Origin of the sequence: Collinsella sp. AM41-2BH, assembly GCF_003468085.1 — a bacterium.
Taxonomy (GTDB): Bacteria; Actinomycetota; Coriobacteriia; order Coriobacteriales; family Coriobacteriaceae; genus Collinsella.
Genome location: NZ_QSGH01000007.1, coordinates 1 through 115343 on the forward strand (window position 1 = coordinate 1; position 115343 = coordinate 115343).

101 protein-coding genes and 4 tRNA genes (1 of these 105 running past the window's edge) are annotated in these 115343 nt (G+C 59.3%); 22 read left to right on the top strand and 83 right to left on the bottom strand.

Annotated elements, in window-relative coordinates; genetic code table 11:
• Window positions 1–51: 51 nt before the first annotated feature.
• From DW899_RS04845 to DW899_RS04900, 11 genes are all read right to left on the bottom strand, one after another.
• Window positions 52–1209, bottom strand: coding sequence for a hypothetical protein (locus DW899_RS04845; RefSeq protein WP_117800180.1), 1158 nt, complete (start codon window positions 1207–1209; stop codon window positions 52–54).
• Between the two features lie 380 nt (window positions 1210–1589).
• Window positions 1590–1664: transfer RNA gene (locus tag DW899_RS04850), tRNA-Val, on the bottom strand.
• 138 nt (window positions 1665–1802) lie between these two features.
• Entirely contained in the window at window positions 1803–1994 is a 192-nt protein-coding gene (locus DW899_RS04855; protein WP_117800181.1) for a DUF3825 domain-containing protein, read from the bottom strand.
• Window positions 1943–2617: a DUF3825 domain-containing protein gene (locus tag DW899_RS04860; RefSeq protein ID WP_117800182.1), complete on the bottom strand. Its 675-nt coding sequence runs from the start codon at window positions 2615–2617 to the stop codon at window positions 1943–1945. The genes DW899_RS04855 and DW899_RS04860 overlap by 52 nt, the downstream gene beginning before the upstream one ends.
• Window positions 2618–2662: 45 nt before the next feature.
• Window positions 2663–3175 (bottom strand): Fic family protein, encoded by a 513-nt coding sequence (locus DW899_RS04865; protein ID WP_158549386.1) that lies wholly within the window; start codon window positions 3173–3175, stop codon window positions 2663–2665.
• Window positions 3175–3360, bottom strand: a complete 186-nt coding sequence (locus DW899_RS04870) for a hypothetical protein (protein ID WP_117757177.1) — start codon at window positions 3358–3360, stop codon at window positions 3175–3177. Before DW899_RS04870 ends, DW899_RS04865 begins: the two co-directional genes overlap by 1 nt.
• An 11-nt stretch (window positions 3361–3371) precedes the next feature.
• A complete protein-coding gene (locus tag DW899_RS04875; RefSeq protein ID WP_117800183.1) occupies window positions 3372–4061 on the bottom strand; it encodes a helix-turn-helix domain-containing protein in 690 nt (229 codons plus the stop codon).
• Entirely contained in the window at window positions 4042–4710 is a 669-nt protein-coding gene (locus DW899_RS04880; RefSeq protein WP_117800184.1) for a DUF3990 domain-containing protein, read from the bottom strand. The genes DW899_RS04875 and DW899_RS04880 overlap by 20 nt, the downstream gene beginning before the upstream one ends.
• A gap of 198 nt (window positions 4711–4908) precedes the next feature.
• On the bottom strand, window positions 4909–5208 hold the full coding sequence (locus tag DW899_RS04885; protein WP_117800185.1) for a nucleotidyltransferase family protein: 300 nt from the start codon (window positions 5206–5208) through the stop codon (window positions 4909–4911).
• Window positions 5209–5236: 28 nt separating this feature from the next.
• Entirely contained in the window at window positions 5237–5515 is a 279-nt protein-coding gene (locus tag DW899_RS04890) for a hypothetical protein (protein ID WP_117800186.1), read from the bottom strand.
• A 306-nt stretch (window positions 5516–5821) separates the two neighbouring features.
• A complete protein-coding gene (locus DW899_RS04900) occupies window positions 5822–6670 on the bottom strand; it encodes a hypothetical protein (RefSeq protein ID WP_117800188.1) in 849 nt (282 codons plus the stop codon).
• Window positions 6671–6967: 297 nt separating this feature from the next.
• Here DW899_RS04900 and DW899_RS04905 point away from each other — a divergent pair, with 297 nt between their 5' ends.
• Window positions 6968–7528, top strand: a complete 561-nt coding sequence (locus DW899_RS04905) for a hypothetical protein (protein WP_117800189.1) — start codon at window positions 6968–6970, stop codon at window positions 7526–7528.
• Window positions 7529–7704: 176 nt separating this feature from the next.
• Window positions 7705–8859, top strand: coding sequence for a hypothetical protein (locus DW899_RS04910; RefSeq protein WP_117800190.1), 1155 nt, complete (start codon window positions 7705–7707; stop codon window positions 8857–8859).
• A 340-nt stretch (window positions 8860–9199) separates the two neighbouring features.
• Here DW899_RS04910 and DW899_RS04915 read toward each other — a convergent pair whose 3' ends face one another.
• The 20 genes from DW899_RS04915 to DW899_RS05015 form a co-directional block, all read right to left on the bottom strand.
• Complete coding sequence (locus tag DW899_RS04915) at window positions 9200–10300, bottom strand: hypothetical protein (RefSeq protein WP_117629373.1); 1101 nt, start codon at window positions 10298–10300, stop codon at window positions 9200–9202.
• A gap of 241 nt (window positions 10301–10541) precedes the next feature.
• Window positions 10542–12335: a hypothetical protein gene (locus DW899_RS04920; RefSeq protein WP_117629372.1), complete on the bottom strand. Its 1794-nt coding sequence runs from the start codon at window positions 12333–12335 to the stop codon at window positions 10542–10544.
• A gap of 40 nt (window positions 12336–12375) precedes the next feature.
• Complete coding sequence (locus DW899_RS10455) at window positions 12376–13923, bottom strand: RNA-directed DNA polymerase (protein ID WP_147349724.1); 1548 nt, start codon at window positions 13921–13923, stop codon at window positions 12376–12378.
• Between the two features lie 520 nt (window positions 13924–14443).
• A complete protein-coding gene (locus tag DW899_RS04930; protein WP_117629370.1) occupies window positions 14444–15085 on the bottom strand; it encodes a hypothetical protein in 642 nt (213 codons plus the stop codon).
• A gap of 193 nt (window positions 15086–15278) precedes the next feature.
• Window positions 15279–15830 carry a hypothetical protein gene (locus DW899_RS04935; protein ID WP_117629369.1) on the bottom strand — a complete coding sequence of 184 codons (552 nt, stop codon included), beginning with the start codon at window positions 15828–15830 and terminating at the stop codon, window positions 15279–15281.
• Window positions 15831–15839: 9 nt separating this feature from the next.
• Window positions 15840–17147: a nucleotidyltransferase gene (locus DW899_RS10460; RefSeq protein ID WP_147329330.1), complete on the bottom strand. Its 1308-nt coding sequence runs from the start codon at window positions 17145–17147 to the stop codon at window positions 15840–15842.
• Between the two features lie 627 nt (window positions 17148–17774).
• Entirely contained in the window at window positions 17775–19163 is a 1389-nt protein-coding gene (locus DW899_RS04940) for a Gfo/Idh/MocA family oxidoreductase (protein WP_117629368.1), read from the bottom strand.
• 28 nt (window positions 19164–19191) lie between these two features.
• Window positions 19192–19983, bottom strand: a complete 792-nt coding sequence (locus tag DW899_RS04945; RefSeq protein WP_117800192.1) for a hypothetical protein — start codon at window positions 19981–19983, stop codon at window positions 19192–19194.
• An 11-nt stretch (window positions 19984–19994) separates the two neighbouring features.
• Entirely contained in the window at window positions 19995–20840 is an 846-nt protein-coding gene (locus DW899_RS04950) for a phosphorylcholine transferase LicD (RefSeq protein ID WP_117629404.1), read from the bottom strand.
• A gap of 12 nt (window positions 20841–20852) precedes the next feature.
• The gene (locus tag DW899_RS04955) at window positions 20853–21923 is read right to left on the bottom strand and encodes an alanine--glyoxylate aminotransferase family protein (RefSeq protein ID WP_117629366.1); all 1071 of its coding nucleotides are present in this window, start codon (window positions 21921–21923) and stop codon (window positions 20853–20855) included.
• Window positions 21916–22752, bottom strand: a complete 837-nt coding sequence (locus DW899_RS04960; protein ID WP_117629365.1) for a phosphorylcholine transferase LicD — start codon at window positions 22750–22752, stop codon at window positions 21916–21918. The genes DW899_RS04955 and DW899_RS04960 overlap by 8 nt, the downstream gene beginning before the upstream one ends.
• Window positions 22745–23989: an oligosaccharide flippase family protein gene (locus DW899_RS04965; RefSeq protein WP_158551642.1), complete on the bottom strand. Its 1245-nt coding sequence runs from the start codon at window positions 23987–23989 to the stop codon at window positions 22745–22747. The genes DW899_RS04960 and DW899_RS04965 overlap by 8 nt, the downstream gene beginning before the upstream one ends.
• A gap of 869 nt (window positions 23990–24858) precedes the next feature.
• A complete protein-coding gene (locus tag DW899_RS04980; protein WP_117800194.1) occupies window positions 24859–25914 on the bottom strand; it encodes an EpsG family protein in 1056 nt (351 codons plus the stop codon).
• The gene (locus DW899_RS04985; protein ID WP_158566571.1) at window positions 25911–26705 is read right to left on the bottom strand and encodes a glycosyltransferase; all 795 of its coding nucleotides are present in this window, start codon (window positions 26703–26705) and stop codon (window positions 25911–25913) included. The genes DW899_RS04980 and DW899_RS04985 overlap by 4 nt, the downstream gene beginning before the upstream one ends.
• Before the next feature lie 311 nt (window positions 26706–27016).
• Window positions 27017–27787 (bottom strand): glycosyltransferase family 2 protein, encoded by a 771-nt coding sequence (locus DW899_RS04990; protein ID WP_117629359.1) that lies wholly within the window; start codon window positions 27785–27787, stop codon window positions 27017–27019.
• A 3-nt stretch (window positions 27788–27790) separates the two neighbouring features.
• The gene (locus DW899_RS04995) at window positions 27791–28621 is read right to left on the bottom strand and encodes a sugar transferase (protein ID WP_233505668.1); all 831 of its coding nucleotides are present in this window, start codon (window positions 28619–28621) and stop codon (window positions 27791–27793) included.
• 54 nt (window positions 28622–28675) lie between these two features.
• Window positions 28676–29221 carry an antiterminator LoaP gene (loaP, locus tag DW899_RS05000; protein WP_233505667.1) on the bottom strand — a complete coding sequence of 182 codons (546 nt, stop codon included), beginning with the start codon at window positions 29219–29221 and terminating at the stop codon, window positions 28676–28678.
• A 926-nt stretch (window positions 29222–30147) separates the two neighbouring features.
• Window positions 30148–30223, bottom strand: a tRNA-Ala gene (locus DW899_RS05005).
• A 172-nt stretch (window positions 30224–30395) separates the two neighbouring features.
• Window positions 30396–31037 (bottom strand): thiamine diphosphokinase, encoded by a 642-nt coding sequence (locus DW899_RS05010; RefSeq protein ID WP_117629357.1) that lies wholly within the window; start codon window positions 31035–31037, stop codon window positions 30396–30398.
• Between the two features lie 9 nt (window positions 31038–31046).
• The gene (locus DW899_RS05015; protein WP_117629402.1) at window positions 31047–31736 is read right to left on the bottom strand and encodes an HAD family phosphatase; all 690 of its coding nucleotides are present in this window, start codon (window positions 31734–31736) and stop codon (window positions 31047–31049) included.
• A 454-nt stretch (window positions 31737–32190) separates the two neighbouring features.
• Between DW899_RS05015 and glgB the strand changes: the two genes are divergently transcribed.
• From glgB to DW899_RS05050, 7 genes are all read left to right on the top strand, one after another.
• On the top strand, window positions 32191–34329 hold the full coding sequence (gene glgB, locus DW899_RS05020; protein ID WP_233505671.1) for a 1,4-alpha-glucan branching protein GlgB: 2139 nt from the start codon (window positions 32191–32193) through the stop codon (window positions 34327–34329).
• A gap of 94 nt (window positions 34330–34423) precedes the next feature.
• Window positions 34424–36850: a glycogen/starch/alpha-glucan phosphorylase gene (locus DW899_RS05025; protein ID WP_117800196.1), complete on the top strand. Its 2427-nt coding sequence runs from the start codon at window positions 34424–34426 to the stop codon at window positions 36848–36850.
• 104 nt (window positions 36851–36954) lie between these two features.
• Window positions 36955–38103 carry a glucose-1-phosphate adenylyltransferase gene (locus DW899_RS05030; protein ID WP_117629354.1) on the top strand — a complete coding sequence of 383 codons (1149 nt, stop codon included), beginning with the start codon at window positions 36955–36957 and terminating at the stop codon, window positions 38101–38103.
• Between the two features lie 4 nt (window positions 38104–38107).
• Entirely contained in the window at window positions 38108–39235 is a 1128-nt protein-coding gene (gene glgD / locus DW899_RS05035) for a glucose-1-phosphate adenylyltransferase subunit GlgD (RefSeq protein WP_117629353.1), read from the top strand.
• 90 nt (window positions 39236–39325) lie between these two features.
• Window positions 39326–41647: a glycogen synthase GlgA gene (gene glgA / locus DW899_RS05040; protein ID WP_199408866.1), complete on the top strand. Its 2322-nt coding sequence runs from the start codon at window positions 39326–39328 to the stop codon at window positions 41645–41647.
• 430 nt (window positions 41648–42077) lie between these two features.
• A complete protein-coding gene (locus DW899_RS05045) occupies window positions 42078–45374 on the top strand; it encodes a 4-alpha-glucanotransferase (RefSeq protein WP_117629352.1) in 3297 nt (1098 codons plus the stop codon).
• Window positions 45375–45462: 88 nt separating this feature from the next.
• The gene (locus tag DW899_RS05050; protein ID WP_117583493.1) at window positions 45463–45699 is read left to right on the top strand and encodes an FmdB family zinc ribbon protein; all 237 of its coding nucleotides are present in this window, start codon (window positions 45463–45465) and stop codon (window positions 45697–45699) included.
• 160 nt (window positions 45700–45859) lie between these two features.
• Here DW899_RS05050 and DW899_RS05055 read toward each other — a convergent pair whose 3' ends face one another.
• The 5 genes from DW899_RS05055 to gltX all read right to left on the bottom strand — a co-directional run bounded on the left by DW899_RS05055 (window position 45860) and on the right by gltX (window position 53202).
• A complete protein-coding gene (locus tag DW899_RS05055) occupies window positions 45860–47260 on the bottom strand; it encodes an RsmB/NOP family class I SAM-dependent RNA methyltransferase (protein ID WP_117583492.1) in 1401 nt (466 codons plus the stop codon).
• Window positions 47257–48177 (bottom strand): methionyl-tRNA formyltransferase, encoded by a 921-nt coding sequence (gene fmt / locus DW899_RS05060; protein ID WP_117583491.1) that lies wholly within the window; start codon window positions 48175–48177, stop codon window positions 47257–47259. Before fmt ends, DW899_RS05055 begins: the two co-directional genes overlap by 4 nt.
• Window positions 48178–48507: 330 nt before the next feature.
• Complete coding sequence (gene def / locus DW899_RS05065; RefSeq protein WP_117583490.1) at window positions 48508–49044, bottom strand: peptide deformylase; 537 nt, start codon at window positions 49042–49044, stop codon at window positions 48508–48510.
• Between the two features lie 18 nt (window positions 49045–49062).
• Complete coding sequence (gene priA, locus DW899_RS05070; RefSeq protein ID WP_117629351.1) at window positions 49063–51516, bottom strand: primosomal protein N'; 2454 nt, start codon at window positions 51514–51516, stop codon at window positions 49063–49065.
• Between the two features lie 210 nt (window positions 51517–51726).
• Window positions 51727–53202, bottom strand: a complete 1476-nt coding sequence (gltX, locus tag DW899_RS05075) for a glutamate--tRNA ligase (protein WP_117629350.1) — start codon at window positions 53200–53202, stop codon at window positions 51727–51729.
• Between the two features lie 220 nt (window positions 53203–53422).
• Between gltX and metK the strand changes: the two genes are divergently transcribed.
• From metK to DW899_RS05105, 6 genes are all read left to right on the top strand, one after another.
• Window positions 53423–54703 carry a methionine adenosyltransferase gene (gene metK / locus DW899_RS05080; RefSeq protein ID WP_117629349.1) on the top strand — a complete coding sequence of 427 codons (1281 nt, stop codon included), beginning with the start codon at window positions 53423–53425 and terminating at the stop codon, window positions 54701–54703.
• 311 nt (window positions 54704–55014) lie between these two features.
• Window positions 55015–56622 carry an L-serine ammonia-lyase, iron-sulfur-dependent, subunit alpha gene (gene sdaAA / locus DW899_RS05085; protein ID WP_117629348.1) on the top strand — a complete coding sequence of 536 codons (1608 nt, stop codon included), beginning with the start codon at window positions 55015–55017 and terminating at the stop codon, window positions 56620–56622.
• A gap of 149 nt (window positions 56623–56771) precedes the next feature.
• On the top strand, window positions 56772–58487 hold the full coding sequence (locus tag DW899_RS05090; RefSeq protein WP_158566572.1) for a L,D-transpeptidase: 1716 nt from the start codon (window positions 56772–56774) through the stop codon (window positions 58485–58487).
• A 132-nt stretch (window positions 58488–58619) separates the two neighbouring features.
• Window positions 58620–60029 (top strand): efflux RND transporter periplasmic adaptor subunit, encoded by a 1410-nt coding sequence (locus DW899_RS05095; RefSeq protein WP_117629346.1) that lies wholly within the window; start codon window positions 58620–58622, stop codon window positions 60027–60029.
• Entirely contained in the window at window positions 60029–60802 is a 774-nt protein-coding gene (locus tag DW899_RS05100; protein ID WP_055250391.1) for an ABC transporter ATP-binding protein, read from the top strand. Before DW899_RS05095 ends, DW899_RS05100 begins: the two co-directional genes overlap by 1 nt.
• Window positions 60799–62013, top strand: a complete 1215-nt coding sequence (locus tag DW899_RS05105) for an ABC transporter permease (protein WP_117629345.1) — start codon at window positions 60799–60801, stop codon at window positions 62011–62013. Before DW899_RS05100 ends, DW899_RS05105 begins: the two co-directional genes overlap by 4 nt.
• 232 nt (window positions 62014–62245) lie before the next feature.
• Here DW899_RS05105 and cobK read toward each other — a convergent pair whose 3' ends face one another.
• Genes cobK through cobM form a run of 17 tightly spaced genes read right to left on the bottom strand, consistent with a single transcriptional unit; the run spans window position 62246 to window position 78673 of the window.
• Entirely contained in the window at window positions 62246–63019 is a 774-nt protein-coding gene (gene cobK, locus DW899_RS05110) for a precorrin-6A reductase (RefSeq protein ID WP_117800198.1), read from the bottom strand.
• Window positions 63016–63657 carry a precorrin-8X methylmutase gene (locus DW899_RS10650; protein ID WP_117647861.1) on the bottom strand — a complete coding sequence of 214 codons (642 nt, stop codon included), beginning with the start codon at window positions 63655–63657 and terminating at the stop codon, window positions 63016–63018. The genes cobK and DW899_RS10650 overlap by 4 nt, the downstream gene beginning before the upstream one ends.
• A complete protein-coding gene (locus DW899_RS10655) occupies window positions 63658–64173 on the bottom strand; it encodes a cob(I)yrinic acid a,c-diamide adenosyltransferase (RefSeq protein ID WP_199570265.1) in 516 nt (171 codons plus the stop codon).
• Window positions 64170–65669, bottom strand: coding sequence for a cobyric acid synthase (locus tag DW899_RS05120; RefSeq protein ID WP_233539907.1), 1500 nt, complete (start codon window positions 65667–65669; stop codon window positions 64170–64172). Before DW899_RS05120 ends, DW899_RS10655 begins: the two co-directional genes overlap by 4 nt.
• Entirely contained in the window at window positions 65662–66885 is a 1224-nt protein-coding gene (locus DW899_RS05125; protein ID WP_158566573.1) for a histidinol-phosphate transaminase, read from the bottom strand. Before DW899_RS05125 ends, DW899_RS05120 begins: the two co-directional genes overlap by 8 nt.
• Complete coding sequence (gene cbiB / locus DW899_RS05130; protein ID WP_117800201.1) at window positions 66882–67856, bottom strand: adenosylcobinamide-phosphate synthase CbiB; 975 nt, start codon at window positions 67854–67856, stop codon at window positions 66882–66884. The genes DW899_RS05125 and cbiB overlap by 4 nt, the downstream gene beginning before the upstream one ends.
• Entirely contained in the window at window positions 67856–68812 is a 957-nt protein-coding gene (locus DW899_RS05135) for a histidine phosphatase family protein (RefSeq protein ID WP_233539908.1), read from the bottom strand. Before DW899_RS05135 ends, cbiB begins: the two co-directional genes overlap by 1 nt.
• A 41-nt stretch (window positions 68813–68853) precedes the next feature.
• On the bottom strand, window positions 68854–69621 hold the full coding sequence (gene cobS / locus DW899_RS05140; protein WP_117800203.1) for an adenosylcobinamide-GDP ribazoletransferase: 768 nt from the start codon (window positions 69619–69621) through the stop codon (window positions 68854–68856).
• Window positions 69618–70166, bottom strand: coding sequence for a bifunctional adenosylcobinamide kinase/adenosylcobinamide-phosphate guanylyltransferase (locus tag DW899_RS05145; protein ID WP_117654697.1), 549 nt, complete (start codon window positions 70164–70166; stop codon window positions 69618–69620). Before DW899_RS05145 ends, cobS begins: the two co-directional genes overlap by 4 nt.
• Complete coding sequence (locus tag DW899_RS05150) at window positions 70163–71305, bottom strand: nicotinate-nucleotide--dimethylbenzimidazole phosphoribosyltransferase (protein WP_117800204.1); 1143 nt, start codon at window positions 71303–71305, stop codon at window positions 70163–70165. Before DW899_RS05150 ends, DW899_RS05145 begins: the two co-directional genes overlap by 4 nt.
• Window positions 71298–72680, bottom strand: a complete 1383-nt coding sequence (locus tag DW899_RS05155; protein WP_233539909.1) for a cobyrinate a,c-diamide synthase — start codon at window positions 72678–72680, stop codon at window positions 71298–71300. The genes DW899_RS05150 and DW899_RS05155 overlap by 8 nt, the downstream gene beginning before the upstream one ends.
• A complete protein-coding gene (gene cbiE, locus DW899_RS05160) occupies window positions 72677–74149 on the bottom strand; it encodes a precorrin-6y C5,15-methyltransferase (decarboxylating) subunit CbiE (protein ID WP_117800205.1) in 1473 nt (490 codons plus the stop codon). Before cbiE ends, DW899_RS05155 begins: the two co-directional genes overlap by 4 nt.
• Window positions 74137–74880, bottom strand: a complete 744-nt coding sequence (gene cobJ / locus DW899_RS05165) for a precorrin-3B C(17)-methyltransferase (protein ID WP_042435525.1) — start codon at window positions 74878–74880, stop codon at window positions 74137–74139. Before cobJ ends, cbiE begins: the two co-directional genes overlap by 13 nt.
• Window positions 74880–76013 (bottom strand): cobalt-precorrin 5A hydrolase, encoded by a 1134-nt coding sequence (locus DW899_RS05170; RefSeq protein WP_117800206.1) that lies wholly within the window; start codon window positions 76011–76013, stop codon window positions 74880–74882. Before DW899_RS05170 ends, cobJ begins: the two co-directional genes overlap by 1 nt.
• Complete coding sequence (gene cobI / locus DW899_RS05175; protein ID WP_117800207.1) at window positions 76014–76703, bottom strand: precorrin-2 C(20)-methyltransferase; 690 nt, start codon at window positions 76701–76703, stop codon at window positions 76014–76016.
• Window positions 76696–77913, bottom strand: coding sequence for a cobalt-precorrin-5B (C(1))-methyltransferase CbiD (gene cbiD, locus DW899_RS05180; RefSeq protein WP_233539910.1), 1218 nt, complete (start codon window positions 77911–77913; stop codon window positions 76696–76698). The genes cobI and cbiD overlap by 8 nt, the downstream gene beginning before the upstream one ends.
• Window positions 77882–78673 carry a precorrin-4 C(11)-methyltransferase gene (gene cobM, locus DW899_RS05185; RefSeq protein ID WP_117800208.1) on the bottom strand — a complete coding sequence of 264 codons (792 nt, stop codon included), beginning with the start codon at window positions 78671–78673 and terminating at the stop codon, window positions 77882–77884. Before cobM ends, cbiD begins: the two co-directional genes overlap by 32 nt.
• Window positions 78674–79184: 511 nt before the next feature.
• Between cobM and DW899_RS05190 the strand changes: the two genes are divergently transcribed.
• The 5 genes from DW899_RS05190 to DW899_RS05210 all read left to right on the top strand — a co-directional run bounded on the left by DW899_RS05190 (window position 79185) and on the right by DW899_RS05210 (window position 84727).
• Window positions 79185–80111 carry a sirohydrochlorin cobaltochelatase gene (locus tag DW899_RS05190; RefSeq protein ID WP_117800209.1) on the top strand — a complete coding sequence of 309 codons (927 nt, stop codon included), beginning with the start codon at window positions 79185–79187 and terminating at the stop codon, window positions 80109–80111.
• Between the two features lie 144 nt (window positions 80112–80255).
• Window positions 80256–80789: a hypothetical protein gene (locus DW899_RS05195; protein ID WP_089571779.1), complete on the top strand. Its 534-nt coding sequence runs from the start codon at window positions 80256–80258 to the stop codon at window positions 80787–80789.
• A 4-nt stretch (window positions 80790–80793) separates the two neighbouring features.
• Window positions 80794–82365, top strand: a complete 1572-nt coding sequence (locus DW899_RS05200; RefSeq protein WP_147349725.1) for an ABC transporter substrate-binding protein — start codon at window positions 80794–80796, stop codon at window positions 82363–82365.
• A 22-nt stretch (window positions 82366–82387) separates the two neighbouring features.
• Window positions 82388–83410 carry an iron ABC transporter permease gene (locus DW899_RS05205; RefSeq protein WP_117800211.1) on the top strand — a complete coding sequence of 341 codons (1023 nt, stop codon included), beginning with the start codon at window positions 82388–82390 and terminating at the stop codon, window positions 83408–83410.
• On the top strand, window positions 83411–84727 hold the full coding sequence (locus tag DW899_RS05210) for an ABC transporter ATP-binding protein (RefSeq protein WP_117800212.1): 1317 nt from the start codon (window positions 83411–83413) through the stop codon (window positions 84725–84727).
• A 112-nt stretch (window positions 84728–84839) separates the two neighbouring features.
• On the opposite strand, the gene DW899_RS05215 is transcribed toward DW899_RS05210, so the two are convergent.
• From DW899_RS05215 to DW899_RS05260, 10 genes are all read right to left on the bottom strand, one after another.
• A complete protein-coding gene (locus DW899_RS05215) occupies window positions 84840–85451 on the bottom strand; it encodes a TetR/AcrR family transcriptional regulator (protein WP_158551920.1) in 612 nt (203 codons plus the stop codon).
• A gap of 116 nt (window positions 85452–85567) precedes the next feature.
• The gene (locus DW899_RS05220) at window positions 85568–86875 is read right to left on the bottom strand and encodes a lysylphosphatidylglycerol synthase transmembrane domain-containing protein (RefSeq protein WP_117757230.1); all 1308 of its coding nucleotides are present in this window, start codon (window positions 86873–86875) and stop codon (window positions 85568–85570) included.
• A gap of 150 nt (window positions 86876–87025) precedes the next feature.
• A tRNA-Glu gene (locus DW899_RS05225) sits at window positions 87026–87102 on the bottom strand.
• A 22-nt stretch (window positions 87103–87124) separates the two neighbouring features.
• A tRNA-Glu gene (locus tag DW899_RS05230) sits at window positions 87125–87201 on the bottom strand.
• A 128-nt stretch (window positions 87202–87329) separates the two neighbouring features.
• Window positions 87330–88724: a CCA tRNA nucleotidyltransferase gene (locus tag DW899_RS05235; RefSeq protein WP_117800213.1), complete on the bottom strand. Its 1395-nt coding sequence runs from the start codon at window positions 88722–88724 to the stop codon at window positions 87330–87332.
• 164 nt (window positions 88725–88888) lie between these two features.
• A complete protein-coding gene (locus DW899_RS05240) occupies window positions 88889–89821 on the bottom strand; it encodes a 1-phosphofructokinase family hexose kinase (protein ID WP_117635162.1) in 933 nt (310 codons plus the stop codon).
• 188 nt (window positions 89822–90009) lie between these two features.
• A complete protein-coding gene (locus DW899_RS05245) occupies window positions 90010–90942 on the bottom strand; it encodes a 1-phosphofructokinase family hexose kinase (protein WP_117800214.1) in 933 nt (310 codons plus the stop codon).
• A gap of 74 nt (window positions 90943–91016) precedes the next feature.
• Window positions 91017–92720 carry a phosphoenolpyruvate--protein phosphotransferase gene (gene ptsP / locus DW899_RS05250; protein WP_117800215.1) on the bottom strand — a complete coding sequence of 568 codons (1704 nt, stop codon included), beginning with the start codon at window positions 92718–92720 and terminating at the stop codon, window positions 91017–91019.
• 133 nt (window positions 92721–92853) lie between these two features.
• Complete coding sequence (locus tag DW899_RS05255) at window positions 92854–93117, bottom strand: HPr family phosphocarrier protein (RefSeq protein WP_022094575.1); 264 nt, start codon at window positions 93115–93117, stop codon at window positions 92854–92856.
• 527 nt (window positions 93118–93644) lie between these two features.
• Window positions 93645–95648: a fructose-specific PTS transporter subunit EIIC gene (locus tag DW899_RS05260; protein ID WP_117800216.1), complete on the bottom strand. Its 2004-nt coding sequence runs from the start codon at window positions 95646–95648 to the stop codon at window positions 93645–93647.
• Window positions 95649–95920: 272 nt separating this feature from the next.
• Between DW899_RS05260 and DW899_RS05265 the strand changes: the two genes are divergently transcribed.
• A complete protein-coding gene (locus DW899_RS05265; RefSeq protein WP_199570266.1) occupies window positions 95921–96778 on the top strand; it encodes a MurR/RpiR family transcriptional regulator in 858 nt (285 codons plus the stop codon).
• Window positions 96779–96838: 60 nt separating this feature from the next.
• Here DW899_RS05265 and DW899_RS05270 read toward each other — a convergent pair whose 3' ends face one another.
• From DW899_RS05270 to alaS, 14 genes are all read right to left on the bottom strand, one after another.
• Complete coding sequence (locus tag DW899_RS05270) at window positions 96839–98467, bottom strand: DNA repair protein RecN (protein WP_117800218.1); 1629 nt, start codon at window positions 98465–98467, stop codon at window positions 96839–96841.
• Window positions 98457–99317, bottom strand: a complete 861-nt coding sequence (locus DW899_RS05275; protein WP_055250448.1) for an NAD(+)/NADH kinase — start codon at window positions 99315–99317, stop codon at window positions 98457–98459. Before DW899_RS05275 ends, DW899_RS05270 begins: the two co-directional genes overlap by 11 nt.
• Entirely contained in the window at window positions 99314–100117 is an 804-nt protein-coding gene (locus tag DW899_RS05280) for a TlyA family RNA methyltransferase (RefSeq protein WP_117629399.1), read from the bottom strand. The genes DW899_RS05275 and DW899_RS05280 overlap by 4 nt, the downstream gene beginning before the upstream one ends.
• Window positions 100118–100152: 35 nt before the next feature.
• Entirely contained in the window at window positions 100153–100392 is a 240-nt protein-coding gene (locus DW899_RS05285) for an exodeoxyribonuclease VII small subunit (RefSeq protein WP_006233978.1), read from the bottom strand.
• 2 nt (window positions 100393–100394) lie between these two features.
• On the bottom strand, window positions 100395–100979 hold the full coding sequence (gene nusB, locus DW899_RS05290; protein WP_117800219.1) for a transcription antitermination factor NusB: 585 nt from the start codon (window positions 100977–100979) through the stop codon (window positions 100395–100397).
• A gap of 3 nt (window positions 100980–100982) precedes the next feature.
• On the bottom strand, window positions 100983–101345 hold the full coding sequence (locus DW899_RS05295) for an Asp23/Gls24 family envelope stress response protein (RefSeq protein WP_117629319.1): 363 nt from the start codon (window positions 101343–101345) through the stop codon (window positions 100983–100985).
• Between the two features lie 24 nt (window positions 101346–101369).
• Complete coding sequence (efp, locus tag DW899_RS05300; protein ID WP_006233983.1) at window positions 101370–101933, bottom strand: elongation factor P; 564 nt, start codon at window positions 101931–101933, stop codon at window positions 101370–101372.
• A gap of 159 nt (window positions 101934–102092) precedes the next feature.
• Window positions 102093–103223, bottom strand: a complete 1131-nt coding sequence (locus tag DW899_RS05305) for a Xaa-Pro peptidase family protein (RefSeq protein ID WP_117800220.1) — start codon at window positions 103221–103223, stop codon at window positions 102093–102095.
• A gap of 132 nt (window positions 103224–103355) precedes the next feature.
• Window positions 103356–104465: a 3-dehydroquinate synthase gene (locus DW899_RS05310; protein ID WP_117800221.1), complete on the bottom strand. Its 1110-nt coding sequence runs from the start codon at window positions 104463–104465 to the stop codon at window positions 103356–103358.
• Complete coding sequence (locus tag DW899_RS05315; RefSeq protein WP_099431675.1) at window positions 104462–104995, bottom strand: shikimate kinase; 534 nt, start codon at window positions 104993–104995, stop codon at window positions 104462–104464. Before DW899_RS05315 ends, DW899_RS05310 begins: the two co-directional genes overlap by 4 nt.
• An 8-nt stretch (window positions 104996–105003) precedes the next feature.
• Entirely contained in the window at window positions 105004–105501 is a 498-nt protein-coding gene (locus DW899_RS05320) for a YqeG family HAD IIIA-type phosphatase (RefSeq protein WP_117800222.1), read from the bottom strand.
• A 1-nt stretch (window position 105502) separates the two neighbouring features.
• Window positions 105503–106936, bottom strand: a complete 1434-nt coding sequence (gene mltG / locus DW899_RS05325; RefSeq protein WP_233539911.1) for an endolytic transglycosylase MltG — start codon at window positions 106934–106936, stop codon at window positions 105503–105505.
• Window positions 106929–107357 carry a Holliday junction resolvase RuvX gene (gene ruvX / locus DW899_RS05330; protein ID WP_035138185.1) on the bottom strand — a complete coding sequence of 143 codons (429 nt, stop codon included), beginning with the start codon at window positions 107355–107357 and terminating at the stop codon, window positions 106929–106931. The genes mltG and ruvX overlap by 8 nt, the downstream gene beginning before the upstream one ends.
• A 17-nt stretch (window positions 107358–107374) precedes the next feature.
• Complete coding sequence (gene alaS, locus DW899_RS05335) at window positions 107375–110032, bottom strand: alanine--tRNA ligase (protein WP_117800224.1); 2658 nt, start codon at window positions 110030–110032, stop codon at window positions 107375–107377.
• A gap of 196 nt (window positions 110033–110228) precedes the next feature.
• On the opposite strand from alaS, the gene DW899_RS05340 reads away from it, so the two are divergent.
• The gene (locus tag DW899_RS05340; protein WP_117800225.1) at window positions 110229–110468 is read left to right on the top strand and encodes a hypothetical protein; all 240 of its coding nucleotides are present in this window, start codon (window positions 110229–110231) and stop codon (window positions 110466–110468) included.
• 6 nt (window positions 110469–110474) lie between these two features.
• Here DW899_RS05340 and DW899_RS05345 read toward each other — a convergent pair whose 3' ends face one another.
• From DW899_RS05345 to DW899_RS05370, 6 genes are all read right to left on the bottom strand, one after another.
• The gene (locus DW899_RS05345) at window positions 110475–111887 is read right to left on the bottom strand and encodes an AI-2E family transporter (RefSeq protein ID WP_117800226.1); all 1413 of its coding nucleotides are present in this window, start codon (window positions 111885–111887) and stop codon (window positions 110475–110477) included.
• Window positions 111884–112675 (bottom strand): RNA polymerase sigma factor SigF, encoded by a 792-nt coding sequence (locus tag DW899_RS05350; RefSeq protein ID WP_022094589.1) that lies wholly within the window; start codon window positions 112673–112675, stop codon window positions 111884–111886. Before DW899_RS05350 ends, DW899_RS05345 begins: the two co-directional genes overlap by 4 nt.
• A 1-nt stretch (window position 112676) precedes the next feature.
• Window positions 112677–113054, bottom strand: a complete 378-nt coding sequence (locus DW899_RS05355) for a hypothetical protein (RefSeq protein ID WP_055251082.1) — start codon at window positions 113052–113054, stop codon at window positions 112677–112679.
• Window positions 113047–113640 carry a hypothetical protein gene (locus DW899_RS05360; RefSeq protein ID WP_117800227.1) on the bottom strand — a complete coding sequence of 198 codons (594 nt, stop codon included), beginning with the start codon at window positions 113638–113640 and terminating at the stop codon, window positions 113047–113049. Before DW899_RS05360 ends, DW899_RS05355 begins: the two co-directional genes overlap by 8 nt.
• Window positions 113641–113740: 100 nt before the next feature.
• A complete protein-coding gene (locus DW899_RS05365) occupies window positions 113741–115090 on the bottom strand; it encodes a replication-associated recombination protein A (RefSeq protein WP_199570267.1) in 1350 nt (449 codons plus the stop codon).
• A gap of 60 nt (window positions 115091–115150) precedes the next feature.
• Window positions 115151–115343, bottom strand: the 3' portion of a protein-coding gene (locus tag DW899_RS05370) for a deoxyguanosinetriphosphate triphosphohydrolase family protein (protein ID WP_117564131.1). It continues 1055 nt past the right edge of the window; only the last 193 of its 1248 coding nucleotides appear in the window; its start codon lies off the right edge, out of view; it ends in the stop codon at window positions 115151–115153.

The window sequence follows — 115343 nt, forward strand, 5'->3', positions numbered from 1 at the left end:
GGCATCGCAGGCAGCCGACCGAGGGCGTCCGGAAGTGAGCAGGGCATCCGTCTAACGACCGATTTCCAGCCAGTTGCACAGTACGTTGGCTCGTAGCTCCATTTCCGTCGTCTTTTGCGCCTTAGTTTTGCACCTATAGCGTAATTCCAAGCGCGAGCAAAGACTTCTCACGATCGCATCAAGCTGCTCGGCATCGTTAAGCATGTCATGCGTAACCAGGAAGACGTCATACCCCATACTTTGCAGCGCCGTCATGCGTTTGGCATCGTGGTCCAGCACGGCGCCTGATCCGTGGATGACCTCTCCCTGAATCTCCACGATGCCTGCCTTCATTATGGTTGGATTCACGATCACGATATCCCCGTAGCAGACTTTTTGCCCTGCAATGCTCTGCGCCGATGCGGTAAGCGGCGTAAGGTCGTTAACATAAACGTTACGAAAGCCGGCACCGCCGCGAGAGCGAGGAAGCGATAGCAATAAAATTGCTGCAACTTCAAGCGGAGAAGCTGCTATACCTGTCACCAGCTGCGCGGCGTTGTAAAACTTCGTACCCCACTTTCGTCTTTTCATCTTACTGGCGTACTCATGAAGCTCGTGTAATTCGATGAGCGGCTTCCTCATCCAGAGCGAAGTGCCCTTTAGCCTTGTGACCTCCTTCGTCTTCTTTTGTCCGTTGGGCCCCTTCGTATTTACCTGTTCTTTGGCATTTATGCGCGCATAAACGCGTTTCCATTGTGGTTCGTCTTGGCTTTCATCGAGGTCAAAGAGGGATTCGGTGGTTGCATTCTCGGCAGCCTCATTGGCTTTGTCTAGTTCCGCCTCTGCTGCTGCGGTGGGCTCAAAGACTGAGAACCATCCGCAGAATTCGTACATGGCAAGGACAAGATCGGTTGGAGACACAAAGCGCGCCATGGTAAATAGCGTCGCAAGTGGATTGGTAACCCTAAAGCTCATCGCGGTTTCCAGCGTGCTATCCACTCCGGAAGCATCATCACAGTGGATTGTTGTCCGTAATCCCGAATGGTAGTTAACGCCACCGGGCACTGTGGTGGTAATAATCGGGGTCTTGAGGATATCGGTTACGAAAGGGGCTTGGGCTAGAGCTCGCCAGCCGTCTTCTGGGCTTGGCAGTCTTGGGTAGAGGTCGCGGACCTGCGGTGGGCAGCGCCAGTAGCGGAATGCGGTGTTTGCGCAGACGATTTCGTCCATATGGGCCTCCCCTAGCTTTGGCTGCGTGCCGTTACGTTTGCAGGTAGACCGATTATCAATGGCGGCATCATGCGGGTAAGTACCGGAAGCTGACCAAATGCTGACCAATAGCTTGACGCATTTCGCCTAAAGATCGCCGTGCGGCACAAATCTGCTGGCAGGCGTTCTGGGGTCGTGGTCCCTATCTCCACATTTGTGCGTGAATCCCATGGCAAATTCAATGAAAGGTCGCATGAGCTTTATGCAAAACGCGCGATGACGTCAGCACATGAGAGATCAGCTAGAAACGCGTTTAAATATTTCGATTCGATTTTGGTGTCACCCTTGGTGTCAAAAAGAAAAAAGGCCAGAGACTTAACATCTCTGACCTGCGCTTTTGATGGTGGGCGATACAAGATTCGAACTTGTGACCCCATCCGTGTGAAGGATATGCTCTACCCCTGAGCCAATCGCCCGTCGCCTTTCGGCAAAAGAGATACTATCATAGCCGCGCGTGGTTTACCAAGAACTTTTTGCCCTCGATTTTAAATTCGTGAGTGCCAGTCAAGCCAAAGCAACCAAAGCAATAAATGAAACGGCAGCTAAACCATCATTTATCGCTTTATCCACGATGTCTCGGGGCGGCAGATCAGTCGCGCGTTGTTGTAGGCCATGTCGAGCGTGAGGCAGGTGCGTGCTGCGTAGAAACCGTCCTCGCGCTGGATGGTCAGCGCCAGTTCGGGCTTGTCGCCGGTCAGGCACAGCGGCAGCAGCAGCTGGATCCGACCGCCGTAGAACTGCGGCACGGCGAGCGTGTAGTTGGCTGCGGCGCGGCGAGCGTGTAGTTGGCTGCGGCGCGGCGGGCGGCCTCGACGACAGCTCCCTCAAAGGCGCGGCGCAGCAGCAGCGAGTTGCCCTCCCCCATCAGGCTGGCGGGAATACGCGTAAGGTTTTCCTCGTCGCCCAGAATGTGGTCGATGTTGGAGCGGATGGGCAGGCGGTAGTCAAAGACCAGCTCGGAGGGGTCCTCGGCAAAGCGCACGCGGCACGGCAGGTACTCAAACGAGACCAGCATGGGGTCGCTTTCCTTAAAGAAGCCCTTCAAAAACCAGCGCTGGCGCGCGTCGGGCTTGGTGTTGGGCTCAAACAGGCCGTAGATGGTCTCGTAGCGACGCGTGTACAGGCCGGTATTGAACAGGCAGCGGTCATCGTCGAACACCAGCGGCAGGTTGGACGGCCCGGTCTGGTCCACGTCGCGCTCGGTCAGGAACACCGCGCGGCTAAACGAAAACGACAGGTAGTTTTTGAGGATGCGGTTGCCGGGACCCCAGTCCTCGGGGTCGGCGAGATCGGCCAGACGGTCGTAGCAGGTCTCGGGGCAAAACGCAAACTCGTAGACATTGCTGCACAGGGTGCTAGGGAGTTCCATGTGGCGTCCAATCAATTCATTAACCGGCGTGCGGATGCTTAGATTCTATACGAGCGACAGATCGCCCGTGCCCGCAACGAATCCGCAGCGCAGCTCTTCGGCTAGCTCGCTGTTCGTGCGGCGACTGGAAACGAGGTCCTGGATCCAGGCGTAGTACTGGTTGTCCTTTGGTTCGGGGCTGTCAGACAGCACGACCGGAGTGCCTGCGAACCTTAAGACGGACAACGCAAAGACAAGGCTGGTTCGTTTGTTACCGTCTTCAAAGATGTGGTCCTTGACCATGTGCTCGGCCACGTAGGTGACCTGGTCAAAGATGTCTGTGAAGCGATCGGCCGGCGATTGACCGAATATCGTACAGAATGCACCCGCAAGCACGGACTCGACGCGTCCAAGCTCAAGCGCGGCCCGGTCGCCTGTGGCGTCGGTTGTATAGCAGCGCCCGACCGTCATCAACGTGCTGTGCAGGCGCATCACGGCCGCGGCCATATCTTCGAGCGAACCGGCATCATCGAGCACGAGCGGCGCGAACGGATGCGCTCCCCGCTTCGTGTCCGCCATCATGAGTTCTCCAAGAGCCTGAGCGCGTTGGGCATGTTCGAAATGGTCAGCCGAATAGCTTCGTCGATTGACGTGGTGCCGCCGAGCAAAATCGGTGATGCTGAATTTGCCACGTGCGCAGTTGAATGATCTTCTTGAGCAACGCAATCAGCGCCGTCATCTTGTTGAACATAGCTCCAAGGCATGTCTGACTCCTCTATAGCTTTACAGACGAAATAGCCTGCGAGTCGTACTCCAGAGCAATCGGTTGCCAGACGAGGTCTTCGATGGTGCAGTTTAGGGTGTCTGCAAGCGCCAATGCCGAGGAAACCGAGGCGCGGCGTAGGTCGAGCTGGTTCTGCTCGTAGAGTTGTATGGCGCGAAGCTTAACCCCCGATTGGGCGGCGAGCTGTTTTTGCGTTAGTCCGGCAGCCTTTCGTGCAGCCTTGAGGCCCTTTTTGTCTGCCTGGGCGTTGTTCCATTTTTCGATGACAATCTGGGCGAATTTATCTTCGGAGGCCTCGTGGAGCGGATGGTACGAGCCGATGATCCAATCGAGCGGAGCGACTTCGAGTAGCTTATTAAAGCCCAAGCTGCTCATCCATTGCGAATAGGCCATAACCCACCCCGCCCAATACTGAGGCGAACGGTCGAACGGATAGGTCTCCCTACATCTGACGGGGGTCAGTCCCGCATGGGCGATAATATCGCGCGCGAGCTCGTCGCCCGCCATGCCGCAGACGACGCGAGGCATACCGCGCTCAAACTGTTTCATCTCAAGAGCGTTCGACATGATCGCCGTCAACTCGGCTGGAGTCAGCCCTTGGTCACAGAGAGCAAAATCGACCGCCTCGCCCAGCGTTCTCATTGCATCCTCGAGATACATCTCACTGTAGGCGTGGGTCATCGCCCGTCATCCCCTCTCGAATGATATCGACGATACGTATTCCCTCAAACGGGTTTTCGGCAAGGAGCTCCCGATACTGCGCCCTTGCCGCTTCATCTCGTTCCTTGGCCAATGGACCATACAGAGCTTGCTGCGCACGTTCAAATCCAGCAAAACGAATGCTCTTAAACGCACGCTCGCTTTTGAGCACAATCTGCTCCCCCAGGTTACCGAGCCTCATAGATCGTCCAAGCTGATTAACGGTGATCGTATTGTTTACAAAAGCTCTGGCATAGCTAAAGTACGAGTCGTCCGCACGCCACCCCCTTATTACGTCGCAAGTGCTCGTCTGAGGTAGAAAGTGATCATGGAGATATTCGCACGCCCCCGCGGCAATGGCGGTATCTTTGCGAAAAGAACGATGCTCAACGAGCAATGCTATCCAATGCAGGACGCAATATTGCGGCGATAGCAAGTCAAGAACTTTGAGATCGGCTATATCGAGTTCATAGCGATTCGCAAAGCCATCGGCATCGCGCGAGCATGCCCATTCCCTTGCAAGGTCGAGGCTCTCTGTGCAATAGAATCCCTGTCCATAGTCGTTATGGATTTTCCCCAGGCCAAGCTGGGGAGTCTCAATGATTATCTGAGAACCATGCCACAGTTCCACGCGAGTCTCCTAACAGGTATCGCTCTAGCGATAGTATAACATACTATCGCTAGAGCGATACCTGTATTCAAATAGCAAGAGGGTGTCTGGAACCGAGTTTGAGTTCAATACTGACTTCTAAGGCTCGCCGTGTCCGGAAGTATGCGACAAAACTCAGACTTGCTGATCACGCCGGAGCACACTAACGCCTCGTCCTGCTTACAGAGCTTCATAGACACGCACCTCATCTTGCTCGATGCTTTTGCGGAATGCCGGGCGCATGTGCTCTGGTGGGTTGGTGACGATATCAACCTTTCGCCCAAGTTCCCTCTCGAGCTCATGGGAGAGTTCGTAAAGCGTGCCGAAAGTCATAGTATTGCCGCATACTAGGCGCAAGTCAATATCGCTATCGGGCGTTTGTTCGCCTCGGGTAAATGAGCCAAATAAATAGGCTTCGCTGACGTCGTATTGAGCCAGCACGCGGGAGGCGACGGTGGATATGTCGGAAGGCGAAATCATGGGATATTTTCCGTTCAACAGTAGAACGTCAGGGGGCCAGCGCCGAAACCGCCGGTCCGGCTTTTTGCCGTTCTGCAAGCTCGAAGATAAACGGAGCGTTTGATCTAATAAATTCTGTCAAGAAATTGAGGTCATCAGCAGTAAATCCTTCGACGTTGAACCATTTGACCGCAGGCAAGAAGCAATCCGCATGGTCAAAGCCAAAGTCAACCGGGCGTTCGACGGCTACGCGAACGGTTCCGTCTTCTCTTGTCTCTGAGTAGGCAAACTGAGTGCCGTCATCAAGCTGAACATAGCTCCAAAGCATGTTTGCCTCCTTATGTTTACATCCGAGTATAATGAGCAGACTAGATGGTTTGGATGTTCTTTGTAGAACAAGTTTGTCATAAAGACATTTTAGAATTTATGCAGACCCTCCGAAAAAGAAGATGCCCTCAACCCAAAGAGATTGAAGACATCTTATCAGTGGGCTTTCTTTTGATTCCGTTGGTCGCGCCCTACGACCAATTTCTGATTTTAAGTATGTTCAGGTAATGAAGGAAATGAGTGAGATTTCGAAAATGAGTTTGGCAGAATTAGGCAGAGTCAAATAACGAATGCCTCGTGTTATTTCTTACCCTTTGTTCGGAAGCAGAAGCTTGGTATATATCTGGAAGACAGTAAGAAGAAATAGGTCTTCCATGGTCTCGATTCTCTCGCCATCGAAACCGCCGGGGCACCCGTAGTACCTATTGTTGGCCTCGTCACCAGAGCCGTAGGTTGCCGCGTAGAATGCAGCGGTCGACGCGAATCGGCAGGCCTCTATCTCGGGGCTCGATTCGAATTGATAGTCATTTTTTAGATAGGAAATGGGGGCGAAGGAAGCGTCCCTCGATTCGAAGGCCTCGGAAAGGACCTTACGGATAAGGTAATCGTACCCCGGGGTACAGCTATCAGGGGGCAGGAACGAAGAGTCCAGGCACTCGGGAAGAAGGTTAACCCGAGGTTCTGGCAGTCTCTCCCCCGCATACCTTTCGAGGCTGTGAAGCACGTATTTCCCATCATCATAAAGAACAGATTCATCTTTTGGGAAGCGGTCACGGAGGACGGCTTCGACTGCGGCGATGCAACGGACGAACAGGTCTTCCTCTCCCCTGACCCGCAAGTCAAGACTGCAGTATTTAAGAATCAGATTCTGCACCTCCGGCACTAGGCAGCAGAATCCCCAATACATCTTACGTGAATAATGGAAAAGATCATTGTGCATGGCGGCAACGGCGCAAAGCGGTATTAGGCCTCTGTCGGCGTAATGGTTCGAGATGAACTCAATCGCTCGTGCCTTATTCCCTTCGGCGTGCCTACGCTCATCCCTCTCGTCCTGACGACGTTCGAATACTTCCATGCGCTTGCTCTGATATATTTGTATAAAGGCGATAACAATTGTCGCAGCTAAAGAAAATACCGAGCATATAAATTCAGGCATCGTGCTTCTCTCCAATAGAATTCTTATACAAAATCCAGTAATCACGCGATCCAATTATTGAACATTTTTACGCATAGGGCGTTTGCTTTGATCGGAGCCATTTCATTATGAGCTTGTGCGAGTCTAACGGAATATTGGTGAGCCTATAAGGACTGGTTAAATCAAGCCATCTTTCGTCGACGAATCGGCGTCATCTGACAATGCATGAGGAGAACGTTGATAGATATACACCATCGTTTAAGCTCACTGGATTAGTTCTTGATAAGATGCGAAGAATAGCAGCAAGGAGATGATTGTATGGTTCGGCGAATCTCTAAATCGGAAATTGGCGGCGCACTTGAGCAGTGGCATGTCGGTTCATTAATGAAATTTGTTACGCAGAGAGTTTATGCGGAACAACTTATCCAGGGAATCCCCTACCTGCAGGCGGTTGATGAATTTAGATCAAAAGAGGCGGGAGATGGAAGGTCTGATGCCTACGAGGGTCTCCTTACAAGTTTTATGTCTGTTGGTTCAAGTCGTGCAATTTACTGCATGACGGCACTTGAAGATTCGAATTATCAATTCTTCCTACAGAGTAAGGATGGGCGGCGCATTAGAGACGAATTTTCAAATAGAGGCGCTGCAGTTTTGATTAAGGATCCTGTCGAGTTTTTGCTTCGATTTCAGGAAGCGGAACCTGAAGGTATCAATTTTGGACTGGTTTCTTATGACGGAGACATATTTGAGTCCAAGGTGGCGTTATCCAACTTTAAGCAGGCAGCCAGTGAAGTTACTTTCCACAAGAATCGTGCATATGAATATCAACATGAGTTTCGAATCGTCACTGGCCACGACTGCGATATCGACTTTAAATAGGAGGACAGGGATGGTGTAACGCACAACGTGTTCAACGGTTACATTCCCTATCAGGGTTTGAGACTTGGCTCCCTTGATGACATTGCTGAATTGCTTACCTTTCAGTGAGCGTCTGTCGACAACGTTAAAAGGCGCGAGTTGAATTATGTTTCACTTATAAGGGCGGAGTATCCAGCATGAGCAAGAACAAAAGCGACCAGAACGCGCACGAAGAGCAAGTGTTCAATGATGTTCTTAAGCTATCGATGGCCTCGGGTGGATACAAGAAGAAAGCTGCCTTGAAGGTAAGTGGATCTATTAACGCAGGCAGCGAGTGCCCTGATATTGTTATTACCCGCGAAAATGGATCCATTGTTGGTTTGGAACATTTTAGAATCGACCATAACATCAAACATGGTCGAAACGCTCAATCAAAATCTGCTGAGCTCACATCGGTAATGAAAGCTGACTATGAAAAGCTGGTGCCAAGGCTTAAAGCCGACGACGTATCGTCGGAGGAAATGGCAAGTTTAGTCGCAAACTATGTCTCAGTGGCCAAATATTATCAAAGCTGTGCATGTTGCGATGATTTGACGCGCTCTCTAGATGCTCGGTTGTTTGGTGAAAAAGCAGGTCATGCTCGCAAATTGCCAAAATACCGCAATCACCTTACTGAACTTAGTGGTGATGATGGACGCATTGAATTGGGCTATTTAATTGAAATTCATTCAGATTTTCAGGGATTATTCATGCACGATGGAACAAGAGTGGCCCGCCTCGACAGTGGGCAATGCCCACTTTATGCGGAAATTTACGATCTTCTATTCAGGGCATCTTGTGAGGTCGATTGGATCCTAATGGGTTTTTACCCATGCTTGACTGACCAGATTGCAAATGCCGCCATCATAGATTGCCGTAATAATATGTTTAAGGAGAGCTGCCGCAGGCAGCGTCTTAAAAGAACGGAATATTTAGGTCTAGGTAAAACGGAACCCTTTCTCAAGCAAAGTAGAGTCGGAGAATCAGAAATTGAGCTTTGCGGAGATAAAGTAAATATCAAAATTGAAAAACCCGCTGAAGGGATTTCCCCTGAGCTCCTATTTTGCACTGCGATAAATGATGCTGCAAGAGCATTAAATCTTGATAGAAGCGGCGAAACGTATACAGCAACGATTTCTGTTCAACTGATTTACGAACTCGTGCGGATGAGGAATAAGAAGATACGAGGCATCGTAACAATCTATGACGTTATACGGCTGCTTGCAGAGATTGAGCCAGCTATGTTAAAACAGGCAATCGACAGTTTTGGTGAACGGTATAACATTTCCGAAACACCAGACTTTTGCTTATAGACAATCCGGGATGTCACTAAGAAACCAGCTCATACAGCTCACCAATGAGTCCGGTTTAATATTTTCCCGCATTAGCACCGTCGAATATTGCGAGGCAACTCTGATGGTCTTTCGCTTGGGCAGCAGGGTCGACAAAGATCCCGGTGCCCTTTCGTTGCCTTCAGTCCAACCTGCGACATTATTGAATGCTTTTCTCATCCATGTGGACCTGGGTCGCATGTCACGATTCAGCCCATGATCACGTCCGTATGGCCTCTGCCTTCGATAATTGGGCGCCTATAAGCAAACAAGCAAATAGCAATGCCTTGTGGATGTCCCTTTCTTCCAAATGGCAGCTATCTCAACAACGACATGCGGCAGCTAGAAGCATTGTACCAAGCAGGAAAAGCGTCACGGAAGCTGCGACCCAGTTGTTGTCGCCGGTCTTGGGGAGTAACGCAGTTGTCGCGGTGGCGGTTGCGGTCTTGGGCTTATAGGACGTGGACACCGTGGTCTTGGTTACTGTCGTTGTTGTCTTGGTTGTCGCGGCCGCGGGCTTCAGCGAGGGATTTGCCGTGGGTACCGTGGTGGGCTCTCCGGTAGCGGGGTTGGCATTGGCGGGAGACTTGTCCGTGCTATCGCCCAGCACGTCGTGTCCATCGGTCTCCCCCGCCGGAGGCGTGGCCACATCGGGCTCAACCACCACATGCGGTGCCACCGCACCGGAGGCGTCCACCACGCCGCTAGCACCAAAAGCCCCACCAGCAGGCGTCACAAACCGCGCAGATACAAGTGACCCGCCCGTGCTCGCAAGGCCGCCGTCGGCACCGGTTGCATCGAGCCACGAGGCGTCGACGGAAAGCCGACAGCCGGCCGCACCGTCGCCAAGGCCCGCATCCTGCAGACACACGCCGTAGGCGCGCACGCCCGCTCCGGACCCGGCGCCCGCGGCGACGAAGCGCCCGCCGCCGCGCACGGCCATATCGCCTGCGATCACGCCGGCGACCGCCTCGTCCGTAATATCGGCCCCATCCGCCCGCGCATCGACGGTGCATCCGTCCACCACGAGCGCCTGCGAGACGTGGATCCCGCACTGTGAGCCCGTCGCCGTCAGGGTCCCGGTACCGCGAAGCGTCAGGTTGCCCCACACCTCCATGCCGCACAGCGTGATGTCCGCATCGGGCGCATGCGACTCCGTCACGGAGTTTTGCCCGGCAAGCGTCAGCACCAGGTCGCCTTCGGCGCCGATGGCCTCCCCCGCGTAGCCGTTAAGCTCCAGGTGGTCGGCATCGGTCCAGGCCCAGCCGGGGCCCGACACGCCCGGCTCGTAGTACGTCTCGCCCGCGATGATGAGGCTCTCCGCGCCCGCGGCATAAGAAGGCCCGCCCAGCAAAACGCATAGGCAGGCCATGGCAACAATCGCAATGTAATGACGGCTGGTGTGGGACTCGGCAGCAAACATACCCGCTCCGATCTTCGCAGGAGCCAATAGAATGTGCACCAGAAAATGCCCTGGTAGCAGCAGTTATTAGTTTAGCGAGATCAGACGATGAGCAAAGAATAAAACCGTGATCAACTCCCAAAATTAGGTGTAAATCGTTTTGCCAGTCGGCGAAAGGAAGAATCGCCTCGAGTCGATTGGCGTTCATAAATTCCTAAGTCTGTAACAAAGGACCCTTACAGGTTGAAATCGTAAGAATAGCCTACTTTGACAATTGCTTAAAATCCTGAGCTGATGATTCCGCAGCCTCAACCATTGTTAACCAATCGTCTAATTTTGGAGGACGAACGGTCCATAAAGTATCTCGGCCCTTCAGCACATCTTCATTTGGTGGAACCATTGCACATATAGCTTTGTTTCCGTACTGATCATCTGGGCTTAAGACTAGCTTACGTTCAGAATCTTTTATTTGGTCTGCTGAGCATTCTGAAGAACCAATTACTAGAGTAGTCTGTGCAAAACCGCAGAATGCCTCTTTGCTTCCAAGCTTAACAGCTATAGGCTTAATCCAGCGCGCTAAAGAGGGGTATTCAAAGTTTGGGACTTCATCCCCTTCTAGATTAAACCCATGTGATTCCCAACTATATACAATCGTTTCGCCATCGAGCAGTCTTGCTGCATCTTTAATATTTGCGACTTCTCCTTTAGTGATTTTAAAATAATCAGGGAAAGGCATTTCGCCGTCCGCAGCCCTGTTAATAGTTTCTAACGCAACCGCAAGACCGTATATGGCATTTACTTCGGCAACCACATCATCCCTGAGGCCGAGATAAAAATAGAGAGCACTCGTGCCATCGATTCGAAGCTCCACTTTTTCATCTTCGGCTTCGCTTAAGAATCGATAAGTTCTTACTACATCTCGAGAACGCTTATTGAGTAATTTGTTAAATGAAAACTCATAGTTAATCGTTCCGCCGGACTGGCTGCCGATCCATTTAAAGCTCAATCGAAAGGTTTCCGTCGCGTCATGGGCAGAAAAGAAAGCTCCCTTCGTTCCATGAGTGGCCTTATCAACTATTAGATGTAGTTCACCACAGCCTTCCCAGAACAACGAAGCCGACCTTATGCAAGTTGATGTGGGCAGATCAAGGGTCTTAATGATTCCCTTTCGAATACCATCGCAGGAACGTCCAACGGGCAATTGGTAGGCCTGATCAATCACTTCCGCCGGCAACGAAGTGAAGGGCATACCATACTCGATAAAATTTTTGGCCTGTTCCTTCTCATCGTCAGTCCCTGCAGTGATTTTCAGTGAAAACCTTAATGGATGCAGCATTGAAGCAATTGGCGTCTTTTCAATTACGTCGATTGCGATTCGACCTGCTCCCGGGGTTACTAGAATTTGGGACATAACAACGCCAGGGGCACATGCGCAAAAATCATCGCGTTTGTCGTATTCTGAGAGCACGTGAACTGAATATGCATAGTAAGGGTCCAGTTTATCAAGATGGGAACATAGATCGCGCAGCCTATTTTCGAGAATGGCTGGATCGCTGCAGTCTGGAAGATTGGCCATGGAGAGCAGTTTCGCAGCATACTCAGAGACCTCTTCTTTTCCATTTGAAAAGTAATAATCAATTACTTCTGGGTGTTTGGACGCCCAGCCATCAACTCTTGAAAGGCCATCCCAGACGAATTTTGTACCAGAAGTTTCAACCAGCTCCTTAGCCCATCTTAGATTCTCATTTGTGGGATCTAATGGCATAACAAGATGCCAGCTATTTATTTTTACATGCAAATCGACTGTGGTTGCCGATAATTCCTGCCACGAATTTTCAATCTGAGCTTTCTGGCCGTTTTTTAGATTTTCAGCAAATTTCTTAATTTGATATATGTCGACCGTTTCAGCATCAAGGTAAACGATAAGGTCAATTCCTCCATCGCCCCTAGAAGGTCGAATTTTAATGGCGTCTCGCTCTTCAAGAGAAATAAACGTCGCAAGAACTGACTCGATATCCTCACCTGAATATCGAGTCCAAGGGATACGTCCAGTCATCGCTGCACCTCAATAGAAGCTAAATAAAAAAATCCAATCACTAATTTAAATATTCGGGTTTAATGAACTTGATTCCCCTCTTTTTAATGGCCCCCCACTCATCAGACGGTAACCACTCTTTTGATCGAATATGATAGAGAAAAAGCCACATCTCTTCAAATTCACGCCCTTCTATTGGGAATTCCTTAGCATGCTTTGTAAGACGATCAAGCAAATATCCATCGCCAAAATGCTTGGCGTAAAGATAGACGAATAAGTATAAAAGACAGTCATTAGCCCTTTTGATATCTTCAAAATCGGGCATATCAACCTTAAAATCGAACTTAATTGCGTAGTAAAGGCCGTAGCAAACCGAAAGGTGATCACCGTGATTAAGACAATCAGAGATAATAACCTTTGAGAGACACTCAATATAATCTTTGTCCATACTCAAAGGCTCAATTATTGCTTTCTCGAATGACGGCAGCAAATAAGGAAATACGATTGCAAGGTGCATAGCATAGTCCCGAAAATAGGCTTTTGCCGAAGGCTTTAGTGAGCGCGATGCGAGCATTTTGAACGCGTATAGCAGTATTGAGGCATTATTCTGGTAAGAAGGAAGAAGACTGGTCGCGTATTCCAAAAAAGATGACACATCTTTGTAATCAAGCGGGTCCGATTTATTAGGTTCATTGCGCCTTAATGAATTTACCCAGGCATTAGAAAGCGCTATGGGTAATTCTAGTATTTCAGTTTTCTTCTGATTCAGTGTTAGACGAAACTTGGACAGCTCTTCCTGCAACGAGATGATGAACTGCTCGGCCTCGTATCGCGATGCGACATAACAATTGTAGTCATCGATATTTCGAATAAATCTATAGCCTTTGTTAAATAAACTAGCATCGATAACTGTGAGAATTAATTCTGAGACAACATTGGAAGCGTGTGGACCGATAAGTAATCCGTGGGTTTCGCCGTCGCACGCCTTTTGAAGTAGTCCGTCAATTTCGTTCGCCCAACCGCCCCGACGGGAACTTCTATTTTGCTTTGCGTTATCCCTTCCCATAATCGCCCAAGGCAAAGAATGCGTGTATATACTCGGAAAACAAGTGGAGATGTCGCATTTCACGAGGTATTTTTTACCAATAAGAATAGTTGGTTCAGGGTTAGGATCAGTCATCCAGTTTGAATAGTTCATTTGGAATATTGCTTGCGAATCGGGAATCACACGAGGATGAATCCTGCTAACTGCATAAGGCTGCGGTAATGTGTATTTTTGAACGTGACGGACTATATCGCCCCAATTGTCGGCTAAACCGCGGACGAGTCGCTCGTAGGTGAAGGGGGTTGGTATGCCGAATTTTCGATATTGTCCATTGCACCGAATGTAATTAAATCTAATCCACTCTGAGCGTGAATCGTTGCTTGCCATTTTGCGATTATTGCAATACGTAACAAATTGTTCTGCCGAAAAAATCGGCGGTAGTTTGTCGGCAAACCATCCGGCAAGCATTAGTCCGTTATAAACAGCATCTTCGGATAACTCTTGCCAATATGCCCAGTAAGGCTTGGAAGGAGCAAAGAGCTTGTCACATAATTGAGATTCCATTGCCGACCTTAAGATAGGCTACTTAATGAACAATAGTTTAATCAAATAGCTGCATAGATATTTATGAAATACTTCAATTTAGAAGTGTGAATCACATTGAAATTGCTGTAATTAATTTAAAGGATTTCTATGTGCCTGCAGTCAACCTATTAATACCGATCCGATTGCTTATACTAAATGCTGGCTCGGGTCTACGTAACTAATACGAGCCAGTTATATTGCTCCTATTATATTGAGGTCCGAGAGAAGCGGGGCCATCGCACTCCCCAGATGTCGCCAAACAAGTCCTTCGCGTACGCCCTGTCTCTGCTACGAGCTTGTCCGTTTAAGTAGGCTTTATCGTGCTCCCGTGACGCATATCCTTAATGTAATTACTTCTATCCTAAAAGTCCTCCAACGGCAGGCGAAGGCCATCATATGAGCCACTAGAAACGGCCAAACTGCGTCACGAGATAGCTTGCTTGGACAATCGGTAGATACGGAGTGTTGCCACTAATCGACATGTAATCTATCCATTCTCTCAGCGCCATATAGGACCTGCTAGTTGCATTTGGCGCTGAATTGCACCTCTCTTGTTTAGCTGGCATAGAGTTTTGTATGATGCGGCAAGAGTGTTTTCTCTTTCAAAGAGATCTTGCCGTTGATCGGGCTCATCTAACCTTTCAGAAGCCTGTTCAAGCGTCCATTGATATTCCCTTGCATTCTTGAGCATCTTATTAAATAGAATCTGATACTGATACATTGAAAACAAAAGGGATTGATAATCTTCTATGAATTCGGCAATTGCCTTTCCACTCTTTCCCTTGAAGCAAAATCTCGCCTCCATGGCGAGCGATCTCATTTCATCAAGCTTTAAATGCAATTTAAGTTGAAGGTCGGCATCTAACACCTTATTAATTGAGGCTGAGATTGATTGCAGGTACGTGGTGTTAGTCAGCCATACAAATAGTAGGTCGATTGCCATTTGCGGTTCGTCGTCATGTTCCAAGTTCTTCGCGTTTTTTGCGTAAACGCTCATGAGATTATCGACGGTTATCCATATATTTAAACGTCGATTGAATAGAGACTGTTTATTGCTGAGACGAGCCTGGTAACAAGAAATGAGCAACGCGATGATTGCCACAATCGCTGAGATGTACTCAGGTAAATTTGTTAGGTTCATTGTCTCCTCCGCAGCCAAAAATCAATTGGCAATACTACAATTATCGATCTGCATTCAGGATTCTCTGACAATAGGAATTACGTTACTGAGGTCATTGATCGTAGTAGAATATCCGATTGATTTGAAAGTCGTTCCACATCGTAGCTTATGCTGTTAGTTGATTGGTTATATGGGCTGTTTAGGGGATAATTCCCTAATTGATATCCTTTCCTTTAAACGACGTGGATAGCATCATCAGAAGAACGTCGTTGACCATTCGTCCCCTGAAGTTGCAAAGCGCGGTAAATGAAATCATACTAAGCAGTTTCATGCCCTGCTCATCGATCCTTCCTTTTTCAGGAGGGCAGTAGACGATTAATCCGCACTGGGGCTTTTTACCTCGGACAACAGCATTGAATTCTTCGTTGCTTAGATATTCATGAACAATAATCATTAAAAGCGCTGATTGAGCTTCATCAAGGTGTTTGTTGGTGACATGCTGAATATTTCTTGTTTTAATAAGGCCGGAATTGACCAAATCTTTTCGAATGTCATTAAAATCATCAAGTCCTGCGATAATAGCGATTTTCTTTGCGAATAACGCTAGCCCGAATCTGATCAGGGCTTGAGTAATGCCAGCAAAAGATCCCGCGGCAACTACCAACAGTGCGATGAACCCAAATACTGAGCAGATAGCAGTTATGCAGTCACGGGCGCTATAAAAGATTTGTAGGAGCTGTAGTATTATTTCCAACAATTTATCCATATCAATTATCTACTCCACATTAATGAAAAACGGACGGGTCCATCGTACGCAATAGCCTTTACGCACAACAAAGCACTGCACGATATGTTTTCCGGTATAGGCTGTTTCTTCTCGTCTTGAAGTTTTCCCTTCGTTGGGAGCTTCAAAGCCCCCACGCTGACAGCATCGCATAGCCTCTTCACCGGTATTGGTGATCTGCCATCTTACACGCCCGTCTTTAATTGGGCTGTATGTGACTTTATATATCACTGAGGACCCTTTCGGAACCGCCGGCCCATCATTTGGAAGATTGATTTGTTTGCCCGAAGGAAGAGTGGCAGTTGCAGTGATGGTTGCATTTGGTTTTTGAGATTGCAAGGGATACTTCAGCTTTTGTCTATGGGTAACGGACAACGCGCGTTCCTGTGCAATTCGCCTCGTTCCAGCTGCGTAAGATCTCGATTCATTCCCTGCTGGGAAATTAATGCCAAGAATGGTTCTCCAAATATCGTTGCCAGTGCCTTTTTCTGCAAGAAGATCAAGTTGTTCGATCAGTCTATTTGAAAACTCAAGGAAGTCGTTGTGTTTGTACTTTTCCGCTAGGTTATTTTCGCAAAATGCGGGATCTTCGATAAATGGAGTGTTGCCAGAACTTAAATCTTCTGAGTACGCTTCTGACAAATTGGCCATTGTTTGCATTACACGCTCTTCAATCGTGAGGTGCGGTTCTGGTAAATTATCAGCAATCATTTTCTCAAGAGTAATTCCCTTTGGATATTTGACATTCGATGGACAGTTTTCTCTTCGCCACCATTTAAAAATTTTCACCAAAGGCTTATATGCATTTTCATACCCTTGATTAACTTCTGTTGTCCAAGAAATATGTTTCTTCGGATCAGTTCGCTTCCAAGTGCCTTCCTTAGATGATCCAATATTAAGAAAACCGTTTTCATCTCTGACCAAGGGCACAACATCAAGATGGAAACTTGCCATATCTATACCGACAGAATGATTTTGAATAGTCGTTTTTTGGTAACAGCTGCGTAGTTTGAGGGCCTTTTCAAGCTCATTCAATACAAAAGTCGGAGAATCGTTTGTTGAACGACTAGTTTCGATGACAACGTCAATATCGCAGCAATCCGAATTCTTTTTTGGACGAATGAACGTTTGCTTAGCGTAAGATCCTGACAAATAGCTGTGAACATAAATATGTTTATAGCTCTCACAAGTTTTCAAGTGATTCCTAAGATTCTGGTGAAGTCTGCTTGCTTCATCGATAGTAGATTTACTTGGGTTGATATCTTTTAGAAAAGACTCGAAGTCGGTACTGTTTGCCACAATTCTCCAATTCAAACGTATGTTCTATTATAAGTAATAATATTCGAGTAGATTAATTTATGTGACATCAATTTAAATACTGATTCGAATCTTAGATTGATAGTTTCTGCCAGGGTGTTTTTGGTTTTCCATTTATGAAATCGACCCCTGAGGATCTGTTTTACTCCTCAAGGGTCGATTTCAATTTATATATCAGTTTAGAAAACAGTTGATGATTCAGAGACCGGAAGGCCCCCGAAGATCGTGTCGAAAATGTGAGCCTGATTCTAAATCAAATTATGTAGTCATCATGACCCTAGCATAGAGTCTTTTATTTGGTTTGCTTAACCAAGTACCAAATAGCGAAGACACATTCAAGTGCTTACGGAGGGGTACGTTGGTTCAAAAGTTGGCTTAGTCAATTTTTGAACCAACGTAAGTCAAAACTCATGGAGAGAGTTTACGTGGAAGTAGCTAAATTTCGGCTTCCGTTATTCGCAAGTTGCTGCTTGCGTTGTAGTTAAATCAATGAAAGATAAGCATGCAATTGAGATGCTGACCGCTATCATCCAGACGAATGATAGTTACCACTCCCCCATGCTTCAGATTACGGCATGAATAATGCGCCGAGTGTATATCTAAGCGCGGCTATCTCGCTACGCCTTCACCACAGGTGTCGCTCCCGAGCTTGATAGGCGACAGTTCGATGTGGTCTTTACTTGCGTCGAATTGACCCAGCAGGCCAGCTATGGCGGCGGATACACTATCATCGATGTAAAGACCGCATTTGCCTCCACGCTCAGCTGCTCGCGCGAACTCGACGAGCTCGTTTCGAATTCCCTCGCCGTCAAGCTGGAAGAAATACCGCTTGTTTTGAGAAGGATCCTCTTTGCGTACCTCGAAGTAGTCTGTTTTCCACCAGGGAGCGGGTACGTAAATGTAGCCATCCGTGCCGGAAACCACAAGCGACCCCTCAGATTTAGCCGCCTTGCCGAAAACCGCCTCGCCGTAGCCATCCTCGAATGCCAGTCGGATCTCACCAAACGCGTCAAAGCCAGCGTGACCTTCAAGGTCGGCCCTTACAAAATCGGCTGATTGATAATTAGTTCCGAGTAGCTGCAAGATGGGCAGCAACGCTGCTGGACCCCAGGCTTTGGAGCTCGACCACTTGCCCTCAACGCTCGAGATGTCCTCACTGCCAAGATCAACAAGGCTGGTGCATACAGCGCGCACCGACAGAACTCGTCCAATGTGACCACTCTTGGCGAGCAGAAGCAGTCGATGGTAGGCCGTTGAATACGCCGTCTTGATCGCGTCGGCCAAAACGAGGCCCTTTGAGCGTGCGAGCGCCTGCAGTTCCTGGCACGCCTCACGCGTTGAGGCAATGGGGCTCTCACATAGAACATGTTTGCCCGCCTCAAGCGCTCGCTTAATCTGTCCATAGTGCTGATTGGGATGCGATGCAAGGTAGATTGCGTCGCATCGACCGACTATCTCATCGAAATCATTAACCTGTTCGACTAAGCCACAGCCTGCGAGGCTTCCATCACTGTCGATCATCGCGCAGGTGGGGTCAACGCCATTCACGAAGGCACTTTCACGCAGATACTTCTCCACTAGCACACGCTTGCCCACGTACCCCATTCGTAGATGTCCACTTTCGGCGCGAAGCTCGGTGCTCGAGACGCCTTGCGTGCGATCAAGGTAGACTACCTCACAGTATTCCCTGAGATAGTCGAACTTACCAACCCAGTCAGAGCCTACGGTGAACACATCAATTCCCATACGTCTGATGTCGTCAATCTTCTGGCCCTCGTACTCTTCAACGATTACTTCGTCAGCAATCCCGAGCTCTTGGACAGAACGCATGCGCTCGTTGAGGGTTTGGGAAACGTTAATCTTCCCGCGCACCTTGTCGAAGCCATCGGCGGTTACGCCCACGACCAGGTAGTCGCCGAGCGCCTTGGCGCGTTCCAGCAGGCGCACATGGCCCCGGTGCAGAAGGTCGTACGTTCCATATGTGATCACTTTCCTCATGGGCCTCACCTTCCCTTTCGTGGCTTGTTTAGTAATTGCCGCAGTGCTCGAGCTTCGCGACGTGGAAGGCTTTCTCCCACCCATGGGCCTCGTACCAAGGCCACAGTGGCTCTATGTAGCAGTACAGCAAAGGTATGAGGCCGCGCGCGGCCACTTCGACGGCCAGCGATGAGAGCACCCGCGCCCCGACACCCTTCTCCGCGCCAGGGCGTGCCTTGAGCCCGGCGCAGACGGCAACATCGTCGGACTCGGCATAGGTTGCCATATGCGCAGCAATTCCTTCGCTATCCCTAATGACTATGCTCCTGCAGCCCTGAAGCCGCTCTCTCTCACACAACTGAGCCACGAGCGCGCTGACGTCGTAGTGCTTGCCAATCTCCTCGTCGCCGCAGATGAGCCTGGCTATCTCAGGATAGTCGGCCTCGGTCGCCCTGACCGCCGCGGGGTCTGGTACCTGAGTTCCGTCAGCCCGCATAACCCACCCCTCAGACAAACTGTAGTCGGCGAGCACGGTGGCGAGCTCTGCCGCTGCACTGTAAGAGGTCTGGACCATGGAGGGGTCCATTTTCTCAACGAGGGTCGCGACGGCCCGGATTGCGCGGTGGCCTGCCTGCCCGCAGAAGACGACCTGGAGTCCGTCATAATATCGGTAAACGACCGCTTCGAGTCGGCTTTCGTCGAAGACCTCCCAGCACGCAACGTTGTCGCCCTCGAACCCGTAGGTCAGCGCATCGATAAGTGCGTAGGGGTTTTCAACGCGCTGACCTTCCAGAACACGCCGCAGGCCCTCGTCCCAGCAGGCCACTTTCTTCACATTCACGTTCGTTTTCCTTAAAACTCGTAGCTCGATACCGGAGAGTGCTGCCCTCGGCGGTCCTCGGGCGGCAACTGCATGTAGTCGCCATAGATGTAAGTGAGGATCGCGTCGAAGTCACGTGTCCCCATCAAACGTTTCCCTTCGAACTCGTACTCCGACAGGTCCTTAAACCACTCCTTAGGCATCGCGTAACGCTCTTCGAGCGGATTTTCTCGATAGAGGGTACCGGTAGCTGGAAACAGCAGCGTCCTTACGCGGTTGGGGCTGTCGTCCGTGCTCTTGCGCTCCATTGGAGCGGCTAGAGCATAAACCGCCTTTGCGGGTATCTTGGACAACAGCGAGAACCAGGCCCTGAGCGGAGCCGACACGCGGGGGTCGAGTCTGCCGACCTCAGACCATAGGACCTTGCGCAGGCACATGCACCAGAAGTCCTGCAGAATTTGGCCGCCCACACCAAGAGGCACGTCGTCCATGGGGAACACGTCGACAAAGACTCCTGTTTTGCACTTCAAGTGCTCCTGTCCGACCCTCACGTACTTCGTTCCGGTGCGCCTGAGCTTGCCGTACCCCCACCTGTATTCAGGATCGCTCAGATGGTCCTGGAAGAAACAGATGGACGGGTCCATCTCATGGGCGACAGAACGGAACCTCTCGTAGTCCTCACGAAGCATTGCAATATCAGCATCATCATCCCAGGGGATATAGCCCTTGTGGCGCACTGCGCCAAGGAGCGTCCCGCCGAAGATTGTGTACGCAATCCCGTGAGCGCGACACACGCGGTCGAACTCCACGAGCATGTCGAGCTCCAATAGCTGCATGCGCCGGAAGTCCTCTCCTTCTATGACCTTTACCTGTTTCATCTGCGCCCCCACCTAGAACAGACCCTCGGCCGATAGCGAGGTCAGGCAGTCGATAAGCCTGTCGTTGTCCTCCTCTGTGATGGCACCGATGTGCCCGATGCGGAACACCTCGTCGCACAGCGCGCCTCCGTTTGGGCACAGCCACATGCCGTACCCGGTTTTGGCGCGCTCGATGATTGCCTTTGCGTTGCTCGCGGGGCAACGGAGCGCCGTCACTGCATTGGAGGGGTTCTCGGGGACCATCTCGAGTGTGGTGCTCGTCAGGGCGTCGCGCACGGCCTTCGCGCGCGACGCGATCTCGGCGCGCTCCGCGTCGATCCCGCGCGCCTCGATCGACCTCAAACGCGCATTGATCTCAAGCAGCGTGTTGACAGCAGGCGTCCAGGGAGTCTGCCCACGCTCGCCGTTGCGCAGGGCTTCCTTTAGGCTCAAGTAGGAGCAAACCTCGGGATTCTCCGCTACCCTTTCCTGTCCGCGCGGCGAGAGAGCCATGATGGAGATGCCCGGGTGGCAAGCTAGCGCCTTTTGCGAACCCGTCAGCACCACGTCGGCGCCGAGAGCCGCCATGTCAATCTCTTCGGCGATGAACGCGCTCACTGCGTCGACGATCAGGGCCATCCCGCGCTCGCGGCAAAAGTCGGACAGGAGGCTCATGTCGTACAACAGTCCTGATGAGGTCTCATGCATGTTCACGAGCAGCGTACCGCAGCTGAGATCCACTGCGTCTTCGAGGTTTTTCCGCGCTATCTGGTGCCCGAACTCAAGTTCGATCTCGTCGACGGTGTGCCCGTGCAGCTGGCATAGGTCGACGAACCTTTGTCCGAAACTGCCGCCATTGACCACTGCAACTCGTTCAGCGGGCGCTAAAACACTCATCACAGCAGCTTCCATAGCGCCTGTGCCAGAAGCCGTTAGAAACACGCAGCGTGAATCCTTGGGTGCGGACAACAAGTCCAACATAATGCGCTCGTTCTCTTGCATTACCTGAGAGAACTCTGGCGTGCGGAAATAGGGTGCGCTCTTGGCTGAAACTTCCAGCACCTCGCTGGGACTCATAACCGGACCAACGGTGAAGTTAAGCATCTGCATTCTCCTTTGTTTCTTCGTTCACGCACCATGCCTTCAGGCAGTGCGTCTGTCTTTTGTCCTCCGGCGGCAGCTGCATGTAATCCCCGTAGCACTTGGTCAGGTATTCGTCCCAGCAGCCCATAGCGGGGAGCATGTGCTCCTCGAACTCAACCTCGACCATGTCCTCGTAGCCTTCCTTGGGAAGCGACCACCCGTGTTTGGCCAGTCCGAGTACGCTGCTGACGCGGCTTGCCGCGTCATAACCAGGCTCGGTTGCAACGCGCTCAGCCATTGCCATCATCTTCGTCTTTGCGTGCTCCGGATTAAGAAGCGCTTTGGCTGCGTTCTTTATGAAGCGTTTTCCCATTGAGTCCGAATTATGATTGGCGCTCGACCAAACGCTTGCACGCGAGGCCTTGTTCATGCGGACTTGCATGCGTTCAATCTCGCTTTCGTTAGAAGAAACGCCATCCATAACGAAAACATCTATCCAGAGCATTTGATCCATTACCCCTTTATAGGTAGGCTCCTGAGCTCTAATACTTTCGGTGCAGAACTTGCGCCAGGGGTAAACAAACGGGCTGTTCTCGGGGCCAACGAGCCTGAGTCCAGCCGGCAACTCGCCAGCAAGCGTTGCAAGACGATCGTAATCGGGGCGTGGCATACAGACGTCGATATCGTCATCCCAGGGGATGAATCCCTTGTGGCGAATAGCGCCAAGCAAAGTGCCGGCCGTAAGCGAGTATCGAAGGCCGTGTTCGGAGCAAAAGGCATCAAACGCTTCAAGAAGCTCCAGCTCCTTCTGGTGTAGCTCTTCGATAGAGAGTGGGTTGATGTTACACATGCAACTTTCCCTTCCTTAAACATTCAATCAGCGCAAACCCCCTGGTTCCAAGTAGCGCGACCTCGGCTATGCAGCGGATTACGCAGATCGCGAACAAAGATGACCGGCCGAGAAGCGCCATCGCGAGGAGCAGAGCAGCGTTAATAACACCGGAGGCAACAGTCGAGGCGGTAAGTTCGTTGACCTTACCCAAAGCGCCGAGTACCGGCCAGCCAATCAAGATCGAATAGAAAGAGAGCGGCAGGACAGGGCTGAGGGCAACCATGACCCAAGAACCCGCAACGTAGCCCTGTCCGCCAAGTAGAAAAAAAACCTGCGGGGACAGCAGGCAATACGCAACGGTGCCGACCAATAGCGCGGGAGCTGCCATAATCGCCATCTTCCTAACAGCGCCCAGATCCCGATGCGCCACAACATGGGGATACAGACTGCTGGATATCGGAGAATAGAGCGCTTGAACCGCGCTTACGGTTGTAAGGGCGAGCGACCAGTACGCAATTTCCGTCGGGTCGGTGAGCACGATTCCCACGACGAAAGTGGTGAACCCCGAGACAAGGGTGGTGCCGATGTTCGACACGCAATACACGGCAGATCTCTTTAGCTCAGCCAAGGCGTTTCGGAAGCCACCGAAGGAAACCCGCACGCCGTAGCGGGTTCGAACGGTCATGAAGCTCCAGATAAGCGCTACCAAGCCGCCCAGGGCATCCGCAACTGCGACGAGCAGAAGATCCTGCGGTCCATGGACCACCAGAAGAGTCAGGCCGACCGTGATCACCTTTGCCGCGAAGAAACGCGTGGTTAGCGGCTCCATGTCCTCAAAACCTTGAAACATGAAATCTGGTAGCAAGGCCCTGAGCACGGTGGAGACATAGGCAATCAGTACATACCCCATATTGTCCCAGAGCAGTGGGATGAACTGGGCGACGACCACGACGACCGCGCACAGGCCGGCGGCGAGGAGAAGACGAGCGAGCTCTATGGAGCCGAGCAGGCGTGAAAGGACCTCGCAGTTGTCCCTCAGGTCGACGACTTGCTTTGTTCCGGAAAGCATGAAACCGAAGTCGGCGAGCGTCTGGACGATTCCCATGAACGACAACACGTAGGCATAGACGGCGTAGCCACCCGTGCCCAGCACGCGCGTGAGGTACGGCACGAGGATGAGGGGGAAGACGTACTTAAGTACTTGTAATCCGTACTGCCAAATTATGTTTTTGGCGAGTGTATTACTGCTTTTCAATATCTATATCAACCCAAACAAATTTCAGTTTTCGTTTCTATTCGAGCTAAAGCGCAAGGCAATAAAGAGCGGGTGCCTGAGCCCTTAAAGCGAAAGCGACGCCAGCCGCCAGAGGACGCTATTGACTTCCAAAAGAACCTTCTCGGGATGGTCCATTTTTTTCGAGGAACGACTTGCACTTTTCCCCGGCGACCTATTCGCCTTCATCAACTCGCTAGCCAAAGCAAAAACGCAGCGAGATTCCCCGTCAACGAGCGCGACCGTGAGGTTTGCAAACAAGAGGCTGAGCTGATAGAGGGTCTGGTCATACATCCTCTGGTGAAAAGGAAAGCCCAATGTCCGGCGCGAAGCAAGCATGGCTTCGATCGTGAAGTACCTGTCTACAGACCTCTTGCTCGACAGGCTGTTCGAGGTTAACAAGTCAACTTGCTTTCGGTATGTGTAGTCCAATTCGTCGATGGTCGCCCCCTGAACCTCAGCACGATCATTTATGCCTGCGCAGTGTCCTCAAACCACACATCTTTGAGGAACTCTAGGCCTTGCCGCGTCTCGCGACCGAAGATCCTCCCCATGCAACGCCGCTCGAGTGTTTCGTCCCCACAGCAATGACCCGCCCGAGCTTGCCGATATAGCGGGGAATAATCACGGTGATGTCGACCAATGGTGTTGCAGGTCATAAGTCGTGGAGCTCGGGCGAGGAACGTTATGTGGTGGCCGAAACCCGGGTAAGCGCCCCCTGGCCACGCAGATTCAGGAGGTCCTTCCGAAGCCCCTTGCGTATCGCAGGCGAGGGGCTTCGGGAGGACCGAGTGCTTGGCGATCCTCCCGAGATTGTTCAACACTAGTCCCATTTAACAATCCTCATGAACCTAAACAAGTTGCCAGAAAAAGGAAAAAGGAACGACACCGTGCCATTGCGGCCGGTAGACCATAATTACTACAAAGAACACGGCCGTAACTGCGCATATGCCGTAAACGAGGAGGAACTTGAGCTTCGTATCGATCTTTCGGAATCGCAGCGCCACGTATAAGGCAAGGAAAAACGATGTAAACGTCGTCAGCCTCTGGAAGATGTTCACGAAGCAAGCGAGGAACTGGAAGACGACCTGGAGCATGGATCCATGGAAAAGAACCCTCTCCCCCCTGTCGTCATCCGAAGCCCCCGCCCCAAACAAATGGGAAACGACAATCAGTAAAGCGTCCATGGCGGTCATGATCGGCGCCGCGAGCGCATTCCCCCCCGACCACGAGGACATGCTATACGTCGAGTACTTGTCGAAGTTCTTCCCAATGAAGCTCCACACGAAATCAGGGGAAAGGGCCAAAGCCAACGCGACGACGCCATAACCCAGCATGACTTTCTTTGTCGGTGCGAGCGCCGAGAGCGGAATGAGCGCGAGCATGACGATGGCGGTCGAGTGAAACAGGGAGCCGAAAATGACCGCCACAGCGAAACGGATCCTCTTCCCGGACTCCAGCCAAGGTATCGCCGCGATGATGATTGCGGCGGCGATACCTTGGCGCATGAGGTTCATAAAGGAGGCGTACGTCAGAAGTGTCACATAGAGGAAGAGTGCGAGCACGGGATTGCAGTCCGACTTATAGACCACATACCCGACGCAGGCGGTCATGACTGCACTGGTGAAGAGAAGAAGGAGCTGCGGATTGGGGCTGACCGCGTTCAAGGCCCGGAGGAGGTACAGGAACCCGGTTTCATACCAGGAGTGTGCCATCCACGCCGTCAGGTAAGCGTTCCAGTACTGGAGCGTATCCACTCCGACCGCGTAGCTTCTCAGGCCGGAGAGCGCGAATAAGACCAGGCAGGCCAAGATGATAAAGCCTCGTCTCTCAGCATCCCCGCGCGACACGCCCGTGATTACACCGAGAACGAGAATCACGACTATTTCCATCAGATAAATCGTCATGCGCGCCCAATCACCTTTAGATAATCGGTTCGAATCGACTTGGCGATCGAGGGCCACGAAAACAACTCCGCAACGCGACGTGAGGCCAGGGCCATCTCCGCATAGGCCTCAGCAGAGCTGGCGGCGACGACGATGGCTTCCCGCACGGATTCGGGAGAAAGGTCGCAGACCCATCCGGCTCCCTCGGCGAGGATGACGTCGGACATGTTGGTACCCGGGGTGACCACGCACGGCAACCCGTAGGCGCACGCCTCGAGCAGGCCCATCGGCATCCCCTCGTAGCGTGATGTGAGGAGAAAGATGTCCGCGGCGCGCAGAACCGCATCCTTCTCATCCCCGTATACAGGGCCGCGAACGGCAACGACGTCTGAAAGCCCCGCGGCCTGTAGCTTTTTCTCCATCTCGTTTGAGAAGCCGTTGACGGAGTTGCCGTAAATCGAGAGATGGAAGCGCGGTGAATCCGCGCAAGCATTCAACGGAGTAAGCGCTTCGAGGAGGACGTCCAACCCCTTTTGATAGGGCTCCACTCTGCCAACGAACACAATTTCGGGCACGTCGCCATGCCACGACTCCCGATGAGGGCGCTCCTTGGGCACCTCTATGCCGTTCGGCTCGATGAAGCTGTTCCGGTTCCATTTCTCACCGGACTCATCGCGTTCCTTCTCGGTAAGGTAGTGGATCGCAGCGGCGCCTTGAGCGAAACGGTTGTAGAAAACGGCGTTGCAGATTCGTTTCTTAAAGGTTTTCTTCCCCTGGTCTCCGCTCGTGAGGGCGCAGTGCGGCTCAATCACATATGGTATACCCGAAGACAGCACGCCCAAGAGGGTCGCGTTGGGATGAAACGCAAAAAACCCTCAAAAACGATTAGGTCAGGGCGCCAGATTCGACTTGTGAAATCTTCAATGTCGAAAGCAAAGTCGTTAGGGTTCCTGTAGAAGGGAAGGCCCCTCCATTCTACGCGCTCGACAGGTCTCATGTTATACCAGACAACCTCTTCGAGTTCGGATAAGGCCCCGATCAGTGCAGGCACACAGTACGTAGGGCCCGCGAAGCCCTCAAACTCAAGGTTCGAGAGAAATAGAATCCTCATTCAGCCTCAATCCTAAATCCTTTTAAGCACCGCGTGCGTCAGCTGCCAGAACAGACAATACGCGGAATAGACTGGGTTTATCTTCTCCACTTTTCGGTAGGCGTTCCACGTGCGGGAAACTGCACGGAATTTATTAGCGGAGCGGGAGCCGCCATGTTTCCTGTTCTTTGCAAGCACCTCGTCGAGGCCGCCGGCTGGAACGCCGCTCTTGAGGACCTGGAGCCAGACGACCATGTCTTCAGGGAAATCGAACGAATCTCCGAAATCGGGACAAACGAGAAGACTCAGGGGTATTTTCGAGAGGTCGAACGCGATGGTATGGCTGCAGGTCACGGTGTTCTTGAGAAAACCGTCGTAGTCGATGCTCTTGGGTACGTGTACGTAATTCCTATGCTGTCCGTCAGACTCAATGGTCTCGTACGAGGTGAAGCACATCCCCAGACCACAATCCCGCATGTACGCAAGCTGGTGATCAAGTTTATCCGGAAGCCATGCGTCATCGGCGTCCATGAACGCGACGAAATCGCCGGAAACGTGTTCGATACCGGTATTGCGCGACTTAGCCGCACCAACGTTGTGCTCGTTGGGATGAACCGAGATTCGACGATCCTTGTTCTCGTATTCCTTCGCAAGTCGAAGAGATGCGTCCGAAGAACAATCTTCGACCACGATGAGCTCCCAGTTCTTATAGGACTGAGAAAGAACGGAGTCGAAGGTCTCGACAAGATACGGCTCAGCATTGTAGAGGGGCATAATGATGGAAACCAGGGGAGAATCGGTCATACGTTACTTCCCCCTCCTCATTGCCTTGAACGTTTTTACGAACACGCGGGTATCCAACCCGAGCGACTGATGGCGCACATAAAAGAGCTCACGTGCTTGCCTCTGACCACTTCTCCACGTGGATTCGTTGCGGTCAGTCGCAGCCCACCAACCGGTGATGCCAGGCTTACATGCGAGCACCTCATCGCGTGCATCGCCGTATTCATACGTTTCCTCAAGTGTTACGGGACGAGGGCCAATGACGGATAAATCACCCGAGAGAACGTTAATGAATTGAGGAAGTTCGTCCAACGAAGTGCGGCGAAGAAAGCGGCCTACACGCGTGATTCGGGGATCATCGTCAACCTTCTGTTCGCGCTGCCATTTCGCCAGCTGATCGGGAGTCATGTATTTCTCAGGGTGCTCGTGTGCGTCAGAGACCATGGTGCGGAGTTTGAAGATATAGATAGTCTTTCCACCCTTACCAACTCGCTTTTGACGGAAGAACGGCTTTCCGGGAGAGTCAATCTCAATGGCGACGCATGCTGCTACAACGGGGATGGCCAACACCGCGCAGACCGCAGCAGAAAAAACGATGTCGAAAGCTCGCTTGAAGGCAAAATAGGCAGGCCCACCTTTCTTGGGGGCGGCAGCCTTGGGATCTGCGGCGGGAGCCCTATAGCTTCCCGGCGCCACGAAACCTTGCGCCGGAGCAGGATTCTCCACGGGGAGAGGAAATTCCGTAGCAACAGGAGTCTGAGAGTCTGCCCGCCAATCCCCAACTTGACCAATCAACGCCGCATCCACGGGCACATCCTTTACATATTCTGTTTTATCTGACACGTTCTCTTCCAAGATTTCGTCCCCGGGTCGGGGATCCTCCCTGTCCTTTGCGGAAATCGCCAGCAGCTAGGCGATCGCCTTTTTAAGATTGCGCATGACGCGCTGCTCGTTGGAAAGCACTGCGATGCCAACGCGGGTGGTTACGCGTCGGCCGCACAGATCGAGCTCTAAATAAGCAGTGCTCTTGCGTCTGTTTATGGTTTTGATAAGGCCTTCGTGGCCCAGCAACGGACCTGCCGTCACTACGACCTTGTCACCGTCTTTTAGGGCCTCGCTCATGGGCACCACGCGGTCTCCCCTATGCGTAAAGCCACCAATAAGCTGAACCTCTTCTTTTGCCAGCGGCACAAACTGACCATCCTGGGCAAGCACCCGGGCAAAATCGTCCATGCGCAGCAGATACTGTTGCACGGTGCGGGGATCTGCCGTATCGCAGATGAGATAACCGGGAAAGAGTGGCTTGGTCGTTTTGACCCATTCGCCGTGTACCTTAATCTCGGTTTGAAATTGGGGATAAAAGAGCTCCTGCATGGCGCTCGCCGGCACCATGTGCTCGATGCGCTCGCGCATTACGTCTTCGCGACCGTTAATGACCTGGATTACATACCACACAAGCACCACCCCCTTGCTGTCTTACGTGTGGCTCGCGGGGTTTGGGTATGGCTTCGCCAGGGCGCTTGTGCGCGAAGGCGCTCCATATTCAAACCCTGAGCCCAGTTAGACAAGCACGTGGCTCTGCCCCACCGTGAACGGTATGTATATGCGCAGTTGCTAGAGTCGCGGATGTGTATCGCAAAAATGACCGCGACCCCAGCTGGCTGCGTGCGAACCAGTCAAGCGGGTACAAAACTGGACCGCACGCAAACAGCTGTAGGACTGCTGTGGTTTGCCAAAACAACCAATTACACTGCCGAAAGAGAACTTATAAATAGCCGCAAAACAAGTGCAAAATCGCGCATGGCAATCGATATTGGAGCTCGTGGTGTTTCTGGCACCGCCGTTACGGCCGGATGCTGATCGACCCCGTGCTATGTGGCCTGTTAGAGCCGTGAGCACAGCTGAACTCATGTAACGTTAGGTATCCTAGCACAAGCTGATAGTGAAACTGATTTGGGTTGTGTCGGACAACATATGCGACAAATCCGTGCTTGGGGGGGTGTTTGCCTAAGTTGTTCACGTTGACGCAGGTTAATGGGGTGTTGTAACGGGCGCCCGAGTAAATGCAGGCAAACCTCGGCTTTAATACGCAAAAGGATTTACGTGGTGCTTACAAATAATGTACAGAACTGGGAAATTAATTGCACAACATTTTGCGGGCGTGTGGGCATGGGCGTTGCATTGTGAAGATGCTCATCGCACACTAGGCACGCCCGGCTACAGATTAAACGCATTTTGAGGCGGCTTGTTGGACAACTACTGCAGACGGCAAACTTGAACAGGAAAGCAACTTGCAAATTTTGCAAAAATGCAGTTCAGGCCGTTAAAAATCATATGCAAATAAAAAAAGGCCACTCAATTGAGTGGCCTTACATTCACAATGGTGGAGACGAGGGGGATCGAACCCCTGACCTCTTGACTGCCAGTCAAGCGCTCTCCCAGCTGAGCTACGCCCCCGTGACGAGGTAGTAGTATAGGGGAAGACCTTCTTTGATGCAAGGACTTTTTTGGGTTGTTGGGGTGACTTACGGGATTTTTGGGACTGGCCTTAAAATTTCACCCTGGCCTTCGGCCAGTGCGCAATTTTAAGGCCAGTCCCAAAAATCCCTGCTCCGTCCCGATAAAACCCTCACGCGAATAGGAATCCGATTGCGGTTCCTTGGTGGACGGTTATGTTGGCTGTTGTTCTTACTATGTTGCTGATGCCCGTGTCCGCCAACAGGCCCAGGGGGCTGTGGTCTAGCTCCCATTCTAGGCCGTGTTCGCTTACCTTGGTGTTGGGGACAATGGCGATGATGGAGAATGTCTTGCCTTCGGCACCTTCGATAGCCCACGATTCGCCTCTGTGCAGAATGCGGGCCGTGGTCTCGTCCTCGACAATCCAGACGGGGGCCTCTTTGTAGCTGGCTAGTAGACCTAGGACGCTTAGGGCCATGTCCGGGCGGCCGCCCGTGGCGCAAGTCGCCACCACTTCGGCACCTGGCCAGCGGCGACGGACGGAATCGAGGGCCAGTGCTAAATCGGTATAGTCCTTGTACGGGTCGTGGCGCTCTACCTCAAAGGCTTCGGTGGCATCGACCAACGCACGACCCGCATCGCTCACCGTGTCGGCATCCCCCACATAAACGTCGCAGCCCAGACCGGCGCCCAGCAGCGCGTCGAGTCCGCGGTCCACGGCGACAACGTGATCGCACTCCCCTGCTAACCTACGCAATAGATCCTCGCTCGCCAACACGGGCGAGCCACAGACTATTAGTACTTTGCAAGCCACAGACCTCGCCTATCCCTCAAACGAAAGCACGCGAGCCAAATCCAGCTCCTCGTAGCTGTCGATAAAGATATCGCAGTTGGCGCGCATGTCGTCGCGCTTCATGCGGCCGTGCGGGTCATAAATACCCACACGTTTAAAGCCGGCGGTCCCAGAGCTCTTAAGGCCAAAGACCGCGTCCTCAAACACCCACGCGCGCTCAAACTTGCACCCATGGCGCTCCTCCAGGCGGCGCAGCGCCAGCTCGTACACATCGGGGAACTGCTTGGAACGTCCTGCCTCACCCGTCGTGTTAACAAACTCCATGTAAGCGTCGAGCCCGGCTCCAGCGAGCGCGGACTGCACCAGCGCGGCCGGCGTGGACGTGGCCACGCACATGGCAATACCGGCCTCCTGGGCCTGCTTCAAAAATGCAAGGAGACCCTCGCGTGGCGGCACCTTAGAATAGCCATCGATCAGAATGTCGCTCAGCTCGCGATACAGTTCCTCGCCATTCGCTCCAATGCCCCAGGTGTCGTGGTAGGCCTGGCACTCATCCTCGAGCGACAAATGCTCAAACTGGGCAAAATCGTCGACCGTCACGTCAATACCGTGGCGGTGCAATAACTCGGGCTGGGCATAGGCCCAAACGGGGGTGCTATTAACCAGTGTGCCGTCGCAATCGAAAATAAAAGCGACATTGTGAGCGGCGGTCTGGGACATAAACATACCTTTCGATGTCAAATGGTAAACAACCTGCTAAAAACGTTTTACCAAACGTTAATCTACTAGTCTAGAAACCCTATTTGATAAAACTGTCAAGAGTTTTACCATCGCAATTCTGCCAGTGGTATAAACATGGCGCTCGCCGATTAAACGCCGCCGCAAATCCACTTTTCTCCATAAAAGTAACGAACAGGTGTTATCGTATTTCGTGCCGAAAGTTCCACCGAGCACGCGAGGTGGAACGAATCATAGAACTATCGCCGTCCCCTCGATTCGTGCAGCCTTGGACCTTTCGCATCTAGTCACCAAGGCAACACGCTGCCGCGTCATGATGGGATCAAACGTGAGCGATACAAAGCTAAAGCCAGCAACCAAAAAGCCTGCTACCCGTAAAGCCGCCCCGCACGCACCGGAGCTCTCTAAGGACGATGTCTACCTGTTTGGCATTGGCATGTGGGAGCGCAGCTGGGAAAAGATGGGCGCGCACCCCGACACGCAGAACCGTACGCGCGGCTGGCGCTTTTGCGTTTGGGCGCCCGATGTAAAGAGCGTGCATGTCATTGGCGAATTTAACGACTGGGATGAAGAAGCCAACCCGTTGGTGCCCGTGCATACGAGCGCTATTTGGGAAGGCTTTATTCCTGGCGCCGAGCAGGGCCAACTCTATAAATATCTCATCGAGACCAACGAGGGCGAAAAGCTCTACAAGGCCGATCCGTATGCCTTTAAGGCCGAGTGCCCTCCGGGTACTGCGAGCGTGCTGTGGACACTCGACGGCTATAAGTGGAACGATGCCGCGTGGCTCAAGCGCCGCGCTGACCACAACCACATGTCGCAGCCGCTCAACATCTACGAGGTACATATCGGATCGTGGAAGCGCCACGGCGATACGCCGCAGGGCGAGCCGGACGAGTACGGCAACTACCCAGGCCCCATGGACCCCTTCCCCGCACAGCGCGGCGAGTTTTACACCTACGACGATCTGTCGGTAGAGCTCGTGGACTACGTGCGCGACATGGGCTACACGCATATCGAGGTCATGCCGCTCATGGAGCATCCCTTCGATGGCTCCTGGGGCTATCAGACGACCGGCTACTATGCCGCCACGTCGCGCTACGGCAACCCGCAGCAGCTCATGCACTTTATCGATGCGTGCCACGAGGCAGGCATTGGCGTGATCATGGACTGGGTACCCGGCGGTTTTTGCGCCGACTCCCACGGCCTTGCCACCTTTAACGGCCACATGCTGTTTGAGCACGAGATTCACCCCAACTGGGGAACGCACAAGTTTGACTTCGCCCGCGGCGAGGTCCGCTCCTTCCTGGTCTCCAACGTGCTGTATTGGCTCGAGAACTTCCATGTTGACGGCATTCGCATGGACGGCGTGTCCAGCATGCTGTACCTCAACTTTGGCATCGACGATCCCGGCCAAAAGAAGTTCAACAAATACGGTACCGAGGAGGACCTGGACGCCAGCGCGTTTATCCGCCAGGTCAACTGCGCCGTGGAGGCCCACTTCCCTGACGTGATGATGATGGCCGAGGAGTCCACCGCGTGGCCGCTCGTGACCTATCCGCCGCAGGACGGCGGCCTGGGCTTCCACTACAAGTGGGACATGGGCTGGATGAACGACACCCTGCACTACATGCAGACCGATTTTCCGTGGCGCCCCGGCAACCACGGGCTGCTCACGTTCTCCATCATGTACGCCTTTACCGAGAACTTTATTTGCCCGCTGAGCCACGACGAGGTCGTCCACGGCAAGTGCTCGCTCATCGGCCGCATGCCGGGCGACTGGTGGCGCCAGTTTGCCGGCCTGCGCACGCTGGCTTTCTACCAGATGACGCACCCCGGCGCCAAGCTCAACTTTATGGGCAACGAGATCGGCCAGTTTATTGAGTGGCGCTACTACGAGTCCATCCAGTGGTTCCTAACCGAGGAGTACGAGACCCACCGTCATCATCAGGCGTTTATCAAGGCGCTCAACCACCTGTACACCGCCGAGCCCGCCCTGTACGAGCGCGGCTACAACGACGACGGCTTTACCTGGATCGACGCGGACAACTCCAAGCAGTCCATCGTGAGCTTTGTGCGCCAGGGCGAGGACGTCGATGACGACCTGGTGATCCTGATCAACTTTGATCCGGCAAGCTACGAGAGCTTCCGTGTGGGCGTGCCGCGCGAGGGTGACTGGGAGGTCATCTTCGATTCCGACCGTCCCGAGTTCGGTGGCAGCGGATACGCCGGTGAGGAGCCCTACACCTGCTCGAGCGAGCCCTATCCCTGGAACGGGCAAATGGACTCCATCGAGATTAAGGTTCCCGGCCTGGCAGGCGTGGTGCTTAAGCGCCGTGGTCCCAGCAGCTACAAGCCGCCCGTGGTCGAGGAGCCCAAGAAGGCAACGCGCAAGCGTACGTCCTCGGTGAAGCCCAAGGCCGCGGTTGCTAAGAAGGCTCCGGCCAAGACGAAGGCGACCAAGCCCGCCGCCAAGGCTTCGGCCAAGTCCGCCACGGCCAAAAAGGCAGCCACTAAAAAGGCTGCTCCCAAGGCCAAGGCAGCCGCTGTTAAGGCTTCTGCCAAGAAAGCGTAACAAAGGCGTTACCACTGTAATTACCCGCCCCGCGGGGGCGTAGGATACAAGTCATAACCGTTCCGGGAGAAACATCCCCGGGGGAAAGGAACGTATGAATAAGATCTTCGACAACAAGCAGGAGTTTACCGAGCTCTATCGCGATGCCGTCATGAGCATCAGTGGCAAGAGCGTCGAGACCGCGAGCGACCTCGATCGCTTTAACGCCCTGGCCAAGCTCGTGGCCGAGAAGGCGCGCACCGTTGCCACCAAGAGTGACGCCCGCGTCACCGCCGAGGGCAAGAAGCGCGTGTACTACTTCTCGATCGAGTTTTTGATCGGCCGTCTGCTCGACAACTACCTGCTCAACTTTGGCGTGCGCGACATGGTCGCCGAGGCGCTCGACGACATGGGCTTCGACCTTTCCGTTATCGAGAACCAGGAGCCCGATCCGGCTCTGGGCAACGGTGGCCTGGGCCGTCTGGCCGCATGCTTCCTGGATTCCATGGCTGCCGAGGGCATTGCCGGCTACGGCAACGGCATGCGCTATCGCTACGGCCTGTTTAAGCAGGAGATCGTCAATGGCAGTCAGGTCGAGACCACCGACGAGTGGCTCACCCACGGCTATCCCTGGGAAGTCCGTCGTCAGGACAAGGCCGTGACCATCAAGTTTGGTGGCCATGTCGAGGGCTTTGAGGAGGACGGCCGCACGTTCTACCGCACGGTGGATACGCAGGACATCCTGGCTGTCCCCTACGATATCCCCGTGGTGGGCTATGCCGGCGAGACCGTCAACAAGCTGCGCGTCTGGGCTGCCGAGCCGGTCGAGGAGCACTTTGACCTGGAGGCCTTCAACCGCGGCGACTACGCCCTGGCCGACGCCGAGCGCGCCGAGGCCGAGGCCATCAGCGCCATCCTCTACCCCAACGACGCCGGCGAGCACGGCCGTCTGCTGCGCCTGAAGCAGGAGTACCTGTTTGTGTCGGCCGGCATCTACAGCCTGCTCGACACCTTTGAGAAGGAGCACGGCGAGAACTGGGAGCTGCTGCCGCAGTTTGTGGCCATCCACACCAACGATACGCACCCCGCCATGTGCGGCCCCGAGCTCATGCGCATCCTCATTGACGAGAAGAAGCTCGAGTGGGACGACGCCTGGAACATCGTGACGCAGGTCGTGAGCTACACCAACCACACCATCCTGCCCGAGGCTCTGGAGAAGTGGCCCATCGGCACGTTCTCCAAGCTCCTCCCCCGCGTGTACCAGATCATCGACGAGATCAGCCGTCGTTGGCACGAGTCGTTCGACACCACGCAGGAGGGCTGGCAGGAGCGTCTGCGCCAGACCGCCATTCTGTGGGACGGCGAGATTCGCATGGCCAACCTGTCTGTGATCTGCAGCCACAGCGTCAACGGCGTGGCAAAGATCCACTCCGACATCATCAAGAACATCGTGCTCAAGGACTTCTATGCCCTGACGCCCGAGAAGTTCAACAACAAGACCAACGGCATCTCGCACCGTCGCTTCTTTGCCGAGGCCAACCCCACCTACGCCAAGCTCGTGACCGAGGCCATTGGCGACGGCTGGCTCAAGGACGCCTTTGAGCTGGAGAAGCTCAAAGAGTTCCAGAACGACACCGAGTTCCTGAAGGCCGTGGGTGCCTCCAAGCGCGCTAACAAGGAGCGCCTGGCCGCCTACGTTAAGGCCGAGACCGGTCTGGTCATTGACCCCAACACCGTCTTCGATGTTCAGGTTAAGCGCTTCCATGCCTACAAGCGCCAGCTCATGAATATCATGAAGGTGATGGACATCTACAACCGTCGCATCGCCGATCCCAACTTCCACGTGACGCCGACGACCTTCATCTTTAGCGGCAAGGCCGCCTCGAGCTACACCTTTGCCAAGGAGACCATCCGCCTCATTAACTCCGTGGCCGACGTCATCAACAACGATGCCCGCGTCAATGAGGTCATGAAGGTCTGCTTTATCCCCAACTTCCGCGTGAGCAACGCCCAGCTCATCTACCCCGCCGCCGAGATCTCGGAGCAGATCTCCACGGCCGGCAAGGAGGCCTCGGGCACGTCCAACATGAAGCTCATGATGAACGGCGCCATTACGCTGGGTACCCTTGACGGCGCCAACATCGAGATCGCCGATCTGGCCGGCCGCGAGAACGAGGCCATCTTTGGCCTGACCGCCCCCGAGGTCGAGCAGCTTTGGGCATCCAACAGCTACTTTGCGTGGGATACCCTCAACGGCGACCGCGAGCGTCTGGGCCGCGTGATGAACGAGCTCAAGGACAACACGTTTGCGGGTCTTTCGGGCAACTTCGAGAGCATCTACAACGAGCTCATGAACAACAACGACCCCGACCTAGTCATGGCTGACTTCCGTAGCTACGTGGATGCATGGGAGAACCTCACGGGCAGCTACGGCGACCAGGAGACCTGGAACCGCAAGGCCCTGCTCAACACCGCCTCGAGTGGCTGGTTCTCGTCCGACCGCACCATTCGCGAGTATCGCGACGAGATCTGGCACGCATAAAGCGCGCGAGCTCCCTTTGCCGCACGGCATTACTCGACGGGCGTGACAGTGTGCCGCGCCCGTCGCTAATGGGTTAGGAACATGGATGACAGAAGGAGAAATCGATGAGTAAGAAAGAATGCATCGCGATGCTCCTCGCAGGAGGACAGGGCAGCCGATTGGGGGCACTCACCCAAAAGATCGCCAAGCCGGCGGTTAGCTTTGGTGGCAAGTTCCGCATTATCGACTTTTCGCTGTCCAACTGCTCCAACTCGGGCATCGACACGGTGGGCGTTCTGACGCAGTACCGTCCCTACCTGCTGCATGCCTACGTGGGCTCCGGCGAGGCGTGGGATCTGGACAGCCGCGACGGCGGCGTGTCGATCCTGCCGCCGTACGAGACGCAGACCGGCGGCGCCTGGTATGCGGGCACGGCCGACGCCATTACGCAGAACCTCGACTACATCAAGGCGAACGACCCCAAGTACGTTCTGATTCTTTCGGGCGATCACCTGTATCGCATGGACTACCGCAAGATGCTCAAGACGCACATTGAGAACAACGCCGACCTCACGGTGAGCGTTATGCCCGTGCCGTGGGAGGAGGCCAGCCGCTTTGGCATCCTGACCACCGACCCCGAGGACGGCCGCATCACCAAGTTCACCGAGAAGCCCGAGAAACCCGATTCGAACCTTGCGTCCATGGGCATCTACATCTTCTCGGCCGACGTGCTGATCGAGGCGCTCGAGGAGGACGCTCAGGACCAGCGCTCGAGCCACGACTTTGGCAAGGACATCATCCCCAAGCTGCTCGGCGAGAACAAGCGCCTGTACAGCTACGAGTTCCACGGCTTTTGGAAGGACGTCGGCACTATCGCCAGCTTCCACGAGACCTCGATGGACCTGCTGGGCAACAACCCCGAGTTCGATCTGTTTGACAAGAACTTCCCCATTATGTCCAACATCACCACGCGTCCGCCGCACTACATTGGCCCGGACGGCCGTCTGGACGACTGCCTAGTCTCCAACGGCTGCAAGATCTACGGCACCGCTCGCCACTCGATCCTTTCGACCGATGTCATCATCGAGGAGCGCGCCGTGGTCGAGGACTCCGTGCTGCTGCCGGGTGCGCACGTTAAGAGCGGCGCGCACATCTGCCGCGCTATTTTGGGCGAGAACTCCACGGTCGAAGAGGGCGTGAAGCTCGGCTCTGTCGATACCACCAAGGATACGGCCGTCGTTGGAAATGACGTCGTTATCGGGAAGGGGGAATGATCCGATGATCAATCGCAAGGCCATCGGTTATATCACCGCTAACTACTCTTCGACCTACGGCAGCGTCCTGCTCAAGGACCGCCCCATCGCGTCCGTTCCGTTTTTGGGCCGCTACCGCCTGATCGACTTCCCGCTGTCCAACATGATGAATGCCGGCATTAAGACCGTCGGCGTCGTCATGCCGGGTAACTACCGCTCGCTGATCGACCATGTGGGCTCGGGTAAGGACTGGGGCCTGGACCGCAAGAAGGGCGGCCTGTTCATGGTGCCCGGCAACGCGTATGGCACCACCAAGGGCGGCATGCGCTTCCTGCTGCGCGACATCATCTCCAACAAGACGCTGTTCCAGCGCTCGGAGAATCCCTATGTCGTGATGATGGGCACCAACATCATCTTTAACATGGACCTCAACACCATCATCGAAGCGCACGAGAACTCCGGTGCCCAGATGACCGTGGTGTACTGCAAGGCCACGCGCAATGTCGAGGACGAGACCAAACTCGAGATTAACGAGAACGGCCGCCTGACGGGCGTGAGCGCCGGCGTCGCGTACGGCGACAACGCCTCCATGGACTGCTGCATCGTCAACCGCGAGACGCTCCTCGAGATCATCGACCACTACCAGGCCGCCGACTATCTGGACCTGCTCGAGGCACTCCAGGGCGACTTTGGCAACATCGACGTGTGCAGCTACGAGTACAAGGGCGAGGTCGTGGGCGTGTTTAGCGAGAAGTCGCTGTATCGCCGTAGCATGGACCTGCTCGACCAGACCGTGGCCGACCAGCTCTTTGACCCCGAGCGCCCGATCCTGACCAAGGCTCACGACGTGCCGCCTTCGCGCTATGCGACCGGCAGCCACGCGTGCAACTCGATCATCTCGGCCGGCTGCATCATCAAGGGCACCGTGCGCAACTCGATCCTGTCGCGCGGCGTTGTGGTCGAGGAAGGCGCTTCGGTCACCAATTCGATCATCAACCAGAGCTGCATCATCAAGAGCGGCGCCCGCGTTGAGAACGCCATTCTGGACAAAAACAACGTGGTTCCCACCAACACCGAGCTTCGCGGCACGCCCGAGAACATCCTGGTGCTGGGCAAGGCTCCGTTAACTTGCGACACCACCATCGTACGTTAACGTTGGCACCGCAACATCGCTCGTAACATGTAGAATAGCCGCCCGGTTTGTGCCAGGCGGCTATTCTCGAATTGCAACATGGGAGACAATATGGCAGATTCCAGCAAAAAGATGCAGATCGTGTTTGCCTCGGCCGAGTGCGCACCGTTTGTGAAGACCGGTGGCCTGGGCGACGTGGCGGGCTCGCTGCCTGCGGCGCTTGTGCGCGCCGGCGCCGAGGTCATCGTCATGGTGCCCAAGTACGCCACCATCAAGGACGAGTACAAGGCGCAGATGGAGCACTTCTCCGACTTTTACGTGAGCTTGGGCTGGCGCAACGAGTACTGCGGGCTCGAGAAGCTCGAGCACGACGGCGTCACCTATATGTTCATCGACAACGAGCGCTACTTTGCGCGCGACTATCCGTACGGCTTCTTTGACGACGGCGAGCGCTTTGCGTTCTTCTCCAAGGCCATCACCGAGAGCCTGCAGCACTTGCCCGCCGGCTTTGAGTGCGACATCCTGCACTGCAACGACTGGCAGACGGCACTGGCGCCCGTGTTTTTGCGCGAGTTCTACCAGGGCCTGCCGCTGTACGACCGCGTAAAGACCGTGTTCTCGATCCACAACGTGGCGTTCCAGGGCCAGTTTAGCGACACCGTGATGGAGGACATCCTGGGCGTGGCGCATATTCCGGCGGCCGCCTCGCAGCTGCGTTGCGACGCCTGCAGCATCAACTACATGCTGGGCGCGCTGCGCTATGCCGATGCCATCACCACGGTGAGCCCCACCTATGCCAACGAGATCCAGACGCCCGAATTTGGCGAGGGCCTGGACGGTGTGCTGCGCGAGCGCTCCTATGCGCTACAGGGCATTTTGAACGGCATTGACGTGGCAGGCTTTGACCCGGCGACCGACAAGCGCATTGCCGCCAACTACACCGTCGAGGACCGTTCCGGCAAGGCCGTGTGCAAGGCCAAGCTGCAGGAAGAGCTGGGGCTCGAGGTTCGCGACGACCGTCCGCTCATGGTGATGGTCACGCGCCTGACGCGCCAAAAGGGCATGGACCTGGTCATGTACGCACTCGACCGCATCCTGGCCGGCGGCGTGCAGGTGGCCGTGCTGGGTACCGGCGACCGCGACTACGAGGACGGTCTGCGCTACTTCCAGGACAAGTACCCCGGCACCATGGCCGCGCGCATCGAGTTCGATCCGGCGCTGTCGCAGCGCATGTATGCCGCCGCCGACATGTTCCTGATGCCTTCGAAGTTTGAGCCCTGTGGCCTGTCGCAGATCATCGCCATGCGCTACGGTACGCTGCCCATCGTGCGCGAGACCGGTGGCCTGAAGGACACCGTGATCCCGTATAACGAGTTTACCGGCGAGGGCACGGGCTTCTCGTTTAGCAACTTTAACGGCGACGAGATGGGCGACGCCGTGTTCCGCGCGGCACGCCTGTTCTGGGACAACCGTGACGCCTGGAACCAACTGGTCACGCAGGCCATGAGCCAGGACTTTAGCTGGACGCGCTCGGCCGACAAGTATCTGGATCTGTACTTCTTTATGCACCCGGAGATCAAGAGGCCGGCGGCGGTTGTCGACGAGCCTGTGGTTGTGGCTGAGAAGGCTGAGGCCGAGCCCGAGCCCCAGGCCGAGGTTGTGGCCAAGCCCGAGCCTAAGGCTGAGGAGAAGCCGGTTGAGGCTAAATCTGAGGTGAAGGTTGAGACAGCTCCCGAGGCTGCTCCCGAGGCTGAGGCTAAGCCGGCTGCGAAGCCTGCTGCCAAGAAGACCACGACGCGCAAGACGACGGCCAAGAAGGCTACGACAACCAAGGCCGCTGCCACCAAGACCACCGCTGCCAAGGCAACTACCGCCAAGGCAACGACTACGCGCAAGCGCACGACCGCCGCTGCCAAGAAGGCCGCCGAGGCCGAGGCTGCTCCCGAGGTAAAGGCCGAGACCGCCGAGACCAAGCCGGCCAAGAAGACTCCGGCCAAGACTGCAGCCAAGAAGACGACCGCGACCAAGACCACGACCGCCAAGAAGGCCACGGTCACAAAGTCGACCAAAACCAAGGCTGCCGCAAAGCCGGCCGCCAAGGTCGAGGAGACGCCTGCCGAGTCCAAGGCCGAGGCAGCTGTCGAGGCCAAGCCGGCCGCCAAAACCACAACGCGCAAGCGCGCTACGACGACGGTCAAAAAGGCCACGGCCAAGACCGCTGCTCCCAAGGCAGAGGCTAAGGCCGAGGAAAAGCCCGCAGTAAAGGCCGAGCCGACTCCGAAGGCCGCTGAGGTCAAGACCGCTCCGAAGGCTACCGCAAAGACCGAGCCCGCCAAGGAGGTCTCGGTCTCCCCCGCCGCTCCCACTGAGGAAAAGGCTCCTACCAAGAAGACCTCCGTCCGCAAGGCAACGGCCGCCCGCAAGCGCCGCTAATCCGGACGATTAAAACTTAATCCTCAACGCAAAAGAGGGCGCTCAACCAGGCGTCCTCTTTTGCGTTGAACTTCTCTATTAAAAAGAGGGCTGGTTTACTACGACAAAATGGCTCCGGCCGACCACGGCTGGTAATCTACGAAATTGGCAACGCCTCTACCTGCGGTTTTAATATCACCAAAATGACCGTAGTTGAGATCATTCAATTTATCGTAGTAAACCGGGGTACTTTTGTTTGGCTACAAATAGTATCGGTATAGGCATTTTTGAATATCGCGATAATTTGAATGGTAAAACGATTTTCTAGGACAACCGTTCGCCGATGGTAAACGGATGTTGTTTATACAGCCTGTGTACAACAGATATACTTACATCCTGTGCGTAAAGCCCATGGCCCGCAGGCCGTGATTCTATTGAACTGGACCGTATTATGAGATTGATTCACAACAGCCGTCTGTCGCAGTTTCGTACTCCGTTTGGCGCTGTGACCACAGGAACTTCCGTTTCGCTCTCGGTGATTTTGGAGGATGCCGACCCCAACCAGGCAACGCTCACCCTGCGCACCTGGGTCGATGAAATCGGTGAGTCCCTGTATCCCATGACGCACGAGGGCGACGGCATATTTACCGTAGAGCTTGAGTGCACTGAGCCCTGTCTTATCTGGTACAGCTTTATCTGCAACATCGAGGGCCAGCCTGTGGTACGCCTGGGTGCACCGCAGGGTCGCACCGGTGGCGAGGGTGTGACCTACAACTACGCCGAGGTTCCGTCCTTCCAGATTACCGTCTACAAGCACCGAGAGAACCGTCCCACTTGGTACGAGCGCGGTATGGTCTACCAGATCTTCCCCGACCGCTATGCACGCGACGAAAACTGGCGCGAACGCACGCTTGCCGAAGTTGAAAAACCGCGCAACGGAATCCAGCGCCGCATGGTCGAGGACTGGAACGAACCGCCCGAGTACGAGCGTGCCGAAGACGGCTCCATCAAGACCTGGGATTTTTACGGCGGCTCGCTCAAGGGTATCCAAAATGACCTGCCCCGCATTGCCGAGCTAGGCTTTACGGCCATCTACCTCAACCCCATCTTTGAGGCCGCGAGTAACCACCGCTACGACACGGCCGACTACACCAAGATCGACCCGATCCTGGGCACCGAGCAGGACTTTACCGAGCTGTGCAAGGCAGCCGAGAAGCTGGGCATCTCCATCATCCTGGACGGCGTCTTCAACCACACGGGCGACGATTCGATCTACTTTAACCGCTACGGCAATTATCCCGGCGTCGGTGCTTGGCAAAGCGAGGACTCGCCGTGGCGCGATGCGTTTTACTTCCATGAAGACGGTTCGTATGACTGCTGGTGGGGCGTGGGCAACATGCCCGCCATCAACGAGAGCTCCGAACTGGTGCGCGAGCGGCTCCTGGGCAAGGACGGCGTGATCCGCAAATGGCTGCGCGCCGGTGCCCATGGTTGGCGCCTGGACGTGGCCGACGAGCTTTCGGACGACTTCCTGGCCCAGATCAAGAAGGCGGTACTTGCCGAAAAGCCCGACGCACTGTTGCTCGGCGAAGTCTGGGAAGACGCCTCCAACAAGATTAGCTACGGCCATCTGCGCCGCTACCTGCAGGGCTCCGAGCTGGACTCTGCCATGGATTACCCCTTCCGCGACATGGTCATCGGCTTTTTGATGGGCTACAAGAACGCCTACGAGGCCGCCGAGGATATCGAGACCCTGCGCGAGAACTACCCGAGCGAGGCATTGTCCTGCGCGCTCAATCTGCTTTCGAGCCACGACCGCCCGCGTATCATCTCGGTGCTCGGCGGTGGCCCCGACGAGTCGCAGCTGCCCGAGAGCGAGCGCAGCAAGTGGCGCCTGGACGAGAACGCGATGGGACTGGCCAAGAGCCGCTTTTGGCTCGCCACGCTTATGCAGATGACGTTCCCCGGCGTGCCTTCGATCTACTACGGCGACGAGTACGGCCTTGAGGGTCTGACCGATCCGGGCAATCGCCGCACGCTGCCGACCAAGGACCAACTGCACGACTTCGACACGCTGGCTATTGTCAAGAACGCCTCCGCCATGCGCCGCGCCCTGCCGTTTATGATCGATGGCGAGATCAAGGCCTTTGCGCTCAATGATGAGGTGCTTGCTTACAACCGTACGGACAAGGACGGCGAGTCTGCGACGGTTATCATCAACCGCAGCCTGCGCAACTCGCACCGCGTAACGATTCCGGCGCTCGGCGAATGTGCGAGTGACGTGATTAGTGGCCACGAATGCGAAATCCACAACGGTACCGTCACACTCGATCTGTATCCGCTGGGTTCGTCGATCATCTATCACCATGCCGAGCAGCGTCTGCAAGAGCCGCTCGATCACGGCGCGGGTGTCGTTTGTCATATCACCTCGGTACCGACTGACGATGGCAAGCCGGGTACGATCGGCGTGCCCACGCGTCGCTTTATCGACCATCTGGCCGCCATGGGCATGCGCTACTGGCAGGTTCTTCCCGTCAACCCGACGGACTTCTTCCGCTCCCCTTACGCTGGGCCTTCGGCCTTTGCAGGCAATATTGACCTGCTGCCCGAAAGCCAAGAGGAGCTGGCGGCCGACTTTGAGACTTGGAAGGCCCGTGGCGGCGAGGATGCAGACCCGCTCTACACGGCATTTAAGCATCGCAACGCCGATTGGCTCGAGAAGTACTGCGTCTACATGGCCGTCAAGAAGTACTTTGAAGGCGAATCGCGTCATGATTGGCCGGCAGATGTCGCACGCTACAACGAGCATCTAATCGACGACAAGCGCTTCCACGACGAGGCCGAGCATCAGGCGTACATGCAGTACCGCTTTGACCTGGCTTGGTGCGAGCTCATGAACTATGCGCACAAGAAGGGCATCGAGGTCATCGGCGATATCCCGATGTATGTCTCGGACGATTCGGCCGACGCGTGGAGCGAGCCCGAAAACTTCTGGCTGTCCGATACCGGCAAGGCAATCGAGATCTCCGGTGCGCCGCCCGACAATTTTGCGCCCGAGGGCCAGGTGTGGGGCAACCCCACCTTCCGTTGGGATCACATGAAGGAGAACGGCTACCGCTGGTGGATGGACCGTCTGCGTCGCGCGTTCTCGCTCTACGACCGTGTGCGCCTGGATCACTTCCTGGGCTTCCACAGCTACTTTAGCATTCCCGCGGGTAAGGCCTGCGCCGACGGGCGTTGGCTGGCAGGCCCGGGCAAGGACCTGTTCCAGACCGCCTATGACGAGCTGGGGCCGCTCAACTTTATCGCCGAGGACCTGGGCTACCTGACGCCCGGCGTTCGCGCCATGGCTTCGACTTGCGGCTTCCCCGGTATGGACGTACTGGAGTTTAGCGATTACGACGTTCGTTGCGGCGTGCACCCTACGCCCGGCAAGATCCTGTACACATCGACGCATGACACGTCGACGCTCGCGGGTTGGTGCACGCGCTCCTTTGCGGGCGGCGACGAGCCGAGCGGTGTTGAGGTGGCAGCCAAGCTGATGAGCGACGCGCTGACAAGCGACGCTCCACTGGTGATGATGCCGCTGCAGGATGTCCTGGGGCTGGGCGACGACGCGCGCATGAACGTACCGGGCGTGGCCACGGGCAACTGGACCTGGCAGGCTGACGAGGCCGACGTTGCGGCCGCCGAGAGCAAAACCGCACAGCTCCTGCGCAACACGCATAGATTCTGGGGCGAAGCGTGATAAAACGCCCGATATAGGGTACAGTTACAGACGTTTGAATTTTTGCGGGCAGAGTAATCTGCCCGCTTTGTGCTGAAAAGGAAGTATTATGGCGCGCTACGATTACAAGTGCTCGAGCTGCGGCAACGTGTTTGAGGTTGAGCATCCCATGTCCGAGACCCCCGAGGTCGTGTGCCCCAACTGCGGCGCTCCGGCCGCCAAGACGTTCTCGGCCAGCGGCATCAAGTTTGAGGGCAGCGGCTTCTACAACACCGACCAGCGAAGCGGCGGCTCCAGCACCAGCGCCACGAGTGGCTGCTGCGCCAACTGCCCGCACAGCCACTAGAAACCAATCAGCCCCGCGATCAACACCGATCGCGGGGCTATTTCTTTGCGCAATGGGTAGCTAATTATCAGGCCAGGTTTCCTTATGAATTGCGGTGAAATAAGGACAGTTTGGCAGGTAGAAGCCGCTATTCAATCCCTATTTCACCGCAAATTAGTAGTTAGTTGTGGATCAGGCGAGCGCAGAAGTGGCCGTCGTAGGAGTCGGCGTTTACGGGGACGCTTTGGAAGAGGCCACGGTCGTTTTGACGGACGGCTACCAGTTTCTTGGCCTGCTCGAAATCGGGGAGTTGCAGAATCTGCGCCTCGGAGAGCGGCTCCAGGCTAAAGTCCGCACCCTCGGGCGACGCCAAGAACGCATCCACAACCTGCGTGTTCTCCTCATCAAAGACCGAGCACGTCGCATAGATGAGCTCGCCGCCGGCAGCCACACGCGCAGCGGCTTCCTTGAGCATCGTCAGCTGCAGCTTGGGTAGCTCAACCGTCACATCCTTTTCGGTCAGGCGCCACGGGATCTCGGGATGACGGCGCATGGTGCCGGTGCCAGAGCACGGCGCATCGATAAAGACCGTGTCGAACTTAACCGGCTCGCCAAGCATGGCATCAAACGATGTGAGCACCTCATCAAGCTCGCAAGCATCACCCGAAACCGTGCGAACGCCCTGAATACCAGCCTTATGCAGGCGAGCGAGATTCAAATCGCACTTGCGATCATGCAGATCGAGCGCCGTATGCTGACGCTCATAGCCCGTACGCTTGGCCTGGCACATCATCACATAGGTCTTGGTGCCACGACCGGCACCAATCTCAAGGCAGCTACCAGGGCGCGTGGCAGCTGTGGCGATAAGTTGCGCGTTGAGATCAGATGCCACCGCGGCAGCACGTTCAAACGCACCCGAAGCAACGGTAACCTGGGCATCAACCGGGGCATGGCAACCCGGGAACACGGGTGCCACAAGCTGCGAGATATACGGATCGGGATTAGTCGCAAAGGCGTTCTCATGCAGGGCCAGCGGCGCGGGGGCCAGATTGCCGGCAAAGTTAAGCGCACCCTCTGGCGTGTCAAACGACGCCATAATGCGAGCGCACAGCCAGCGAGGAAGACCCATCAGACGCGACAGACGAACCAAGCGTCGCTCAGACTCATCCACATCGGACGCAGTAGCAAAGTCCTCAACATTGTCTGAAACCTTATGGAGTACAGCATTGGCCAAGCCAGCGGCGGACTTAGCACCGCAGCGAACCAACTCAACTCCCTGACTTACGGCAACGCGGCCAGGCGTATGCAGGTAGAGCATCTCGAAGGCCGAGATACGAAGCGCCATGCGCACACGCGGAGCGACCTTTTTGGGCTTATCGAGAAACTGGTCGAGCAGCTCGTCCAAAATACCCTGCGTGGCGGCAACACCCAGCGCCAAGCGGGCGGCAAAAGCGGAATCGCGCTGGTCAATGGCCCTGGCGGAAGCACGGGACAAGAGCACGTCGCGCGCGTACATGCCGCGGCGATCGGCCTCCATCAGCACATCGAGCGCAAGCTTGCGCGCGGGAGACAGCTTGCTCATGACAAAACACCCCACGAAAGATCGGCACCCTGCAGGCCAGCAGCCCAAGCAGAAGCGGCCATAGCACGCTTGCCATCAGGCTTAACCTCGAGCAACTCAACCGAGCCATCGGAAAGGCCAAGGTAAACACGCTTAGCCTGAATGGCGACGAGCCCCTCACCAAGCGACACATCAGCCGGCGCAGCGTCGAGCACGCGCACGGTCTTGCCGGCAATCACGCAACGAGCAGGCGCGGTATCGGACGAGGCCAGCACATGACGCACGCAATCAAGCGCCGCCATGTGCGGATCCAGACGCATCTCTTGCTTGGAGATCTTGGCAGCATGGGTAACGAGCGCCTCATCCTGTTCAGTCCACACGGCGGTGCCATCGGCAAGAGAAGGAAACGTATCGGCAAGCAGTTTGCCGCCCAGCTCGCCAAGCTCCGTAGTCAGTGCCTCGGCATGCTTGCCTGCAACCGACGTAGACGCCTGGGCGCAATAAGCGCCGGTATCCACGCCATGCCCAATGCGCATAATGGAAACGCCAACAACCTCATCACCAGCAAGAATGGCACGCTGAATAGGAGCAGCCCCACGCCAACGAGGCAGCAAGGACGCATGAACATTCACAATGCCGAGCGGTGCCATATGCAGCACCTCATCGGGCAAAATGCAGCCATAGGCAGCCACACAGAAAATATCAGCCTGGGCAGCCTGGAGCACCTCAACAACCTCAGGCGTCATACGATTCGCCTCAATGACCGGCAACCCCAGCTCCAGCGCCTTAGCCTTAACAGGAGACGGCTCCAGCTTCTTACCACGCCCACGAACAGCATCAGGACGAGTAACAACAAGCGCAATCTCATTCCCAGCCTCAACAAGCGAAGTCAAAGAAGGCACAGCAAAATCAGGCGTACCCATAAACACAATACGCATAAAAGTTAGTCTCCTCTCAATAACGAGCCGAGACGGCTACAAAAAAGCGTTCCTGGTCGCAAGCGCGCCCAGCCGCAAGAATAGTTCAACAGAAACAAATATACCCAAAAACAAAGAAAGAGCCGCATAAAAGCAGCCCTCCCAAGAAAGCACCTATCAGCGAAGACGCCCCTCCCTGGCCCGACGGCACCCGGGCGAAACGAAGAGCGACAACGTAGTCCCTGGGATGGGGCCCACACATATCGTCCCGCGCGCAGTTTCGCAGCAAAGCGAGAATGTTTGAGCACGGGATGATATGTGTGGGCCCCATCCCAGGGACGGACAATTAACCTACTCCGTCTCGCCCGGTCGAGCGCCGCGGGCCAGGGCGTCCTGGTACTCCTTGACGGCCTTGAGCCTCTGCATGGGCTTCAGTCGCTCGAACATAGTGTTGCCATGCAGGTGATCGATCTCGTGCTGCAGGCACACGCAGAACAGGTCGCCCGTAGCCTCGTAGCGAATCAGGTTTGCGTCCAAGTCGTACGCCTCTACGACGACATGGTCGGGACGCTCGATCTCGCAGCTAATGCCAGGGATGGACAGGCAGCCCTCGCTAAACGGCACCAGATGGTCACTCTGCTCAACAATGACAGGGTTGATGAGCACGTACGGGTCGTAGTCGTTCTTGTCGCTGTAGTCGCAGTCAATGGTGACGAGCTGAATAAGCTCGCCGATCTGCGGAGCAGCCAGGCCGCAACCGCCGTTGTCGAACATCATCTTCTTCATCTTCTCGGCAAGCGCCTCGATCGCTGGGGTGATCTCCTCGATCACGGCGCACTCCTGACGCAGGCGAGGGTCGGGCGACAGTACGATTCCGTTGGCTTCCATGGCCATCCTTTCGGGTTGTTACATCAAATCATAGGCATCGACGTCAACGCTCACGCTCACGCCGCGCACAGAGCCCACCTCTTTGAGGCAGGCGTCGATATCATCAGAGACATGGTACCCCACAGGCGACTTCACAAGCAGATGGAAGCGGTAACGGTCCTTGGCTCTCTCGATTACACACGAAGCCGGGCCCAGCACCTGGGGCACGGCGCTCCCCGCCCGCAAAAAGTCGGGCGCGGCGGCATGCCAGCGGCGCTTAAGAAGCTTTGCAATGCGCCCGATATAATCCTGCGCATCGTCGCGGCTTGCCGACCACACCAAAATGTTAACCAGGCGCACGAACGGCGGATACAGTGCGTCGCGGCGCTGGTCCAGGTCGTAGTCGGTAAAGATCGAGCGATCGTGCTCGGCGACGGCGCGAATGACCGGATCCTCGGGCAGATACGTCTGGATGATGACCTCGCCAGGGCGGTCGCCGCGACCGGCGCGACCGGCGACCTGCTCAAGCAAATCGTAGGCGCGCTCCCCTGCGCGGAAATCCGGCAGCTTGAGGGCGAAGTCAGCATTGACCACACCCACGAGCGTGACCTCGGGAAAGTCGAGGCCTTTGGCGATCATCTGGGTGCCCAGCAACACGGCGCAATCGGCAGCATCGAACTGCTCGAGCAGCTTTTTGTGCGCATCCTTGCCGCGCGTGGAATCGGCATCCATGCGGATGATGGCGACGTCCTCGGGCAGCATCTGGTGCAGTGCGTCCTCGATCTGCTGCGTGCCCAGCCCCATTTTTGCCAGGTAGCGACTGCCACATTTGGGGCAACGACTCGTGGGCGCGGGATACGGCTGCACGCGCCAGGAGGATCCGCATGTGTGACATTGCAGCGTGTGCGTGCGCTCGTGATACGTAAGCGCGGTGGAGCAGTGGTTGCAGGTGGGAACGCAGCCGCACTCGCGACACATCAGGAACGGCGCAAAGCCACGGCGGTTATGCAGCAGCACGGCCTTCTCGCGGTGCTCTACAACGCGCTCCAAACCTTCCATCAGCGGTTTAGAGAACATTGAACGGCTACCGTGCGAAAACTCGCGGCGCAGGTCGGCAATGCGGACCTCGGGCAGCACGGCGTGTCCCGGGCGCTCGGGCATCTCGACGCGCGTCCAAGTGGTGCCGTTATACGTTCCACGGCGGCAGTGGTCGAGGGCCTCGGCCGAGGGCGTGGCGGAGCCCAACACGAGCGGGCAGCGGTAGCGCCGCGCCATCTCGGCCGCCACCTCGCGCGCGTGGTAGCGCGGACTGGACCCCTGCTTGTAGCTGGTCTCGTGCTCCTCGTCAATGATGATGAGGCCCAGGTCGCCAAGCGGGCAAAAGAGCGCCGAACGTGCGCCGACGACCACGCGGGCCGCACCGCTGGCAACCATATCCCACTGGTCCAGGCGCTCGCCGGCCGAAAGCCGCGAATGGAACACGGCGACCGTCTCGCCAAAGCGCGAACGGAAGCGGCCGACGGTCTGGGCCGTCAGCGAAATCTCGGGCACCAGCACGCAGGCCGAGCGACCGGCTGCGAGCACGCGCTCGATGGCGGAGAGGTAAACCTCGGTTTTGCCGGAGCCGGTGACGCCGTCGACCAGCACCACGTCGCCATGAGCGTCCAGACGGGCGCGCTCAATCTGCGCGAGTGCCTGTTGCTGGCCACTGGTAAGGGAGACCGGCGCTTTGCCGCTTGCCGAGGACAGCGTGGTCTGCTCGCCGCAGCCACGCCAGGCGCGGCGCTCTTCCACCACCACAACGCCGCGTTTTTCGAGCGCCTTGATGGTCGCCGACATGCTGTTATAGAGAAGGTTGAGGTCGCGCGTCGTGACCGGTCCGCACTGGAGCGCCTCGATGAGTTGGCGCTGGCGGACCGCGGTCTTGGGTGGCGTGTAGTCAAAGCCTTCGGGCGTAAGCATCACCCAGCGGTTTTGGATGGGTTTGACGGCTGGACGTTCAACCGTCCACACGCCGTCGTCGCCCTTGACCACACGCGGGCTGCCGCCCGGTGGCAAAAACAGGCGCAGGCACTCGGAAAGCGTCGCGACATACTCGCGGCTCATCCAGCGCGCAATGCGTGCAGCCTCGGCGGTAAAGAGCGGTTTGCTGAGGATGGCTTCGACAGGCTTGATGCGCGAAAGGTCAAGGGCGTTGTTGCCCGGCAGATCGCCCAGATCAGGCGCAATGTCGACGACATAGCCCGCGGCGGCACGGTTACCAAAGTGGACCAGGACCGTGGATCCGATCTGGACCTCGTTGGCAAGGGACTCGGGGATGCCGTAAGCAAACGGTTCCGACAGCGCACGGGTGGGGATGTCGAGGACCACGCTCGCGTAGGCGGCAGGGGGCTCGGACGAAGGCTTAGACTGAGCCGAGGCAGCGGCAGGCTTGGGCTTCACCGGAGCTTCCTCCGGTTCCGGCAAACCAAACAGCGACAGTTGTTGAGCCATACACCACCTCTAACGAACGGACCTGAAAGGGGTGGGACAAAATAATCAGTAGAGTTTGTCCCATGGCCGATACGAGTGTCGAGCTCGTTGCGTCACTCGAACATGGGACAAACACTACTGATTATTTTGTCCCAGCAACCCACTCATCGGTACAGAAACAAGAGCCCCGCTCGGGTGAACGGGGCTCGGATACATGCATTTGCGCGTCTACTACAGCGCCATCGTGCGAGCGCGGTCGATACGCGCCAGGCAGTCGTCGCGGCCGACGAGCGCCATGGTCTCGCCCAGCGGAGGGCTAACCATGTTGCCGCAGACGGCGACGCGCACGGCCTGGAACACCACGCGCTTCTTGAGGTCCATCTGCTCGGGCAGCGGCTCAAGCGCGGCGTCGATGGCCCCGGCAGTCCACTTGTCCACGCCCTCGAGCGCAGCCTTGGCGACATCCAGAATGGCGCCCATGCCTTCCTTAGCCAGGCCCTTGTTAACGGATTTCTCGTCATACTCGAGCGTCTCGGCCGTAGCAAAGATGGGAGCGGCGACGGTCACGGCGTCGGTCGGCATCTTGGTGCGCGGCTTGACGATGGCGGCAAGCGCATCAATCCAGTCCTCGCCGTACTCGACGTTGCCCTCGATGAGACCCGCCTCGTGCAGCTTGGGGACCATGATCTCATCGGCAAACTGCGCGTCGGACATGCCGTTGATGTACTCGGCATTGACCCAATCGAGCTTCTTGGGATCGAAGGTCGCCGGGTTCTTGGAGATGCGGTCGAGCGAGAACTTGCTGGCTAGGACATCGCGCGGGATGATCGTGGTCTCGCCGTCGAGCGACCAGCCGAGCAGCGCCAGGTAGTTGACGAAGGCGTCGGAAAGGTAACCGGCGTCGCGGTACTCCTCCACCGAAGTTGCGCCGTGGCGCTTGGAGAGCTTCTTACCGTCGGCGCCCAGGATCATGGAGATGTGGGCGAACGTGGGCACGGGCGCGCCGAGGGCCTCGTAGACCATGACCTGGCGCGGGGTGTTGGACAGGTGGTCGTCGCCGCGGATGACATGGGTGATCTTCATCATGGCGTCGTCGACGACGGTCGCGAAGTTGTACGTGGGCGTGCCATCGGAGCGGAAGATGACAAAGTCGTCGAGCTCCTTGGCGTCGAAGGTCACCTCGCCGTGGACGGCATCGTGGATGACGACGTCGCCGCGGTCCACGGGCACCTTGATGCGCAGGACGTAGGACTCGCCGGCCTCGATGCGGCGGCGGGCCTCCTCGGGATCAAGATCGCGGCAACGACGCTGATAGCCCTGGAAGGGGTCCTTGCGCTCCTGCGCGGCCTTGCGGTCGGCGTCGAGCTGCTCCTTGGTGCAGAAGCAGGGATAGGCCTTGCCCTCGTCCCAAAGTTTCTGGGCGGCCTGCTTGTACAGGTCCAGGCGCTCGGTCTGGGCATAGGGGCCAAAGTCTCCGCCCACCTCGGGACCCTCGTCCCAGTCCAGGCCCAGCCAACGCATGGCGCGCAGGATGATCTGCGTGTTCTCGTCGGTAGAGCGGGTGGGATCGGTGTCGTCAATGCGCAGGATGAACGTGCCGCCGTTAGCACGGGCGAAAGCCCAGTTATAGATAGCGGTGCGGGCGCCGCCGATGTGCAGCTTGCCCGTCGGTGAGGGTGCAAAGCGGACGCGAACGTCTGATGCCATGGAAATCTCCTCGATTGCAGGATGGATGTCTAACCGCACCAGTATAAAGCAACAAAGCAACCTCCGCACAAAGGGCACCGACCCACTCATTGGGGACAGACTTAAATGAGTAGGTGCGGAAAGGGTGTGAATGTTTGATTTACGCGCTATGATGTGCTCTTGCATAGAGAGCCCGGCGGAATGGTAACGGTCGCCGGAACACGTTTTTGAAAGGACAATCATGTCAGAAGAACTTCGTTCCATTCCACCCCAACACGGGTCCTTTGTTTTTACGTCGGAGTCGGTGACCGAAGGTCATCCCGATAAGATCGCTGACCAGATCAGTGACGCCGTCCTCGACGCAATCCTCGCCAAAGAAATAGAGCTCCAGGAGCAGGGCTACATCGCCCCCAACGGCGTGCCTGCCAACGTGGAGAACGTCCGCTGCGCCTGCGAGACCCTCGTGACCACCGGCACCATCATCGTTGCCGGCGAAATTCGCACCCAGGCCTACGTCGACGTACAGGAAATCGCCCGCGGCGTTATCCGCCGCATTGGCTACAACCGTGCCAAGTTCGGTTTTGACTGCGACACCTGCGGCGTTATGAGCCTCATCCACGAGCAGTCGCCCGATATCGCCCAGGGCGTTGACGAGTCCTTCGAGACCCAGACCGGCGCTACCACCGACCCGATCGACCTGATCGGCGCCGGCGACCAGGGCATGATGTTCGGTTATGCCTCCAACGAGACCAAGACCCTCATGCCCATGCCGCACTACCTGGCAAGCCGCCTGGCCGAGCGCCTGGCTGCCGTGCGCCATGACGGAACCCTGCCCTACCTGCGCCCCGACGGCAAGACCCAGGTCACGGTGCGCTACGAGGAAGGCAAGCCCGTGGAGGTCACGACCATCGTCATCTCCACGCAGCACGCCGCCGAGATTGAGGACATGGGCAAGATCAAGGCCGACCTCATCGAACACGTCATCACCCCGGTCATGGCCGCCGAGAACATGCCGTGGGACAACGCGGAGATCTACGTGAACCCCACCGGTCGCTTTGTCGTGGGCGGCCCCATGGGCGACACGGGCCTCACCGGCCGCAAGATCATCGTCGACACCTACGGCGGCTACGGCCGTCACGGCGGTGGCGCCTTTAGCGGCAAGGACTGCACCAAGGTCGACCGTTCCGCCGCGTATGCCGCGCGCTGGGTCGCCAAGAACGTGGTCGCCGCCGGTCTGGCCGACCGCTGTGAAGTCGAGCTCGCCTACGCCATCGGCGTTTCCAAGCCCCTCTCAATCATGGTCGACACCTTCGGTACCGCGCATGTTGCCGAGGACAAGATCGTCGAGGCCGTCGAGAAGACCTTCGACCTGCGCCCGGGCGCAATCATCCGCGACCTGGACCTGCGTCGACCGATCTACGAGAAGACGGCAGCCTACGGCCACTTCGGCCGCGAAGACGCCGACTTCACCTGGGAGAATACCGACCGAGTCGAAGAACTCAAAGCAGCCTGCGGCCTGTAAGCTAGCGGCAAAAGCTACAGCCAAATCGAAACGCACCAAAAGAGGTACCGGACCAACCGGTACCTCTTTTTTATTAACCGGTGGTGAAGATGAGCCGACCTGGGACGCAGAATAGGTCACCAGCTCATGAATTTTGCAGCACGAGCGCCTCTACCATGTATCCTTAGTCCCGAGGGGCGGGGCATAAGGTCGATCGCGAGTTCCGCACGAGCCGGAGAGCACTTAATGTGCTCTCCGTGCGAGTCAGGACTGTCCGAGCAGGCGACCTTATGCCCCGCCCCTCGGGACGACGGGATAGAACAGGAGCGCATATGGCAGGCAAGCCACAAACACTAGCTACGACCTCGGCATTCGAGATCTTGGGCCCCGTCATGGTCGGCCCCAGCTCATCGCACACCGCCGGCGCCCTGCGCTGCGCACAAGTTGCCGCCAGCCTGCTGGAAGGCCGCATCACCAAAGTCACCTTTGGCCTGTGGAACTCCTTCGCCCACACCTACCGCGGCCACGGCACCGACCGCGCTCTCGTCGCGGGCATTCTGGGCCTCGACACCGATGACGAGAACATCAAGCAGGCCTTCGACCTCGCACGCGAGCAGGGCCTCGACTACCACTTTGAAATTAAGGGCGACGACGCCTCCATCCATCCCAACACCGTCGACATCGACATGGCCGACGATACGGGCGCCACGGCGCAGGTCCGCGGCGAGAGCCTCGGCGGCGGCAAGATGCGCATCAGCCGCATCAACGGCGTCGGCGTCGATATCTCGGGCATGTATTCCACGCTCTTCGTGGCCCACCAGGACGTCCCCGGTGTGCTCGCCGCGCTCACGAACCTGCTCGCCTACGCACATGTAAACATCGCTTTCTGCCGCACCTACCGCACCGAGGTGGGCGGCCAGGCATACTCCGTCTTTGAAACCGATGGCGCCCCCGACGACACCGTCATCCCCATGCTGCGCAAGCTCGACAATGTAAACTACGCCACCTTTATCGAGCTCCCGGGCTCGGCCTCGTCGCTCTCCCCCGGCGTTTCGGCCAAGGAAATCTTTGACGATGGTGCGCAGTTGCTCGACGCCTGCGCCGAACTCGGCCTCAACATCGGCGCCGTCATGGCCGTTCGCGAGGCGCGCCTGACCGGCGAGGCCCACGCCGTCGCCGCCATGCGCCGCGTGCTCGACGTCATGCGCGAGGAGACCACGGCCCCCATCGCCAATCCTCAGCGCTCGCTCGGCGGGCTTATCGGCGGCGAGGCCAAGCTCGTTGATGCCACCGGCCGCAACGACTTGAGCGTAAGCCTGATGGGCGCCGTCCAGACCGATGCCGTGGCCCGCGCCATGGCCGTCCTTGAGCGCTCCGCCACAATGGGAGTGATCGTCGCCGCCCCCACGGCCGGCTCCGCAGGCGTCGTGCCCGGCTGCGTGCTGGCGCTCGCCGACCATCTGCAACTGGACGATGAGCAAGTCATGGACGCCCTCTACTGCGCCGCCGCCATCGGCCTCAACCTCACCACGAGCGCCTGCGTCGCCGGCGCCGAGGGCGGATGCCAAGCCGAGGTGGGAAGCGCGGCCGCCATGGCCGCCGCCGCGCTGGTGCAGATGCTCGGAGGCACGCCTGAGCAGGCACTCGACGCCAGCTCCATCGCCCTGAGCAACCTGCTGGGCCTGGTCTGCGACCCGGTGGGCGGCCTCGTGGAGGTGCCGTGCCAAAACCGCAATGCCATCGGCGTGGCCGCGGCATTTAGCTCGGCGCAGCTTGCACTTGCCGGTATCAAGAGCCTGGTGCCGTTTGACCAGATGGCGCACGTCATGCTCTCCGTGGGCCACGCGTTGCCGGCCACGCTGCGCGAGACGGCAAAGGGTGGCATCGCGCAGGCTCCGGCCGCACTTTCGGCCTGTGCAAAATGCGGTGAGTGCGGATAGCGACAAAGAAAGACTCGAAGGTGGGACAAATGTCCCACCTCTTTTGAATGCCACCGTTTCCATACCACAAACAACTGGGTAATCGCTATAATGCAAGCCCAGTAAAAACACGATGAGCCGCAAGGCGAAATCCGAAGGATATGCATACGATGTCGCAAAACGATCGAACTCAACTGATTCCCGATCCGCAGCAGCCGAGCAGGCACACCGGCGGCGTTCAGTCGCCGCGTCCTATCGCGCCGAGCCGCGGTCAGCAGCGAGGTGCGGCAAACGTTTCCCAACGTCCGAACAAGCAGCATCAGCAGCGCCAGGCAAATGGCAATGCGCCCAAGCAGCCCCCCACGCACGCTCGAGGCGATCGCGGCCCCGCACGCAAACCCGCCGAGAACAATAAGTCGGGCAAAAAGACGACGCTCTTTGTCGTTCTGGGTCTTATCGTCATTGTCTATATCGTAGGCGTTGTAGCGTTTTCGCAGGTAGCCTACCCCAACACCACTATCGCCGGCGTCGATGTCTCGTTCTCCAACGCTTCGTCTGCCGCCACCAAGGTCAACTCGGCTTGGAAGCACTATAAGCTCACCGTGACAGGCGATGATTTTAGCTGGACCTATCAGCCCGAGTCCGATGAGCCCATTGTCGACGGCGAAGCTGCCGCAAAAGAGATTATCAGCCGCAACGAAGCCATTGTATGGCCGGTTCGCCTTGTAGAATCCTTAAGCGGCAAGACCAAAACAACCGCTAGCTCCAACGAAGTCGATCTTGATCAAGACGTCGACCTGTCCATGCTCTCCGACACCTTTGACCAAAAGCAGTTTGAGAAGGATCTGGGCGCCGCCATCGACGAGTTTAACGAGGGGCGTTCGGGCGCGTTCGAGGCCAATAGCTCCTATGACGAGCAGGCCGGCAAGTTTACCGTCGAGAAGGCGCGCTCCAACGAAAAACTCAACCGCGAGCATGTCATTAAGTATGCCGAGCTCGAGCTTGCCTCGCTGGCCGAGACCGTAGATCTTTCCAAGCTCGGCAACGATGCCTATGAGCCGCTCAATGGAACGCTGACCGATGATCAGATTCAGGCCGCATGCGATGCCGCCAACAACTTCTTGGGCGTCAACGTGACCCTCAAGCTCAACGGCGAGGATGCCGGCAAGGTTGATGGCAGCTCCGTATTGCAGTGGATCAGCTTTGCCGATCCGGCCAACCCCACGCTCGATACGTCGCAGATCAGCAGTTGGGCAGCCGAGCTCGCCAACGGCTTTAATACCGTGGGCTCCACTCGCTGGTGGACGCGCGCCGATGGCAAGCAGTGTGCCGTCGAAGGCGGTGACTTTGGTTGGTCCATCGACAGCAGCTCGCTCGCCAAGCAGGTCGAGGACGCCATTAACAACAAGCAGGCCGGCGAAATCGAGATCAAGTACTCCCAGAAGGCCGACACCTTTACCGCAAAGGGAGAGCCCGACTGGAAGGCGTATATCGACGTCGATCTGTCCGAGCAGCACGCGCGCTACTATGACGAGAACGGTAATATCGTTTGGGAGGCCAACTTTATTTCTGGCAAGCCGGGAGAGGACGCCACCCCCGAGGGCGTATGGCAGATCAACAGCAACAATGGCGCCAGCAAGCTTATCGGTGCCAAGGACCCCGAGACCGGCAAGCCCAAATACGAGAGCCCGGTAAGCTACTGGATGCCGTTCGAGGGCAATATGGTCGGATTCCACGACGCCACCTGGCAAAACGATTCGAGTTTCGATAACGCCGAATCGTACAAGTGGTGCGGTAGCCACGGTTGTATCAACCTGCGTCTGGCCGATGCCAAGTCGCTCCACGAGCGCATCAAAGTCGGCCTCTGCGTGGTCGTGCACTCGTAACGCAGCTAACGTCTACAACAAGTAAACAGCACGGCGACAAAACTTACAGTACCGTCATCCGCAACTTCTATACGCCCGCCCATCGCGACGGGCGTATATACTTATCGGAGCCATATCGATAAAGGAGACGCTATGTCCAAGGTCCCCACGATCAATCCGGGTCCTGACGATTCCGATCGCATGCCCCAAGATGCCACCGAGACCCTGCCGATTATCAGCGCTGCAGACACCAAGCAGCCCCAAACGAGTCTCGACGATTCGACCGATATCTCCGATGAAGAAGCCTATGCAAAGCTCAAGGCAAAGCGTGCTGAGCGTCGGCGCAAAAAGCTCATCCGACGCGGTATCGCCGTCGGTGTCGTTGTTGCCATCGCACTCATTGCCATCATCGCAACGCTGGTCATCAACGCGCAACCCGCAGGCACCAACGGACCGGTGACCGACATGGTCACCGAAGGCACGTTTACCACCACAGTCGAAGCCAAGGGGCAGCTTAAGCCCATCTCGGCATCGGTCGTCTCCCCTTCTGTCGACGGTACGGTTGAAAAGATCAACATGCAGGCCGGACAGAGCGTCAACGAGGGCGACGTACTCATGACCATTAAGAACGACGCGCTCGATAGCGCTGTTTCCGAGGCGCAGCGCGCGGTCGCGGCCGCCCAGGAAGACCTGAACAATGCAAAGGTGGCACTCGCGGCCGCACAGGCCGCACCGACAACGGACAGTGACGGATCGACCGGTCCATCGGACGCAAACGCCAACGCAAATGCCGTCTCGACCGCCCAGCGCAACCTCGCCTCGGCCCAGGCAGCGCTGGAACAGGCAACTGCAAAGGCGGCCGAGCGCACCGTAAAGGCCCCCAGCTCGGGCAGCATCGTGGAGCTCAACGCCAAGGTGGGCGCCACGGTAACAGGCGGCATGATCATGGGCGAAAGCGATACAAGCGGCGGCAAGCAGTGCATGCAGATTGCCGACCTGTCCAAGATGAAGGTGACCGTGCAGGTGGGCGAAAAGGATATCGCCAAGATCGCCGTGGGCCAGAGCGCCAACGTGACCTATCCAGCGTTTCCCGATATCGTGAGCCAGGGAACGGTCACGGCCATCGCCTCGGTGGCAAACTCCGACTCCAACTCCGGCGGCGGCAGCGTAACCTTTAACGTCGACATCCTCATCGAAGCACCCGACAGTCGCCTTAAGCCGGGTATGACTGCTGAGGTCTCGGTAGTGACCGAGAAGCTCGACGACGTGGTTATGGTGCCGACCATGGCGCTGATGACCGAAGATGGCGAGCACTATTACGTCAATCTGGCCACCGATTCGGAAGGCAAGAAGACGCGCCGCGTGAAGGTGACCGTCGTGACGCAAAACGACAACGAGGCTGTAGTCGGTAAGACGCAGGTCAAGCGCGACGACCAGGGCAACGAGATCAACCCAGACGTCCCGGTTACCAAGTTACGCGACGGCGACACCATTGTGACGGATACCGGCACAGGCATGACGGCAGACGGCGGCGACAATATGTCTGCCGACGAGGGCAAGTAATGCGTCCCGTCATCGACATCCGCAACGTGCACCGCATCTTTGAGAGCGAGGCCGGTTGCGCCCACATCCTGCACAACGTGAGCCTGGCGGTGAACCCCGGTGAGTTCGTCGCCATCACCGGCCCCTCGGGCTCGGGCAAGTCGACGCTCATGAACATCCTGGGCTGCCTGGACAAGCCGACGGCGGGTGATTATTTCCTGCAAGGGCTCAACGTCGCCGAGCTCGACGATGATGAGCTCACCGAGGTGCGCGCGCTGAGCATCGGCTTTGTCTTTCAGAGTTTTAACTTGCTGCCGCGTCTGACGGTGATCGAAAACGTCATGCTGCCGCTGTCCTACACCAATGTGCCGCGTAGCCAGCGCGAGATGCGCGCCGTGCACGCGCTGCAAGCCGTCACATTGCCGGTCGACCATTGGGACCACCGCATATCGGAACTCTCGGGCGGACAGATGCAGCGCGTCGCCATCGCGCGCGCCCTCGTCAACGACCCGCCCATCATTTTGGCCGACGAGCCAACGGGAAATCTAGACTCGACAACCGGGGCGCTCGTCATGGAAACCTTCCACAAGCTCCAGAAACGCGGCAAGACCATCGTACTCATCACGCATGACCCCGGCATCGCCGCCGAGGCCGATCGAGCCGTAACCATCCGTGACGGGCGAATCCATGACGGCGCATATGTCGCGCATACACCGAATACGTTACGCGGGGCCGTCAAAAACCTGCCCGCGATTTCTGCAACCACCAATCAGCCGAAAGGAGCGAAGGCATGAGCACCCGCGATCTTGTCCAAGAAGCCCTTCACTCGCTCGAGGCCAACAAGGGGCGCAGCCTGCTCACCATCCTGGGTATTGTCATCGGCATCGCCTCAGTTATCGCCATGACTTCGCTCATCGGCGGAATCCAAAACAGCCTGGTCAACAGTCTGGGCCTCAATGCGGCGCGCATGGTGCAAATCTATTCGTCGCAAGAACTCACCGAGTCGGACATCGAAAAGCTTCAAAAACTGGTGCCGCAGATAGAGCAGATCGGCATTGTCGACAGCGGGTATACCGAATACAAGACCGGCGATAAAAGCTATACCGTCATGGCACAGGGTGTCGATAGCGACATGCTCGACGCCGTGGGAGCCAGCAAGCTCGTTGCGGGGCGCACCTATTCCCAGGCCGAGTCCCAATCAGGCTCGCGCGTGGCGCTCATCAGCCGTGGCGGCGCCGATCAGCTTTACGGCAACGAACAGGACGCGGTGGGCAAGACTATTAAGGTCTCCAACGGCGAGGTGCAGATTGTAGGCGTGATTGATGGCGGCAGCGACTCCATGGGCTCGCTCACGCTGTATATGCCACGCGAAACCATCGCCGGGCTGTTTGGCGACGAGAATCCTTCATTCCCCAGCGTGACGGCACTTGCCGCCGAGGGCACAGACATGGACGAGCTCTGCAAGACCATCGAGTCTAAGGTGCGCGCGATGAAGGGCATCTCGGAGGATGATGAGTACGACAGCGTATCGGCGACCTCCATGAAAAGCGCCATCGATGCACTCAACTCGTTTATGGGCGCCTTCTCGCTCATCATGGGCGCTGTCGCCAGTATCTCACTGCTTGTCGGCGGAATCGGCATTATGAATATGATGCTTACCAACGTGACTGAGCGCATCCGCGAGATCGGTATTCGCCGTGCCTTGGGCGCCAGTCGCCGCGATATCACCGCGCAGTTTTTGGCCGAGTCCTCGGCGCTGTGCGTCACCGGTGGCCTGCTGGGTGTCCTGATTGGCTATCTGCTGGCCTGGAGCCTCGCGATGTTTGCCGCAGGATCAGGGGTTCTCAACGAGCTCGGTGCCAGTGGGGAGATCACACCGAGCTTTTCAATCGCCACGGTGCTGCTGGCCTTCGGCGTCTCCGTCGGCATCGGCGTAATCTTTGGCTTCTACCCCGCTCGCCGCGCGGCAAAGCTCAACCCGGTGGAGTGCCTACGCTACCAGTAAGCCACCACCAGCTACCAGTAAGCCACCACCAACAAGTTGCGGTGAATTAGGAACCGAATATGCTATCTAGCAGCAAAAACAGACACTATTTCACCGCAACTTATTGAAGGACTGTTTGCGCCAGTTCTGGGCGTCGTCCTCGAGCTATTGATGGATGACGGGCTTGTACGGGTCGAGCTTGCACGGGGCGCTCCTCCTCGCGGGCGGGAGGGCGCGCAGGCGCGGCAAGCGCCTAGCGCGCGAACTCCCGTAAGAGCGCGTCTTCCACTTCCCGAAGCGAAAGGGCCCCGCCTCCCTCGGCGGGACGGGTGACCACGATGCAGCGCGCTCCCACGTCGCGCGCGGAGGCGAGCTTCTCGGCCGTGCCGCCTACGGTTCCCGAGTCCTTGGTCACAAGCCACTGGGCGCCCACCTGCCGAAGCATCGCCTCGTTGAGCTCGCGGGTGAAGGGCCCCTGCATGCCGATGACGTGCGACGGCGAAAACCCCGCGTCGATGCACTTCGTTATAGCACCGGGCAGCGGGAGCACGCGCACGAAGAAGCGCTCCGCGAAATCGGCGACGCGCGTGTAGGGAGCAAGCTCCTTGCTCCCCGTCGTGAGAAGAGCGCGACCCGGGTTCTCGGAGAGAAAGCGCGCCGCGCAGGCGATCGACGCGACCGACACGACGCCTTTGGGCAGCGCCTCGACCGGGCGCGCAAGGCGCAGGCATCGTGCACCCACGGCGAGCGAAGCGGCCCGGATGTTGCCGCTTGCGAGCGTAGCGAAGGGGTGCGTGGCGTCGACAACGATGTACGCGCCGGAAAGCTCGCGCTCCATGTCGGCATCGTCGAGCCTGCCCGCATGCACCTCGATGCCCGGAAGCTCGCCCAAAAGCTCGCCTCCGTACTCGGTTGCCGCGTAGGCACGGGCGGGGATGCCCGCCCTGCTCGCCCATTCGCACAGAAGGCGGCCCTCGGTGGTGCCGGCGAAGATGCGCAGCGCCAGCGCGGATGCGGGGGCCGTCACTTCGGGCCGCCTGTGCGCGTGATCTGGTAGAGCAGCGCGTTCATAATGGCAGCCGCCACGGTCGAGCCGCCCTTGCGACCCCTCGCGACGATGGCCGGCACGCGTCGTGCGAGTAGCTCCTCTTTTGCCTCGACCACGTTCACAAACCCGACCGGCACCCCAACGACGAGCGCGGGCGCGATCTTCCCCGCGTCCATGAGCTCGGCGAGGCGCAGAAGTGCTGTGGGAGCGTTGCCGACGGCCACGATGAGCGGACCCTCGATGCCGCAAGCTTTGTCCATGCTCGCAACGGCGCGAGTCGTGCCCGCGGCGCGCGCAGCCGCGGCGACATCAGGGTCGGCCATGAAGCACACGGCCTTGCAGCCGAGCTTCGCGAGCGCGGGCTTGCTTATGCCTGCGAGCGCCATGTTCGTGTCGGTGAGCACCGTGGCCCCTGCGCGCAGTGCGTCGAGCGCACAGTGCGCGGCGTCATGGGTAAACACGAGGGAATCGGCGTACGAGAAGTCGGCAGTGGTGTGGATGACGCGCTTCACGACGGGCTCTTCGAGCGGCGGGAATGTGCGGCCGCCGAGCTCTTCGGTGATGATCTCGAAGCTGCGCCGCTCGATGTCGCCGGGCGCCATCTCCTTGGAATCCATCTAGTACTCCACTCCTTCCCTTGCACATATCCCCTGCTCGTAGGGATGTTTCTTGCACCGCATCTCGGTTATGTAGTCGGCCTTCTCCACGATCTTGCGGGAAGGCGCGCGCCCGGTGAGCGCTACTTCGACGCCGCGCGCGGACATATCGAGCGCGCGGTCCACGAGCGCCTCGTCGACAAGCCCCTTCGAAAGCGCGTCGAGCGCCTCGTCGAGCACGAGCAGTCCCTCTTGCGCGCCCTCGAGCTCGGCGAGCGCGGAAGCGAGGTTCCCATCGTGCAGCTCGCACGTCGCGGCAAGTTCTTCCGACGTCATCGACCAGGTAAACTTGTCCGACGCCTTCCCCGCGAACACGGGCACGCCGAAATGCTCGGCGAGCAGGCGCACCTCCCCGCTTTCGCCGTCTTTCAGGAACTGCACGACGACGACGCGGCGGCCTGCAGCGAGCATGCGAAGGGCGAGGCCCATCGCCGCCGTGGTCTTGCCTTTGCCGTCGCCATGATACACGTGGATCATACGCCCTCCTCGATAATGCGGTAGACATACTCCATGTCGAGCGCCCCGCGCACGACGTCGGCCAGGCGGTCGAACTCGCGCGCACGGTGATCGGCCGCGGACGCCGCGCCCGCAGCACCCACGACGTTCTCGGGCAGGCCGCGCATGCGCGCGAGTGAGCGCGCGAGAGCGAGCGCCACCCCCGGTTCGTCGAACAGGCCGTGGAGATAGGTTCCGAACACGTTTCCGCAGGCCGCGCCTTCTGGTTTGCCGCCAATTGTGCCCGCAGGAGCGCAGGAGACGGTCGTTTCGCCGTCGTGAATCTCGTACCCGCGCGCCGTCATGCCGTTCCACGCCGAGAACGCGCCTTGGGCGCCCGTGATGCGCAGCTCCGACTGGGCGAGGCGCTTTTCCTCCTTGAACACAGTACTTGCAGGGATGAGCCCGAGCCCGCGCGCGGTGCCAGCGCCTTCCCTGCCGTGCGGGTCGGAAAGCTCCTCTCCCAAAAGCTGGTAGCCTCCGCATATGCCGAGCACCGGCGTGCCCGCGCCCGAAAGCGCGCGTACACAGGCCCCGATGCCGCTAGCCGCAAGCCAGCGCGCGTCGTCGAGCGTAGTCTTCGAGCCGGGAAGCACCACCAGGTCGGGTCGGCCCAGATCGGTCGTCGAGGAAACGTAGCGCACGCCCACGCCGGGCACGCGCGAAAGCGGGTCGAAGTCGGTGAAGTTCGACAGATGCGGAAGGCGCACGACGGCGACGTCGATGACGCCGCGCGCCTCGCGGGCAGATAGGCGCGGCGCGAGCGAGTCCTCGTCGTCAAGGTCGAGCGTAAGATACGGCACGACACCCACGACGGGAACTCCGCACATCTTCTCGAGCGGGGCCAAACCCGGGCGCAGGATTTCCACATCGCCGCGGAACTTGTTCACCACAAGCCCCCGCAAAAGCGCGCGGTCCTCGGGCGCAAGAAGCGCGACCGTGCCGTAGAGCTGGGCAAATACCCCGCCCGGGTCGATGTCGCCCGCAAGCAGCACGGGGGAGGACACGGCGCGCGCGAGCCCCATGTTGACGATGTCATTTTCGGCAAGGTTGATTTCGGCGGGGCTGCCGGCACCCTCGATGACGATGACGTCGTTTTCCTCCGCGAGCGAATCGAACGCCTCCAAAATCTGCGGCATGAGCGCCTTCTTTCGCGCGAAGTAGTCCCTCGCAGCGAAGGCTCCCTGCGCCTTGCCGGCCACGATGAGCTGGCTTCGGTGGCCGCTTTCAGGCTTGAGCAGGATGGGGTTCATGCGCACGTCGGGCGCGATGCCGCACGCCTCGGCCTGCATGATCTGGGCGCGCCCCATCTCGAGCCCGTCGGCCGTGACACCGCTGTTGAGTGCCATGTTCTGGCTCTTGAAGGGAGTCACGCGCAGGCCGTCCTGCGAAAGTACGCGGCACAGCCCAGCCGCAAGCAGGCTCTTCCCCGCGTTCGACATGGTGCCCTGGATCATGATGGGCTTCGCCCTACCCACGGGTATCGACCTCCTTCGCCAAGCCTCGGCCATCCGCGCCCGCCATAGCGCCGCTGCAAGAAGCGCCGCCCCGTTCGTCGGGTTCGCCTTCGCCCGATGCGCCTTCCGCCCGAAGCGCACGGCTGAACGCCATCGCAAGCCGGGCGTTCTCCCTGCGCGTGCGCACCGCGACGCGGCACCAGAAACGGGACAGTACCGAAAACGAGTCGCACGTGCGGACCAAAACCCCCTGTTTATACAGGCGCTCGGGGATGTCTTTCGCCGGCGTGCGGACTAAAAGGAAGTTCGCATCCGACGGCACGACGGAAAGCCCGAGCGAGGAGAGCTCGTGGGAAAGCCACGCTCGCTCGCCCGCCAATACATCGCGCGTGCGCGAGACGTATTCAATGTCTTCCAGGGCGGCGATGCCCGCGGCCTCGGCGACCGAGGAGACGGGCCACGCCTGCCCCGCCCGGCGAATCCCCTCGATGAGTTGGGCGTTTCCGCTGATCAGATATCCCAACCGCAGCCCCGCCATTCCGTAGAGCTTGGTGAACGCGGAGAGCACGGCCACATGGCGCGAACACGCGGCGCGTGCGGCCACGCTCCTTTCGCGGGCGTCAGGCGCAAATCCGAGGAAGCACTCGTCCACGACGAGCAGCGCGCCCACCTGCTCGCAGCGGAAAGCCGCGGCATCGATCACGCTGGGGTCGACGAGGCGCCCCGTAGGGTTGTTCGGATTGCAGAGGTACGCCACGTCTCCCGGCCCCTCGATCGCGCAGGCGAAGGAGGTGGGCACGTCGAAGTCGTCCGCTTCGGAGAGCGGGAACTCCTGCACGCATGCGCCGTGGTACGATGCCGCCTCCGCATATTCAGAAAACGTCGGCGCGCACACGACGATGCGTTTCGGGCGCACCGCCGCGGCGAGCCGCCAGATGATGTCGGACGCGCCCGCGCCGCAGACGATAGTATCTTCGGGAATGCCCTGGGCGCGCGCTAGGGCGCGAACGAGGGCGGGGCTTTCCCTATCGGGGTAGGCGTCGATTCGAGAAAGCGCCTTGCAAGCTGCGGCGACGGCGCGCGGCGAGGGGCCTGCCGGATTCACGTTCACCGAGAAGTCAATGAGGTCGGAGGCGCCCCCTTCGCAAGCGATGCCGAGCGATTGCGTGCTACCCCCATGCGCACGGGCGCGCAGGATTCCCCCGGCAGCCCGGGGCGCGGCGTGGTCTTCCCTCATGCCATCGCCCCCACGGCGAGCACGACCGCCGCGCGCGCGGCGCCGAAGACGACGAGCGCGCATACGGACGCGGCGAGCATGAGCCTTGTCGCCCGGGCGATGTCGCCCCACTCGATTTCACGGGACGCGTCGCCTATCGTCGGTTTCTCAACGAGCTTGCCGAAATACACCGCGGGTCCTGCCAGGCGCAGCCCGAGCGCGCCCGCGCACGCCGACTCGGTCTGCGCCGCGTTCGGGCTCGCATGGCGACGCCTGTCGCGGCGCCAGATGCGCGCCGCCCCGCGCGCGTCGAGCCCGACGATCGGGCACACGGCGATCATGAGCAGGGCCGATAAGCGCGAGGGAATCCAGTTCAGCGCATCGTCGAGGCGCGCCGAGGCGCAGCCGAAGTCGATGTAGCGCTCGTTTTTGTAGCCCACCATGCTGTCGAGCGTGTTCACCGCCTTGTACACCATACCCAAGGGCGCACCCCCGATCATAAGGTAGAAAAGCGGCGCGATGACACCGTCGCACGCGTTCTCCGCCACCGTTTCCACGGCGGCGCGCGCGACGCCATGCTCGTCGAGAACAGACGTGTCACGTCCCACGATGAGCCCGACGACTTCGCGCGCCGCGACAAGGCCGCCCTTCGAGAACGCGCGGGCAACGGCCAGGCTCTGGCGGCGCAGCTCGCATGCCGCGAGAATCTGATAGCTCGCCCATGCCTCGGCCACGAAGCGCAAGCCGGAGTGAACCATGCCGCAAACATGCAGGATTCCCCAGGTCAAAAGCCCACACGTAAGCGGAAGCGCCACGGCAAGCACAAGCCCTGCGGCGCGCGTGCCCGCGGACGTTTGCGGGAATGCGCCCCGCAGGCGGCCTTCGGCCCACGTGATCGCGCGCCCCATGGCGACGACGGGATGGGGAAGCCAGCGCGGGTCGCCGAAGGCAAGGTCGGCCGCGAACCCGGCGGCGACGGCAAGAATCGTCATCACCGGGCATCGCCCCCCGAAGCGGGGCGAACGTCGCGAAGGCAGCGCCCATCCCAGGTGGCGGCCCATGCGCCGCCCGGCTCGGTATGCACGTCGAAGTATCCCATTTTCGGGACAGCTAGCTCGGAGAGCAGCGCTTTCACGGTACCCGCGTGAACGACGAAGACGGCGCGCCCACTCCCCTGGGCGCGCTCCGATTTGCATGCCTCCCGAAACGCCGCGACGACGCGGCGGGTGAAATCGCTCTTGCCCTCGCCATGCGGGCAGCGCGTCTCGCACCAGGAGTCTACCCAGGCGCGATAGCGCGCATCCTCTTTAAGCTCGGCGGCGCTTCGCCCCTCGAAGTCGCCGAAATCCATCTCGCGCAGACCGGGGCACGCCATAAGCTCCGCATTCGGGAAGAGGATGCGCGCCGTCTGGTCGGTGCGGACCATGCCGCTCGTGATAACACGGAACACGTCACGATCGCACGCGAGGTCGCGCAAAGCGCGCTCGCCCGCAATCGACAGGGGCTCGTCGGTGCCCGCCCCGCTGTAGCGATGGTCTTCCGTGCCCGCCGTGGCACCATGGCGCACGAAGACGACTTCCAAAGGCGCACCCGCGCCCTGCGTCCCTCGAGGCGCATCGGCAAGGTTTCCTTTGATGACCTGGGGAATCCCGCACGTCATGCGCACGACGACGTCGGCGCGCGCAGCGAGCGCGCATCCCAGGCGCCCCGCGCGCTCGCGCCATTGGGCGTCTTCCGCACGCATGGGGACGACCCCCGAGCCGACCAAGGGCAGAATCACTGCGTCGAAGCCGATCAGCCGCTCGAGCGCCCGGTCAGCGTCGAGCGCGCGTACGAGTTCCTCAGCACGGTATGCGACGCGGCCGGCAAAAGCCGCGGGCACGCCGCCCTCCGCAAGCTGCGCCGCGTCGACGAAATCGTCCGCCGCGAACCCGAGCTTTTCACGCACGAAGGTCCTCTTCCCCGAATGCGCGCCACCTACCACGAGCATCATAGGAGCATGCCCCCCGCCACCAGCATGGCAAGCATCGCGAGCTCGGCCCATTGCAGAAACCATCCGGCCAAATCCCCCGTCACCCCGCCGAAGCGGGACAGGGCAACATGGCGGTACCACGCGAGCGCCAAAAGCCCCGCCACCGCCATAAGGGCGCCGACAGCCTGAGCGCACGCGACCATCCCTGCAGCCGAAGCCGCAGCGAAAGCGCAAAGCGGCACGACGATCGCCGCGCGCTTCTTCGCAGGCGAGAGCCCCGCGGCCATGCCGTCCGCCCGCGCGGCAGGCCAGCATTCAACGGCGAGTCCCGAAAGCGCGCGGGAGAACACGAGCGAGCACAGAAGCGCGAGGAACGCCCCCGCCGTAAGCGGCAGCGCGGTGAACAGGGAAAACTGCAGAATAAGGTACACAACAACACCGATGACCCCAAAGGCGCCCGCCCGCGGGTCGTGCATGATCTCGAGCTTTCGCTCGCGCGGGGCACAACTTGCAAGCGCATCGGAGGTGTCGCAGAGCCCGTCTAGGTGGATGCCTCCCGTCACCGCAACAGGCAGCGCCACGAGCACGGCCGCGACGATGGTCGCGGGCACGCCGAGCAGGTTCGCAACGTGTCCCCACGCCGTCATGAGGAACCCTTCCGCAAGGCCCACCAGGGGAAACGCGGCAAGCGCATGGGTTGACCCGAAATCGGTCCAGGCCGATTTCGGGACGGGGATGCGCGAGAACGTTCCGAACGCCGCGCCGATTGCCTCTGCTATCTTCACCTTGTAGGTCCTTCACCTTTCATCCACACGGGAATCCCGCATACCACTTCGACTGCGCGGTCGGCCAGCGCCGCCACGCCCGCGTTCACGCGCGCGAGCGCGCGCCTCCATGCCTCGGTCCCCTCATCGTAGCGCATCTCATCGGCGAACACGTCGACGGTGACCACCACCGTATACGCAGCGGCCTGAGCGAGCCGTTCGATGCCTCCGAGCACCTCGCGCGCCGCAGCGTCGGGGTCACGTGGGGACAAGCCGCCTTCCGCGAAAAGCTCGTTCGCAACCAGGTTGCCCACGTCCTCCAAAAGAAGCGTGCAGCCGCGCGGAAGCCCGGACACTGCGGCGCCCACGTCACGCGTTCGCTCGAGGGTGGAAAACCCCTTGCCCTCGCGCAGCGCCCGATGGCGCGCGATGCGGCGGGCGCCCTCTTCCCCGAAGGGCTCCATCGTTGCCAGGTACACGCGGGGGCCGTCGTGCCCGAGGCACAGGGACTCGGCGTAGGCGCTCTTGCCGCTCGCGGCGGCGCCGATGACGAGCGTCACCGTCATTTCCCGGCCTCGAAATGCTCGTAAGCGGCCATGCCAGTCGCCGTGAACGTCTTCCCATCCCGGTACACGCGCAGCGCCGAATCCAGAAGGGGCAGATACGCCATGGCGCCCGCGCCCTCGCCCAAGTGCATGCCTGCGTCGAGGGGTGCCTTTATGCCGAGCTCGCGAAGGAGCTCCCGGCTTGCGGGTTCGCTTGATGCGTGGGTACCCACGAGGTAGCCCAAGGCGTTGGGGCACAGGCGCGCCGCGCACAGGGCCGCCGTGCAGGATATGACCCCGTCGAGAAGCGCCGGCGCCTTCGAGGCCGCGGCCCCCAGGTAGAAGCCGCACATCGCAGCGATGTCGAAGCCGCCCACCTTCGAGAGCACGTCGATCGGGTCGGCGGGATCGGGCGAGTTCGCGTCGATAGCGCGCTCGACCACGTCGCGCTTGCGCGCGAGCGAGGCGTCCGAGAGCCCCGCGCCGCGCCCGACAAGGCTCCGCGCGTCCGCCCGGATGAGCACTGCAGCCACCGCCGCCGAGGTGGTCGTGTTGCCGATGCCCATCTCGCCCGCGGCGAGAAGGCGCACGCCGGCGCGGGCAAGCCCGCACGCGACGGCAATTCCGACCTCGATCGCGCGCACGGCCCCATCGCGAGACATAGCGGAGCCGAGAGCGATGTTGCCGCTCCCCCGACGCACGTTCGCGCGCACCATGCGCGCGTCTTCTATGCCCCGGGCCATACCCACGTCGACGGGCACGACCTCGGCACCCGCGAACGCCGCCATGCGGCAGGCGCTCGCGGCCCCCTCGCACATGTTGCGCGCGACGGCTCGCGTCACATCTTGCCCGCTTTGCGACACGCCTTCGGCAACGACCCCGTTGTCGGAGAAGAATACCGCGAGCGCACGGGGAAACTCGGCCACCTCGGCGCTCCCCTGAGCTGCGGCGATACACGCGACGGCGTCTTCAAAGTCGCCCAATCCCCCCAAGGGGTGCGCGATGGAGTCCCACGCGGCGTACGCGGCGGCACGGGCGCACTCGTCTGCGGGCGCGATCCGGGAAAGCGCGGCTTCGAGCACGGCGCCCGGCGCCGACGAGAACGCGCGCTCGACTTCCTCGCGGATGCAGGCAAGCGCGGTTTCGGTTGCTTCAGCCATGCCGCCTCCTCTCTGCGAACGACGCTGCGGCAGACGCGAACGCGCGCGCAACGTCGGGGTTCGCAGGATAGTACACATGCGGGAAGCCCGCCACCAGGGACGGGGTGGTCGTCATGCACGGCCAGCCCTTGTCGCGCCGGGGCTTCTGCGCCCAAAAGTCGCCGCCCGGGCAGGTGGACTGCCAGTAGTGGAACTCGTGCGCGCGGATGCGTGTGCCGCGCGGCCCGTAGAGCCCGTCGCGTTGGGAAGTAAGCTCCACGTACCCGAAATGGGACAGCCTTCCCCCGTTCTCGCTTGCGCCCTCAAGGGCGCCCGCAACAGGCCAGCGCCGCCCCTCGCTATCGGCGATTTCGCGCTGCAGGTACAGAAACCCACCGCATTCGGCGACCGTCGGCATGCCGGATTCCACCGCGCGCCGCACCGCCTCGCGCATCGGCGCGTTCTCGGAGAGCTGCCGCGCATGGAGCTCCGGGTAGCCGCCCCCCAGATAGAGGGCGCTTGTCCCCCGGGGCAACTCGCTATCACACAGGGGGCTGAAAAAGGCCAGCTCGCAACCCAGATCCTCGAGCGCGCGCAGGTTCTCCTCGTAGTAGAACGAGAACGCCTCGTCACGCGCGACGGCGACGATGGGCCGCGCTCCCGCGATCGGCTCCAACCGGTAAGGTTCCTCGCGGATATCGGATGCCGTCGCCGCCATTTCGAGCAAGCGGTCGACGTCAACGCTCTTTTCCACCAGCTCGGCCATCTTGCCGATGCGCGCGGAGAGCTGCTCGACCTCGTCGGCGGTCACAAGCCCCAGATGCCGGCTTTCGAGCGAGAACGCCTCGTCGGCGGGGATATTCCCCAAAACCGCGACGCCCGTGTGCTTCTCGATCGCAGGCGCCGCGTAGGCGCAGGCAGCGGCGCTCGTCTTGTTCAGCACGACGCCGCGCACGTTCGCACAAGGCAGGAACTCGGCGATGCCGCGGATTACGGCGGCGAGCGATAAAGACGCCCCGCGCCCGTTCACCACTAAAACGACCGGCGTTTCCGTGTCGCGCGCAACCTGATAGCTGCTCGCGTCGGCCACGCCGGGCGCCATGCCGTCGTAGAAGCCCATGACCCCCTCGAGCACCGCGACATCCGCGCCCGCGGCGCCGCGTGCGAGCAGGGCGCGCAGCGTCGGGGCGTCAGTGAAGAAGCCGTCTAAGTTGCCCGAGCACTCACCCACGACGCGGCGATGAAAGAGCGGGTCAATGTAGTCAGGGCCGCATTTGAAGGCCGCGCATGCAAGGCCGCGGCGCGCGAGCGCGCGCAGGAGCGCGCACGTGACGACCGTCTTGCCGCTCCCGCTCGAGGGCGCAGCGACCATGAAGCGCGGGATGGACGTGCTCACCGGGCACCGCCTTCCCCACCTGTGGCGTTGCAGTTAGCAAGCGAGACCACCTCAACGGATGGGTTCCCCTCGACAGAGGGGTCCTCCCCGAAAGGCGACTCAGCAAGCGCGCCGACTTCGGCAAGCTCCTCGGCATCCGCGCTCGCACCGCGCGCACTGACGAGGAACACGGGGTTTTGCGCCTTCATAAGATGGTGCGAGCCTACAGCCTCAGCGCGGGCGGCCGACACCTGGCACGCCTCGAACCCCTTAAAGCGCGAACCCGAGAGGAGCACGCACGCCTCGGTGAGCGTCTCAACGGTGACGCATGGCACGCACAGGCGAACCTGCGAGTTCTTCTCGAGCGCCGCCTCCACGATGGAGGGAAGCTCGCCCGCGCTCCCGCCGACGAACACGGCGTCGGGGACAGGCAGTTTCGCGAGCGCTTCGGGGGCGACACCGGGGACCGCATGCACGTTGCCGCACCCGAATGCATCCGCGTTCTCTCGGATGAGCCGCACGCCGGCCGCGTTGCGCTCGACCGCCCATACCGACCCCGCTCGCGCGACGAGCGCCGCCTCGATCGACACGCTCCCCGTGCCGGCGCCGACATCCCACACGGTGTCGGTCGCGGTAAGGCGCAGCTTCGCGAGCGCGACGGCGCGCACCTCCTGCTTGGTCATGGGAACGTCGCCGCGGATGAAGAGCTCGTCGGGAATGCCCGAGGAAGCGTACGGCCAGCGGGAGCTCGCGGCGCGGGATGCGCCCGCAGAGTCCGCCGCGAAAGAGGCAGCCGCGGGCGCAGACGCGCCGGCCGGCGCCTCGGAGGCTGCGCTAGAGCCCGCAGGCGACCCGGCGCAGCCTGCGAACTCGATAAGCATCACGTTCAAGTCGTCGAACGTCTGACCTGCGATTTCACTTGCGGTCGCGCAGGTGATGCGCTCGTCGGGGTACGACAGGCGCTCGGCCACCGTCACGCGCGCGTCCCCGAAGCCCGCCTGCACAAGCTCGCCCGAAAGCCGCGAGGGGTCTTCCCCGCCCGACGTGGCGAGGAAGAGCTCACCTGCGCGCTCGGCCTCGGCCACGATGTCGCACGCCACGCCGTGAGCGCTCGCGAAGCGCCAATCCTGCCATGGACGCGCGAGGCGCGCGGCGAGATACGACGCCGAGCTTATGCCGGGAATGACGCGCACGTCCACCTGCGCGTCGCCGGAGAGCGCCTCCACCAGGCGGCGCGCGCCGCTGAACAGCCCCACATCGCCCGTCATCACGACCACGGCGCGCTGCCACGACGCAGCATCGGTGAGCGCGGCGACGATGTCCGCCGTCTTCACGAGCTCGCATCTCACCACGTCGGGCGGCACGTCGATGCTGACAAGCGCGCGATGAGCGCCGATGACCACGTCGGCGATGTCGATCGCGTCGAGCGCCGCGCGCGAGAGCAAGTCGGGGTTTCCGGGCCCCGCCCCGATGATCGTTACCTTTCGCATGGAATCTCCCGATACCCGCGCGGCGTGACCATACGGCCGCCTACGCGCTTCGTGTCCGCGTTGCCGACGAACACGGTGGTGAACATGTCGGCGTCGAACTCCCCCAGCTCGGAGAGCCTGCACATGCCCGACTGCTGCCCCTCGCGCCCGATGTTGCGTACCCAGCCGCAGAGCGTGTCGGGGGCCTTCCATTCGAGCATAATCTTCGCCGCGCGCGAGAGCCTGTCGGCGCGCTTTCTGCTGCGCGGGTTGTACAAACAGATGCAGAAGTCGGCGCTCGCCACGGCGGCGAGCCTGCGCTCGATGACCTCCCACGGCGTGAGCAGGTCGGAGAGCGACACGACCGCGAAGTCGTGGGCAAGCGGGGCGCCGAGCACCGCCGACCCGCTCTGAGCCGCGGTGGCCCCGGCGATAACTTCCACGTCTACATCGGGGTAGTCCTCAGCAAGCTCCAGCACGGGGCTCGCCATGCCGTACACGCCCGCGTCACCGCTGCACACGAGCGCCACGGCTTCTCCGCTCTGCGCGCGCGAAAGCGCCAGGCGGCACCGTTCGACCTCGTGCATCATCGGCGTTGCGAGATGCGCCGCGTCGGGCACGGCGGCGAGCGCGAGCTCCACGTATTTCGTGTACCCCACAACGATGTCGGCCGCCTCGAGCGCGCGCCGAGCCGCAATCGTCATGCCGTCGGGGCCGCCCGGGCCGATCCCCACCACGAAGAGCTTTCCCATCACCGCTCCTTAAACGAAAGTTCGATAGTTACCTTGGAAAACGCGACGGTCACGCCGCCGTGAGCGAGCTTCGGGAAGATAAGTTTGCCCCCGTCCGCGAGCGCCGCGCGCTCGCACACGTTGTCGACCCCCACCGTCGCGCGCACGAAATCAGATGGCGAAACGCTGCCTTCGACCTGCGACAACTCCTCTGCGGAATACGTCGCGAGCGGGATATTGCGCGCGCGGCAGAAGGCGAGCAGACCCTCCTCGTGCGCCTTTACGTCGATCGTCGCCGCCTCGCGCACGGCCGAAGGCGAGATACCCGCCTGCCCGCACGCGAGAAGAAACGCCTCCCCGATCGCTTCGGCGCACGCACCGCGACGGCACCCTATGCCCGCAACGATGCAGGGCACGACAAGGCGAAGCGACTCCGGCGCAGGCGCCTGCGCCCGCACGCCCGCCGGCTTCCCCGTCTCGCCGGCGGGCACGACCTCGCCCGTTGTCTCCGCCGCGCGAACGGACGCACCTGCATTCGCGCCAGCGAACGGCGACACGACGATATCGGCCCGAGCGCGGTCGGACGCAAAGTCAACCCCCTCAGGCGGCTGTCCCGAAATCGGCATGTCGGAATAGAGCGCCACGCGCCCGCCCGAAAGCAGCCGCGCCGACACTCGCTTGATGGCCTCGGGATTCGAAACGGCGAGCCCCGCACGGCGCGCCCACGTATCCACCGCCCACACGCCGCGGACGTCGGTCGCCGTGGTGATGACGGGGATGGCCCCTGCCGCGCGTGCCACAGTTTGCGCAAGCTCGTTCGCACCGCCCAAATGCCCCGACAAAAGCGAGACGGCAAAGCGCCCCGCCTCGTCGATCGCCACAACCGCGGGATCGTTTGCCTTCGAGGCGACATACGGCGCGATCGCCCGCACGGCGATGCCCGCCGCGCCCACGAACAGAAGCGCGTCCGACGCTTCCCACGCGAGCGCCGTCCATGCGCGCAGGTCGGCCTTCCCCTCGCCGAACCCGCGCGAAACGGAAACGTCCCAGCCAGGGTCATCTTCACCTGTCTGCGCACAATCGGAAAGCGCGCGTGCGGTGCGCTCCGCCAACGCATGCCCCCTCTCGGTGAACGCTATGCAGGAAACCCTCATCTAGCGCACCACCATCGTCGAGAAGTAGCTGCCCCGATCGGGCACATCGTCGAGCGAGCGGTACACGCGCTCGCCCGGAAGCCCACAGTCCTCTACGAGCTCGGCACCGTCGAAGGCGCCCTCCTCGCGAAGGATGCGCTTCGTGTCCGCAAGCGAGCGGCGCGCCTTCATGACCACCTTCGTCCCCGGCCAGCCGATTGCGCGGCGCACGTCGTCGTAGCCGCCGGGCACGATGTGCAGAGGCAACGACATCTCGGGCGTGAGGTCGCGCTCGAGCGCCGCGGCGACCGCGCAGAAGCTCGGCACGCCGGGAATGGCGCGCGCCTCGAACCCGCGGGCGCGCACGTCGGGCGCTATGCGCTGGAAGGTGGCGTAGATGCTCGGGTCCCCCAGGTTCAGCAGCGCGACGTCGCGGACCGCATCCAGGTGCGCGACAAGCTCGCGAACAAGCGAGGCATGCTCGGCCGCGCGGCGCTCGGCGTCGCGCGTCATCGAGAATCGCACGGGGATCACCGTCTTGCCTGTAAGGTCGACGGCGCCGCGCACGATGTCGAGCGCGACCATGGCCCCGTCCGCCGTCTGCGGTGCGGCGATGACCGGACACGATTCGATTGTGCAGACGGCCTTGATCGTGAGCAGCTCGGGGTCGCCAGGCCCCGTGCCCACGCCGTACAGCACGCCTTTACTCATACGTCGCCCCCAATTCCCCGATAACTGCATCGGCGCCCGACGTGCGGAAAAGCTCGCGGCGCTCGGCGTCGAACACGACCGCGGCGATGTCGCATCCGCCCGCCGCGCGGCGGCGCAACCTGTCCTCGATTGCCACAGCGAGCGAGGCGCGCGCAGCGTCCCCCACGCCGGCGGCCTCGATTACCTCGAGCGCCGCCGTGGTCGTGACCGACGACATGATCTCGCGCACGGTCTTCGCGCCCGCGCCGGCCAAGGCCGCGTGGGCGGCCAGAATCTCCGCGCGGCAGTCGGCGGTACGCGAATGGGTGTCCATGATGCCGCCCGCGACCTTCACCACCTTGCCGATGTGTCCCACAAGAAGGACATTGGTAAATCCCTCGCGAACGCAGCAATCAATCGCATCGCCCACGAAGTTGGAGATGAAGACCACCGGCGCACCGTTTAGGTGGAAATGCCCCGAGATGAACTGCGCGCCGTAGTTGCCGGGCGTGAGCACGACTCCGCGCCGCCCCATAGCCGCATGCTGCCGGATCTCGAGCTCGATGCTGTCGCGCAAGGCAGCGAGGCTGCGCGGCTCGACGATGCCCGTCGTGCCCAGGATGGAGATGCCGTCCTCTATCCCCAGGTGCGGGTTGAAGGTCTTTTCGGCAAGGGCAACACCCTCGGGTACCGAAATCGTCACAGCGATATTTCCAGAAAAGCCGTGCGCGGCGCACACCTCGCGCACCGCCGAAGTGATCATCGCGCGCGGCGTCGCGTTGATGGCGGCCGCCCCCACCGGCTGCTCGAGCCCGGGCAACGTCACGCGCCCCACGCCCACGCCGCCATCGACGGAAACTTCCGATTCGCGCGCGGGCACGCCCTTGCTGCCCGCAGCACCCGTGCCCGACCCCGCATGTTCCACGCGCGCGTACACGAGCACGCCGTCGGTCACATCGGCATCGTCGCCTGCGTCCTTTCGCACGGCGCACTGGGCGCACCCCTCGCCGATACATGCGTCGACCACGTTCGCCTCGACGGGCAGCCCGCCGGGGGTGACGATCGACACGCGGCCGACGGGCTTTCGTGACAAGAGCATCTCGCAGGCCGCCTTCGCCGCGAGCGCGGCGCAGCTCCCCGTGGTGTAGCCGCAGCGCAGGCGGGTCGTCCCGGTATATATGTAGTGCTCGAAGGCCACGCTAGCTGCTCGCCTTCCGATACCCTGTGGCAAACGAAGGGTCGTAAAGCTTGCTGCGCTCGTACGACTCCGCTTGCCCGCCGTTGTGCGCAAGCCCGCCGCGAGCTCCGAGCACGCGGCCCACCACCACGAGCGCCGTGCGGTCGATGCCCTCTCGCGCGCCCGCATCGGCGAGCGTGCCCACTGTGCATCGCACCACGCGCTCCTCAGGCCAGGTCGCCTTGTACACGAGCGCCGCCGGCTCGTCGGAGCTGCGGCCCGCGGCCAAAAGCTCGGCGGAAAGCTCGGCGAGCATACCCGAGCTCAGGAAGATGACCATAGTCGAGCCGCTTTCCGCCATGGTGCGCATGCCCTCGCCCGCGGGCATGGGGGTGCGCCCGGAAAGCCGCGTGATCACGACCGACTGGCTGATTCCCGGCAGCGTGTATTCCTGGCGAAGCGCCGCCGCGGCACCGCAAAAGCTCGACACGCCGGGCACCACCTCGTAGTCCACGCCGCGCGCGTCGAGCGCGTCCATCTGCTCCTGGATGGCGCCGTACAGGCACGGGTCGCCCGTGTGCAGGCGCACCACTTCCTCGCCCCGCGCATCCGCCGCGCACATCACGTCGAGCACTTCCTCCAAGGTCATGTGCGCGCTGTCGTAGACGACGCAGGATTCCTTGCACTCGGCGAGCAGCTCGGGGTTCACAAGGCTCCCCGCCCAAACGACCACGTCGGCCGCGCGCAGAAGACGCGCCCCGCGCAGCGTGATAAGGTCGGCGGCACCCGAACCTGCGCCAACGATATGAATCATCCGAGCCTTCCCTTCCCGTTTCTCATCGCAACCGTTTACGCCGCCCTTCGCACAGCGGGCAAGACACGGCGCCCGCAGCGGCAATCGGCGCAAATACGTAGGCAGGAGGCGCAATGCCGCCCGCCCTGGCTTTGACACGCCCACAAACGCCCACTATCATAGTGGTAGTTTCGGCAACGAGCATATGACAATCGAATAAAAGGAAACGACCGGCGCGGCGCCCACACAGTCCGCGCTGGCTTGCGGAGGGAACCAGGTGGGAATCCTGGGCAAGGGACATTACTGTGTAGGACGCGCGGGCGAACCGCCTCGCGCCCCAAGCCAGACTGCTTCGCCTTTTCCTCACGGCATCGCCGTGGCGTTAGCTCCTTGTGAACCCCGAGGAGTGCGCTTCCCTTTCGAATGCAAGAAACAGGCGCGCTATCCCTTTGCGGACGAGCGCGCTTTTCTTTCGCTTGTGCCGATAAGCAACTGTCGCCGGGGGACCGGCAAACCGAGGAAAGGGAAAACCATGTCCGACCAGATGTCACGCCGCGGCTTCATGGGCGCCGCAGCAACCGGAGTCGTCGCGCTCGCCGGAGTCGCGCTCGCGGGCTGCTCCAGCACCTCCGCGAGTTCCGAGAAATCGAGCGAAAAGGAGATGGCCGTGAAGCCGGTCATTCTCGTCACGAGCTTCGGCACGAGCTACAACGACTCGCGCCACATCACCATCGGCGCCATCGAAGACGCTATCCGCGAGAAGTACTGGCAGGACTACGACATCCGCCGCGCCTTCACCGCGCAGATCATCATCGACAAGCTGAAGAAGCGCGACGGCATCACGATCGACAACATGACCGAGGCGCTCGACCGCTGCGTGGAAGACGGCGTGAAGGAAATCGTCGTGCAGCCGACGCATCTCATGGCTGGCCTGGAATACGCCGACGTGAAAGACGAGCTCGACAAGTACGCCGACAAGTTCGACAAGATCTCGCTCGGCGACCCGCTGCTCACCTCCGACGACGACTACAAGAAGGTGGCCGCAGCCATTAAGGAGAACATGGCGTCCTTCGACGACGGCAAGACGGCGCTGTGCCTCATGGGCCACGGCACCGAAGCCGATTCCAACGCCGACTATGCCAAGATGCAGGAAGTGTTCAAGAACGAGGGCTTGACGCAGTTCTTCGTCGGCACCGTCGAGGCTGAACCGACCTGCGAGGATGTTATCGCCGCTGCGAGCGCCGCAGGGTACAAGAAGGCCGTGCTCGCGCCGTTCATGGTGGTCGCGGGCGACCACGCGAACAACGACATGGCAGACGAGACCGACCCCGACAGCTGGGCTGCGAAGTTCGTGGCCGCCGGCTTCGAAGTGACGTGCCTGCTCCAGGGTCTGGGACAGAACGCCGCGGTCGACGACATCTACGTCTCGCACGTGGACGACGCCATCGCCAAGCTGTAAACTCGCCGCGCACGGGGGCGCCGGTCGCGTCCCCGTGCAACGGGCATGCGCCTTCCCCGACCGACGGCGCATGCCCGTTGCATTCGCATCCCGCCCGCCCACCGCACGGCGCGGGCGGTAGAAGCGATTGAAAGGAACCCCTCCATGTTGAAGAAAACCCTCGTCTTCGCCCTGTCGGCGGCGCTTCTCGCGTTCTCGCTCGCCGGCTGCGCCGGAAATTCAAGCGACAGCGCAAAGGCAAGCAATACCGATTCCCAGGAAAAGACCGAGCAGGCGGCCGATGCGACCGAGGGTGCAAGCGCTGCCCCCATCACCGCCGACAAGGTGGCCGACGGCACCTATCCGATCACCGTAGATTCCAGCTCGAACATGTTCAGGATTGTGGACGCCCAGCTCATCGTGGAAAACGGCTCCATGCACTGCGTGATGACGCTTTCCGGCACGGGCTACGGCAAGCTCTTCATGGGCACGGGCGACGAGGCTGCCGCCGCGAGCGAAGCCGACTTCATCCCCTATGTGGAAAACGCGGAAGGCAAGTACACCTACGACGTGCCCGTTGATGCGCTCGACGAGGACACCGCCTGTGCCGCGTGGAGTATTAGAAAAGAGCAGTGGTACGACCGCACGCTTGTGTTCGAATCCGCCGGTGTCGATCTGCGCGCCGACGCACTGAAGTAACGCCATGCGGTCGATTCTCCCCAAGGGGGAAAACAGGAAGCTCCACAGCATCGCGGCGCGCGCGATCACCTGCGTTCTCGTCGCCCTGCTCGCGCTTCCCTTCGCGGGGTGCAGTGCGAGCCCGAACGCGACCGGTGGCACGGCGGGCTCTCAGGAATACACTGTGAGTGTCTCGCTTTCCGGTGGGTCAGGGCGCGCAAGCATCGCCTCACCCACCACAATTGTGAAGGATGGCGACACCTACACCGCGACCATCACCTGGTCGAGTTCGAACTACGACAAGATGACCGTCGACGGCGTGGACTACGCGCCCGTAAACGACGGCGGCAACTCCACGTTCGAGATACCCGTCACGCTCGACGAGGACATCGCCGTGTCGGCCGAGACCGTCGCCATGTCGACGCCGCACACCATCGACTACACGATCCACTTCGACTCATCCACCATGAAGGAGAAATCGGGCGACGATGCAAGCGGCGGCTCCCCTGCAGGAACGGCTTCAAGCGCCGCGGCCGACTTCCACAACGCCGATTTGGGCTGCGGCTGGGAGCCGACGGGGGCGCTTCAGCTTGAATACGCCGAGCACTTCACTGTCGACGAGTTCGGAGGCGGTCTGCGGCTTATCTGCGTTTCGAATGGGGAGCGTTTCCTCGTGGTGCCGCAAGATGCGAAAGTACCTGATGCGTTGAGCTCCGACATCGCGGTCATAAGGCGCCCCGCCGACAAGGTGTACCTCGTGTCGTCGGCGACGATGTGCCTGGTCGACGCGCTCGATGCGAACGACAATATCATCATGTCGGGGACGAAGGCCGACGATTGCTCGGTCGCAGGCTTCAAAAGCGCGCTCGAAAGTGGGGCGATCGCCTACGGCGGCAAGTACAGCGCGCCCGACTACGAGCGAATATCGGCCTCGGGCTGCACGCTCGCCATCGAGAACACCATGATCAACCACACGCCCGATGTGAAGGAAAAGCTGCAGAAGCTCGGGCTCGTCGTGCTCACCGAACAGTCGTCGAGCGAGCCCGAAGCACTCGGGCGCGTCGAGTGGATTAAGCTTTTCGGCGTCCTGTTCGACAAGGAAGACGAGGCCGCGCACCTGTTCAACGAGCAGAAGGCCCGCGTCGAGCAAACGTCGGGGCTCGCGTCGTCAGGTAAAACCGTGGCGTATTTCTACATTAACTCGAACGGGGCCGCCGTCACGCGGCGGGCGGGCGACTACGTGGCGCAGATGATCGAGCTTGCAGGCGGCAGTTATGCGCTCGATGACGCGCAGACGGCGTCGACGTCAGGTTCGTCAGTAACGCTCGAAATGGAGCGCTTCTACGCGACGGCGAAGGATGCCGACATCATCGTCTACAACGGCACCATCGACGAATCGGTTGCCACCTTGAACGACTTCGTAGGCAAAAACGCGCTATTGTCGCAGTTCAAAGCCGTGAAGAACGGCAACGTCTGGGTCACAAGCGCCGACATGTACCAGCAGATGACTTCTACCGCCGACATTATCGACGAGCTGCACGGGGCGTTCACCGGCGATGACGCGAGCGACTTCCATTATCTGAGGAAGCTCGGTTAGCACCATGAGAAGCCGGCTTTCCATGGCATACGACGAATCGGGGCGCGCCGCGCGGTGTCGCGTCGTGACGGCGCTGCTCGCTGTTGCCCTCATCGTGCTCGTCGGGGCCAACCTGTGCATCGGGAGCGTGCTCGTGCCCGCAGACCACATCCCCGGCATCCTTTCGGGCGGCGCGGCCAATTCCATGGAAAGCCAGGTCATCTGGGAGATTCGCCTGCCGCGCGTGCTTTCAGCCGTGCTTCTCGGCGGGGCACTTTCGCTTTCCGGGTTCCTGCTGCAGACGTTTTTCAACAACCCCATCGCCGACCCGTTCATCTTGGGCGTCTCCTCGGGCGCAAAGTTCGTCGTCGCGCTTACGATGATCGTACTTCTAGGCGCGAACCAGGCCATGTCCTCGCCGGCCATGGTGGCCGCAGCGTTTCTGGGCTCGCTTATCACCATCGGCTTCGTGCTCCTCATCGCACGGCGCATAAGTTCCATGGCCATGCTCATCGTGGCGGGCGTCATGGTGGGATACATCTGCTCGGCGGCGACGAACTTCCTCATCGCCTTCGCCGACGACCAGTCCATCGTGAACCTGCACAACTGGTCTTTGGGTAGCTTCTCGGGTTCGAGCTGGGACGACATCGCGGTCATCGCGGTCGTGGTGATCACCGTGAGCGCATGCGTATTCGCGATATCGAAGCCCCTTTCCGCCTTCCAGCTGGGAGAAGCCTACGCGAAAAGCGCCGGCGTGAACGTCGAACGCTTCCGCGTGGTGCTCGTCCTTCTAGCAAGTATGCTCTCCGCCTGCGTGACCGCGTTCGCTGGTCCGGTGTCGTTCGTAGGCATCGCGGTTCCGCATCTCGTGAAGTCGGCGCTAAAGTCGTCGAAGCCCATCCGCGTGATTCCTGCGTGCTTCTTGGGAGGCGCCATCTTCTGCGCGGGCTGCGATTTGATCGCGCGCACGCTGTTCTCTCCCGTCGAGCTTTCCATCAGCGCCGTCACCGCCATCTTCGGCGCTCCGGTGGTTATCGCGCTCATGTTGAAGAAGCGGGTGAGGTAGATGGGGGAATTCGTGCCGCGGCCCAAAACGCTCGGAGGCGACATTCTATGCTTAGACAGTCCTGAGCTCGCACGAAAGCGCCAGAAGGCACTTTCGGCTCGTGCGGAACTGCGCGCGGAACGCCTCCTCCGAGCGGAGCCGAACCTCGAAACTCCGGTCGAAACGCAGGCTGACGGAGCGCCGCTTTTCCGCATAAGCGACCTGTCGGCGGGCTACGACAAGAAGGTCGTAGTCGGAGGCGTCGATCTGGAGGTTCGCGCGGGCGACGTCGTGGCACTCATCGGGCCGAACGGCTCGGGCAAGTCGACCATCTTGAAAACCATCACACGCCATCTGGCACCGCTTGCCGGCGCGGTCGAGCTCGACGGGCGGGAGATTTCCCGATGGAAGACGGCGGAGTTCGCAAGGAACCTTGCCGTTATGCTGACAGATCGCCCCCGGACCGAGCTCCTCACCTGCCGCGATATCGTAGAGGCGGGAAGGCATCCCTACACCGGACGAATGGGCACACTCTCGCCCGACGACCATAGTCGGGTCGGCGAGGCCATGAAAACCGCACATGTGGAAGAGCTCGCCGAGCGCGACTTCATGCAGATAAGCGACGGGCAACGCCAGCGCGTCATGCTCGCACGCGCCATCGCGCAGGATCCGCGTGTGCTCGTGCTCGACGAGCCCACGTCGTATCTCGATATCCGCTACCAGATCGACCTGCTGCGAATACTTCGCCACCTTGCGAAATCGCGGAATGTGGCTGTCATCATGTCCATCCACGAACTCGAGCTCGCGCAGAAAAGCGCCGACAAGGTGATTTGCGTGAAGGACGGCCGGGTCTTCCGCGCCGGCGTACCCGAGGACATATTCACGCGCGAGACGATTGGCGAGCTCTACGGCCTTCAGCATGGCACCTTCAACGAGCGCTTCGGCAGCGTGGAAATTGGACACCCGCACGGCGATGCGCACACGTTCGTCATCGCCGGCGCAGGTACGGGGTCGGCTGTGTTTCGCCAGCTCATCCGGCAGGGCAAGGCGTTCTACACGGGCGTTCTGCACGAAGGGGACATCGACTGCGAGCTCGCGCGCGACCTGGCGGCGGAATGCGTGGCCGAGCGCGCCTTCGAGCCGATCGGGGATAGAACCATAGCCCGCGCCAAAGAGCTCCTCGTCCACTGCGCGCGCCTTATCGTGTGTCCCGCCGCCTTCGGCACCATAAACGCCCGCAACGCAGAGCTCGTCGAGTTCGCACGCTCGCACGGTATCGAGGTCATGCGAGCGTGCGAAGGCACATCGGAGGATTCCCAATTGGGGTGGAAAGGATAAACTGGACTTTCTTTTAAGGATCCTCAGGCTACAGCTCCTACGCCGGCGAGGTCTACAAGGCGCCGGAGAACCTCGTAAACAGGAATTTCCACGCCGACGAGCCCAATTAGGCCTAATCCAAGCGAGATTCCAGACTCGACAGGCCATTGAGAGTCAGGTCGTTGGCGACCTCAGAGACGCGCTCAATAGGAACCGAGCCGTCAGACAGCGCCCACGTGCGATAGATACCGATAATGCCTGACAGCAAAAACGCCAGATAGTAGTCGAACATCTCATCCTTAAGGCCTTGGGGCAGCAGATTGCGCTCGGCAATCTCGTGCTCGAGAGGTGCACGAAGACGAGCCATAAAATCATCGAGCGGAATGTTCTCGATCAGCTGACGATTGAGCACCAGGTTGTTGCATAACGCCTCGTTAACGGTTTTAAAGAAGGTCGCCGCCGCTCCCAGGGCGCGCTCGTTGGTGTCACCGTCCATTGAAGCAAGCGTTTTCTCGACCGAGTCGACAATCATCTCCACCACATCGACGGCAATGGCATCGAGCAGGCCGTCGACCGTACCAAAGTGAACGTAAAAGGTCTTGCGGTCGACATTGGCCTCGCGCGCGATGGCACTCACCGTAATGTCTGCCAGCGGCTTTTCCATGAGCAGGCGCTCGAAAGCGGAAAGGATGGCATTGCGGCTGCGAACGATGCGGCGATCAATACGCGGTTTGCTGGTGGCCATGGGCGTGTCCCTTCGATATGCGGGCATACATCAACAGATGAGAGATAATCTACGTAAGAGGATTATCCCCCATCCGGCACAAAAAAGCCCGGCAATATGAAGAACGCACGACTGCCCTACTGCGACTTAGGGTGCTTCTTCTTATTGAGTGCCGACGGAGATACGCGAATACCGTCGCCTGTCTGGCGCACATAGGCTTTATGAGCCGGCTTAGCGGTCCCAGAAGCCTTCTGAGCGTGCTTCTTGGGATCAACGGTAACAGCATTCGTGGGGTGCGGCTTAGTGGGCGCAGAGGGCGTCTGAGGCGTGCGGCCGAGTTTGCGCATCACGCGATCCCAGCGCGCATGGATGCTCTCGTTGTGGGCGCTCTTAAGGCCCAACAGGGGCGCAGCCAAAATGGTCGGCGCAATAAACGTAATGAGGCGCCACAGCAGATAGCCGGCGGTCGAAGCCGACCCAAAGAAATGACCCAAGAACAATGCAAAGCCGCCCTCAGCGCCACCAGTTCCACCGGGCAAGGGGACCGCAGAGCTCAACAGCTGGACAAAGGCGCTCGCGGCCATGACCGAGAAAAAGTCGACCTCGTGGTGGCCAAAGGCAAGCATCAGGAAATACGGCACGAGGTAGAAAAACGCGAGCTGCATCATGGTGATGACCACCGTGAGCAGCATGGACGAAAAGTGGCCGGCTGAAAGCTTGAACTTCTCGGAGAAAGAGTAGATTTCGCCGTCGACAAACGTACGCCAGCCCTCAATCTTGGTGGCCGAGACGCCCATTCGCTCGAGCCAATTGATAATGCAGTGCGCGACGCGCGTGACGGTCTTAGGCATGAGCGCGACGGCAAAGATGCCAAGCAGAATGCAGCAGTGACCGCCAAAGCTAAAGACGCACAGCAGCGTCATGTCGCCATAGCGCTCGGCGAAAAACGGCATTCGGGCAAGCAGCAGAATGGCGCCCCAGGCAACGAGGCCAAACTGATACACGATAAAGCGCGTGAACTGCGTGGCACCGGCCTCGCCGACATTTTGGCCTGCCTTGGTCAGGCGGTAAATCTGGGCGGGCGTAGAGCCCATCATCATGGGCGTCAGGTTGCCAAAGAAGATACCGCTCGCCTCGACCGAGATCAGGTCGCGAATGCCGACGGGCGAATAAGGGTCGAGCCAAACGGCGATCGCATAGGCCACAATGCCAAAGAACAGATACATGAACATGCAAAGACACGCGATAACGAGCCATGGCGCCTGGACGCTCGACATAGCGGCCCAGAACTGCCCCATCTGCCCGGTTACCACCAGATAGACGATATAACCCACCAGCACGACGCCGATAAAGATGGCGCCGCGGCGTGCGCTCTTATTGTCATCTCCGCCCGAGGCCTCAACCTCGACCTGGGGCTTAGACGTATGCTGAGAGGACTCCGTCATGAGACTCCTTCTAACAGTCAAAATATCTTGGTTATTGTACCCGTAAGGGCCATAGGCAGAACGCAAAGCTCTGGTTCAAACGGGAATTGCAGACGGTTGTTTGAAAATAAAAAACCCGGCCTTCCATGGGAAGACCGGGTATCAGATGCGTGGTAGCCCGTACCAGATTCGAACTGGTGATCTCCGCCTTGAGAGGGCGGCGTCCTAAACCGCTAGACGAACGGGCCATAGACCTCAGCAGAAAAGAAGTGGTAGCCCGTACCAGATTCGAACTGGTGATCTCCGCCTTGAGAGGGCGGCGTCCTAAACCGCTAGACGAACGGGCCACATGACATCTGCACTGCCGTGCTGCGAGGATATATATTACGGGACAAAAAACATCAGCGCAAGAAGAAATTCCAAATTGCCGAAAAAATTGTCGGCAGGTTATGGAACGCGCAGGTAAACTGGGTAGCTAATTCAAGTTGAGATGGACCAAAAGAGCTTCGCGCTCGTTGGAGATGTTGTCTTCGATCACGGCGTCGAGGGCGGAGTTGAGTAGCTGGCCTAGCTCGGGCCCCGGCTTCACACCGGCGCGGATCAGGTCGCCGCCGTTAATGGCGAGCATCTTGAGCGTATAGGGCTCCCCCGCCTTCAGCAGCTCGTGCGCCATCGCGCGCATCTCCTCAATCGTCTCGACGTAATAGAAGCACGACGGGGCCTTACCAAGTGTGTCAGCACGCTTAAGATCCATGAGCTCGTCCATCAGACGCGGCGTGTCGACGCCCTCGCCCGAAAGCGCGCGCATCATATTGAGCAGGCAGGAGCGCTCGGGGCGCAGCGGCTTGTCATGGTATTTGATGAGCAGGCACACATCGCGCACCAAATCGTGCGAGAGCGCCAGGCAATCCATAATGACGCGCGCCTTCTTGGCGCCGAGCTCGGGATGACCGTAGAAGTGGCCGCTGCCGGCGTGATCGACCGTAAAGCAATCGGGCTTGGAGACGTCATGCAAAAACGCTGCCCACATTAAGCTCGGCGAAGGCGCCACGCCATCGCACAGCGCCAGCTCCCCTGCCACCGTCAGCACGCGGGCGATATGTTCGTAGACGTTAAACGCATGATAGACACTGCGCTGGTCAAACCCACGAGCCGGCGCAAGCTCGGGCACGGCGGCGCAGATGAGCTCGGGGTAGCGCAGCATCGCGTCTCCCCCGTGGCCGGTCGATAGAATGCCCTCGAGCTCAATACCCACGCGCTCGCGCGCCACGGCATCGAGCAGCGGCGCGCACTCGGCAAGGGCACACTTGGTCTCGGGCTCAATCACAAAGTCCAGGCGGCAGGCAAAACGCACCGCACGCAACATGCGCAGGGCATCCTCGTTAAAGCGGCGCTTGGGATCTCCGACGGCACGAATCAGCTTGCGGTCTAGGTCGCCCTGGCCATCGTAGCGGTCGACAAGGCCGCGCTCGGGATGCCACGCCATGGCATTGACGGTAAAGTCGCGGCGCGCCAGATCGTCCTCAAGCGAAGCGGCGCGCTCCACACTCTGAGGATGACGACCGTCGGTATAGAAGCCGTCCAGGCGATAGGTGGTGACCTCAATGCGCTCGCCATCGCAAATAGCCGTAATGCCGCCAAATTTAATGCCCGACTCAACTACCGCAATGCCGGCGGCCTCGAGTGCCGCCTTGGACTCCAGCCACAGGCCGCTGCAGCACATGTCGACATCGTGGCTGGGGCATCCCATCAGCGCATCACGTACCCAACCACCCACGTACCAAGCCTCAAGACCTGCTGCCTCAAGCGCACGCAGGACACGGATAGAGGCATCGGTCGGCTGCGTACCGTTGAGCGAAACATTGCACATGCCTATGGCCTCCTGCGACTATCAAATTGGCTATCGATTGCGTCTGCAAGAAGTCTAGCAAGAAACAGCCTCCACTGCACACGCAAGTCCGATAAACAAAAACGCATCCGTCCTGGTCTAAGACGGATGCGAAATAATTGAACTATTCAGGCAAGGTGCCGGAACTAGCAAACCTGACGGATTGCAATACCCTTCTGATACTCATCGACCTTGGCGAAGTCGCCCAGACCGGGGCACTCGACCACGTTAGCGCCGGTGGCCATCGAGAGACGCAGGGCGTCCTCGACGCGCTCCGGGGCGTCGTGCCACACGGACAGGAAGGCGGCCAGCGAAGAATCGCCGGCGCACACCGTCGACAGCAGCTTAACCTCAAAAGTACGGTTGGCAAACCAGATGTGCTCGCCGTTGGAGAAGTACGCACCGGCGCCGCCGAGCGTCAGCAGCACGTTCTTAGCGCCCTTGGCGTGCAGCTCGGCCATGGCACCCTTGACGGACTCATCGTCGCCGCCGCTTACCTTAATGCCAAAGATATCGAGCAGCTCGTCGTCATTGGGCTTAATCAGCAGCGGCTCCATGGCAATGAGGTCTGCCAGCTGATGGCTCGAGATATCGAGCACGAACTCGGCCCCCTTGGCCTTGACGCGGCGCAGGACCTCGGCCAGGAAGCCCTCGGAAGTGTTGGGAGGCAGCGAGCCGCTGATGACCAGGCAGGTCATGTCATCGAGCGAATCGATGAGCTCAAACATCTCCCGCTCGTTGGCCTCGTTGATGGCGGCACCGGCGTTGACCATGTTGTACTCGGTGTCGGGGCCGGCGTTGAGGAACACATTGACGCGCGTGATGCCGTCGGTCCACACGGGCTTGACGGGCACGCCCAGGGCCTCGGCGCCCTTAACGATAAACTCGCCCGAGAAACCGGCGAAAAAGCCCAGGATCGTGGTGTCGACGCCGTAGTGGTCGAGCGTAAACGAGACGTTGAGGCCCTTGCCGTTGGGCGTGTAGACGGCGTTGCGGGTACGCGTGACGGTGTTGGCAGCAAGACCGTCGCAGGTGATGTTGTAGTCAATGGCGGGATTTGCAGTGAGCGTGTAAATCATGAATGTTCCTTTCACAAGGCAACGTGTTAATGAAAGTATATTCCACGCATCGGTAAAAGGCTAGGACAACTCGGTGAACGGTGTGGAAGCGATGAAGTACGGAAGGACTCCTCTCCCCCGTGGCGGAACAAAAAGGCGCCCCAGCCGAAACCGGGGCGCCGCATGCGCACGAATATGTCGCGTTTCGATTACTGACGATCGAGCTTGCGGACAGCAACGCGCTTGCTGTACTCGTCAACGTGACCGAAGTCGCCGATGCCGACGGACTCAGCGACGTTGGCGCCGGTGGCCATAGCGAGCTTCATGGCCTCCTCGACGTTGTCGCGATCCCTGTACCACTTGTGCAGGAACGCAGCGAGGGTGCAGTCGCCGGCGCAGACGGAAGAGACCAGCTTGATGTTGAACTCACGCTTGGCGTACCAAATGTCCTCGCCGTTGGAGAAGTAGGCGTCGCCACGGCTACCACGGGTGAGCAGCACGTTCTGAACGCCCGCGTCGTGAGCCAGCTTCATGGCAACGCGGACCTCGTCGTCGGTGTCGACCGGCACGCCGAAGATAGCCTTCATCTCGTGATGGTTCGGCTTAATGAGCAGCGGCTTCTTGTGAGCGAGCTCCTTGAGCTTGTCGGAGGACAGGTCCAGGACGACGTCGGCGCCACGGGCCTGAGCGTGCTCCATGACCTGAGCCAGGAAGTCGGGCGTAGCTTTGGGAGGCACGGAGCCGGAGACGATCAGGCACTCAAGGTCGCCCGCGGTGTCCAGGATGTTGTAGAGCTCCTCCTGATGCTGCGGCGTGATCGGAGCACCGGGGTTGAGGATGCCGTACTCGTGCTGGCCATCGTTGACGTAGGTGTTGATGCGCGTGATACCGTCGGTCCAGACCGGGCGGCAGAGGCAACCCAGGTTCATGACCTCCTCGACGATGAACTTGCCCGTGAAGCCGGCGAAGAAACCGAGCGCGACGGTGTCGACGCCCATCTTCTTAAAGGCGAAGGACACGTCGAGGCCCTTGCCGTTAGCCGTGTAGCTGGCCGAGCCGGTGCGGACGTTCTCGTCGGGCTCGAGCGGAGAGCTCGAAACCGTCATGTCGACAGCCGGGTTAGCGGTTAGCGTGTAGAACATTTACAGTACCCCCTGTATATGTGAGGGCCGCGTGGCCGGCCCATTCCAACCACGCGGTTACCTCTGATACCAAATTAGCGAGCTGCGGACTCGAGCAGTGCCTTGACCTCGGCGGCAGTGTTGCAGGCGAGCGCCTTCTCGGCGAGCTCGTCGCACTCGGCCTTGGTCCACTGGCTGATGGTCTTGCGGGCGCGCAGGATGGACGGAGCGCTCATCGAGAACTCCTCCAGGCCCCAGCTGATCAGCAGCGGCTCGAGCAACGGATCGGCAGCGGCCTCGCCGCACATACCGACCATGATGCCGGCCTTCACGCCGCTCTCGATGATGTTCTTGAGCGAGCGGAGCACGGCGGGATAGTAAACCTGGTACAGGTTGGAGATGGTGTCGTTGCCACGGTCGGCGCACATGGTGTAGCCGATCAGGTCGTTGGTGCCGATGGAGAAGAAGTCGGCGACCTCGGCCAGGCGGTCAGCGAGCAGCGAGGCGGCAGGCGTCTCGACCATGATGCCAACCTCGATGTTCTCGTTGAACTTGCGACCCTCTTCGGTCAGCTCGGCCTTGCACTGCTCGACGAGCTCCTTGACAGCCAAGACTTCCTCGACGCAGGTGACGAGCGGGATCATGATCTTGACGTCACCGAAGGCGCTGGCGCGCAGCAGGGCGCGGAGCTGGACCTTGTACTGGTCGGGGTTGGCCAGGCAGTAACGCACGGCGCGGAAGCCCATGAAGGGGTTCTCTTCCTTGACCATGTGCAGGTACGGAATCTCCTTGTCGCCACCCACATCGAGCGTGCGGATGATGACCGGAGCGCCCTTGAGCGCGCTGGCGACCTTACGGTAGGCGTTGAACTGCTCCTCCTCGGAAGGAAGCTCAGCAGAGTCCATGAACAGGAACTCGGAACGGAACAGGCCGATAGCCTCGGCGTCGTGATCGAGCGCGTTGGGCACGTCATCGGGGTTGCCGATGTTGCAGGCAATGATCTTCTTGATGCCGTCGGCAGTCACGGACGGCTTGCCGCGGAAGGCCTCGAGAGCCGCCTTCTCGGCAGCGAAAGCCTCGGCCTTGGCAGTGTAAGCGGCGAGCGTCTCCTCATCGGGATCGGCCTCGACGATACCCTTGCCACCGTCGACGACAACGGTCATGCCGTTGCGCAGTGCGGTGCAGCTGTTGGAAACCGAAAGGACAGCCGGGATCTCGAGGGCGCGCGCAATGATCGCGGAGTGCGACGTGCGGCCACCGGTCTCGGTGACGATACCGGCAACGTGGGCCTTATCGATCGTGGCGGTCATGGACGGCGTGAGGTCGTGCACGACAACGACGGTATTCTCGGGCAGGACGGAGAGGTCGACGACCTCCTTGCCCAGCAGCTCGGCCAGAATACCGGTGCGGATGTCGGCGATGTCGGCCGCGCGCAGACGGAACATCTCGTCGTCCATGGACAGGAACATGTTCTCGAACATGGTCGAGGTGTCCATGAGCGCCTGCTCGGCGCAGGTGCCGCCGTCAATGGCGGCGTTGATGGCGTCGGTCATGCCCGGGTCCTGAGCCAGGACAATGTGTCCGCTCATGATCTCGGCCTCGGCCTCGCCCACCGTCTCCTTCATGTGGTCGGCCTGAGCCTGGGTCTTCTCGCAGAAGACCGAAAGAGCGGACTGATAGCGCTCCTTCTCTGCTGCCGAATCAGCAACCTCGTGCGGCTCAAACGTCAAGTCGGGATCGACGGCGACCATGACGGTGCCGATACCGATGCCCTCGGAAGCGTTGACTCCCTGATACATTCCCATTCCTCTCTCCGTGTCATGTGATAAAGCGTTTTGCCATATCCATGACAAAAGAGCGCAGCTACCTTAAGACAGGTCACTGCGCCCCCAAATATGAACTTAGTTGTTCAACATGCGACCCGTTTGAGTTCTACTCGCCAAGACCGCTCTTGATGAGCTCGATGGCAGCAGCCAGAGCCTCGGCCTCGTCGGCGCCGTCGCACTTGACCTCGACCTCGGTGCCGCAGGGGATACCAGCAGCCATGAGGGCCATCGGGGACTTGCCGTTGACCTCCTTCTCGGGGGTGACGACCGTCACGTCACAGGCGTACTTGCCCATGGTGGAAGCGAACAGACCAGCCGGACGCATGTGCAGACCCTGAGGATTAACGAGGGTAGCCTTCTCAGAAACCATAGTTGACTCCTTTTTTGTGTTTAACCCCTGTCATGCATGTGGCAGGAGTCAGATTCACGACATTGTTTATATTAACTCACATCAAACGGTTTTTCATTGTGTTTCGCACGAATTGTTGGACAGATGTCGTTCGCTGTCCGCTCGCCTGCCGGGCGGGGCGGTTAAGTTTGCTGCTCTACAGTCCTGCGCAAGACGGAAAGCACATTAAGTGCTTTCCTTTGCGTGCGGAACTCGCGACAAACTTAACCGCCTCGCCCGGCAGGTGAGCTGCGGGAACTCGGTTGGTCCAAGAAATATCGTGCGAACGGAATTCTGGCTGAATATTTGTCCGCACGGACGATCCGATAGACGGGCCGCGCTATCCCCTTCTTCTAAGTTGCGGTGAAATATGGACTGATTTTAGGGTTGAAACATTTAAACAGTCCTTATTTCACCGCAAGTTAGAAGAAGGGGATGAAAAAAGGCGAGGACCCGTAGGGAGTCCTCGCCTTTGTTACAGGGGGCGATGTTATTCGCGTACTGTTGAATTAGACCAGGCGGGCGTTGATCGTCTTGGCGATCTCGGCGGCGTCGGTGGAACCCTTGACGGTGCCACGGAAGTCCTCGTCCATGAGCGCCTCGGCGACCTTGGACAGGATCTTGAGGTGCGTGGTGCCAGCCTGTGCACCAGGGATGAGCAGGGCGATAGCCACGTTGACGGGAGCGCCGTCCATAGTGTCCCACCCGGTCACGCCGGATTCGTCCTTGACGACGATGACGGCAGCCTCGGTAATGGCGTCGGACTTGGCATGCGGGATGGCGAAGCCCTCCATCATGCCCGTGGTGCCCTCGGCCTCGCGGGCCAGGAAGGCGTTCATCACGGCGTCAGCGTCGCCGGCGATACCGGCCTTGACGGCCTGGTTGGAAACGAAGCTCAGAGCCTCGTCGCGAGAAGCGAAGTCCTCGGCGACAAAGACATTCTCGACCTTCACGAAGTCGGCAGCCTCGGCCTTAGGGGCCTCAACGGCAGCGGCCTTGGAAGCCTCAACCGGCTTGGCTGCAGGAGCGGCCTTCTGGTTCTTCTCGAAGTCGTACTTCTTGAAGGCCACGAACAGGATGCCACCGACCACAGCGCCGATGAGGATCGCGAGGACCCACAGCGGACCGTTCTCGACAACGGGCAGGACCAGGAAGCCACCGTGAGGCGCCGGATCGTGAACGTTGAACATAATGGTCAGGATCGAAGCGATAGAGGAACCGAGCATCATGATGGGCATGACCGGCCAGATGTTCTTGGTCATGAACGGAATGGCGCCCTCGGTGATGTGGGTGCAACCAAGGATGAGGTTGACGACACCGGCGTCGTGATCCTCCTGGCTGAAGTACTTCTTGCCGACAACGACGGCAAAGGTGGTGATCAGCGGCGGAACGATGCAGGCGGCGGAGACGGCAGCCATGAAGTTGGTGCCGAAGTTGTAGGTATCGGTGCCAACGCCGGCAGCCAGTGCCTCGGTGAGCATAGCGGTACCGGTGACGTAAGCAGCCTTGTTGACCGGGCCACCCATGTCAAAGGCACACATGCAGCCGATGGCAAGACCCAGGACAACGGCGCCAGAGGCGGACAGGCCCTTGAGGAAGTCCATCATGGCAGTGTTGATGGCAGCCATGGGGCCGGAGATGCCGAGCATGACCAGACCGACGATAGCCGTCGAGAACAGCGGGTAAAGGAAGATAGCCTTGAGGCCGTCCAGGTTCTTGGGCAGACCGGCAAAGACCTTCTCGAGCAGCAGGATGACATAACCGGCGAGGAAGCCGCCGACGATGCCGCCCAGGAAGCCGAAGCCCACGCCGGCGCCACCGGCGTCGATCATGCCGGTCTCGGCGTTAACAGGCAGGCCCTGGATGGCGATCATACCGGCAACAAAGCCGGGAACGAGCGCCGGGCGCTTGCCGATGGATTCGGCGATGTAGGCGGAAAGCACCGGAACCATGAGGTTCATAGCGATACCGCCGATGATCTTGAGCATCGCAGCAAAGCTGTTGTAGTCAGACGCCGTCGAATCGAAGGACGTAATGCCCCACAGGAACGAAACGGCGGTCAGAACACCGCCAGCAACGACGAAGACCAGCATGTGGCTGACGCCGTTCATGAGGTGCTTATAGATGACGTGGCCGATGGACTCCTTCTCCTCGACTTCGTCCTCGACATCGGCAGCGGCTGCAACCGTGCTGTCGCCCTTAGCGGCGAGTGCGCGGTCAATCAGCTTACCGGCGGCCTCAACGGACAGGGCCTTGGAAACACCAACGGAAACCATGGGCTTACCGGCGAAACGCTCAGCCTGGACATCCTTGTCGGCTGCGACGACGACGGCCTTGGCACCAGCGATCTCACTCTTGGTGAGCTCGTTCTCGACACCGACCTGGCCATGAGTCTCGACCTTAATGGTCAGACCGCGCTCGGCAGCTGCCTTCTCCAGTGCCTCCTTAGCCATGAAGGTGTGCGCAATGCCGGTCGGGCAACCGGTGGCGGCGATGATGTCAAACTTAGCCATGTGTCCCTCCTTTTAAAGTTTTGCGCCCGCAGGCGCTCCCCTACACGCGCGTCCTTGCGCGCTTTTCCACAACCGAAAGATACCAACCTACCGTCCGCGTGAGAAGAGACAAGGCGCAATTCTCCGGTGAAAGGTTCTTTCATAACCGTAAACGGTAGGTGAAAGTTTACCATCAACACTTGAAACGGCAAGGTGTATCTTGTTATTGAAAATCCCCCTATACTATGACATTACAAAACGATTCCGATTTTCATGCCAACCAGGAGCCATCCATGACCGATAGTAGCAAGAGCGCGCTCTCTCTCATTAGCACCCACCAGGGATACAGCGAGTCCGAACAGCGCATTGTCGACTATATATTGGAGCACCAGTCCGAGGCGCCACGCCTCACGGCGGCTCAGCTCTCACGCGCCGCCGCCACGTCCGAGGCGACCGTTTCGCGCTTCTGCCGCAAACTTGGCTTTGGTAGCTTCCGCAGCTTTCAGTTTTCGTTGGCGAGGGATTTGGAAAGCCAGCGCAACGAGGGCCTGACTGACGAGGTCTCACTCGACAATATGGAGCAGAGCCTCAAGAACATCCTAGCTGCCAAGGTGAGCGAGCTTAATGCGACCATCGACGGGATCGACCACGATACGCTGGCGGCTGTTGTACATGACCTTAAGCATGCAGGGGTTATTGAGTTTGCGGCTGTGGGCAATACGAACGCGGTCGCGCTCGATGCGACGTTTAAGTTTTCGCAGCTGGGCCTGCGCTGCATGGCGAGCACCATTAGCGAGACATCAATCGGCTTTGCACTCACGTTGCGCCCCGGTGACGTCATCGTGCTCATCTCAAACTCCGGCAAATCGCGCCGACTGAATCGCATGGCAAAAGCAGCTCGCGACTGCGGTGCCACCGTAGTCGTCATCAGCAGCGACAGCAAGTCTCCACTCGCGCGCCTGGCAGACTACACTTTTAATACCGTCAACCACGAGGCGCTGCTGACGACGGGTGACTTTGCGTTCTCCAAGATCAGCGCCACGATGATCATCGAAGTTATCTACAACTTCCTGCTGCCCGAGATTGAAGACGCTCGCGAACATATCAGCTACTACGAGGAGCTCATCCAGCCGGACAAGGTCGTTGAGTAAAACGCGTAGTGGGACAAAAAATTTCAGTCTATTTTGTCCCACCAACACCGCTGATACGACCTAGCCTCGAACTTCTTCGAGCATCTGCTTTGCGTGGGCCAAGCTTGCCTCGGACTGATCGCCGCTCAACATGCGGGCAATCTCGGCGGTACGCGCTTCGCCGGTTACCTCGTCCAAATGCGTCTGGGGAACATCGCCCGGCTCCTTGCTGACAACATAATGCTTGTCGGCCATGACGGCGACTTGCGCCAAGTGGGTTACGACAATCACTTGATGCGTAGCGGCAAGATCGGCCAGCACACCAGCAAGAGCACGAGCCGTGGAGCCGCCGACACCGGCATCGACCTCGTCAAATACCAGTGTGTCGACGCCGTCAGCATTACCCAAGACCACCTTGCTCGCCAGCATGACGCGGCTGAGCTCGCCGCCCGAGGCAATGCGGCGCAGGGGACGCGGCGTCAAGCCGACACCGCTGCGATACAAAAGCTCGTAGCTTGAAGGACCCGCCGGCGTCCACTCGGCGCGCGGAAGATCACGCGACTCCCAAACGAGCTCGGCGCCGCCCATCTCCAGGCGCGCCATTTGGCGGCCAACCTCGTGACAAAAACGCGGAGCAGCGGTATTACGCGCACGCTTGAGTGCCTTGGCGGCAGCGAACAGCTCGCGCTCGGCGCTCCCGAGTGCCTCACGCGCCTTTTTGATCTGTTCATCGCCATCATCGACCAGGGACAGCAGCTCTTGCGAGCGATCGCGCATGGCAAAAACATCGTCCATGGTGGGACCCCACTGACGCAACAGGCCCTTGAGGTCGGAATACCGCTCACGCATGCGAGCGAGCTCGCGCGGGTCGAAGGCGACGCCATCGCGATAGGCACGAAGCTCGTTCGCGCTATCCTCAAGGGAGATGCAGGCATCCGAAAGCGCATCGGCAATGTCGCCCAGTTTGCGATCGACGGTAGCCATACGGGAAAGCTCTGCCACGGCGCTGTTCACGGCATCGAGCGCTCCACCTTCGGCGGCAAGCGATGCATGGGCATCGTTAGCTGTGGCAACCAGTACCTCGGCATGTTCGGAGCGCGGCAGCAGTTCCTCGAGTTCCTCATACTCACCCGGCTTGGGGTCGACCGCGCCGATGCGCTCGAGGGCAAAGCGAGCCTCCTCGACACGGCTCCCCTGCGCACGCGAGGCTTCCTCCACACGGCGAAGCTCCTTGGCGGCGTCACGCGAAGCCTTGAAGCAGGCACGGTAACGGTCGAGCGCCTCGAGCGCAGAGCGACCAGCCCAGGCATCGACCATGGCAACGTGATGCGCCGGATCGAGGAGGCGCTGGTGCTCGTGCTGGCCGCACAGATCCATCATCACGCCGACGCGCTCGGAAAGCTCGCGCACGCTGGCGATGCGGCCGTCAATCTTGACGCGGCTGCGACCCTCGGCAGAAAGGCTGCGCTGCACGGTAAAGCCCTCCGTGTCGTGCGGGCCGTCGAACAAGCGCGCCTCGACGCTCGCCAGCGCCTCTCCCTCGCGCACGGTCGACGAATCTGCACGCTCGCCCAAAATGAGCTTGAGCGCCGAGAGCAGCGCGGTCTTGCCGGCACCGGTCTCGCCAGTCAAAACCGTTAGGCCCGCACTCGGCACCAGCGTCGCCTCGCGAATGAGTGCAATGTTGGAAACCTGCAGCTCATCGATCATGACGCACTCCGTAGAACACGCGGCTCACGGAGTTATAGAAGCTCTCGGGACCGTAATCGAGAAGCAGCACATCTCCGGGACCGCGACGCACCGCCACGCTCTCAACGGTGCCATCGCAGGTAATAAACTGTCCATCGATAGCGATCGCCGGAACACTCGGACGGTCATCAGACATAAAGATCTCGACGACATCACTCGGCGAGGTCAAAAAGGCGCGAGCCTGAATGGTATGCGGAGCAATCGGCACACAGACCATGCCCGTGTAATCGGGGCTGACGATGGGACCGCCGGCGGATAGCGCGTAGCCGGTGGAGCCAGTCGCCGTCGATACAACCACGCCGTCGCCACGCAGTCGATCGATATGGTGGCCCGACACCGTGATGTCGAACTCGACCATATCGGACAGCGGACCGCGGGTAAGCGCCATGTCGTTGAGGGCGAAGGTGCGCACGACATCCTTCGTACCGTCTTCGCGCACGGACACGATATCCGCGGCGATGGTAGCGCGACGGCTCACGTGCAGCTCACCGGACAGGGCATCGCTCACAACCTGCAAAATGTCGCGCTCCTCGGGGCTCGCAGCAGTTAAAAAGCCCAGGTGACCATAGGAAAGACCGAGGATAGGAATCTCGCGATGGTTGAGGATGCGGGCAGCGCGCAGCAACGTACCGTCGCCGCCGAGCGTAATGACCAGATCTGAGCCATCAATATCAGGCGTGCTTTGAATCTTCGATCGCTGGTCGGCAGCCCATGCGACCTCGTAGCCCTGGCGCGAAAGCCAAAGCTCGAGCATCAGGCCGCTCTCGACCGCCTCTTGCTTGTAGTAATTGGGAACCAGAAAGACCTTCATAGCGTTGCAGCTTTCTCGCTCAAAGCCGATACCTGGGATTGCAGCTCATCGTCGGTGCGTTCACCAGGGGCAAACCTTGTGCCGTACAGGAAAAACTCAACGTTGCCCTTAGCGCCATGGATGGGCGACACGCACACGTCAAGCGGGAACAGGCCCTTGGCGGCAAAAAGCTCAATCGCCGCCACGAGCGTATCGCGGCGGACGGCGGGGTCGGTCACGATACCGCGCTCGCCCACCAGCGCAGCCGGCGCCTCAAACTGGGGCTTTACGAGCGTGCAGAACGAACCCGAAGGCTTCAGGCACGCCAGCACGGCGTCGATGATATTCGCGATGCCGGTAAACGAGACATCACATACAGCCAGGTCGATGGCACCGGCATAGCCAAGCTCAGGCAGCTGCGTCACGTTTGTGCGCTCATGCAGCGTCACGCGATCATCCTGACGCAACGACCAATCGAACTGGGCGCGACCCACGTCCACCGAGACAACGGTCGCAGCTCCGCGCTTGAGCAGGCAATCGGTAAAGCCGCCGGTAGAGCAGCCCACATCCAGACAGCTAAGGCCCGTCGGATTGATGCCAAACGCATCAAGCGCGCCTTCGAGCTTAAGACCGCCGCGGCCAACATAGGGAATGCGCCCCTTCACGTGCAGTGGCAGACCCGGAATCACCTTAAGGCCCGGCGAAGTCAAGCGCTCGCCGCCACTCGAGACCAATCCGGCCATAAGAGTGCGAAGGGCATCCGCGCGATCGGCGCAGATGCCCTGTGAAATCAGTTCGTCATCAAGACGCACGCGTTTCATGAATGCCATCAACCATTCGTATCCGGAGATGCGGCCTAGCTATCCTGGGATTCGTTTGCCGCATCCTCATCGTATTCCTGCTCAAGCTTATCGGCCTCACGAGGCGTCAGCTCAAACTTGTCGACCATATCGACCGCACGGGAGCCCAGCTCGATCGCCTCGTCAAACAGATCGAGCGAACGCTCCAGGGACGTATCCTTGGAGCGAACGGTCGCGATAATCTGGTCCAAGCGGTCCGAGATCTCGTCGAAGTTGCGGACGGAACCCTCTGGCATGGCTACTCCTCGACGGTACCGGTCTCGGCCTCGGCGACCTCGGCATCCTCGTCGAAAACGCCGGCCGCAGCCTGAGCGGCGGCAACCTTGGCGGCAGCCTCGGCGGCCTGGGCCTCCTCGCGGGCACGGTCCTCGGCCAGCAGTTCCTGATACAGGTCCTCGCCCGGTAGCTCTTCGCTACGAGCGATCTTGCCCAGCACGCCGTTGACAAACGACGCGGACTGGTCGGTGCCATAGGCCTTGGCAAGTTCGACGGCCTCGTTGATCACGATAGCGTCCGAGACCTCTTCGTCGGTGAGGAAGCGCATCTCGTAGACGGCGATACGCAGCAGATTGCGGTCGGCGCCGGGCATGCGCATAAGATCCCAGTTCTTGGCGACGGCGCGCAGGGCACAGTCGATGCGATCGATATGCTCGTAGGCACCGCGGCACAGCTCCAGCGCATAGGGGTCGAGGGGGCCCTTCGAGATCAGGAAATCGCCCTCGAGGACGCGCTCGAGCGGGCTGTCCGTGGCCTCGGCCTGGAACAGCAGCTGCAGCGCCTGACTGCGGGCAAGCGTACGCCCGCGATAAACCTTAAGGCTCAAAGGTTACTCCTTGGGGAAAACGAGGCCGTCGATGCAAACGTCAACGCGCTCGACCTCAACGCCCACCTGGGCATCGATGGCAGCGACCACGGCAGCGCGAACGGCCTCGGCGAGTTTCTTGAACGGATAGCCAAAGAACACCACAACGCGCACGGTGAGTGCGAGCTTGTCGCCGACGACCTCGGTCTCGACCGCCGGCTCGGAAGCCGGGGCCTTGGACGAGAGCATCATGGAGACAAGGTTGGTGGCAAGGTCCTTGACGCCAACGGAGGCGATGCCCTCGACATCGGACACGGCGCGCGAGACAATGGCGGTCAGAACATCGGGCGAAATGCCGATGCCGTCAATCTTGATTTCCTGGGGCATGAGTCCTCCTAGAAGAGTTGGTTGCTAGACGCGGGAGACGAACTTGCCGTCGCGGGTGTCAACCTTGATGACCTCGCCCTCGTTGAGGTACATGGGGACCTGGATGACAGCGCCGGTGTCGATCGTGGCCGGCTTGGTGGAACCCTGGACGGTGTCGCCCTTAAAGCCCGGGTCGGTCTGGACGATGGTGGTCTCGATGAACATCGGCGGAGTCACGCCCATGAGCTCATCGTCGGCGAAGAGCAGCTGGCAAATGTCGTTCTCGCGCAGCCACTTGGAGTTCTCGCCCACCATGTCCTCGGGAACGGGAACCTGCTCATAGGATTCGTTGTCCATGAAGATGTAGTCGGTGCCGTCGTTGTAGAGGTACTGGAACTCACGGGTGGTGAGCATGACGCTCTCGAACTTGGTGCCGGCGTTGCAGGTGTTCTCAACGACACGACCGCTCTTGATATCGCGAGTCTTGTAGCGCACAAAAGCACCACCCTTGCCCGGCTTGACGTGCTGGAACTCGACGATGGTATAAACCTTGTCCTTAATACGGAGACCGAGGCCGTTCTTGAAGTCGGCGGTAGAAATGGTAGGCATAGCGACCTTTCTTCTTATGGGCAGAACGCACAGGCGTCCAAATTACATACGACCGAAATTATACACTTGCAGACGGCGCCTGCAGCGAGCGCATAAAAAGAGAACGCGGGGCGTCCGAATCGATCCGGACGTCCCGCCCCAAAAATCTATCGAAATGAGCTAGCAATCGATGACGTGAAGGTCATGCGGCGTCTTGGTGAAGGGCTCGTAGCCGTTCTCGGTGACCACGCCGTAGTCCTCCAGACGCACGCCGCCCACGCCGGGCAGGTAGACGCCGGGCTCCATGGTGATAACCGAGCCGACCTCAATGATATTCTTGCTGCGGTTGAAGTTGGGCAGCTCGTGGATGTCAATGCCCACGCCGTGGCCCAGACCATGGTTGTAGTAATCACCATAGCCGGCATCGCCGATGATCTTCTTGGAAAGCTTGAAAATGTCGTTGCCCTCGACGCCCGGATGGATTGCGGCGACGCATTCCTCGTGCGTACGGCGCACGAGCGCGTACAGGTCGAGCTGTTCGGACGTGGGCTCGCCCATCACGACGGTACGAGTCATGTCGGAGCGATAGTCGCAGTAACCCGCGCCATAATCCATGAGAACGAAGTCGCCCTTCTCGATCACGCGGTCGCTCGGGACGGCATGCGGGTTGGCGGTGTTGGGACCGCTCGCGACGATGGAGCCAAAGGCCAGGCTATCGGCACCGTTAGCGAACATAAAGTTCTCGAGCTCGTTGCGGACCTGTTTCTCAGTCATACCGGGCTTAATATAGCCGAGCATGTGCTGGAAGGCGGCGTCGGTGATCGACTGCGCGTGGCGCATGAGCTCGATCTCCTCGGCGTCCTTGATGGCGCGCATCTTACGGATGTCGTCATGCATCAGCGGCAGCATGCAGGCAACGGAGCGGTCCTCCAGGTCACGCTGAATACCCTGGTAGAAATTGATCTGCATGTCGTCCTCGACAGCGCAGACGCGGCACTTGTTGGCCGCGATCTTGCCGGCGACCCAGCCGGGGATGGTGCCCTCGTCCATGTCGTAGACCCAGGGGCTGCCGGCGGGCGTGTTCTCCTCAAAGCTGTTGAGATAGCGCGAGTCGGTATGGAACAGGCACTGGTCAGCCGTAATAAACGCAGCGTGCGGGAACTCGAAGGTGTAATCGAAGACGCCCTTGACGCCCGTAAGCCAACGAAGGTTGGCCTCGTCGCGCACCACGATAGCGTCGTAGCCGCGCTCAACCATCAGGGCACGGACACGCTCGATACGACCGGCAGGACCGGCAGCAAACTCAGACATGCAGATTCCTTTCTTGTTGTCTTCATAAAGACGGGACGGGTCTCAACCGAACGATGGAATCGCATGCAATCCGCAACCGATTGAAAACCCGCCCCTCAACATGATACGAAAGACGATGGATGTCAATAAATCTTAGAGAAGTTCTTTGCGAGAAGCCAAGTAGGCGTGAGCATGGCGGTCGAGAACCTCGTCCTCAACGCTCGTTAGACGAATGGCGCCGAGTGCCGCGGGCAGCGGCAACATGCTGCGGTTCGAGCGGACAAACTGCTGCCTGCGGAACTCCTCGATATATGCGGCAGGCTCCAGATCGAAGGCAAGCTCCTCGATACCAAAGTCCTCCAGGCAGTCATCGACCTCGAAGACGTAATCGATATCGAAGTCGCAGGCATCGTGTGCTAGGCGCGCCTCAAAGCGCATGCCCTCGGACAACAGCTGGTAGGCAGGCACCTGCGAAGCGGCATCGCCCAAGCAGGCGCGCAGGGTACGCTCCCCCGTCTTGCCAAAATCGAGCGCATGGCGGGCGCTGGGATTCGTAGCCATCAGTACGTCCTTGCGGGCAGTCTGAGACCACTGAACGGCATTGACGAGCGCGACCTCCTCGCCCGCGAGAATCTCGGGAACGGTCTCGGTAAACTGATTCCAGCGGGACTTGCTGCTCGAAAGCATGGTGCCAACAAGTACCGCATAGCCGAGCTTGAGGTCCTCGGGGTCCGCCTCGCGAACAAGGTCGAGGTCACACACGACCAAGCCCGGCTCGGGACGGAACGCGATAGCGGGAAGCGCATGCGCGGACGAGGCGACGAGGGGCTTCATGGTCGTCGCGACCGTGAGCATGGCGTCGAACGTCGTCGGCAGCAAGGCGCACTCGGTGCGACCGCACCACTGATTGGCACACCAGCAAACGACCGAGCAGGTCGCCGTGTCGCCGACAGCGACAACGAGATCGTCGCAGGTAATGCCGTTAGCCGACAGGGCGCCAAAGACGGTATCGGCATCGGCAAGCGTAGCACCAGCAGGTGAAACCTCGAGGACGAGCAGCGACACGGCAAAACCGGCGTCAACCAGCGCATGCTCGACAGCCTCGCCAAAACGCTCGGATGTGGCGTCGTTCCAAACCACCATCGCGCGCTTAGGCTTGCCCACAGCCGAGGCAAACATGCGCGACAGTTCCTCGAACGCGCCCAATCCGACGCGGACATCGACACTGCGGTTTTGGAAATTGATAAGTTGGCGGCGAATCATAGCAGTCCACGCTCCAAAAGCATCTCGGCACAAAGGTAGGAAACGTCCTCGAAGGACTTGTTGCGAATATCAAGGGTAATATCGGCGGCTTGGCGATACAGCGGACGGCGATGCTCAAACAGGCGCGCAGCATGCTCGGGCGAGCGGAAATCGGGCCGGGTATCAGAACGGCGAATCTGGCGCAACGAGTCCTCAAAGTCGCCTTCGAGGTACACGCATGTACCCATCTCGTGCATCAGTTCAATGTTCACCGGCGTCTCGACGATGCCACCCCCGCACGACACCAGCAGGCTGCGCTCGCTTTGAAGCGAACGGAGTGCCGAGGTCTCAAGCTCGCGAAAACGATCCTCGCCCTCGGTCTCAAATATCTCGGTCACCGACTTGCCACATCGACGCACAACCAAACGATCGGTATCGATAAAACGCCGCTTGAACATAGTGCCGACGTTGCGCGCGAGCGTCGATTTGCCCGCGCCCAAAAAGCCGATAAAGAAGATATGGTCGCAGCCGTGTTTGATGTGCTGAGACATGGCGAAACCTATTCCTCGCAGGGAAGGTCGCGCAGGGCCCGGCGCTCAAAGATACGGAAGATCTGCGTGTACCACAGGTCCTGGGTTGCCTGCGGCTTGACCAGAATAGTGTCAACGCCGGCAAAGTTACCGCTCCACACGTCCGTGTACAGCTGATCGCCGATCAGCACCGCCTCGTCTGCCGTGGCGCCAAGGCGCTTAAGACCCGCCTTCAAGGCAAACGGGGCGGGCTTCATGGCGTGGCTGATGGCCTCGAGTCCCAGCTCGCGTGCAGAGCTCATGACCTGATCGCGATGCCAGTTGTTGGACACCATGCACAGCTTAAAGCCTTTGGCGCGGGCGGTATCGAGCCAAGCGGAAACCGCGGCGGGAACCTGCTCGGTGTCGCGCGGAACCAGAGTGTTATCGCGATCGAGCAGAATGGCGCGTTTGCCGTCGGCCCACAGGGTATCAAGGTCGATGCAATCGACCGAGGCAACGTATCGTTTGGGGCTAAAAATCCTCATGCTAATTCCAAGACAGTTGATGCTCTTCGTAGGTTTGCGAGAAGTACTCCTCGTCCTGCGTAATGTAGAAATACAGGTCATCGGAGTCGGTTGGCTCAAGCGTGGCCTTGAGTGCCTCGAGCGACGGAGAGCAGATGGGCGTGGGTGGCAGGCCCTCGTGCTTATAGGTGTTATACGGGCTATCGCTCTGCAGGTCGTCGGCGGTAACCTCGCCACCGGTGACATACATCATGGTCGCATCGCTGTTGAGATAGCGCAGACCGTCGAGCTTGCCGGCAAGGCGGTTGTAGAAGACCGAGGCCACGTGTGCACGTTGATCGGCGTTGAGGCCCTCGCGCTCAACGATAGAGGCCAAGTTGACGATGTCGTAGTCGGACATCTCCACACCGTAGCGCTCCTTGATCTTGGCTTCGCAGCTCGCAAAGTCAAGCGACTTGTACTCGGTCTTAAACTGATCGAGCATGGCGCGAATCACGTCATCGGCCGTCGGCGAATCACCCAACGAATAGGTCTTGGGGAACAAGAAACCCTCGAGCGAGTCGTTGGCGGCTCCCTTAAGGAAGCTATAGTCGTCCACGTAGTTGGAGGCCTTGGCCTGGTTGAGGAAGTCTTCCTTAGAGATGCTGTCGTAGGCCTGGGCCACGCGGTCGGCGACTTGATCGACTGTCAGACCCTCAGGGATAGTCAGCGCATTGGAGCCCGCGTTGGGGCCTTCCATGAGCTGCTGAACAACCTTGGTCGCATCCATGAGTGTGGTGAACGAGTAGGTGCCAGGCTTAAGCGACATATCGGCGTTAAGCTTTTTCACCGCCGCGTAGTAATCCTTGGGATTTTCGACGATATGGTTCTCGGAGAGAATCGAGGCGATCGTATCGCCCGAAGCACCGTCGGGAATGGTCACAGTAACTTGCTGGCCAGCAGCGACTTTCGCATCCTCACCGGCAAAGAAGCCCTTAACGGCAGGTACGACAAAGAAAGTGATAGTAGCAAGCGCGATTACGGCCACCACAACGCCGATGATCATAGGAACCGGAGAACTCTTCTTTTGAGCACCGCGACGAGCATGCGTGTTGTAGCTCGAGCGAGTCGCCGGAGCAACGCCATGCGACCCGCGAGCGTGATGCGAATGCGATTGGGGGGCCTGCGTTCGCTGGGTAGGTGCCTGTTGCTTAAAGCGAGCACCGCCTGCAGGCTGAGCCGAACGAGCAGTGGGCTGCTGAGCCGCGTGAGAAGCCGGATACTGAACCGAACGAGCAGAAGGCTGCTGACCCGTCCGTTGAACAGGTTGGGCCGAACGAGAGGAGGACTGCACCGGGCGCGCGGCAGACTGAGCTGCGCGCTGGGTCGGCTGTGCCGGACGCTGGCCAGGCTGGGCAGGGCGCGACGCCGACTGACGTGTACAATTCGGCTGGCGCGGATCGGAAGCGCTAGGCATGCGAAACCTCCTCGTTTTTACGATCAAGCCACGTCTGCAAAAACAGGCTGGCGGCAATCATGTCAATCTTGCCCCTCATCTGCTTTTCGTTGAGGCCCTGCTCGCGCAGGATACGCTTTGCCTCTTGCGAGGACAGGCGCTCGTCCTCAAACTCCAACGGAAGATCGAGCTCGTCGGCAATCTTTTGCGCAACAGCGGCAACGCGCTCGGCCTGGGGACCGGGCTCACCGGCCATGGTCAGGGGACGCCCACTTACCAGGATATCGGGCTCATAGTCCTCAACCAGGTAGCGGAACGTCTTGGCCATACCGGTGACCTCTGCAGCCGGGAGCACCTTGACAGGCATCGCCATCTTGCCATCACGGCTCGAGACGGCGATGCCGATCCTGGTCTCCCCTATGTCCAGCGCAAGCGCGACCACAGCGACTACCTAGATTCTTAGGCGCCGAGCGCGGTCTTAGCGGCCGCGAGGGCATCGGCGATGCCGGCGGCGTTCTTGCCACCGGCCTGGGCCATGTTGGGACGGCCGCCACCGCGACCGTCGACCAGGCCCGCGATCTGCTTGATCACGTTACCGGCGTGGAAACCGGCCTTGACGGCGTCATCGGAGCCGGCGGCGAGCAGGGCCGGGGTGCCCTTCTCGGTCACGCTGGCGACGACGCAGGCGACAGGACCGGCGACCTTCTGGTGCACGGTATCCCAGACGTTGCGCAGGTCGGCAGCCTCAAGGCCCTGGAGCTCAGCGACGACGAGCTTGTAGCCGTCGAGCTCGACGGCGCCCTCGATGGCGCTGGAGATAGCGTCGGAGGAGCCACCGGTCAGTGCCTTCTTGAGCTTGTTGGAAGTCTCGCGCAGCTCGGCCTGCAGGTTCTCCACGCGGGCGGGAACCTCATCCACGCGGCACTTGAGCGCAGCAGCAGCGGCGTCGACGAGCGCCAGACGGTCGGCCATGTAGTCGAGAGCACCCTTAGAGGTCACGGCCTCAATACGGCGGACGTTGGAGCCCGTAGAGGACTCGGAAATGATCTTGAACAGGCCGATCTCGGCGGTGTTGGCGGCATGGGTGCCACCGCAGAGCTCACGGGAGAACGGCTGGTCCTCGGCGCCCACGGAGACAACGCGGACGACGTCGCCATACTTCTCGCCAAACAGGGCGACAGCACCGGCGGCCTTGGCCTCGTCGATGCCCATGACGCGGGTCACGACCGGCTTGGAGGCGAAGATCTGCTGGTTAACCAGGTCCTCGACAGCCTTGAGCTGCTCGGAGGACAGGGCCTCGAAGTGCGTGAAGTCAAAGCGAAGGTGCTCGGGCGTCACCAGCGAGCCAGCCTGGGAGACATGCTCGCCCAGGACCTGCTTAAGCGCAGCGTCGAGCAGGTGGGTGGCGGTGTGGTTGCGGCGCAGGAAACCACGGCGCTCGGCGTCGAGCGCGGCGGTCACGGTAGCACCGACGGTCAATGTGCCCTCGGCAACGTGGGCGACGTGAGCATACAGGCCGTTGTGGTTCTTGGTATCGGAAACGGTCAGCGCAACGCCCTCGGCGGAAAGCTCACCGGCGTCACCCTGCTGGCCGCCCATCTCGGCGTAGAACGGGGTGCGGTCGAGAACAACCTCGACATCCTCGCCCGCAGCGGCGGACTCGACGGACTCGCCGTTGCGCACGATGGCAACAACCTTGGCGCCTACGATCGCATCGTTGTCATAGCCGTCGAACTCAGTCGCGGCGACCTTGTCGGAAAGTTCGACCCACACGTCGTTGAAGCTGCCCCAGGCGTCGCCCTTGGCATTGGCGCGGGCGCGGGCCTTCTGGTCCTCCATGCAGGCGGTGAAGCCGTCCATGTCGACGTCGTGGCCAGCGGTGCCGGCGATCTCGACGGTCAGGTCGATGGGGAAACCAAAGGTGTCGTGCAGCTTAAAGGCAACGTCGCCCGGAAGGACAGCACCCTCGGCAAGCGCGGCCAGGGCCTCGTCCAGGTAGACGCGACCGTTGTCGAGCGTCGTGGAGAAACGCTCCTCCTCGGAAGCGACGATACCCTTGACGAGCGCGACGTTCTTGAGCAGCTCGGGATAGGCCTCGCCCATCTGGGCGTTGACCTCATCAATGAACTTGGTCAGGAAGGCGCCCTCGATGCCCAGCAGGCGACCGTGGAACACGGCACGGCGGAGCAGGCGGCGAAGGACGTACTCGCGACCCTCGTTACCGGGGAGAATGCCGTCCGAGATCATAAAGTCGACGGCACGAGAGTGATCCGCGATGATGCGCAGGGAGCGGCTGGCACCGGAGTAATCGTCGGCGTCATAGGTCTTGCCGCTGATCTTCTCGCCCAGCTTGATGAGGTGCTGCATCAGATCGCCGTCGTAATTAGCGGTCTTGTGCTGCATGATGGCGGCCATGCGCTCCAGACCCATGCCCGTATCGAGGTTGCGGTGCGGCAGCTCCGGCATGGAGCCATCCTCCTGGCGGTCGTACTGGGTAAACACGAGGTTCCAGAACTCAAGGAAGCGATCGCAGTCGCAGCCAGGCTTGCAGTCGGGGCTGCCGCAACCGACCTCCTCGCCCATGTCAAAGTAGATCTCAGAGCACGGACCGCAGGGACCGGTGGGGCCAGCGGCCCAGAAGTTGTCGTCCTCGCCCAAGCGGGAGATGTGGTCCTCGGCAACGCCCAGGGAGCGCCATACGTCATGGGTCTCGTCGTCCTCGGTAAAGACGGTGAAGTACAGGCGATCGAGCGGCAGCTTGAACTCCTTGGTGATGAGCTCAAAGGCCCAAGCGCAGGCCTGCTGCTTGGAGACGCCGCCAAAGGAGAAGTCGCCGAGCATCTCAAAGAAGGACAGGTGACGGCCGTCCTCGCCGATGCAATCGATGTCGTTGGTGCGGACGCACTTCTGGCAGGAGATCGCGCCGATCTCCTTCATGGTCTTCTTGCCCTGGTAGTACTCCTTAAACTGATTCATGCCGGCGTTGGCAAGCAACAGCGAAGGATCGTCGGGGACGAGGGACGAAGAAGGATAGAGCTTAAGACCGCGCTCCTCAAAGAAGTTGAGGAACTTAGAGCGAATCTCGGCCGTAGTCATTGACGGGTAGTCAGCACTCATAGAGGGAATCTCCTCGGTTTCACATCGAAACAGTTCAAACGTAACGATATTACCATCCCACCGCGCCTGTGCAAAAAAGAGGGCCGCCAAACAGCGACCCTCCAGCGAAAGTGCACGTTATTTAGGTCTGTCAAATACTTTGAAAAAAATGATTTCGGTATAATTGCATATAAGAATCGTCCGGAAGGAGCGATCGATGAATAGCAAACGGTTTGCCGTGAATGCACTAACCTCAGTAGCCCTTTTAGCAATCTTCGCTTACTCGAGCTGGTATGTGAACCAGCCGAGATTTGGCTACGCATTGTACGCAGTAACATCTGGCGATAAAGCGTATTACACCCTAAGCGCAATTGACGCCATCTTTTTCTATGTGGCTGGCCCCTTATCAATCGCTTTGATCGCGTTTATTGTTATTTACAACATCAAGAAACGCTAACAGAGCCTATTTGGAATCCGAATCGTCCATGGAGCCGTCGATGCCGGTTTTGGTGTCGTCGTCAGAGCTTGTGTCGTCGTCCTTGGCAAAGGGGTTCTTAAAGAAACCCGTCGCGTCGGGCTGCAGGCCTGAGAGCTTAATCCAGGGATTATCGAGCTCGGGCTTGGGCATTGCCTGGGCCTCGGGAGCGGTCTCGTTGCCGATGAGTTCGGACTCGTAGATGAACGTATCGTCGCCAAGCGCGTCGTAGGCGGCGACCGGGTTGCCCTCGGTATCGCGATACGGCGTGCCCTTAAACACGGCGCCATCGTATGCCACGAGCTGACGGCCGGTCTCGTTCTCAAAGTAGTAGACGAAAATGCCCTTGAGGGCTGCGCACAGCGGAATGGCAATGATCATGCCAATAGGACCCATGAGTGCCGAGCCAATAACGAGCGCCGTGAGGCTCATGATGGGATGCACCTGCACCGAGCTCTGCATGACCTTAGGCGAAATTACGTTATCGGTGACGTTTTGAGCGACCATCGTCACGATGAGCGTCCATAACGCCAACATGGGGCTGAACATGAAACCGAGCACTGTGGCGATTGCTGCGCTCACCCAGGGACCGACGACCGGAACCAAATGCATGATGCCGGTAAAGATGGCCATGAGCGCCGCATACGGATGGCCGATGATCATAAAACCGATAAAGGCGAGGAAACCACCGCAGATGGACGTCACGACCATACCGCGCATGTAGCCGCCGACAGAGCGAGAAAGGATGGCGACCATAAAGCGGTACGAGGTCTCCTTCTCCTGACCGATGATGGTGCAAATCTCGTGGTGCATGCGAGGGTAGTCGCAGGCCATCCAGTACGCAAGCACCAGACCAAGGAAGATCACGAACAACTGCGAGGCTGTATTGGTGATGAGCGGGAACACACCGCGGCCAAGCTCGGCAGCGATCTGAGACACATACTTCGATGCCACGGCAACCAGCGACGAAAGATTATCGTCCAGATACTCCTTGAGCGGCGTGTTGTTGAGCGTCTTGGCATGCGAGATCATCTCGTTGAGGTCGCCACCCGCAACACGAAGCTGCTCAGGCAGACGGCTCAGGACTTCCATGATCTGACCAAAGAGAATCGGCGACAAGATGCAAACGACACCGACGAGCACGGCAACAACAACAATAAGCGCGATAAGCGAACCGATGCCGCGATTCACGCCATGGTGCTCGAGCCAGTTGGTGATCGGGGACATCACAAAAGCAATGATGGAGCCGACGGCAAGAAACTCAATAACCGGTGCCAGGATGCCCATAAGGTTAAAGATGACGGCAGCGATGACAATGCAGCCGACAACAGCCCAAATGCGAAGCGTCAGAATGCGGGTATCGCGCAGCGTGCGGTCTGTTTGTTGGGGGTGCTCACTCATGAACGAATCATCACTCCGTCGGGGTCAATCTTATCCTGAATCTTCTTGAGGGTGCGGCGCAACAAGCGCGAGACCTGCACCTGCGAGATGCCCAGCTTCTTGGCGATCTCGATCTGGGTCATGCCCTTTACAAAGCGCAGCTCGATGACCTCACGCTCGCGCGGCGAGAAATCGCGGATGGCTTCCTCGATCACCAGGCGGTCATCGGTAAAGTCGAGCTCGTTGTCGTCGTCGGCGTAACGGTCAAGAATCGAGGGCGCATCGTCGGAATCGGACGCTCCGGGAGCCTCGATGGGCACCGACGTATAGGCCGACGACGATTCCATGGCCTCCAGGACCTCGTCGACGGTCACGTCCAGGTACTCAGCGATTTCTTCGACCTTGGGCGAGCGCTGCAACTCGTTGGTAAGCTTGTCGGTAGCCTGGTTAACCTTGGCAGAAAGCTCCTGCAGGCGACGAGGCACGCGCACGCTCCAGCCCTTGTCACGGAAGTGACGCTTGATCTCGCCCAAGATGGTGGGCGTGGCAAACGTGGTGAACTCGAGTCCGCGCTCAGGGTCAAAGCGGTCGATTGCCTTGAGCAGGCCCAAATAGCCAACCTGCATCAGGTCGTCGAGCGGCTCGCCGCGATTCTTAAATTTGTTGGCAAGGAACCTTACCAGGTTCATATGGGACATGACGAGCTGCTCGCGGGCGTCCGGATCACCGGTCTCCTTGTAGCGACGAAACAGCTCGCGGGTTTTCTCCTTGTCCCAAGCAGTCTTGCCGCTCCGGGAACGTTCGGTCATATTAGATATCCGCCTTGAGATCGAGGGAAAGCGTCAGGGGCGCCGCAGTCTTTTCGTAGGAATCGCACACGCTCGCGAGGATGAGCTCGGCATACACCGCAGCCTGGTCGTTTTCATCAACCGTAGCCTGGTCTCCAAAGGTAATAGTCATGCCAACGTGAGTCTCATCGACATCGAATTTGATGGTGATGTCGTCGCAGTCGACCGCGGTGCACCCAAAGATGAAAGCCTCCTCGGCAGCCATGCGGATGTCCTCGATGCGATCGACAGACATGGAGCACAGGGCACCAACGTTGGCTGCCGTCATGCGCACAAGGCGAGCGAGACGCGGGTCGCCGGCAACGGTCAGCGTGATGGGGCAGGTTGCTTCGCTACTCATCGCAGGGCTCCTCAGAGGACTCGGCGGGCGTATAGGTGTAATACTGAGCCGGCTTGGCTGCGGGCTTCTGAGCCGCATCCGCACCATCGGCGGCCTCGTCCTCAGCCTCACCGATCAGAACGCGCTCGGTAGGCTGCTCGGCCTCGGCGGCGGCAGCGGCTAGCTTACGATCGGCGTCGGCTGCAGGAGCCTTCACCTTATTGAAGAGCTTCTGCACGGCGCCGGCCGCAGAATCTGTCACGCTCGATACAGCATTGCTGGCCTCGGCCATACTGCCCGTGACCTCGGAGATGTCGCGAACTACCGCCTCAACCTCAACGAGGTTGGACGTCAGGGCGTCAATGGCAGTCTTGCTCGACTTGAGGAGCGGCTCCATCTGGGCAAGTGCCGGCGTAAGCTCGTCAACGGCACCATCAAGCTTTGCCACCACGGGCTGCGCCTCGGCAATCGTATTATTGAGGTCGGTTACCGTCTTGTCGAGCGAGTCGACAACGGTGCGGGTTTTACGCAGGGTGAGCGCAAGCTCAACGATAGCCCACACGCCGGCAACGGCGAGCAGCAGCAAGGCGATTTGAATGGGACTCATACAAGCCTCCCAAAGGAATCGAAATACAAACGCTTTCCATGGTACCCCAAAGGGGACCGAACATGCCAAGAGCAGCAACGTGGGACAAAATTATCAGCAGCTACTTCGGTGCATTCCCGCTGCGGTCGCGTTCGCTTTGCTCTACGCGCCATTCTTCCCAACCGCGGCCGGCAGGCTGCCAAAATGCACCGCGTTCTAAGCCTTCGGGCAAATAGCGCTGGTCGACCCAGCCTTCGGGATAATCGTGCGGATACTTATACACACCGTATTCATCGCTGCCCGGGCGATGGCGATCGCGCAGATAACTCGGCACCTCGCGAAACCCACTAGAGTGGATATCGGCCAGCGCCGCATCGATCGAAGCCTCACACGCGTTGGATTTAGGCGCCAAGCACACATAGAGTGCAGCCTGAGCCAGGTTAATACGGCACTCGGGATAGCCAATGACCTCGGCAGACTTAAACGCGGCATGCGCCACCAAAAGCGCCTGCGGATCGGCGTTGCCGACGTCCTCAGAAGCCTGAATCATAATACGGCGAGCGATAAACTTGGGATCCTCCCCCGCATCAATCATGCGCGCGAGCCAATAGATCGTGGCATCGGGGTCGCTACCGCGCATAGACTTAATAAACGCACTGATAATGTCGTAGTGCATGTCGCCGTTTTTGTCGTACGAAAAGCCGCGACGCGGGTTGGCAATCTTTACGTCATCCACGGTGATGGGATAGCGCTCCCCCGCCGCCGGCGCTGGCGTCCCTTCGGTATCGGGACGCGTGACGGCAATCTCGCTCGCCAGCTCGACCGTCGTCAGGGCCGAGCGTGCATCACCCGCAGCCAGCGTACAAATGGTCTTGACCGTATCCTCATCGGCCGAGAACTTACCGTTCAGGCCCTGTGGTGCCTCGAGCGCACGCTCAATAAGCGTGGCGATATCCTCATCCTTCAGATGTTCAAGCTCCACCACGCGTCCGCGCGACAACAGTGCCGAATTGACCTCGAAGTACGGGTTCTCGGTCGTGGCGCCGATCATAATGACGGTACGGTTCTCAACTGCATGCAGCAGGGCATCCTGCTGCGACTTAGAGAAGCGGTGGATCTCATCGATGAATAGAATGGTGCGGCGGTCGTACGTATTCAGGCGCGTCTTGGCCTCGTCAATCACGCGGCGCAAGTCCTTTACGGTGCCCGTCACGGCGCTGACCTCGACAAACTCGCTCTTGGTATGGTTGGCGATAATGTGGGCCAGCGTCGTCTTACCCGTACCGGCCGGCCCGTACAGAATCACGCTCGAAAGCACGTCGTGCTCGATCGCGGCACGCAACCATGAGCCCTTACCGACGGCCTTTTGCTGGCCCACATACTCGTCGAGCGAATTGGGGCGCATGCGCACCGCAAGCGGCGCATTCTGAAAGGAACGCTCGCGCGTCGAAGCAGAAAAAAGGTCGTCCATAGCCATCCCGTGCATCAATCAAAAACGTTTTCCACAAACAGTATACCGAATAAATACGAACTACCGTTCGTTAATATAGGTACGATGCGGAAACTTTAGACCCGGGAACAGCTTGCTCGTCAGCTCGCAGAAATAACCGTCCGTCATGCTCGCGATGTAATCCACCACGGCTTGATCCTTGTCGTCCTGCCAGGCATAGGTACGATCGTAGTAGGAAAGCTGCTGCTCAATGCGCGAAATATGGTGCTTAAAG

Coding starts and splice junctions, on each gene's coding strand:
- DW899_RS04845 (WP_117800180.1), bottom strand. CDS start 1,209: ATGGACGAAATCGTCTGCGCAAACACCGCATTCCGCTACTGGCGCTGC.
- DW899_RS04860 (WP_117800182.1), bottom strand. CDS start 2,617: ATGGAACTCCCTAGCACCCTGTGCAGCAATGTCTACGAGTTTGCGTTT.
- DW899_RS04865 (WP_158549386.1), bottom strand. CDS start 3,175: ATGGCGGACACGAAGCGGGGAGCGCATCCGTTCGCGCCGCTCGTGCTC.
- DW899_RS04870 (WP_117757177.1), bottom strand. CDS start 3,360: ATGCCTTGGAGCTATGTTCAACAAGATGACGGCGCTGATTGCGTTGCT.
- DW899_RS04875 (WP_117800183.1), bottom strand. CDS start 4,061: ATGACCCACGCCTACAGTGAGATGTATCTCGAGGATGCAATGAGAACG.
- DW899_RS04885 (WP_117800185.1), bottom strand. CDS start 5,208: ATGATTTCGCCTTCCGACATATCCACCGTCGCCTCCCGCGTGCTGGCT.
- DW899_RS04890 (WP_117800186.1), bottom strand. CDS start 5,515: ATGCTTTGGAGCTATGTTCAGCTTGATGACGGCACTCAGTTTGCCTAC.
- DW899_RS04900 (WP_117800188.1), bottom strand. CDS start 6,670: ATGCCTGAATTTATATGCTCGGTATTTTCTTTAGCTGCGACAATTGTT.
- DW899_RS04905 (WP_117800189.1), top strand. CDS start 6,968: ATGGTTCGGCGAATCTCTAAATCGGAAATTGGCGGCGCACTTGAGCAG.
- DW899_RS04910 (WP_117800190.1), top strand. CDS start 7,705: ATGAGCAAGAACAAAAGCGACCAGAACGCGCACGAAGAGCAAGTGTTC.
- DW899_RS04915 (WP_117629373.1), bottom strand. CDS start 10,300: ATGTTTGCTGCCGAGTCCCACACCAGCCGTCATTACATTGCGATTGTT.
- DW899_RS04920 (WP_117629372.1), bottom strand. CDS start 12,335: ATGACTGGACGTATCCCTTGGACTCGATATTCAGGTGAGGATATCGAG.
- DW899_RS10455 (WP_147349724.1), bottom strand. CDS start 13,923: ATGGAATCTCAATTATGTGACAAGCTCTTTGCTCCTTCCAAGCCTTAC.
- DW899_RS04930 (WP_117629370.1), bottom strand. CDS start 15,085: ATGAACCTAACAAATTTACCTGAGTACATCTCAGCGATTGTGGCAATC.
- DW899_RS04935 (WP_117629369.1), bottom strand. CDS start 15,830: ATGGATAAATTGTTGGAAATAATACTACAGCTCCTACAAATCTTTTAT.
- DW899_RS04940 (WP_117629368.1), bottom strand. CDS start 19,163: ATGAGGAAAGTGATCACATATGGAACGTACGACCTTCTGCACCGGGGC.
- DW899_RS04950 (WP_117629404.1), bottom strand. CDS start 20,840: ATGAAACAGGTAAAGGTCATAGAAGGAGAGGACTTCCGGCGCATGCAG.
- DW899_RS04955 (WP_117629366.1), bottom strand. CDS start 21,923: ATGCTTAACTTCACCGTTGGTCCGGTTATGAGTCCCAGCGAGGTGCTG.
- DW899_RS04960 (WP_117629365.1), bottom strand. CDS start 22,752: ATGTGTAACATCAACCCACTCTCTATCGAAGAGCTACACCAGAAGGAG.
- DW899_RS04980 (WP_117800194.1), bottom strand. CDS start 25,914: ATGACGATTTATCTGATGGAAATAGTCGTGATTCTCGTTCTCGGTGTA.
- DW899_RS04990 (WP_117629359.1), bottom strand. CDS start 27,787: ATGACCGATTCTCCCCTGGTTTCCATCATTATGCCCCTCTACAATGCT.
- DW899_RS05015 (WP_117629402.1), bottom strand. CDS start 31,736: ATGTCCCAGACCGCCGCTCACAATGTCGCTTTTATTTTCGATTGCGAC.
- glgB (WP_233505671.1), top strand. CDS start 32,191: ATGTGGGAGCGCAGCTGGGAAAAGATGGGCGCGCACCCCGACACGCAG.
- DW899_RS05025 (WP_117800196.1), top strand. CDS start 34,424: ATGAATAAGATCTTCGACAACAAGCAGGAGTTTACCGAGCTCTATCGC.
- DW899_RS05030 (WP_117629354.1), top strand. CDS start 36,955: ATGAGTAAGAAAGAATGCATCGCGATGCTCCTCGCAGGAGGACAGGGC.
- glgD (WP_117629353.1), top strand. CDS start 38,108: ATGATCAATCGCAAGGCCATCGGTTATATCACCGCTAACTACTCTTCG.
- glgA (WP_199408866.1), top strand. CDS start 39,326: ATGGCAGATTCCAGCAAAAAGATGCAGATCGTGTTTGCCTCGGCCGAG.
- DW899_RS05045 (WP_117629352.1), top strand. CDS start 42,078: ATGAGATTGATTCACAACAGCCGTCTGTCGCAGTTTCGTACTCCGTTT.
- DW899_RS05050 (WP_117583493.1), top strand. CDS start 45,463: ATGGCGCGCTACGATTACAAGTGCTCGAGCTGCGGCAACGTGTTTGAG.
- DW899_RS05055 (WP_117583492.1), bottom strand. CDS start 47,260: ATGAGCAAGCTGTCTCCCGCGCGCAAGCTTGCGCTCGATGTGCTGATG.
- fmt (WP_117583491.1), bottom strand. CDS start 48,177: ATGCGTATTGTGTTTATGGGTACGCCTGATTTTGCTGTGCCTTCTTTG.
- def (WP_117583490.1), bottom strand. CDS start 49,044: ATGGAAGCCAACGGAATCGTACTGTCGCCCGACCCTCGCCTGCGTCAG.
- priA (WP_117629351.1), bottom strand. CDS start 51,516: ATGGCTCAACAACTGTCGCTGTTTGGTTTGCCGGAACCGGAGGAAGCT.
- gltX (WP_117629350.1), bottom strand. CDS start 53,202: ATGGCATCAGACGTTCGCGTCCGCTTTGCACCCTCACCGACGGGCAAG.
- metK (WP_117629349.1), top strand. CDS start 53,423: ATGTCAGAAGAACTTCGTTCCATTCCACCCCAACACGGGTCCTTTGTT.
- sdaAA (WP_117629348.1), top strand. CDS start 55,015: ATGGCAGGCAAGCCACAAACACTAGCTACGACCTCGGCATTCGAGATC.
- DW899_RS05090 (WP_158566572.1), top strand. CDS start 56,772: ATGTCGCAAAACGATCGAACTCAACTGATTCCCGATCCGCAGCAGCCG.
- DW899_RS05095 (WP_117629346.1), top strand. CDS start 58,620: ATGTCCAAGGTCCCCACGATCAATCCGGGTCCTGACGATTCCGATCGC.
- DW899_RS05100 (WP_055250391.1), top strand. CDS start 60,029: ATGCGTCCCGTCATCGACATCCGCAACGTGCACCGCATCTTTGAGAGC.
- DW899_RS05105 (WP_117629345.1), top strand. CDS start 60,799: ATGAGCACCCGCGATCTTGTCCAAGAAGCCCTTCACTCGCTCGAGGCC.
- DW899_RS10650 (WP_117647861.1), bottom strand. CDS start 63,657: ATGGATTCCAAGGAGATGGCGCCCGGCGACATCGAGCGGCGCAGCTTC.
- DW899_RS10655 (WP_199570265.1), bottom strand. CDS start 64,173: ATGATCCACGTGTATCATGGCGACGGCAAAGGCAAGACCACGGCGGCG.
- DW899_RS05125 (WP_158566573.1), bottom strand. CDS start 66,885: ATGAGGGAAGACCACGCCGCGCCCCGGGCTGCCGGGGGAATCCTGCGC.
- cbiB (WP_117800201.1), bottom strand. CDS start 67,856: ATGACGATTCTTGCCGTCGCCGCCGGGTTCGCGGCCGACCTTGCCTTC.
- DW899_RS05145 (WP_117654697.1), bottom strand. CDS start 70,166: ATGACGGTGACGCTCGTCATCGGCGCCGCCGCGAGCGGCAAGAGCGCC.
- DW899_RS05150 (WP_117800204.1), bottom strand. CDS start 71,305: ATGGCTGAAGCAACCGAAACCGCGCTTGCCTGCATCCGCGAGGAAGTC.
- cbiE (WP_117800205.1), bottom strand. CDS start 74,149: ATGCGAAAGGTAACGATCATCGGGGCGGGGCCCGGAAACCCCGACTTG.
- cobJ (WP_042435525.1), bottom strand. CDS start 74,880: ATGGGAAAGCTCTTCGTGGTGGGGATCGGCCCGGGCGGCCCCGACGGC.
- DW899_RS05170 (WP_117800206.1), bottom strand. CDS start 76,013: ATGAGGGTTTCCTGCATAGCGTTCACCGAGAGGGGGCATGCGTTGGCG.
- cobI (WP_117800207.1), bottom strand. CDS start 76,703: ATGAGTAAAGGCGTGCTGTACGGCGTGGGCACGGGGCCTGGCGACCCC.
- cobM (WP_117800208.1), bottom strand. CDS start 78,673: ATGATTCATATCGTTGGCGCAGGTTCGGGTGCCGCCGACCTTATCACG.
- DW899_RS05190 (WP_117800209.1), top strand. CDS start 79,185: ATGTCCGACCAGATGTCACGCCGCGGCTTCATGGGCGCCGCAGCAACC.
- DW899_RS05195 (WP_089571779.1), top strand. CDS start 80,256: ATGTTGAAGAAAACCCTCGTCTTCGCCCTGTCGGCGGCGCTTCTCGCG.
- DW899_RS05200 (WP_147349725.1), top strand. CDS start 80,794: ATGCGGTCGATTCTCCCCAAGGGGGAAAACAGGAAGCTCCACAGCATC.
- DW899_RS05205 (WP_117800211.1), top strand. CDS start 82,388: ATGGCATACGACGAATCGGGGCGCGCCGCGCGGTGTCGCGTCGTGACG.
- DW899_RS05210 (WP_117800212.1), top strand. CDS start 83,411: ATGGGGGAATTCGTGCCGCGGCCCAAAACGCTCGGAGGCGACATTCTA.
- DW899_RS05215 (WP_158551920.1), bottom strand. CDS start 85,451: ATGGCCACCAGCAAACCGCGTATTGATCGCCGCATCGTTCGCAGCCGC.
- DW899_RS05220 (WP_117757230.1), bottom strand. CDS start 86,875: ATGACGGAGTCCTCTCAGCATACGTCTAAGCCCCAGGTCGAGGTTGAG.
- DW899_RS05235 (WP_117800213.1), bottom strand. CDS start 88,724: ATGTGCAATGTTTCGCTCAACGGTACGCAGCCGACCGATGCCTCTATC.
- DW899_RS05240 (WP_117635162.1), bottom strand. CDS start 89,821: ATGATTTACACGCTCACTGCAAATCCCGCCATTGACTACAACATCACC.
- DW899_RS05245 (WP_117800214.1), bottom strand. CDS start 90,942: ATGTTCTACACGCTAACCGCTAACCCGGCTGTCGACATGACGGTTTCG.
- ptsP (WP_117800215.1), bottom strand. CDS start 92,720: ATGTATCAGGGAGTCAACGCTTCCGAGGGCATCGGTATCGGCACCGTC.
- DW899_RS05255 (WP_022094575.1), bottom strand. CDS start 93,117: ATGGTTTCTGAGAAGGCTACCCTCGTTAATCCTCAGGGTCTGCACATG.
- DW899_RS05260 (WP_117800216.1), bottom strand. CDS start 95,648: ATGGCTAAGTTTGACATCATCGCCGCCACCGGTTGCCCGACCGGCATT.
- DW899_RS05265 (WP_199570266.1), top strand. CDS start 95,921: ATGACCGATAGTAGCAAGAGCGCGCTCTCTCTCATTAGCACCCACCAG.
- DW899_RS05270 (WP_117800218.1), bottom strand. CDS start 98,467: ATGATCGATGAGCTGCAGGTTTCCAACATTGCACTCATTCGCGAGGCG.
- DW899_RS05275 (WP_055250448.1), bottom strand. CDS start 99,317: ATGAAGGTCTTTCTGGTTCCCAATTACTACAAGCAAGAGGCGGTCGAG.
- DW899_RS05280 (WP_117629399.1), bottom strand. CDS start 100,117: ATGAAACGCGTGCGTCTTGATGACGAACTGATTTCACAGGGCATCTGC.
- DW899_RS05285 (WP_006233978.1), bottom strand. CDS start 100,392: ATGCCAGAGGGTTCCGTCCGCAACTTCGACGAGATCTCGGACCGCTTG.
- DW899_RS05295 (WP_117629319.1), bottom strand. CDS start 101,345: ATGCCCCAGGAAATCAAGATTGACGGCATCGGCATTTCGCCCGATGTT.
- efp (WP_006233983.1), bottom strand. CDS start 101,933: ATGCCTACCATTTCTACCGCCGACTTCAAGAACGGCCTCGGTCTCCGT.
- DW899_RS05305 (WP_117800220.1), bottom strand. CDS start 103,223: ATGTCTGAGTTTGCTGCCGGTCCTGCCGGTCGTATCGAGCGTGTCCGT.
- DW899_RS05310 (WP_117800221.1), bottom strand. CDS start 104,465: ATGATTCGCCGCCAACTTATCAATTTCCAAAACCGCAGTGTCGATGTC.
- DW899_RS05315 (WP_099431675.1), bottom strand. CDS start 104,995: ATGTCTCAGCACATCAAACACGGCTGCGACCATATCTTCTTTATCGGC.
- DW899_RS05320 (WP_117800222.1), bottom strand. CDS start 105,501: ATGAGGATTTTTAGCCCCAAACGATACGTTGCCTCGGTCGATTGCATC.
- mltG (WP_233539911.1), bottom strand. CDS start 106,936: ATGCCTAGCGCTTCCGATCCGCGCCAGCCGAATTGTACACGTCAGTCG.
- alaS (WP_117800224.1), bottom strand. CDS start 110,032: ATGAGTGCTGACTACCCGTCAATGACTACGGCCGAGATTCGCTCTAAG.
- DW899_RS05340 (WP_117800225.1), top strand. CDS start 110,229: ATGAATAGCAAACGGTTTGCCGTGAATGCACTAACCTCAGTAGCCCTT.
- DW899_RS05345 (WP_117800226.1), bottom strand. CDS start 111,887: ATGAGTGAGCACCCCCAACAAACAGACCGCACGCTGCGCGATACCCGC.
- DW899_RS05350 (WP_022094589.1), bottom strand. CDS start 112,675: ATGACCGAACGTTCCCGGAGCGGCAAGACTGCTTGGGACAAGGAGAAA.
- DW899_RS05355 (WP_055251082.1), bottom strand. CDS start 113,054: ATGAGTAGCGAAGCAACCTGCCCCATCACGCTGACCGTTGCCGGCGAC.
- DW899_RS05360 (WP_117800227.1), bottom strand. CDS start 113,640: ATGAGTCCCATTCAAATCGCCTTGCTGCTGCTCGCCGTTGCCGGCGTG.
- DW899_RS05365 (WP_199570267.1), bottom strand. CDS start 115,090: ATGGACGACCTTTTTTCTGCTTCGACGCGCGAGCGTTCCTTTCAGAAT.